Source organism: Phytohabitans sp. LZ39 (assembly GCF_059359075.1).
The window spans coordinates 342705-453847 of record NZ_JCADBM010000001.1 but is presented as its reverse complement, the minus strand read 5'-3'; the positions used below and the strand labels follow the sequence as shown (position 1 = coordinate 453847).

Genomic DNA, 111143 nt, shown 5'->3' with positions numbered 1-111143 from the left:
GGCCAGGTTGCCGGCGTCGACCCGGATGGGCTCGCCGCCGTCCGCCAGCGCGACCGCGACCTTGCGCAGCACCTTCGCGAGCGCGCGCTCCAGCTGCCGCACCCCCGCCTCGCGTGTGTGCTCGGCGGCGATCTCGCGCAGCGCCTCGTCGGCGATCGTGACCTCGTCGGCCGTCAGGCCGGCCCGCTCCAGCTGCCGCGGCAGCAGGTGGTCGCGCGCGATGGCGACCTTTTCCTCCTCTGTGTAACCGTCGAGCGTGACGAGCTCCATGCGGTCCAGCAGCGGGCCGGGGATGGTCTCGATCACATTGGCCGTGGCGAGGAAGAGCACGTCGGACAGGTCCAGGTCGACCTCGAGGTAGTGGTCGCGGAACGTGTGGTTCTGCGCCGGGTCGAGCACCTCGAGCAGGGCCGCGGCCGGGTCGCCGGCGAAGCCGACGCTCAGCTTGTCGACCTCGTCGAGCAGCACGACCGGGTTCATCGAGCCGGCCTCGCGCAGCGCGCGGACGATGCGGCCGGGTAGCGCGCCGACGTAGGTACGCCGGTGGCCACGGATCTCCGCCTCGTCCCGGATTCCGCCGAGCGAGACCCGGACGAACTTGCGGCCCAGGGCCCGCGCGACCGACTCACCGAGGCTTGTCTTACCGACGCCGGGCGGGCCGGCGAGGGCCAGCACGGCGCCAGAGCCACGGCCGCCCACCACGTGCAGGCCGCGGGAGGCACGGCGGTTGCGCACCGCCAGGTACTCCAGGATGCGGTCCTTCACGTCGGCGAGGCCGGCGTGGTCCGCGTCGAGCACCTCGCGTGCCGCGCCGAGGTCGGTCTTGTCCTCGGTACGGGTGTTCCACGGCATCTCGAGGACGGTGTCCAGCCAGGTGCGGATCCAGCCCGCCTCCGGCGACTGGTCGCTTGCCCGTTCGAGCTTGCTGACCTCGGCGAGCGCGGCCTTGTGCACGTTTTCCGGGAGGTTGGCCGCCTCGACCCGGGAGCGGTAGTCGGCGGAGCCGTCCGGCTCCTCCTCGCCGAGCTCCTTGCGGATGGCGGCGAGCTGCTGGCGCAACAGGAACTCCCGCTGCGACTTCTCCAGCCCTTCGCGGACGTCCTCGTTGATCCGCTCGGTGACCTCCTGCTCGGCGATCGTCTCGCGGACCCAGCCGACCAGCAGCTCCAGCCGGGCGGTCACGTCGGTGGCCGCCAGCAGCTCGACCTTCTGCTCGTTGGAGAGCCAGGGGGCGTAGCCGGCCGAGTCGGCCAGCTCGGAGAGGTCGGTCATCCGCTCTACCGCGTCGATGACCTGCCACGCACCGCGGCGTTGCAGCAGGGCGGAAACCAGCGCCTTGTACTCGCGGGCCAGCTCCTTCGCCTTAGCGGAGGGCGGCGCCTCGGTCAGCTCGGCCGCCTCCACCCAGAGGGCCGCACCCGGACCCGGCACGCCGGAGCCGATACGCGCCCGCGCGAGACCACGGATCACCGCCGCGGGCTCGCCGGTAGGGAGCCGTCCAACTTTCTCTATCGTCGCGATCGTGCCCACCGAGCCGTACTCGCCGTCGAGCCGCGGCACGGCCAGCAGCTTCTTGCCGGCCGACGTACGGGCGGCGTCGATCGCGGCCTGTGTCGTCGTGTCGAGGGTGACCGGGATGACCATGCCGGGCAGCAGCACCGCGTCGGTCAATGGCAGAACCGGAAGTGTCGTCATGAGGTTCGCCCCGTCCTTGAGTTGAGCTTGTACGGCTCAAGTTACGAACGGTGCGCTCTGTTCCATCCAGTACCTCATTTGTGATCGCTGCCACAGCCGGCTCCGCAATGGCCAGCCTGCGGCGGGCGCCGAAGAGGGCGACCCAGCCGAAGCCGAGGCCGACGGCGATCGTGGCGACCATCGTGGTGGTGGTGCCGCCGAGCACGCCGCCCACCGCCTGCCCGAGCATGCCGAGGCCGACGTAGAGGACGCCCCACAGCGCCGCGCCGAGCGTGGCCGAGCGGAGGAAGCTGCGGTACGACATCCGGAGCCCGCCGGCGGCCAGCGGCACCAAGGTGTTCAGGACCGGCAGGAACGGCGCCACCATGACCATCCGGGCACCTTCGAGGCGGAGCGCCCGCTCGGCGGCGGCCCACCGGGCCTCGCCGATCCAACCCCCGATACGCCCGCCTCGAACCCGGTCGCCGAGCTGCCGCCCGACGAGGAAGACCAGCGACCAGCCGGCCAGGCAGCCGACCACGATGGCCAGGAAGACGCTGCCCCCGCCGAGCGGCCCGCGGGCGCCGAGCGCGGTCAGCACCACGACGTCGCTGGGCACCAGGATGCCCACCAGGGGAATCGCGTCGAGCACCATGATCACGCTCAGCGCCACGGTGAAGACCACCGTCGGCAGCTCCCCGACCCACCCCAGCCACTCCGTCATGCCAATGACGCTATGGGCGTATCTATATCCGCACATCAGGGCCGCGGCCCGGAGCGGCCCCGGTAACCGACCCTGAGATCGTCTCGGGGTGGGCCCCCGAGATGTCGCACGGGCGCACTACATTTCTGCGGTGCCGATCGAACGGTGGAGCACCGCGCAGGTGCTCGCGCTCGCTCCGGATACCAGCTCCGCGCGCGCCGCACAGGGGGTCAGCGCCGCCACGAAGTGGGAGGTCACGGGGCGCGACGACGACGTGCTCTGGGGGCTGTGCCGGGGCAGCGGCAAGCATCCCTACCAGGCCTGCGTCGACCTGACCGAGCCGGCATACCGGTGCTCCTGCCCGAGCCGCAAGTTTCCCTGCAAGCACGCGCTCGGCCTGATGCTGCTGTGGTCGGCCGGCGGCGCACCCGACGCGGCGGCACCCGACTGGGTCGCCGAGTGGCGGGCGTCCCGAGCCGCCCGCGCGGCGCGTACCCCGGCCACCGCCCCGGCACCCCGTGGCTCGGCTGACCCGGAGGCCGCGCGTAAGCGGGCCGAGCAGCGCGCCGACCGGATCACGGCCGGCCTCGACGAGCTCGACCGGTGGCTCACCGACCAGGTCGCCCATGGGCTGGCCGGGTCCGAGCGGTCCGGCTACGGGCCGTATGAGGCGATGGCCGCGCGCCTTGTCGACGCACAGGCACCCGGTGCGGCCAACGCGGTGCGCCGCCTGGGACGGATCGCCGGCGTCGGTCAGCACTGGGCCGACCGGCTGCTCGGCGAGCTGGCCCTCCTGCGCCTGCTCGTCGCGTCGCATGCCCGGCTCGACGAGCTGCCCGCGCCGCTGGCCGCCACCGTGCGGTCCCGGGTCGGCATCCCGGTGCCCACCGACGAGGTGCTGGCCGGCCCCCGGGTTCGCGACCGCTGGCACGTGCTCGGCCAGGTCGACCTCGCCGACGAGCGGCTGGCGACCCGGCGCACCTGGCTGCACGGCGAGGAGTCGGGGCGGTTCGCGTTGCTGCTCGCGTTCACGCCGATCGGGCAGGCGTTTCCGGCCGACGTGGTGCCCGGCACGATCCTCGACGCCGACCTGTGCTGGCACCCGGGCAACCTGCCGATGCGCGCGCTCGTCGCGGAGCGGCACGCCACGCTCCAGCCGGAGGGGCCGCCAGCAGGGGCGGTCGGCGTCGCGGCGGCGCTCGCCGGCTGGTCCGCGGCGGTGGCGGCGGAGCCGTGGTGTGAAAACGTGCCGATGCTGCTCGGCGGCGTGACGCTCACCGACGACGGGCACCTCGTCGACGCGGCCGGTGACGCGCTGCCGCTCAGCGCCGGATACGACCAGCCATGGTGGCTGCTCGCCGGGAGCGGTGGCCGCCCAGTGACGCTGGCCGGGGAGTACGGTCCGGGCGGGTTCCGGCCGCTCGCCGCCTGGCCCGACGGGCGATACGTGCCGGCCCCGATCGGCCCCACCGGCGACCGGCGCGGTCCCCAGCTGCCGCCCGACCTGCTCTCCGCCGCGCTCGTCGGCACCGAGCGCCGGCCGTACGAGGGAGGGGCGGTCGGCGGGGTGCTGCTCGGCGGGCGCGGGCCGTCCGGGCTGCTGGAGGGCGCCGCGGTCGCACTGGCCTACGCGCGGGCCGGTGTCACGCCCGTGCCCGGCCGGCTGCCGATCGAGCCGGCGCCCGACGAGATCGCCCCGCAGGTGCCGGCCGCCGCCGGACGCCGGCTCGCCCTGCTGCTCAGCGACGGCGGCGTGCCCGGCGGCACCGAGGTGGCGCTCGGCCTGCTCGGCGACTGGCTCGGCCACGCGGCCGACCTGGGCTATCGGGTGCCGCCCGAGCTGCTGCCGCCGCTGCTCGACGCGGGCCGGCGGCGCACCGCCCTGCGCCCTGCGCTCGGCGCCGTCGCCGGTCGCCGCGGCGGCTGGCTCGCCGCCCGGCGGGCCGACTGGCGCTACCTGCTGACCGAGGCGACCGCCGATCCCGATCCGCAAGACTGGGCGACCGGCACACCGGGCCAGCGCCTGGCCTACCTGGCCGCCGTGCGGGCCACCGACCCGGCCGCCGGCCTCGCGCTGCTGAGCGAGACCTTCGACATCGAAGACCCCGACGACCGTGCCCGGCTGCTCGGCGCCCTGGCCACCGGGCTGTCCCTAGCCGACGAGCCGCTGCTGGAGCGGGCGCTCGACGACCGGCGCAAGGAGGTGCGCGCGGTCGCCGCCGACCTGCTCTCCATGCTCCCCGGCTCGGCGCTGAGCCAGCGGATGGCCGAGCGCGCGCTTGCCTGCGTGCGGATCGAGCGCCGCGCGCTGGGTCGCGACCGGCTCGTGGTCACCCCGCCCGGCGAGTGCGACGCCGCGATGCGGCGCGACGGCGTGCAGCCCAAGCCGCCGCGGGGCATCGGTCCGCAGGCCTGGCTGCTGGAGGAGATCCTGGCGCGCACCCCGCTGGATACCTGGACCACCGCCTTCGCGCGCACCGCCGACCAGGTGCTCGCCCTGCCGGTCGCCGACCACTGGGGCCCGACCCTCCACAAGGGACTCGCTCGGGCCGCGGTCGTGCAGCGCGACCCGGCCTGGGTCACCGTGCTGGCCGACGAGATGTCCCGCCCGGTCAACAAGGACCAGGACCCCTACGACGAGGCGCTGACCGCACAGCTCTACGAGGCGCTGCCGCCGGAGGCGCTGGCCCGGTACGCCGCGCAGGCGCTGGGCCGCGATCCGATCCGCGCGCACCGGCTGCTCGCCATGCAGACCGGGCCCTGGCCGGACGACCTGGCCGTGGCCGTGCTCGACGCGATCAAGGTGCTGGCCGCCGGCGAGCGCCACGCGTGGCACATCGGCGAGCTGTGCCGCACCGCCGCTCCTTCGATGCCGGTGAGCTTCGCCGGCCGGGCCGCCGCGCTCGCCGAGGCCCTGCACGCCGCCGACCCGCCGACCCGCCAGGCCATCGCCGTCGCGCAGTTGGCCGCCGCTCTGACCTTCCGCCGCGAGATGTACGAGGAGCTTCGATGACGGTAATGCGACCGCACGCCGAGCAGCTGTTCGCCGACGAGCTGGCCGCGCTCGCCGCCGAGGACGACCGGCCGCGCCCGCCCGGCTGGCGGCTGTCGCCGCAGGCCGTGGTGACCTACCTGCTCGGCGACGGCGGCAAGATCACGCCTAAGTACATCGGGCCACGCCGGCTCATGGAGGTCGCGGTCGCCACGCTCGCCACCGACCGGGCGCTGCTGTTGCTCGGCGTGCCGGGCACGGCCAAGACCTGGGTCTCCGAGCACCTCGCCGCGGCGATCTCCGGCGACTCGACGCTGCTCGTGCAGGGCACGGCCGGCACGCCCGAGGAGGCGATCCGCTACGGGTGGAACTATGCCCGCCTGCTCGCCGAGGGCCCGACGGCCGCGGCGCTCGTGGCGAGCCCGGTGATGCGCGCGATGGAGCACGGCGGCATCGCGCGGGTCGAGGAGCTGACCCGGGTCCCCTCCGACGTGCAGGACACGCTGATCACGATCCTGTCGGAGAAGACGCTGCCGATCCCCGAGCTGGGCAGCGAGATGCAGGCGGTCAAGGGCTTCAACATCATCGCCACGGCCAACGACCGCGACCGGGGCGTCAACGAGCTCTCCAGCGCGCTGCGCCGGCGGTTCAACACGGTGGTGCTGCCGGTGCCGGCCTCCGCCGACGAAGAGGTCGACATCGTGGCCCGCCGGGTGGCACAGCTCGGCCGCTCGCTGGAGCTGCCCGAGGTGCCGCCGGCGCTGGAGGAGATCCGCCGCGTGGTCACCGTCTTCCGTGAGCTGCGCACCGGTCTCACCGAGGATGGGCGCACCAAGCTCAAGTCGCCCACCGGCACGCTCTCCACCGCCGAGGCGATCTCGGTCATCACCAACGGCTGGGCGCTGGCCGCGCATTTCGGCGACGGCACGCTCCGCCCGCGCGACGTGGCGTCCGGCATCGTCGGCGCGGTGGTGAAGGACCCGACGACCGACACGGTGGTGTGGCGGGAGTACCTGGAGACGGTCGTGCGCGAGCGCGACGGCTGGTCCGCTTTCTACCGCGCCGCGCGCGATGCCTGAGCAGTTCTACGGCGTACGCCATCACGGCCCCGGATCGGCGCGGGCGGTGTTGCGCGCGCTCGACGAGCAGCGTCCCGACGTGCTGCTCATCGAGGGGCCGCCGGAGGCCGACGAGCTGGTGCGCTGGGTCGCCGACGAGCGGCTGGAGCCGCCGGTGGCGCTGCTCGGCTACGCCGCCGACGATCCGCGCCAGGCGGCGTACTGGCCGTTCGCCGTCTTCTCGCCGGAGTGGCAGGCGATGCGGTGGGCGGGCGCCCACGGCGTACCAGTGCGGTTTTTCGATCTTCCTTACGCCTATCGCCTGTCGCGTCGCGAGGAGGCCGAGCGGCCCGAACGCCCGGCCGACCCGATCGGCGACCTCGCCCGCGCCGCCGGCTACGACGACCCCGAGCGCTGGTGGGAAGACGTCGTCGAGCACCGGGGCGCGCCGGCCTTCGAGGCGATCGGCGAGGCCATGGCGGCGATCCGCGCCGAGTCCGAAGAGGACCCCGAAGACTTGGTACGCGAGGCGTACATGCGCGGTGTGCTCCGCGAGGTGCGCAAGTCGCACGACAACGTGGCGGTGGTCTGCGGCGCGTGGCACGTGCCGGCGCTGACCGCCAAGGTCACCGCCGCACACGACACCGCGCTGCTCAAGGGGCGCAAGAAGACCAAGGTCACGTTTACCTGGGTGCCGTGGACGTACGGGCGGCTGGCGTCGTGGCAGGGCTACGGCGCGGGCGTGCGCTCGCCCGGCTGGTACCACCATCTCTTCACCACGCCCGACGAAGTGGTGACGCGGTGGCTGGTGGCGGCCGCCGGCATCCTGCGCGAAGAGGGTGTGCCGACGTCGTCCGCGCACGTCATCGAGGCGGTCCGGCTCACCGAGGCGCTCGCCACGCTCCGCGGCCGCCCGCTGGCCGGGCTCGCCGAGCTGACCGAGGCGACCCGCGCCGTGCTCTGCGACGGCGACGAGCTGCGGGTCGAGCTGATCGGCCGGCGGCTGGTCGTGAGCGAGCGCCTCGGCGAGGTGCCGGATGACATGCCCGCGGTGCCGCTGGCCCGCGACCTGGCCGCGCAGCAGCGCAGCCTCCGCCTCAAGGCCGAGGCCCTCGAACGCGCCCTCGACCTCGACCTACGCCGCGAGATCGACCTGGCCCGCAGCCGGCTGCTGCACCGGCTGCGGCTGCTCGGCATCCCGTGGGGCGAGCCGCTGGGCGGCACCCGGGGCAAGGGGACGTTCCGCGAGGAGTGGCGGCTGCGGTGGCTGCCGGAGTTCGCGGTCGCGGTGGTCGAGGCGGGCGGATACGGCACGACCGTGCCCAGCGCCGCCACCGCCAAGGTCACCGAGGCCGCCCGCGCCGCCGAGACGCTCGCCGAGGTGACGCCGCTCGTCGAGGTGTGCCTGCTCGCCGACCTGCCCGAGGCGACCCCGGCGGTGCTCCACGCGCTCGACACCCGCGCCGCGCTCGACACCGACGTGGCACACCTGATGGGCGCGGTGCCGCCGCTGGCCCGCACGCTGCGCTACGGCGACGTGCGCGGCACCGACGTGAGCGCGCTGCGTACGGTCGCCGAGGGTTTGCTGGTGCGCATCTGCGTCGGGCTGCCCGGCGCGGTCGCGTCCCTCTCCGACGAGGCGGCCGCTTCGCTGCGCACGCAGATCGACGCGGTACACGGCGCGTTGGGGCTGCTCGACCAGCCGGAGATGCGCGAGCGGTGGCTCGACACGCTCGCTGGGCTCGCCGCCTCCGACCAGGTCCACGGCTTGATCACGGGCCGGCTGACCCGCCTGCTGTACGACGCCGACCGCCTCGGCGCCGGCGAGACCCGGCGCCGCATGGGCCTGGTGCTGACCGCGGGTACGCCACCGGCGCACGCGGCGCACTGGGTGGAGGGCTTCCTGGCGGGCGGCGGCCTGCTGCTCGTACACGACGCGGCCCTGCTGTCCCTTGTGGACGAGTGGCTTTCCGAAGTGGCGGCCGACTCGTTCACCGACGTGCTGCCGTTGCTGCGCCGCACGTTCGGCACGTTCGCCCCGCCCGAGCGGCGCTCGATCGGCGAGCGGGTACGCGGCGGGGTCACCGCCGAGGCGGTCGCCGCCGAGATCGACCACGAGCGGGCCGCCCTCGTCCTGCCCACACTCTCCACATTGCTCGGACGGGAGATTCGCCATGGATGAGCGCTCGCGCAGGTGGCGGCTGGTGCTCGGCGGCGCGGCCGAAGAGTCGCTGGGTGAGCTTGGCGGCAACGAGGCGGCCATGGACGCGGCGCTGGCCGCGCTCTACGACTCGGGCTCGGGCGACGCCGAAGGCTCCCGGCGCCAGCGCTCGGCCGGTCTCGGCGCGTCCGCACCCCAGGTGGCGCGGTGGCTGGGCGACATCCGCGAGTACTTTCCCAGCACCGTCGTGCAGATCATGCAGTCCGACGCGATCGAGCGGCTCAACCTCACCAGCCTGCTGCTGGAGCCGGAGATGCTCGACGCCGTCGAGCCCGACGTGCACCTCGTGGGCACGCTGCTCTCGCTCAACAGGGTCATGCCCGACCAGACCAAAGACGTCGCCCGCCAGGTGGTGCGCAAGGTCGTCGACGAGCTGGAGCGGCGCATCGCCAACAAGACCAAGGCCGCGGTCACCGGCGCGCTCAACCGCGCAACGCGCGTCAACCGCCCGCGCCACGCCGACATCGACTGGGACCGTACGATCCGGGCCAACCTCAAGCACTACCAGCCGGAGTACCGCACGATCGTGCCGGAGCGCCTGGTCGGATACGGGCGGCGCACCACGGCTGTGCAGCGCGACGTCGTCCTCTGCGTCGACCAGTCCGGGTCGATGGCCGCCTCGGTCGTCTACTCAGGAGTGTTCGCGGCGGTGCTCGCGTCGATGCGCTCGCTCCGCACGTCGCTCGTCGTCTTCGACACCGCGGTCGTCGACCTGACCGACCAGCTGCACGACCCGGTCGAGGTGCTCTTCGGCACCCAGCTCGGCGGCGGCACCGACATCAACCGGGCGATCGCCTACTGCCAGGAGCTCGTCACCCGCCCGCGCGACAGCATCTTCGTGCTGATCAGCGACCTGTACGAGGGCGGCATCCGGGCCGAGATGCTGCGGCGAATCGCCGCGCTGGTGGAGGCGGGCGTCCAGGTGGTGGTGCTGCTCGCGCTCTCCGACGAGGGCGCCCCGGCGTATGACCACGACAACGCGGCCGCACTGGCGTCGCTGGGCGTGCCCGCGTTCGCGTGCACGCCGGATGCCTTCCCCGACCTGATGGCGGCGGCGATCGAGCGCCGCGACCTGCGTGCGTTCGCCGAGCGCTTCGCGTCCGGGGCTTGATCTTGCACCGCGCAGGGTGAGGCCGCGGGAGCAACGGTCTGGACCACCGCGGACGTCGCGGTAGCTCAAATCTCTGTCTTGAGGTTTCGCTCGTAGCAGACGGAGACCGCGGAGCCGATGTAGACGCCGAAAAGGGGGATCGACGTGTAGCCCTCGCGCTCGTAGAAACGCTGAGCGTCGGGCTGGAAGGTCCCGGTCTCCAGGCGCATCGTCGTCCAGCCGCGCTCGACCGCGGCCGCTTCGAGTGCGCGGAGGACGGCGGTGGCCAGGCCGGTGCCGCGGGCCTGGGGCACCACGTACATCCGCTTGATCTCGGCGCTCGTGGCGTCGAGGCGCCGCAGGCCGCCGCACGCGAGCGCGGCCCCGCTGACGGGATCGACCGCGACGAGGAAGTGGTCGATGTCGGCGGCCGACGGCAGCGGCCCGGGCTCGTGGTCGTCGCCCCCGTAGCGGGCGTCGAGCTCCGCCCGCTGCTCCTTTCGCAAGGCCGCGCCCGCCGGGTCGTCCCACGGCCGCGCCTCGAGTACCCATCGCGTGTCGTTATCCGTCACAAGCGTTACGGTAACATGCGTTACGGTTAGCGCCATGGCACGAACGGCCGACCGCCCCGCGCAGGAGGCGCTGCTCTCCCGCGCGGTCTGGGACGTGCTCGCCCACCAGGGGCTCGAGCGCCTGACGATCCGCGCGGTCGCCGCCGCGGCCGGATGCACGACCGGCCTCGTCATGCACCGCTTTCCGCACCGCCGCGCGTTGCTCCTGCATGCCCGGCGCCTGCTGCACGAGCGCACCCGGGCCCGCGTCGAGGCGCTGGAGGCTTCGGCGAACTCTCCGCGGGAGGCGCTGCGCGCGGTGCTCCGGCAGGGCCTCGCGCTGGACGACGAGCTGCGCACCGAGAGCACGGTCTGGGTCGGCTTTCTCGCCGCGGCGGTCGCCGACGAGGAGCTGATCGCCCAGCACCGTGCCAACAACCAGGCATGGCGGCACCGCATCACCCGCCTGGTCGGCGCCGCCGCCCCCGACTGGCCGGCGGACCGCGCGGAGTCCGTCGCCGCCACCCTGATCGCGCTGGTCGAAGGCGCCGGCGCGCTGGGCTCGGGCGATCCCGCGGGATATCCGCCGGCCGCCCAGGAGCGGATGCTCGACGACACGCTCGCGGCATACGGATTAGCACTGGTGTGCTAGCCGGCGTAGGGTGCCTCCTATGGAAGTCGCGCACCAGCCCTCGATGCTCGACATCGCCGAGCAGGCCGGCCTCGGCCCGCTCGCCGGCCGGGTCCGGCGCCACCAGCTGAGCCGGGGCGCCTGGGTCGACCACCTGCCGGGCTGGGTGCACGGCTCCGACCTCCTGCTCGACACCCTCCTGCACGAGGTGCCGTGGCGCGCCGAGCGCCGGGAGATGTACGAGCGGGAGGTCGACGTGCCCCGCCTCCTGTGCTGGTATGGCGGCGGCGACCCGCTGCCCCACCCGCTGCTGGAGCAGGCGCGCGACGCCCTCACCGCCCACTACGCCCCCGAGCTCGGCGAGCCGTTCGTCACGGCCGGGATGTGCCTCTACCGCACCGGGCGCGACAGCGTCGCCTGGCACGGCGACACCAACGGCCGCTCGTCCCGCATCGACACGATGGTCGCGATCGTCTCGTTCGGCTCACCCCGGCCGCTGCTCCTCCGCCCCCGTGGCGGCGGTGCAAGCCTCCGGTTCCCCCTTGGCCACGGCGACCTGATCGTGATGGGCGGCTCGTGCCAGCGCACGTGGGAGCATGCCGTGCCCAAGACGGCAAAGCCGGTCGGCCCGCGGGTCAGCGTGCAGTTTCGCCCGGTCGGCGTCTCGTAGGGCTACTTGGGCAGCTGGCGGATCCGGATCGCGTTGCCAAACGGGTCACGCAGGCCGAAGTCGATGCCGTAGGGCTGCTCGGTCGGCTCGTCCGTAAACTCCACGCCCTTCGCCTTCAGCTCCTCGTACGTCCGGTAGGCGTCGTCGGTGTTGAAGCCGAGCCACCCGCCGGCCGCGCCCTTGGTCAGCAGCTCGCGCACCCGCTCGGCCGTCGCCTCGTCCATCGACGGCGGCCCCGGCTTCTCCAGCAGGATCGCGCGCCCCGGGTCGCCGGGCACGTTGACGGTCAGCCAGCGCATGAAGCCGAGATCCTGGTCGGTATTGACCTCCAGGCCCAGCGTGCCTACGTAGAAGTCGAGGGCCTGGTCCTGGTCGAGTACGAAGATGGAGGACATCGCGGTCGCGTTCAACATGGTGGCGACGCTAGTCGCCCCCCGCCGACCCCTGCTTATCCAAAACTGACGGGCCGCATCCACGAGCGGGTGAAGCACGTCGGCACCGGCACGCTCGCCGCGGTACGCCGGTACACCGACGGCGACTGCCCGACGATGTCCCGAAATGTACGGCTGAAGGTGCCCAGGCTCGTGAAGCCCACCGCGAAGCAGATGTCGGTGACCGGGCGGTCGGTCTCGCGGAGCAGAAACATGGAACGTTCCACTCGCCGCCGCTGTAGGTAGCGGTGCGGAGTCTCCCCGAAGGTCGCCCGAAACGTGCGGATGAAGTGCCCTTCGGAGACGTGCGCGATACGGGCGAGCGCAGGGATGTCGAGTGGCTGCGCGTAGGCCCGGTCCATGGCGTCGCGGGCCCGCAACATCCGCCTGTTGGTCTCCTCGACAGCGCGACTCACGCCGCCTATCACACCATGTCCCGGTTTGTCGTCCAAGAAATTGCTCGGCCGGAGAGCCCGGAAGAAAGCAATTGCTCCCTGCTACTGGCGCCGCAGATGAATGAGTCAGGCATGAGCAGATCAAAAACGAGCGCTGTTTGCGGGCACCTGCAAAATGAGGTTAGCGATATGCGGACCCGGTCAGGGGGCCACCAGATGAAGACTCCGAGATTCGACCTGTTTCCTGGTTTCCGTGAGAGCCTCGGCAAGATCGGAGTCATGCTCGCCGTCGCCGCCGCGTCAATTGCGATCTTCGTGGGCGCCGCCCTCACGCCGTCGGTGATCGCCAGCCTGGACAGCGGTGACCGGGAATGGGTTGCGGCCCTGGTCGCGACCCTGCTGGTGGTGGCCGCCTCCACGATGCTTCAACGCAAGCAGGTGCGCCACGAGCGACTGTGGTTGCAGCGGGGATATACATTCGACCTCCTAAGAATGGCAATGGATGACCCCATATACGCCCAGTGCTGGGGGCCGCGCGTAAGTCCGCCCGATATGGATGAGCGGCTCTTCTACTATGCGAATCTGGTGATTATGGGCTGGTCGTACGCATGGGAACACGGCCAGATCGACGCTCAGCAGGTGCGCGCCTACGCCCAAGCATTCTTCGAGAGCGAGGTGTCGCGCGAGTACTGGACGAGGTACGGATCCTGGCGGTCGCGCTCACGTGGCCGCGAGCGCGCGTTCTACCGGATCATCGACAACGAGTACCGGGACGCGATCGCCGGCGGACCACCCACCCGCCCCTACGAACCCAGCACCATCAGGCCCGAGTCCGCCGCCCGCGCGGCGATCTCCTACCGCCGGCGGCGGCACCGGCGCAGCTCCGCAAGGCGCGTTGAGCGCATCACCGCGGTAGGTCGAAGGCTCCGGTCTTGAAGTGAGCGACGAAGTGGGCCCACTGGTCTCGGCTCAGCTCCAGAGCGACGGACGGTCGCAGCGAGCTACGTAACACCACCGCGTCCGATCGCACCTGGACCTCCACGCAATGCGCCTCGCCGACGCACCGGCTGCTCCGACGCCACGACGGTCCGGCCGGGTCGCTTCCCTCCATACGCACCGGGTGGTTCTATCTGTCGAATGTGGACGGCGGGGAACAACACGCCGGCCGTGACGTGATCTTTACCTGGCTCGGCCGGCCGCTGGACACGACAAGGGCCGGCTCCAACGACTGGAACCGGCCCTTGACCTGCTGCGCGCCCGAAGGGACTCGAACCCCTAACCTTCTGATCCGTAGTCAGATGCTCTATCCATTGAGCTACGGGCGCAGGTGCTCGACCAGCATACACACCGGTCTTCGCGCGGAGACTCCGGGATTCGAACCCGGGAGGGGCGTTAAGACCCCAACCGCATTAGCAGTGCGGCGCCATAGACCAGACTAGGCGAAGTCTCCCAGGTGGCCGTCGCAGACCACCGCCCGCCGAGGATACCGTGCGGGCCTCGGTGGCGGCAAAGCGGCGCGGGCTCTCGGCCGCCGGGTTTCCGGGAGGTGAAGCGGGCTCATCAGGACTAGGCTCCGTCGACATGGAGGAGGAGCGTCGCCCGGGCGGCCGGCGGGAGCGGTCCCGCCCGTCCAAGGCTGCCTTCACCCCGCCTGAGGAAGATCCGGCACCGGCGCCGCCGCCGCGCCGGCCACCGGCCAGCGGGCCTGCGCCTTCGGTGCTCTTCCAGCCGCCTGCCGTGCCGGACGAGCCGCCCGACGAGCCGCCCCGAAAGGCTCGGCCGGCCAAGCGGACGGCGGCCCCAGACCCAGCCACCACTACACCACCGGCTGACGCGCGGCCGGCCAAACGGAGCAGCCCCGGCGACGCACCAGCAACCGAGACGCCAGCCCGCGACCGGCCGGCCAAGCGGGTGGCCCGCGACGTGGCGGCGGCCGACGCCCCGCCCGCCGAGCGGGCGACACCGGAGACGGCGCCCGCCCCACCACCACCGTCGCGGGAGCCGGACAAGCGGGCCACCCGGGAGGCGCCCGCGGCCGAAGCGCCGGCCCGTGGTCGGCCGGCCAAGCGCACCAGCACCGGCAAACCCGCCACCACGCGCACCAGCACCGGCAAACCCCCCACCAAGCGCACGAGCTCTGAGAAACCCGCCACCACGCGCACCGGCTCTGAGAAACCCGAAACCACACCGACCAGCGCGGACGCGCCGGCAGAGGCGCGGCCGCCAGCCAAGGCTGTGAGCGCGGAGGAGCCGAGGAAAGCCGCCGCCTCGACGGCAGAAGAGGCCCCTGCGTCGAAGAGCCCCCGGAAGGCCGCCGCGAAGAAGGCGACCAAGAAGGCCGCCAAGGCACCAGCACGCAAGACGGCCGCGACCACAGCCGACCGGGCGGCGGTCACGACAAGCACGTCGCCCCGAGCGGCGGTGGCGTTGGTCAGTGGGTCGGTCGTCGCCCGTACCAAGGCAGGAGATGGACCGGCGACCACGCCGCGGCTGCTCGACCGGCCTGGACACGCCCCGGAGCTGTTGGCTCTGGCGGCCGTGCGGGCGATCGGGCCGCGGGCGCGCGATTGGGCCGCGCAGACGCGGGCGACCTACCCGGCGGCGACGGACGACGGCCTCGCGCGGCTCGCGACGCAGCGCTTCGTGCGGATGGCGGGGGCAGGTGGGGCGGTGTCGACGGCGTTGGGGCTGTTGACGCCGGTGGCCGAGCTCACCGCGACCGCTTGGGCGCAGGCCGCGCTGGTGTTGCACCTCGCGGCGGCCTACGGGCGGGATCCGCTCGACGCCGAGCGGGCGGTCGACCTGCTGGTGCTGGTCGGGGTGCATTCGTCGCCGGAGGTGGCCAGGGCCGCGCTGGCCGAGGCCACCGAGGCTGATGTGGTGGTCGAGGGGGCGCCGGCCCTGCGGGCTGCGGAGGCGGCTTGGCGGCTCGCGATGCCCCTGTCGGCCCAGTCGCGGGGATGGCTGGCCGTGCGGATGGTCGCGCGGCGGCTGCTGCCTGGCGTGGTGCCGGTGACGGCCGCGGTGGGCGCGGCCGCGGCGGTGGAGCGGCTCGCTTACCGGGCTCGGGCTCACTACCGCGAGGGCTACGGCAGCCAGTCGTAGCGGCCCTTTATCAGGGTATATCCGATAAATGCGACCACATCGAGCAGCGTGTGCGCGATCACCAACGGGAGAACGCGCCTGGTGCGCAGGTAGAAGTAGCTGAAGACAACTCCCATCAGCGCGTTGCCGATGAAGCCGCCAAAGCCTTGGTAGAGGTGGTATGAGCCACGCAGGAGGGCACTCGTGGCGATGATGGTGCGTACCCGCCATCCCATCTCCTCGAGGCGGGTCATCAGATATCCGACAACGACCACTTCTTCGAGGATCGCGTTCTGCGCGGCGGCCAAGATCAGCACGGGCACCGCCCACCACAGGTCGGGGAGGTCGGCCGCCACTACCGTGGCGTTGATGCCGAGCCGGTGCGCACCGAGATAGACGAGGATCCCGGGACCGCCGATCACGACCGCCAACAGCGCGCCCCACACCAGGTCGAAGGCCGGACGCCGGCGGTCCAGGCCGAGGCTGGCGCGTGCGTCGCGGTCGCGGTTGAGCAGGTGTATCGCCAACAGCACCGGGACCAGCGCAAAGAAGATCCCGAGCAGCTGGTATGTGAGGTCGAGGTAGGGCCGCGGCGACTGGGACGCGTTGAGCGTCGCGGTCTGCTGGGAGAGCGGACGGTCGGCCGTCAGCCGCGCGGTGATGGAGACCATCGCATAGATGGCTGACTGTCCAAGTGAGACGCCGAGGACGAGGAGCGCCTCGTTGCGGCGCATGGTGTTGTCGCGGCCGGTGGTCGGCGGGGCTAGCTCAACCGTCACCCGATAACTGTGCCCGACACGCCGTCGGCGGCGCCGCCTACCACCCCAAGATCAACCGAATCGCACAAGATGTGCGACCTTTTGCGACGCTCGGTGCGCAGGCTGAAACTCTCGCGCAACTTCCACGGCATCCCACAGACGCGTGACCGTTACCCGCGTCGCACAACGGAAAGAGCGTCCATGGGAAATCTTTCGCGGCTGCTTAAGGAGAGCTGGACCATCGTCGAGGAGCACCAGGACAAGGTCGCCGGCTACTTCTACGCGCGCATGTTTATCTCGAACCCCGAGCTGCGGTCCCTCTTTCCGGTTCATATGGACGTACAGCGAGCCAGACTACTCGGCGCGATCGTGACGGCAGTGCAGACACTCGACGATCCGGAACGATTCGACGAATACCTACGGGCGCTGGGGCGCGACCACCGCAAGTTCCACGTGAGCCCCGAGCACTACCAGGTGGTGGGCGGCGCGCTGCTGGAGGCGCTGCGCACGTTCGCCGGTGAGCAGTGGAGCGTCGAGTACGACCAGGCGTGGAGCGACGCGTACGCGGTGATCTCCAAGAAGATGATGGCCGGCGCCGACGCGGATACGAACCCACCGTTCTGGCACGCCGAGGTAACCGCACACGAACGGCGTTCGCGCGATATCGCGGTATTCACGCTCCGACCGCTACAGCACCCCGTTGACTATCGCGCCGGCCAGTACGTGAGCGTGGAGGCGCCCCGCTACCGGCCGCGACTGTGGCGCACCTATTCGATCGCGAACGCGCCGCGCAAGGACGGCACGCTCGACTTCCACGTGCGGGCGCTGGGCGCGGGCTGGGTCTCCAGCGCGCTGGTCCGCCGGGTGCGGCCGGGCGACCTGCTGCGCATCGCCGCGCCGATGGGCACGATGACGCTCGACCGCAAGTCCAACCGCGACATCGTGTGTGTGGCCGGCGGTACCGGGCTCGCGCCGATCAAGGCGCTCGTCGAGGAGCTGGCCCGCTTCAACCGCAACCGCTGGGTACACGTCTTCTACGGCGCGAAGGACCGCGAGGACCTGTACGACCTTGCCGACCTGGAGAAGCTCGCCGCCCGCCACCCGTGGCTCTCGGTGGTGCCCGCGTGCAGTGAGGACGCGAGCTACGCGGGCGAGCAGGGCAACGTGAGCGAGGTGGTCGCCCGCTATGGCCCGTGGATCGACCACGACTTCTACGTCTCGGGCTCGCCCACCATGGTGAAGTCGACCTTGCGCACGCTGGCCGAGCTACAGGTCCCACCGTTGCGGATCAGGTACGACGCGCTCTCCGAGCTTTAGTAACGCCACGGGTTTCCGGCCTCGCGGTACTCCTCGACCGGCACCAGCGGGACGCCGGGCACCATGCGGTCGACGTAGAGCCGCCCCTCCAGGTGGTCGATCTCGTGCGCCACGAGCCGGGCCATGCCCTGCTCGAACGCCGTGATCACCCGACCGCCGTCCCACTTCGCGTGCTCGACCTGGAGCGTGAGCGGCCGGGACACGAGCCCGCGCACGTCGAAGAAGGACATGCAGCCTTCGTACTGCTCGTCGGTCTCCGGCGACGCCTCGACCACCCGCGGGTTGAGCAGCACGACCGGCTCGGCCGTACGGTCGGCGGGCCGCACCACCGCGGCCGCCCAGGGCAGCCCGATCTGCGGGGCGGCAAGACCAACACCCTTCGTGAACGTGTGCAGCTCTTCCACCCGGTCGAGCGCACCCACCAGCCGGTCGACGATGTCGCGGGCGTCCGCCTCGTCGCGCGGCAGGTCGAACTGGCGGGCCGCCTGGCGGAGCGTGTCGGCGCCGCGCTGCACGATGCCGACCGCGCGCATGCGGTCGCTGGCCCGCACGGCGATCGCGAGGCCGGACGGTGGCGGGCCGTTGTGGCCGCGGAAGCGCCACTCCAGCCGGAAGCGGGCGTTGAGCGGCGGCGACTCCGTCGTCCACTCGAAGATCGTCCGCTCGCCCTCGGCCCGCCTGATCACGGGGGTACGCAGCGGCGCCTCCTCGGCCGACAGCGAGGTCTCCACTCCCCACACCTGTGCGTCGAGCCAGTTGGGAAAGTCGAGCCGCACGGTAAGGCGGCGGGTGGGCAGGCGCACCGCGCGCTGAAACCACTGGCCCCACTTTTCGTGACTGACCGTGTACGCGTACTCGATGACCGTGCGCTGCCCCGGATAGAGCGGGAAGCGGCCCTCGGAGTTTTCGAAGAGGAGCCAGACCTCCTTGAACGCGTCGCGATCGTGCTTCTTGCGGTATTCCATCGCCTCTCGAGCCGGCTCCTCGCCGCACCAGGCCTGGAGGTCGAGCTCGGCGAAGCTGAGCGGGTGCTCGCGGTGGTGGCGGTTGGACTTTTCCGGATCATGGGGGTAGCGGTCGACCGCCACCCGGATCAGGTAGCGGGTGACCGGCTCGGTGCCCGCGTTGTAGAGAGCGCGGCGGATGACGCAGCGGTAGGACCCCTCGCGGTAGGCGAGCGTGGCGACCTCCTGCTCCACGATCAGGCCGGTGCCGGGTGGCAGCCACTGCTCGGGCACGGGTGGGTCGCGGTGGCTCGCCGAGGACCGCGCGTGGCGCAGCTCGTCGTACTCCTGGTAGCGCTGCCAGATGGCGCCGCCCGCCCCGAGGACCGCCTCGGCACGGCGGGCGAAGTCTTCGGTGGGACGGTGGCGGCGTCCTTCGACATGGCTGACGTAGGACGGGTCGAAGCCCATGCGGGCCGCGAGCTGCTTTTTACTCATGCTGCGCTCGACCCGCCATCGGGCCAGCTCAGCCGCGAACGTGTCCGCAGCCCGCTCGATGGGCGATGTCGTCATCTCTTGAGTACCTCGGGCCGGGACTTTCAGTCTGCTTTCCTAGCCGCTCGGCCCAACATGAACTGGCGCGTTACCGACAAAAGCCTTGACAAACGGGCGGTTTGGCTACTCAGGCGTATTGGACAACTACGTTGCGTAACCTGACACGCAGTGTGACTGAAGACAACTTCTGAGCACAAAAGGAGACGCGGGGCAGGACCTCTGGTTAGCCTAGCCTTAGTACGCTAGGGTGATCCGTCAGCTTGAGATCAAAGGGAAGTGGCGAGGTGAGCACGTTTACGCGGGGCGGCACGGGGCATTTCCCCGACCTGACCGTGTACGTCGCACTCCGTGAGGAAGGCGGCGCTAAGTGACCACCGTCGTTCCTCACCGCATCGCCGGCGCCGACCTCCTCGCGCCGATCACGTCCACGCTCCGGGCGATGTTCGGCACCGACGACCTGCCCGGCCTCACACCCGGCCTCCTGGTGCCCGAGCTCTCCGACGCCGAGTGGATCTCCACGTCCCGCCTCATCGACGGCGACCGCCTGCCCGACCTGCTCGGCTCGGCCAAGCGCCGCTGGCAGGCGTCCCCGCACGCCGCCGCGGCGCTCGCCTGGAAGGCGTACACCTACTGGCTCGCGCTGCCCGTCGTGCTCGGCTGGGCTTCGGCGCGGCGCGTCCCGCTGCTCTACCCCGACGACGTGCTGATGCACTTCGAAGACCAGCGGCCGCTGCTCACGCTCGGCTTCCGCCGCTCGGTGGCCGTCGCCGTGCTCCCCTCCGACCCGCTGGCGCTCTCCGGCCTGCCCCAGGTGCGGGTGATGCGCGACGAGGCGGCCCTGCTCGGCGCGCTGCGGGCCTCGCTCCTCGACGCCCACCTCGCCCCGATGCTCGACGCGATACACGCCGAGGTGCGGGTCGGCGCCCGTACGCTGCTCGGATCGGTCAGCTCCGGTATCGCGCACGGCATCCTGCGCGCGGCCGATGTACTCCCCGGGTCGACCGTGGAGCACATCGGCACGCTGCTCACGACGCTGGGCGTGGAAGACCTGATCGAGCTTGTGCCCGGGCCGAGCGGCGAGCTGACCGTGCAGCGCAAGACCTGCTGCCTCGCGTTTACGCTCCCTCAGCCCAAGATCTGCACAGGCTGCTGCATCAAGCCTTGACCTGGTAGGTCGCCACCAGGATCGCGCGGGCCAACGTGTGGAAGGCAAGGTTGAAGCCGACCACCGCGTTCGAGACCTCCGGCGTCACGTCGAGCGCGTCGACGTCGACCGCATGGACGGCGAAGTAGTAGCGGTGCGGCCGATCACCCCCGGGCGGCGCGGCGCCGCCGTACGCCCGCTGCCCGTAGTCGTTGCGCACGTGGAAGCCACCGTGTACATCGCCGGCGCCGGCGCCGCGGGCCAGCTCGGTGACCGAGGCGGGCAGGTTGACGAGGTTCCAGTGCCAGAAGCCGCTCGGCGTAGGCGCGTCCGGGTCGAAGCAGTTGACCACGAACGAGCGGGTCTCGGTCGGAAAGCCGGACCAGGCCAGCTGCGGTGAGAGATTCTGTCCACCCACGCTGTCGTGAGCGAAGGTCGCGTCGAACGGCTGGCCGTCGTCGAGGTCACTGCTGGTCAGCGTGAACGAGGGCACGGCTGGGAGCAGCTCGTACGGGTCCGGTGCGATTGGACGGTCAAGACTCATGCCGTCATCCTCGCACTCGCTGGATCTGTACCAGCCGTTGTCCAAGCGTCCGTGAGTATCTGGTCCAGGCTGGACTGGCGCGGCTCCCAGCCGAGTCCCGTTTTCGCGCGCGTGATGTCGGCGATGAGGTGGCGCGGCTCCGGCTTGGGTGAGTTGTGCTTCACCGGCACCCGCTTGCCGGTGATCCGCTCGGCCGCCTGGATGATCGCGGCCATGCTCGTGCCGACGCCGCTGCCGATGTTGTACGTCCCGGCCCCGTTGAGCGCTTCGACCACGGCCCACGCCGCGTCCGCCACGTGTACGAAGTCTCGGGTCGCCGAGCCGTCCCCGTTGAGCGTCACATGGGGCAGCTCGCCGGTGATCGCCCGGAGGACGTTCGGGATGATCCGCGTGGTGTCCGTGTCGCCTGGGCCCGCGACGTTGAAGCAACGGAGCACGACTCCCCCGGCGGCGAGGACCACCTGCTCGGCCGCGACCTTGGAAGCGGCGTATGGGCTCTCAGGGTGCGGGTCAAGGTCTTCGGTGAGTGCGCCGGTGCGCTGCCCGCCGTAGACGATGCTGCTGGACGCGAGGACGAACGGAATGGGCCGGTCCAGTGCGAGGAGCAGGTTGAGCGTGCCGCCGGCGTTCACGTCGAAGTAGGTGAGCGGATCGGCGAACGAGTCGCGGGCGCGGGTGAGCGCGGCGAGGTGGCAGACGGCCTCTGGCCGGGTGGCTTTGACGAAGGCGGCCACATTTTCCCGGTCGCGGATGTCGACACCAGCACGGCGCCCCAGCACGGTGACATCGTGGCCGGCGGCATCGAGAGCACGGCAGACCGCCTGACCGAGGAACCCCTGCCCGCCGGTAACGAGAACGCGCATGGCTAGCGCCCGGTCTTGACGGCACGGGGCCGGAAGGGGATCACGTTCGCCTCCGGCTTTTCGGGCGTGGGCGTGGGCGTGGGCTCGTGGGGAAGCTCTTCGGCGGTGGCGTGCTGGGCCAGGACGTTGAGGGCGAGCTCCTCGGACCAGGCGGCCAACGCGGCGAACCGCTCCGTACGCACTCCCCGGCCGTGCACGATCTCCGCCATCTTGCGAAGGGCACGCGGCTTTTCCGGCGGCACGTAACCGGGCTCGCGCCTATTCCAACCGCGGGAGCTCATCTGCTTGTACAGGCTCAGCGCCCGATCGCCGTCCACCGCGCCCAACTCCTTGGCCCGGCGGACGAGGCTCTTCACCGACACGCCCCAGATCGTTTTGAGCATCACCAGCGCGCTCAAGGTGGGATTGTGCGGCATGACGCCACGCAAGGCCGCGAGGGGCGTGAGCAACTCCGCGGCGAACCTGTCGGCCTCGGCTTCGACCTCGGGCCCCGTCTGGCCGGGCTGGTGCAGCAGCAGGTGGCCGATCTCGTGCGCGACGCTAAACCGGACCCGGTCGGCCGGCACGCCGCCGAGCAGCGCGATGACCGGCTCGCCCCGACGCCACGCGCAGAAGGCGTCGAGCGTCTCGATCGCGTAGGGCAGCCCGAGGACGGTCACCCCCGCCCGCTCCGCCGCCAAGATGAGGTAGGGAAGCGGCTGGTGGGCGGAGAACCCAAGTGTCTTTCTCGCCGCCGCCGCCGCCGCCTCCGGAGTCGCGCCCGGCGTCGGCCGCAGCCGCACCGGCAGGGCCCGCGCGCCACTGCGGAGGTTTTGGTACTCCTCGTCGACAAGGCGCGCCCACTGCAAGGCGGCCGCCTTTTCACCCTGCGTCAGCCGACTCCGCGACCTGAGCTGGGGAGACAGGACCGAAAAACCGGGTGTCGGCGGCCGCGAGAAAAAAGCCGTGGCGACACCGGTAACCGCGGCGACGAGCGCAAGAGACTCCTCGTCGATCGGCGCGAGGTCCTTTTCGATCCGCGACAGCCGCGACTGCGTAAGCGACGGCACCTCTTTGACGAGGTCGGCTTGCGTCAGCCGGTGCATCTCCCGCACCTGCCGGATGCGCTCGCCGTAGATCATCTCGTCTCCTCGCCCGCCAGCATCTTGTGGATCTAGCCGACGCGCTAGGCCAGCCGCTCCGCCTGCCAATCGGGCTCAAGGTCAACCAGGTCTTCCGCCCGCAGCTTAGCCATCTCCCGGAAGATCTTTCCGCGCCACTCCAACTGGAGATTGGCCCGCGAGCTGTCCCCGCCGAGCGGACGAATCAGGATCATCGGATCCGCGAGCAGGCCACCGTCGTCGAGCCAGAGCAGCAGGAGGTTGTCGGTATCCAGCCCGGGGATGGCGGACGCCTGTCGCCAGAAGTCCTGCCGTGGCTTGGAGAGGCCGGGCACGGGCACCTCCACGTCGCCCGCACCGCCGCGCTGCGTGTGGAGGACCCGGACCGCGAACCCTTGGTGGTGGATCTGGATCCCGGACATGTTGAGGGCGGCGCTGTCGTCGACCAGCCTGGCGGAGAGGCCAGCCTCCTCCAGGACCGCGCACGCCCGCCGGCGGGCCAGGTGGAGGAAGAGGTGCGGGTCGTCGGAGCGCTTGTACATCCGCTCGGTGTGGTATCGCTGCGCCTCTTCGAGACCCTCTTCCAAGCTCCGGAAGATCGTCGCGAAGGTGGGGTGGAGCGCGCTCAGCGCCCGGCCGTACGAAGCCATGGGCATAAAATGACACACAACTTCACACGTGTCACGGCACTGACATGGCATGTCGGCACATTTTTCAAATCTTTGGTGCAGCCGCGAAATCACATTGGGTGCCCCCGCAATTATCCATGGCAACCTACTTCCAAGCGCCCGCCCGTTTTATCGTCCAAGGCGTCACTATCGCGCGTGGCTAGCCTCAAATTTCGGAGTTTAGCCGTGTCGCCTCTCCGTACGGGAGGCGAACGCCCTCCCGGGAGGAGGTAGGCACCCGTGGTGGTGCAACGCCGCGAGCCGAAGGGCTCGGCCACTGCCCGAACGTCCGACACCAACAGGTGGCGGAAGGTGGGCGAGGCGAGTCTCCTGATCCTCAGGATCCTCGCAGCGGCAATAGCCGTGATTGGGGCACTGTGCTCCTTGACCGGCTGCGGGCCCGCCTGATCGGCGGGCCCGAGCGGAGGACCTCCGCCCGGTGAGCTTGGTGTGCACAGGGCGGGGGTCTTTCTTTATGTCCTGTCGGGACACAAATTCAGGCCCGACCCGACATCAAGAAGTGTCTCACGTAAAGCAGCCTTGGGACATGTGCACCAATACAGCAATCGTTGGAATACCTCAGTTAGCGGCAAACACGGTGGTGTGGTGGTAGTTGCCTGGGCCGACGGCGCGGTCCAGGGTCCGCAGGATGCGGGTGGGGTTGTCGTAGGGGCCTTGCTGAAAATTGGGCTCGCCGTGATAGCCGAAGGTGATCCGGCCGGGTGGTTGCCAGGTGCCGAGGTGCGCGGCGGCTTGCCGGAAGTCGGGGTGTGGTTCGAAGCCGAGACCGCGGGCACTCGGCGGCGCCGAAAACGAGGTCCTGGCGTCCACGCCGGCGATCCTGACGCCGGCCATAGATCAAGTTAAAACGGAACGCCGGGCGGAAGGGGGGTGAAAGCGGAGGGTGTGGGATTCGAACCCACGATGAGTGTCACCACCCATAGCGGTTTTCAAGACCGCCGCCATCGGCCACTAGGCGAACCCTCCTGGACCGCGACGTGCGGCAGTCGACTGCCGCAGCCGTGCCTAGTGTGCCATGGGGCCCAACCTCCGTGGGTGGGACACTGTCGCCGTGCGCGCGATCACCATCACCGAGCCCGGTGGGCCGGATGTGCTTGCCTGGAACGAGGTGCCGGACCCCGTGCCGGGGGCTGGCGAGGTCCTGATCCGCACCGCGGCGTCGGCGGTCAATCGGGCGGATCTGCTCCAGCGCCAAGGGCTTTACAGCCCGCCGGCCGGGGCGTCGCCCTACCCGGGGCTGGAGGCCAGCGGCGTCGACGCGGCCACCGGCGAGCCCGTATGCGCGCTCCTCGGTGGTGGGGGCTACGCCGAGCTCGTCGCGGTGCCGGCAGCGCACACGTTGCCGGTACCAAAAGGGTTGTCGGTCGAAGAGGCGGCCGCGCTGCCTGAGGTGGCCTGCACCGTTTGGTCCAACCTCGGCCACGACCTGCGGGGTAAGACGCTCCTGATCCATGGTGGTGGGAGTGGCATCGGCACGTTCGCGATCCAGTACGGTGTGGCGCTTGGTGCGACGGTGGTCACGACGGCGCGGAAGAGCAAGCATGACCGGCTCACGGAGCTTGGCGCGCACCGCACGATCGACTACACCGACGAGGACTGGGCCGCCGACGTAAGGGCCGACATCATCCTCGACATCATCGGGGCGCGTTACCTCGCGCGAAACGTCGAGGCGCTCGCCACCGGCGGGCGGCTGGCGATCATCGGGATGCAGGGCGGGGCCAAGGCGGAGTTGGACCTGCGGGCGTTGGGCACGAAGCAAGGGTCGATTTCGATGACCTTGCTGCGGGCCCGTGGCCACGACGAAAAGGCCGCCATCGTGCGTGGGGTGCGGGAGCACGTCTGGCCGCTTGTCGAGTCGGGGGCGATCAAGCCGGTGATCTACCGCCGGGTGCCGATGTCGCAGGCCGCGGAGGCGCACCGGATCGTGGAGGCCAGCGACCACCTCGGCAAAGTCCTGCTCACGGTCAGCTAGGCGGCAGCAGCAGGCGTGGGCCTGCGCCTTCCGCCGACAGCTGGTCGTCGGGGTTGTAGAGGCGGCACCGTTGCAGTGACAGGCAGCCGCAGCCGATGCAGCCGGTCAGGTCGTCGCGGAGGCGTTCCAGGAAGGCGATCCGCTCGTTGAGCCGGCCCCGCCAGCTCGCGGACAGCGCGGCCCAGTCGGCCGTCGTGGGGGTACGCGACTCGGGCAAAGAGGCCAGCGCCTCGCGGATTTCCTCCAGCGACACACCGACCTGCTGGGAGATCCGGATGAAGGCCACGCGGCGGAGCTCGGCGCGTTCGTACCGGCGCTGGTTGCCGCCCGTACGCACCGCGCGGATCAGGCCCAGCCGCTCGTAGTACCGCAGCGCGGAGGCTGCCACGCCGGAGCGTCGCGAGAGTTCTCCGATGGTCAACGAGGCGTCGGTCATAGGTCCCTTGAGTTGAAGTGCGCTTTAACTTGCACCCTAGCCATATGACCGCACCGACGACCACGGCCAAGCTGGACGAGCTGCTCAGCAGGCTCACCGGCGACGAGAAACACGGACCCAGCGCGCACTCCACCCTCGACGTGCTGTGGGTCCTCTACGACCGGGTGCTGCGCGTCTCACCCGACCGGCCGGACGACCCGGACCGCGACCGCTTCCTGCTCTCCAAGGGGCATGGGCCGGCTGCCTACTACGCCGTGCTCGCGGCCAAGGGCTTCATCCCCGAGGAGTGGCTCGACGACCTCGCCGGACCGGACAGCCGGCTCGGGCACCACCCGGATCGCCTGCTCGTGCCCGGCGTCGAGATCGGCTCGGGCTCGCTGGGCCACGGCCTCGGTCTGGGCGTGGGCACCGCGTTGGGGCTGCGGGCCCAGGGCCTCACCGAGCCCCGCGTGTACGTGATGACCGGCGACGCCGAGCTCGACGAAGGTTCCAACCACGAGGCGATCGCGTACGCGGGCGCGACCGGCCTCGCCAACCTCACCGCGGTCGTCGTCGACAACCAGTCGTCCACGCACGGGTGGCCGGGTGGGCTGGCGAGCCGCTTCCACGGCTGGAGCTCGTCCACTGTCGACGGTGGCGACCACGACGCGATCGAGGCGGGGTTGCGGGCGCACACCGGCACCGCGCCGCACGTGGTCGTGGCCGTTGTCGAGCAGAAGGGTTAGACCGATGCGAGAGACCTTTGTGGACGCCGCCACCGCGCTGCTGGACGACAACCCGCGTACCGCCGTGGTGCTCGCCGACATCTCGGCCGCCGCGTTCGAGCCGGCCGCCCGCCAGCACCCGGACCGGGTCATCAACGTGGGCATCCGCGAGCAGCTCATGCTCGGCGTCGCCGGCGGCCTGGCGCTGACCGGGCTGCGGCCGATCGTGCACTCGTACGCGCCGTTCGTGGTGGACCGGGCGTACGAGCAGATCAAGCTGGACCTGAACCACCAGGGCGTGGGCGCGGTGCTGGTGAGCATCGGCGCTTCCTACGACGCCTCGGCCGAAGGGCGCACCCACCAGTCCCCCGGCGACGTGGCGCTCTTCGACACGCTGGGCGGCTGGACCGTGCATGTACCCGGTCACGCGGACGAAATCGGACCGCTGCTGACCGCGGCGGCCGCGCACGACGAGCCGGTCTATGTGCGACTGTCCACTCAGCACAATGCGGAGGCACGGCCGGCGACCGGGCTCCAGACACTCCGCCGGGGTGGGCAAGCGGCGGTGGTGGCGGTCGGGCCGATGCTCGACACCGTGCTCGCGGCGGTGGACGGGCTGGACGTGACCGTGGCGTACACGAACACGCCCCGCCCGTTCGACGTCAAGGGCCTGCGGGCGCTGGGGCACAGCGACGTCGTCCTGGTGGAGCCGTACCTGGCCGGTACGTCGAGCGCCGTGGTCTCGGACGCGCTGCGCGACGTGCCGCACCGCCTGCTCAGCCTTGGCGTGGTGCGCACCGACCTGCACCGCTACGGCAGCCCGAAGGACCACGCGCGGTGGCACGGGCTCGACCCGGCCGGTGTGCGGCAGTCGATCAGCGCTTTCGTGGGCTAGTGCGCCGGGCCCGCTCGCGGCCGAGGATGAACAGCGCCTCGACGCCGTCCTTCCAGGTGATCTTCTTGCCTTCCTCACGGCCGCGGGCCCGGTAGCTGATCGGCACCTCGTAGGGCCGGATGCGGCGGCGCAGCAGCTTGCCGGTGACCTCGGCCTCCATCCCGAACCCGCGGGAGTGGACGTCCAAGGACCGGTAGAGCGCGACCGGCATCAGCTTGAAGCAGGTCTCGAGGTCGCCGATGTAGGAGTTGAACAGCACGTTGGCGGCGGTGGTGACGGCCTTGTTGCCCATCACGTACCAGAAGCTGTATGCGCTGTGACTGCCGAATGTGCGGTTGCCGTAGACCACGGTGGCCCGGCCGTCGAGCACGGGGGCGAGAAGCTTGGGGATGTCCTGCGGGTCGTACTCGAGGTCGGCGTCGAGGATCACCATGTACTCGCCCTCGGCATGCTGCACCGCGGTCTTGATCGCGGCACCCTTGCCGGCGTTGCGCTGGTGGGTGATCACCCGCAGCCGGGCGTCGTCGGCCCGCCCGAGCACCTCGGCCGTGCCGTCGCGGCTGCCGTCGTCGACGACCACGAGCTCGATCTCGCACGGGTAGTCGACCGCGAGCGCCTGCTTGAGCGCGTCCGCGACGCGTTCTTCCTCGTTGTAGACCGGCATGAGGATCGAGAGCTTCACGGGGTCTCCACGGGCCGCTGGCTAGAACCCGACCAGCCTAGCTTGACCCGCTTCGCCGCGTGTGGATGGGTACGAAACGGACTCCCCCGCCCGCCCGCGGGGGAGTCCGTCCGGAGCGCTCGCGGCGCAGGTCACGAGCGTGGCACCACGATCAGCCGGGCGACGAACTTTTCTCCGTCCTTGGCCCCGGCGACACCGACCTGTGTCCCGGTCGCGATCTCCTCGGGCTTGACGGTCGACGAGTGCCGCACCACGTGCAGGTCGGCGGCGAAGCTCCAACTCGCCGTGTACCCGTCGGTGGACTTCACGGTGATCGAGGAGTCGCCGATCTCGGTCACCTCGCCGCGCTGCACGGCGACCGTCTTGGTCCCGTCCTTGGTCTGCACGACCACCTCGCCGTGCAGGACGTTCTTCCGGAGCAGGACCCGCGCCTTGCGACGCTCCTTTCGATCCGGCGCGGCGGACGGAGACGCGGAAGGCGACGGGTCGAGCCCCATCGCCGCCAGCGCCTGGCCCTCCGCGCCCATCGCCGCGGCGACCTCGACCGCGGCTCCGCCGGCCGGCCCCACCGGGCCGCCACCGCATCCCACCAGCCCCATCGCCAGCACTCCGCTGGCCACCACAAGTCCGAGACGTTTCATGTGGAACAGCGTCCGCCGGGCTGGCGAGGGCACCGTCAAGGCTGTGTTCGGGGTTCGTAAGGAGGCAGCAGCACGGTGAAGCGGGCACCGCCCTCGGGTGCGTGACCGGCCTCGATCGTGCCGCCCAGCCGACGTACGAGACCGGCGGCGAGCGCCAGGCCGAGGCCGCTGCCGACCTTGCGCACGCCCTCGTAACGCTGCCGCAGCGCGCCGCGCTCGAAGGCCACGGCGAGGTCGTCGTCGGTGAGCCCCGGGCCGCCGTCGCGCACCTCCAGCACCACGCCGCGCGGGGTGGGCCCGGCCGCGAGCACGAGTGGCGCGCCCGCGGGCAGGACGCGCAGCGCGTTTTCCAGCAGTCCGTCGACCACCTGCCGGATCCGCCCCGGATCGGTGAAGACGGGCACCTCGGGCGCGGGCAGCTCCACCCACAGCACCACGCCGGCGGCGGCGCAGCGACCGCCCCAGGCCTCGGCGGCGTCCCGGACCAGCGCCGCCAGGTCGATCCGCATCGGCGCGAGGGGAAAGTCGGCCGCCTCCAGCCGGGCCAGCGCGAGCAGGTCGCTGACCAGCCGGTCGAGGTGCTCGGCCTCGGCGAGCATGGTCTGGCCGGCCCGCTGGGCGCCCTCTTCGGCGACGACACCGTCGGCGAGCGCCTCGGCGTACCCGCGGATCGCGGTCAGCGGTGTGCGCAGCTCGTGCGAGACGGACAGCAGGAACTCGCGCTGCCGCCCCTCGCTCGTTGCGAGGGCGGCGGCCAGGTCGTTGAGGGCGTACGCCAGGTCGGCGGCCTCCTGCGGCGGCTCCACCGGCACCCGCACCCGCCGGTCGCCGGCACGCAGGCGGGCGGCGGCCGTGGCCGCGTTGCGGATCGGGCGCACCATGCGGCGGGCGATCAGCACACCGGCGCCGACGCCGGCGGCAAGGCCCGCGAGCAGGGGCAGCCAGATGACGCCCAGCACCTGCCGCCACAGCCCTCTGGGCCGGGGCGAGGTCAGCACGACGCCGTTGCCACCGGGCAGTGCTCGGCCGACCACAATGGACGGACGGAGGCGGCTGACGTCCTGTCCGGCGGCGATCTGCGCCACCACCTGCGGCGGCAGCCCCGGCCGGTCCGGCTGGCCGGCCCGGATCAGGTAGGCGTCGATCTCCTCGGTGCGCAGCTGCCGGATCAGCCGTTCCTCGTCGCCGGTGCGGCCGCTGTTGAGGCGTGGACGCAGGAGCTTGGCAGCGACCTGCGCCTGCTGGTCGAGCGAGTCGCGCGCCTGCCGCTCGACGCCCCGTACCGCGATGGGCACCGCGATCAGGGCGGTAACCAGCACCGACACCACGGCCACCGCGCACGCGGCCAGCACCGCGCGGGCGGTGAGGGTACGCCCGAGGGGGCGGCGCCGCACGATCGGCAACAGCTGAGTCAGCTCGGGGCGGTCAGGCATCGACCGCGTACCCGACGCCGCGGTGGGTGCGCAGCACGGCCGCGCCGGCGCCGAGCTTGGCCCGTACCTGCGCCACGTGCACGTCGACCGTGCGGGTGCCCGTGTGCGCCGCGTATCCCCAGACGCTGGCCAGCAACTCCTCGCGGGTGAACACCCGGCCGGGCCGGCCCATCAGGTGTGCCAGCAGGTCGAACTCGGTGGAGGTCAGCTGCACCGGCGCGCCGTCCACGCTGACCGACCGGCGGCCCGGGTCGAGCGTGACCGGTCCCACGGTGTGTGGCCGTCCCTCCGGCGCGCCGGCCGTGCGGCGCAGCACCGCCCGCACCCGGGCGACGAGCTCGCGCGGGCTGAACGGCTTGGTCACGTAGTCGTCGGCGCCGAGCTCCAGCCCCACGATCCGGTCGACCTCGTCGTCGCGGGCGGTGAGGAAGATGACCGGCGTCCAGTCGCCGCCCGCACGCAGCTGGCGGCACACCTCGGTGCCGGAGAGGCCGGGCAGCGCGATGTCGAGCACGCAGACCACCGGCCGCATCCGCCGCGCGGCCGCGAGCCCGGCCGTGCCCTCGTGCTCGACGTGCACACCGAAGCCGTCCCGGGCCAGGTACATCCTGACCAGGTCCGCGATGGCCCGCTCGTCTTCCACGACGAGCACCAGGCCCTTCGACTCCACGGCACTCATCATGTCCGAACGCCGCGCGCCTGGGCAGCACGGGATTGTTCGAGGAACGTTTGGGTTTGGGGCGCCCCGCACGGGGAGCGGGACGCCCCAACCAGCGAACCTTTTTCAACCTCCCCTTGCGGTAAGACCGGAGCGCGAGCGCCGCGCGGTCCAGGTTGAAAAGGTTCGTCAGGCGGCAGCCGGCACGTGCAGCGCTTCTGGCGCTGTTACACGAGGTGCCTGCTGGGCGCGCTCGGCCACCAGACGGGGACGGAAGGCGTGGCTGAGTAGCGCGTCCAGGTGCCAGACCTGCTTTGGATGACCGGTCTTGATCCAGAACCGCTCGCGGATGCCGTCCACGGCCGTCGCGGCGAGCTCGACCGCGGCGAGGCGCGGGTCCGGGTTCCAGGTGACGTTGCTGAGGTGCCGAAGCTCGGTGTTGAGGTGCAGGCGGAGGCGGTGCAGCACGCGGGTCTCCTGGGTCACCACCAGGCGGCGGTACGTCAGCAGGAGCAGGAACTCGCCTTGCATCGGCCGATCCGGGCGGAGGCAGCGGGTGACCAGGACCGTCGCGTCGTCGGCTTCCACGCACCGCCGAAAGACGGGCATGTGGCGGCTCACGGTGGAGATGGCCACGCCGGCCTCGGCGGCGGCGGGCAAGAACGTTCGGGAGAACACGTCCATGCCGCGTTTAACGAGGTGCTAACGGGATGTGTCGCGGGTCAGACGCTATAGAAGTTCCAGGATCGTGGCGTTGGCCATGCCGCCGCCCTCGCACATCGTCTGTAGCCCGTACCGGATGCCGTTGTGCCGCATGTGCTGGAGCATCGTGGTCATGATGCGGGCGCCGGACCCGCCGAGCGGGTGGCCGAGCGCGATCGCGCCGCCGCGCGGGTTGAGCCGCTCGGGGTCCGCCTCCGTCTCCGCCAGCCAGGCCAGCGGCACCGGGGCGAACGCCTCGTTCACCTCGTACACGCCGATCTCCTCGATGCCCAGCCCCGCGCGGCGCAGCGCCTTCGCGGTGGCCGGGATCGGCGCGGTGAGCATGATGACCGGATCGTCGGCGGCGACCACGGCGGTGTGGATGCGTGCGAGCGCCCGCAGGCCGTGCTCGCGCGCCCAGTCGCTGCTCGTGACGGCGAGCGCGGCGGCGCCGTCGGAGATCTGTGACGCGGAGCCGGCGGTGACCACGCCGTCCGGCTTGAACGGGGTGGCCAGCTCGCCCAGCTTCGCCAGGGAGGTGTCGCGGCGGATGCCTTCGTCGGCGTCGATCGGCCCGACCGGCGCGATCTCCTCCTTGAACGCGCCCGCGTCCTGAGCCGCGGCCGCCTTCTGGTGGCTGGCCAGCGAGTACTCGTCGAGCCGCGCCCGCGTGAAGCCCCACCGCTCGGCCATCATCTCGGCGCCGACGCCCTGGCTGAAGCCCGCGTCGCCGTACCGCTCGCGCACGCCGTCGCCGAACGGCCACTGCCCGGCCGCGCTGGAGCCCATCGGCACCCGCGTCATCGACTCGACACCACCGGCCACGACGAGGTCGGCCTGCCCGGAGAGCACCGTCGCGGCCGCGAAGTGCACGGCCTGCTGGCTGGAGCCGCACTGGCGGTCGAGCGTGGTGCCGGGCACCGACTCAGGCCAGCCGGCGCCGAGGACCGCGTTGCGGCCGGTGTTCCACGACTGCTCGCCGACCTGCGAGACACAGCCCCAGACCACGTCGTCGACGTACGCCGGGTCGAGGCCGGTGCGCTCGGCCAGGGCGCGCAGCACGTGCGCTGACAGGTCGACCGGATGGACCTCGGAAAGGCCGCCCTTGCGCCGCCCGACCGGTGTGCGTACCGCGCCGACGATGACCGCGTCCCTCATGCTCACCGAGATTACCCTTCAGTAGCCCCGGCTCCGAGTGGCCCCGGGCGGCACGGACCAGAATTGGCGCATGGACGCCCTTACCTGGCGGGTGCCCCGCAAGGTGCCCGCCGTGAAATTCACCGCCGTCGCCGCGCTCGTGGCGCTCGGCCTGCTCTTCGCGGACGGCGACGAGGTCCGCCTCGTGCTCGCCGCCATCGTGGCCGCCGGGCTCGCCCTGTGGGCGGCGCGCGACCTGCTCGCGCCGGTGCGGCTCGCCGCCGATCCCTCGGGAATCACGCTGGTCGCGGGCTACGCCGGCCGCCGCCACCTGGCCTGGTCGCAGATCGAGCGGGTACGGGTGGACACCCGACCCCGGCTCGGCATCCGCACGGAGACGCTGGAGATCGACGCGGGCGACTCGCTGCACCTGTTCAGCGAGTACGACCTGGGTGCGGCGCCGTCGGAGGTCGCCGCGGCACTCGCGCCGCTTGCGAGCGGGTCGCCGCCCGCAGACCCCACAAAGCGGCGGGAGCGAAGCGACCAAAGCGACTGGGGTCTACAGGGCGGCACAAAAGACGCGTGAGCCGCCCGCGCGGAGCGCGGACCGGAATTTACGTGAGGGCGACCGTCTGTAGCAGCGTCAGGGCGACGAGCACAACGAGCACCGCCGCGCTGCCACCTGCCTGCACGAGGGTGCGGTGGGCCCGCGGCGCGTACGCCAGGATGGCGCCGACGATGGCTCCGACGATCATGCCGCCCAAGTGACCGGCGATCGAGATGCCGGACACGCTGAAGGTCAGCACGAGGTTGACCACCAGGATGCCGATGATCGCGGAGGTGTCACGGCCGAGCTTGCGCAGGATGATGAAGAACGCGGCGAAGAGCCCGAAGATCGCGGTAGACGCGCCGGCGGCGAGGCTGTTCGGGCTGATCAGGTAGCTGGCGACGTTGCCGCCCAGCCCCGCGAGCAGGTAGAGCCCGAGGAAGCGGAGCGGCCCGAGCACCGCCTCGAGGTTTCGGCCCAGCACCCACAGCGCCCACATGTTCAGCCCCAGGTGCAGCAGGCCGTAGTGGATGAACATGGCGGTGATCAGCCGGTAGTAGGCGCCGTCCGCGACACCCGGGTACACGTCGCCGAAGTTGGGGAAGTCGCCCGGAACCACCCGGCCCTGCTCGGTGACGGTCACCGCGTGCGCGATCACGCCACCGATGCCCTGGATCGGCCCGGCGTTGGAGAAGAGGCCGCCCTCGAAGAGCGAGCTCAGGCCACCCAGCGCGACCCCGAGCAGGGTCGCGAGGATGTTGAGGCCAAGCAGCACCTTGGTGACGTAACCCTCGCGGCCGGCGGCACTGCCACCGAAGGCGGTGCGCGCCGGCCGCTGGGTGCGTCGACCCTCGGCCACACACTCCGGGCACTGGTGCCCGACGGAGGCCGCTCGCATGCAGTCCGGACAGATCGGCCGATCACACCGGACACACCGGACATAAGTCTCTCGTGACGGGTGGCGGTAACAGACCGGCACGGTCACGGGCGACTCACTCATGCACGCTAAGGTACCTGTCAGCCCTCGATCTCGACGCGCTCGATCACCACGTCGCTGATCGGGCGGTCGCCGGGCGCGGTCGGGGTGGTCGCGATCGAGTCGACGACCTTGGCCGAAGCCTCGTCGGCGACCTGGCCGAAGATCGTGTGCTTGCGGTTGAGGTGCGGGGTCGCGCTCACCGTGATGAAGAACTGCGAGCCGTTCGTGCCCTGGTTGTTGTAGCCCGGCCCGGCGTTCGCCATGGCCAGCAGGTACGGGCGGTCGAAGCTGAGCTCGGGGTGGATCTCGTCCGCGAACGTGTAGCCCGGACCGCCGCGGCCGGTGGCGGTCGGGTCGCCCAGCTGGATCATGAAGCCGCTGATCACGCGGTGCGAGAGCGTGCCGTCGTAGTACGGCCCGGAGCCCGGCTGTCCCGTCCGCGGGTCGGTGTAGGCCTTGGTGCCCTTGGCAAGCCCCACGAAGTTCTCGACCGTCTTCGGCGCGTGGTTGGGGAAAAGCTCCAACCGGATAGGGCCGTGGTTGGTGTGCAGGGTGGCGTAGAGAGCGTCAGCCACGGGTACTCCTCAGTTGTTGGTCAGTTCCATGCGGATCCTCCCATGTGCCCGTTCCGGCACTGCGAAGGCATCCGAAGAGGCAGGATGACGGAGTAGCGGGTCTCCCCGTCGTGCTGTTACACGTGTCGCGCGCCGCGATACGGGGAACAGGACGTAAACGGAGCGAGGAGGTGGGTATCGGTGCTCGGAATGGCGCGGCGCAAGACGCGAAGCCAGCTGGTAAAGGCTGAGCTGGGCGAGAGTTTCGATCACTTCATGCAAGCCGCCACACATGCCGCTGGCGGAGTTGGAGCGACGATGGGTCCGAAGGCTGCTGACGGCGTACATCGGGTCAAGGAAGGCGCGTCCCACGGGTGGGAGTCCACCATGGCGGCGTTCGCGCCGCTGGCCGCCGCGGCCGCGGAGGGCGCCCGTGAGGCCGGCCGCACTACCAAGCGGGCCGGGCGCAAGGCGCGCCGGGCCGGCGCTACGAAGATGCGGGCGGTCTCGCCCAAGAAGGAGTCGCGGATGTCCCGCAACCGCTGGCCGATGCTGGCCGGGCTGCTGGCCGCCGGCGCCGCAGTCGGCGCCGCGGGTGCCCTGGTCATGCGCCGTCGCAAGCAGCAGCAGTGGCAGGAGTACGACCCCAGCCACGCGATGGAGCCGGTCGCGGCGAACGCCGACGAGAAGATGGACGGCACCACCGACCCCACGATGAACGGGTCGGTCGACTCCGCCACGCTGGACGGCGTGGTCGACTCGACCAAGGGCCGTCACTGACGACTGTGGGCCCGCCGGTTCGCCGGCGGGCCTACAGCCAGCCGTTCTTGCGGAAGAAGCGGTAGAGCCCGAGCGAGATGGTCAGCATCACGGCGAGCACCACCGGATAGCCGTACGTCCAGCCGAGTTCCGGCATGTGCGTGAAGTTCATGCCGTAGATGCCGGCGAACGCGGTCCACACCGCGGCGATGGCGGCCCATGCGGCGATCTTGCGCATGTCGTTGTTTTGATCCACCGTCACCTGCGCCAACCGCGCCTGGAGCACCGAGTTGAGCAGGTCGTCGTAGGAGTTGATCTGCTCGACGGTGCGGGTGAGGTGGTCCTGCACGTCCCGGAAGTAGCGCCGGATCTCCTTCGGTACTTCCCGGTTGACCTGCGCGGTCAGCGTGATCAAGGGGCGCTGTAGCGGCACCACCGCGCGCTTGAACTCCACCAGCTCCCGCTTCATCTGGTAAATGCTCTGGATCCGGCCGTGCGAGTTGCGGTCGAAGACCTGCGCCTCCAGCGCGTCGAGCTCGACCTCGACCTGGTCGGCCACCTCCACGTACAGGTCGACCACCCGGTCGGTCACCGCGTACGCCACCGACCACGGCCCTTGCAGCAGCAGGTCCTGCTTGCCCTCCAGGTCGACGCGGACGGGCGAGAGCCGGCAGGCGTCGCCGTGGCGCACCGTGATCACGAAGGCCGGCCCGATGAACAGCATCACCTGGCCGGTCTCCACGACCTCGGCCGTCTCGGTGACCTCGCCCTTGCCGACGTAGCGGGCGGTGCGCAGCACCAGCGAGCTCACCTCGCCGAACTGCTCCAGTTTGGGCCGCTGCTCCGCCTTGACCGCGTCTTCGACGGCGAGCTCGTGCAGCCCGTACGTCTCGGCGATGTCGGCCATCTCGGCGGCGCCCGGCTCGTGCAGGCCGAGCCAGACGAAGGCGTGCCGCTGCCGCTCCCGGCGGGCCGCGGCCAGCGCCTCGGCGTAGTGCCACTCGCCAGGCTGGCGCTCGCCATCGACGTAGAGCGCGCAGTCGACGACCGCGCTGCGCGTGGAGGGGGGCGAGTGGTCCCGACGGGCGGCGCCGTCGGTGGGGCTCAGCATCCGGGTCATCGCCCGCCGGACGGGTGCGGCCCAGGTGCGGGCCAGCGGCCGCCCCAACCCGTCCGCACGCTGGGCACCCTCATCCGCCATGGACCCATCTTCCTATGCATCACGAATCCCGCCCGTCTCAGATCAGGGCGTTCCTGATCACGGGAAGAGCGCGTGCGGCTCTGTGGCTGAGGCGCCGGGCGGACCGGCCGCGTCGGGGGGTGGGGGTGGCGAGCGGCCCACCCGGCGCCGATGGGGGGCGGGGGGTTTTGCTTATGGGGTCAACCGCATAACAGCTTTCCCTGGGCGCCGTTGGCCGCGTCGCGGGGTCGTGACGCGACCAACAGCGCTGGAAGACCCAGCTTGCTCGCAGCATTGTGATCCGTTAGCCGGCCCGAGGGGAACCCTGAGCTGGCAGCGATGACACATTGTCGGAAATCCGACAGAAGATCGCGGGGCCCCCGTAGAAACGCCCCGCTTCGCCTCGCGTTTTCGTGGGGTGCGTCTATCGACGGACGGTTTGGACGGCGGCGGCCAGGCGGCGCACGCCTTCCTCGATCTGGTCGACGGTCACCGCGGAGAACGCGAGGCGCAGCGCGTGCTCCCCGCCCTCCAGCAGGAAGTCGCTGCCCTTGACCACAGCGACGCCCCGCTCGGCGGCCGCCGTGAAGACGTCGTCGGCGAGCACGTCGTCGGGAAGCTCGATCCAGAGGAAGTAGCCGCCGTCCGGCTCGGTGAAGCGCACGCCCGGGATGTGCTCGCGCAGCGCGGCCGCCAGGACCGTGGCCCGCTCGCCCAGCGCGGCCTTGACCGTCTCGATCGAGCGGTCGATGTCGCCGGACGCGCAGAACTGGTGGACGATCGCCTGCGCCACCATGCCGGGCGAGATGTAGAGGTTGGTGGCCCGCTTGGCGATGTCGCCGATCAGCGGCGCCGGCCCTACGAGGTAGCCGACCCGCACGCCCGGGCAGACGGTCTTGGTGAAGCTGGAGGCGTGCACGACGACGCCGGTCTCGTCGAGCGAGAGCATCGAGGGCTGCGCCTCGCCGCGGAAGCGGATGTCGACGTACGGGTCGTCCTCGAAGATCGTGAAGCCGTACTCGGCGGCGAGGTCGAGCAGCGCCTCGCGCTTGGCCATCGAGAGCGTGACGCCAGCCGGGTTCTGGTAGTTCGGGATGATGTGCGCCAGCTTGGGGCGTACCCCGGACTCCAGCAGCTTGCGCAGCTCGTCGGTGTCGATGCCGTCGGGCTGGAGGGTGACCGCGTGGATCTCGCCGCCCCTGTTGCGCAGGTTGAGCAGCGTGCGGTCGTAGGTCGGGCGCTCCACCACCACGGCGTCGCCGGGACCGACGAGGTAGTCGAACAGGAACGCGTCGGCCTGGAGCGAGCCGTTGGTGACCAGCACCTGGTTGACGGAGACGCCGTGCTTGTCGGCGATCCACTTGCGAAGGGGCGGGTAGCCGACGGACGTGCCGTACGCCGTGATCCCGCCGGGATCGGCGTCGAACGCGCGGACGGCGGCGGCCTTGAGGCCCTCGACATCGACGATGTCCAGCGATGGCGCGCCACGGGCGAAGGAGATCAGCTGCTCGGCGGTCATGGTTGCACAGCGTACGTACCGAAGTTGATCATCACGACCCAGATACACGGAAGTGTGCGGGGTCAGACCTTGGCGCTCGTATGCTGCTGGGCCCAGACCCGCATGATGTCGCGCACCGAAATGATGCCCAGCACGTCACTCTCTTCCATGACGACGAGGTGGCGGAAGCCGCCGCGGGCCATCGCCACGGCCGCGTCCTCGAGGGTCCAGTCAGGGCTGGCGTAGACCACGTCCCAGGTGAGGTGGGCGGACGTGTGCTCCACGTCCGGGTCGAGGCCCCGGCCGATGGCGTTGAGAACGTCACGCTCGGTCATGATGCCGACCCCTTCGGAGTCGGGGTCGATCACGATGGCCGAGCCGATACGGCGGGTGGCCATCATCTGGGCGGCCTGTCGCAGCGTGTGCTCGGGGCCGACGACGAGAACCTGGCTGGACATGGCATCGCGAACGCGCATCGCACATCACCCCTCAAGGCACCGTACGGACATGGTCGCCCGAACGGAGACAGAACTACAAGACTTGCGTTCTATCGGGACGGGAGTCAGGTGGATAGATTCAGATTGTGTCCACAGAGCCCCTACGCTGCGCCGGCGCCTTGATCGTCGACGACGACGGGCGCATTTTCATCCAGCGCCGGTCACCCGATCGGCGCCTGTTTCCCAATACCTGGGACATCGTCGGCGGCCATCTGGAGCAGGGCGAGAGCCTGGAGGACGCGCTGCGGCGAGAGGTCGAGGAGGAGACCGGCTGGACCGTCTCGGTCGTCCTCGGCACCGTCGGTGAATACGCGTACACGGGCGATGACGGCATCAACCGAGTGGAGACCGACTTCCTCGTGCGGGTCGACGGCGACCTGCGCCGCCCGCGGTTGGAGGAAGGCAAGCACACGGAGTGGCGATGGATCACGGAGAGTGAGGTGACGGTGCTCGACGAGCACCGCGACGTCAACGACGGGCTCATCCGGCGTATCGCCGACGACGGTTTCGCCGCACTGCACCTGCTCGGCCTCTGATCGACCGACGATTCCGGCTACCGTTTGTCGCATGCCTGAGCTGCCCGAGGTGGAGGCGCTCGCCGCGTACCTTCGCGAGCGGGCCGCCGGACGGCGTGTAGACCGGCTCGAGGTCGCCGCGTTGAGCGCCCTGAAGACGTACGACCCGCCGCCGTCCGCCGCCGCCGGCCAAGAGATCACCGGCGCCGGCCGGCACGGCAAGTTCCTCGACGTACACATCGGCGGCGACCTGCACCTCGTCGTGCACCTGGCGCGGGCCGGCTGGTTGCACTATCGCGAGTCGTTCAACAGCCCCGCGCCACTCAAGCCCGGCAAGGGGCCGATCGCGCTCCGGATGCGGCTCGACGACGGCTCCGGGTTCGACCTCACCGAGGCGGGCACCAAGAAGAGCCTCGCCGCGTACCTGGTGAAAGACCTGGCGCTGGTGCCCGGCGTGGCGCGCCTCGGGCCGGACGCGCTCGCCGCCGACCTGGAGACGTTCGCCGCGCGCATCCGCAGCCGCAAGGGGCAGATCAAGGGCGTGCTGACCTCGCAGGAGGTGCTCGCCGGCGTGGGCAACGCGTACTCCGACGAGATCCTGCACGCCGCCAAGCTCTCCCCGTTCGCGATCACCACCCGGCTCACCGACGAGCAGATGGCCCAGCTGCACGCGGCGGTACACGAGATCCTGACCGACGCGGTGACCCGCTCGGTCGGGCAGCGCGCCGCCGAGCTCAAGGGCGAAAAGCGCTCGGGGCTCCGGGTGCACGCCCGCACGGGGCTGCCCTGCCCGGTGTGCGGCGACACGGTCCGGGAGGTGTCGTTCGCCGACTCCAGCCTCCAGTACTGCCCGACGTGCCAGACCGGCGGAAAGCCACTCGCCGATCGCAGACTGTCACGGCTCGTGCGCTAGGCGATATGGCCGTGACCTACCGTTTTGCAAACCGGAGCCAACGGGCACATGCCCGGTGGGCAACGCTCGGTATAGTGGCCCGGTCCATGGTCCCATTCGATCACGGTGGGGCGTATTGTCTCTGCGGTCACCGATCCGCCGCGGTGACCATGGGAGACTGATGCGGTGGTCAGTCCCGAGCCTGACGGCACATGGGCGGCACGTGCAAAGCGGGAGGACGTAGGTGAGGTGACGACAAGCCTCCAACGCCCGGTAGCCAACACAGGCCGGAGCAGGACTGTGCGCCACGTCGACAGCTTCGAGATTCAGGCGCCGACGCCGCCATCGCACAACGGTGTGCCGCGCTCGGCGTGGGCCCGCGCCCGCAGGCGCGCGTCCCGCTGGCACCGCCCGTACACGGCGGTGCTGCTTTTGCTCGACTATGGGGCGGCCGCACTGGCCAGCCTTATCTCCATCAGCGCGTACGACCAGGCCGTCTCCGGCTTCCAGGATGCCGACGAGGCGTGGTTCAAGACCGTGGCGTACGTGCTGCTGCCACTCGGTTGGCTCATCATGCTCTGGGCCAACGGCGCCTACGACCGCCGCTACCTCGGCCTCGGCACCGATGAGTTCAAACGAGTGGTGCGCGCGTCGGTGACGGTCATGGCGAGCGTGTCCTTCCTCGCGTTCGCCACCAAGACCGACCTCTCCCGACTCACCGTGGCCACCGCGCTCGTCGGCGCGACGCTGCTCATCCTGATCGCTCGTTACTTCGCCCGGTTCGTCCTCCACCAGGTGCGCAAGCGCGCCGGCCAGGCCGGCCACCGCATGCTGCTCATCGGCACACTGCCGGAGACGCTGGAGGTCTACACCGCGGTCACCCGCAGCCCGTCCGCCGGCCTGGTGCCGGTCGCCATCCACATCACCGACGGATACGCGGCCGCGCGCGGCATCGAGACGCCGGTGCCGGTGCACTCCGGGCGCGACGTGCTGACGCTGGTCCGCGAGGTCGGCGCCGACACGATCGCCGTGTGCGGCTCGGCCAGCGCCGAGCCGGGCGAGCTGCGCCGCCTGGCCTGGCAGCTCGAGGGCACCGGCATCGACCTCGTTGTGGCGCCACAGCTCACCGACATCGCCGGCCCGCGGGTACACATCCGGCCGATCGAGGGCCTGCCGCTGCTGCACGTGGAAGAGCCCACGCTCTCCGGCATCGGCTGGCTGGCCAAAAACCTGCTCGACCGCGTCGCGGCCGGCCTGGGGTTGCTGGTGCTGATCCCGGTGTTCCTGGCGATCGCGCTCGCCATCAAGCTGTCCGACCGCGGCCCGGTGTTCTTCCGGCAGCCGCGCGTGGGTCACGAGGGCCGGACGTTCCGGGTCTGGAAGTTCCGGACCATGTACGTCGACGCCGAAGATCGCCTCGCCTCGCTGGTCGACCAGAACGAGACCGACGGCATGCTCTTCAAGATCAAGGATGACCCGCGCGTCTTCCCGGTCGGGCGCTTCCTGCGGGCCAGCTCTCTCGACGAGCTGCCCCAGCTGATCAACGTGCTCTGGGGCGAGATGTCCCTCGTCGGTCCCCGACCGCTCCCCGCCGACGACGGCGACTTCCTCGGCGACGTGCGGCGGCGGCTGCTGGTCCGCCCCGGCATCACCGGCCTGTGGCAGGTGTCCGGCCGCTCCGACCTGTCGTGGGACGAGGCCGTGCGCCTCGACCTCTACTACGTGGACAACTGGTCGCTCGCATATGACCTGAGCATCCTCTGGCGCACCGTAGGGGTCGTCCTCGCCCGAAAGGGCGCTTACTAAAGGCAGATTTCCCGGGTCCGCGTCAGTCGCGGACCGCTGCTCCCGCCGGAGACCGCGGAGGCCGGCGGCTCGCGGAGCGAGCCGAGATCCCCGGCCTCCGCTGCCATGTCCGCGGTGCAAGCCCATACCGCGTGACCAACAGCGGACGGGGGGAGGCCCGCGGGAAGCACCCCGTGCCACGGTCTCGACCACGACGGCCATCGCGGTAGCTCGAATCTTCTTGGGTTACCGCGAGGTGCCATGATCTGCCCATGGGTGCGAACGTCTCCGCGGCGCTCGCCGTTCTCGCGCTGGTCAGCGCGCTGGTGGCGGCGGTCTGGGCCGTTGCCCGGCTGCGCGCCCGCCGCGGCATCGCGACCGCGACGCAGCGAGCCACGTACGACGTGCTGCACACCGCCGGCCTGGCCGCCGATCCGCTGCGCACCGGGCTCAGCCAGGCGAGCGCGGCGAAGGCGATCCGGCACCTGCGCGCGCTGGTCGGCGCGCCCGGGCTCGCGATCGTCGACGACGAGGCCGTTTTGGCGCTCGACGGCCGCGGCACCCACCACTCCGCTCAGCTCGTCGCCGCGTCCCGGAAGGCACTCGCCGCCGGCCGCTCCACCGTGCTCGGGCTCGGCGAGCTGCCCTGTGACCGGGTCGACTGCCCGGTGCGCGGCGCGGTGGTGGCGCCGATGTCCGGCCCCGACGGCTCGGCACCGGGCGCGCTCGTGGCGGTCGCCGACGACCAGCCGGCGCCCGGGCTCGTGCAGGCGACGCTCGAGACCGCCCGCTGGGCCGGTGCTCAGCTCGCGCTCGCCGAGCTGGATTCCTCGCGGGAAATGCTCGCCCGCGCCGAGGTACGCGCCCTCCGCGCCCAGATCAGCCCGCACTTCGTCTACAACGCGCTGTCCGCCATCGCCTCCTTTGTCCGTACCGACCCGGAGCGGGCGCGCGAGCTGATCCTGGAGTTCGCCGAGTTCACCCGGTACTCCTTCCGCTCGCACGGCGACTTCACCACGCTCGCCGAGGAGCTGCGCTCCATCGACCGGTACCTCACGATCGAGCGGGCCCGCTTTGGCGACCGCCTCCAGGTGCGGTTGCAGATCGCGCCCGAGGTGCTGCCGGTCGGCCTGCCGTTCCTCTGCCTACAGCCGCTGGTGGAGAACGCCGTGCGGCACGGCCTGTCCCGTAAGCCGGGCGTGGGTATGGTGAGCATCGAGGCCCGCGACGCCGGGGCCGAGTGCCACATCACCGTCGAAGACGACGGCGTGGGCATGGACCCGGCAGTGCTGGTCGCCGGCGTCGCCGAGGCCGCCGACAGTCACGAATCGGGCCACGTTGGACTGTCCAACGTGGACGAGCGACTCCGCTCCGTCTTCGGCGACCAGTTCGGTCTGGTGGTGGAAACCGGGCTCGGGGCGGGTACGAAAGTGAGCATGCGAGTGCCGAAGTTTCATCCCGCGGTCCGGACGAGCCCGTGAACGCCTTCCTGCGCGTGCTGGCCGTCGACGACGAGCCGCCGGCCCTCGACGAGCTGGCCTACCTGCTGCGCACCGACCCGCGCGTCGGCCGCCTCCACACCGCCTCCGACGCGACCGAGGCGCTGCGCGTCCTGCGCGACACCGACGTCGACGTCGTCTTCCTCGACATCCGCATGCCCGGCCTCGACGGCATGGAGCTGGCCCGCGTGCTGCGCCGCTTTGCCCGGCCGCCGGCGATCGTGTTCGTGACCGCCTACGACGACGCGGCCGTCGACGCCTTCGACCTGGGCGTAACCGACTACGTACGCAAGCCGGTGCAGCCGGAACGGATCGGCGAGTCGCTGCGCCGGGTGGTCAGCTCACGCGTGGTGCCGGCCGGCCCGACCGCCGCGCCACGCGCCGATGAAGACCCGACGATCCCGGTCGAGCTCGCCGGCACCACCCGCATGCTGCCCCGCTCGGCGGTGCGGTGGGTCGAGGCACAGGGCGACTACGCCCGCCTGCACACGGCCGACGGATCACACCTCGTGCGCGTGCCGCTGGCCACGCTGGCCGAGCGCTGGGCAGACGCCGGGTTTGTCCGGATCCACCGCTCGTATCTGGTGCAGCTACGGCTCATCGCCGAGCTCCGGCTGACCGGCTCCGGCTACGTCGTGGTCGTCGACGAGACCGAGCTGCCGGTCTCTCGCCGCCACACCCGCGAGCTGAAGGACAAGCTGGTACGCGCCGCCAAGCAGGACTGGAACCGCTAGAAGATCTCCGCCAGGTCGAAGGCGAGCGGAAACGGCGTGTCGGTGCGCCACACCTGCCCCGGCTCGACGACAGCGGCATCCCGGTAGGTGCCGTCGTCGGCCAGCTCGAGCACGGTCAGGGTCTGCTTCTTCGGATCGACGATCCAGTAGAGGGGAATGCCGGCGATCGCGTACTCGTCGCGCTTTACCACCAGGTCATAGCGAGCGTTGCTAGGTGATAGCACCTCCACCACAACAAGCACCTCGGCGGGATGCAAGGCGTCGCCGTCTTCCGCCAGTGCCGTCTCCGGGACCACCAGCAGGGCAGGGATGAAGTAGGACGCGACATTGTCACTGACGCCCAACCCGGCACCGACCATGAGGCCGCCGGGCGCCTGCCGAAGCAGAAGCCGATGAAGGCGGCTGACGACAAGGCCATGAGGCATGTATCCGCGCGGCGTTACCAAAAGGCTGCCGCAATAGATCTCGTACCGGTTGGTGTCGTCGTCGGGTAACGCCTTGAGATCGACGATGGACCACGGCGTTCCGGGTTCGTGCCTCATCAAAGGGCTGGTGGTCATTCTGTCCCCAAGCGTCATCCACAGGCCAAACAGCATTATCCACAGGTCAGGTTTTCCACAGGTCCCGTGCAACAGTGGTTCGTCCTGCCACGTCCCTGGTGGCGAGGGAGGTGGGCATGAAGGACGCCGACAAGGCTTTCGAAGACTTCGTCCGAGCGCGGTCGGCCGCACTCGTCCGCTACGGGTACGTGCTGACCGGCAACCCGCACGACGCGGCCGACCTGGCCCAGGAGGCGCTCGCGCGCCTCGGCTCGGCCTGGTCGCGGGTGCTGCGCAAGGACGACCCCGAGGGGTACGCCCGCACGACGATGGCCCGGCTGCACATCAGTCGCTGGCGCCGCCTGCGCCGGGAGCGGCTGGTCGGTGAGCCACCGGATCGTGGGTACGCCGACCCGGGCCTGGACCGCGCGGAGGGTGACGCTGGGCTGTGGCGGGCGCTCGACGCGCTGCCCCGCCGGCAGCGGGCCGTGCTGGTGCTCCGCTACTACGAGCACCGCACCGACGAGGAGATCGCCGCGCTTCTGGGGATAGCGCGCGGCACAGTACGCAGCCAGGCCGCCCGTGCGCTGGACAAGCTCCGCGCCAGCTGGGCACCGGCGCACACGAAGGCAGGAAGTGGACGATGACGCACCAACTGGAAGAGGACCTGACTTACACGTTGTCGGACGCGGCCAACCACGCGCCTGAGCCGGACGAGGGCTTCCTCGACGGTGTACGCCGCCGGCAGCGGGCCCGCAGGCACCGCCGGACCGCCGGGATGGCCGGCTGCGCCGCGGTACTCGTGGTGGTGGGCGGGGTCGCCGTCGCCAACCTGAGCGCGGGATCCACCGACGAGCCGCCCCCGTTCGCCAGCTCGAACTGGTCGGGGACAGTGCCGGACTTCGCAGCGGCTGAGGCGCCCGACAAGGTCTGGTCGGAGGCGGTGCACCGGCTGCCGGCCACGCTGCCGAACGGGTCCGACTACCAGGTGTTCGCCGTCCTCGGTGGCGACCGCTACCTGGTGCGGACGGGGAAGCCCAACGCGAGCGCACCATCCGTCTTCAACGCCGAGACCGGCGAAGTCATCTTTCTCGGCACCGAGCAGATGCGGACCCGTCCGGACTCGTCGTCGACCGACTGGACCGCGGCCGTCGGCGACTACGCCGTGTGGTTCGGGACGGCCGGGGTCGACAACGGCAAGCGATGGCACGCGGAGATCTGGACCGCGCGGCTGGATGGCACAGGCGACCCCAAGAAGATCGCGACGGTACCCGACCACGGCTCCAGTCCTCCACTCATCGGCGTCCTCGGCGACTCGCTCTACTGGGACGAGGCCGGCCTCGTCGGCGAGGAAAGTGCCGCGATCTACCGCCTGCCGGTCACCGGCGGCACGCCGCAGCGCGTGCCGGACAGCGACGGATACCGGCTGTTCGGCCTGTCGCCGTGGGCGGACACGACCAGGCACTTCGTCGCCGAGGACGAGTCCACGCCGAGCAGGGGCGTGCTGTGGGACGTGGAGACCGGCGAGCGGCGGCCGTGGGTCGCGCACGAGAACGCCCGGAAGGTCATCTGCGCCCCGGAGATCTGCACCGGCACCACCCAGGGTGGCAAGTACTTCGTGCAGCGCCTGGACGGGACCGGCCTCCGCGAGCTGCCCTACCCGAAAGACGGCTTCAACGCCAGCCCCGCGATGGCCGGCAGATTCAGCGTCGGCACGGTACAAACCGCCCGCGGGATCCTCTGGTACGTCTGGGACCTTGTCGACGGCAAGGCGGCCGGCGTCACCGCCCCATCGGGGTCGGAGGGGATCTCCTACGGATACGAAGACTCGATCTTCCAGTGGCGGGCGGCCGACGGGTCTGTCCGCGTACTCGATCTGGCGGCGATCGGGTAGCCGGAGCTTGACATCGGCCGGTGGTGGGTGAGACTGCCGGACATGGAGGAGCCCACCACCGGCGCCGGCGCGCCACAGCGGACCAGGATCGTGCTGGCCGACGTGGTGCGCCGCCACGCCCACGACCGCGCCCGGGCCGAGCTCACCGAGCAGACCCAGGTCGGCGACGCCCTGGTGCGTGGGCTCGTGCGGGCCCAGCTCGCCCTCGCGCTGCGGCTGTCGGTGGTGGTGGCGATCGGGCTCGGCGCGCTGCCGCTGCTCTTCGCGGTCGCGCCGACCATCAGCACCGTGAAGGTCCTCGGCATCAGCCTGCCGTGGCTGCTGCTCGGCGTCGGCGCGTTTCCGTTCCTCGTCGCGGTGGGCTGGACGTACGTCTACCTCGCCGAGCGCAACGAGCAGGACTTCACCGCCGTGGTCCGCCGGCCGGAACGCTGATGGGCAACCCCTACACCGTTCCCGCGATCGTCGCGGTCACGCTCGTCACGCTGGCGATCGGCTTCTACGGCCTCAAGCTGGCCCGCACCACGTCCGATTTCCTGGTCGCCTCGCGCGTGGTCAGCCCCACCTGGAACGCGGCGGCGATCGGCGGCGAGTACCTGTCGGCCGCGTCGTTTCTGGGCGTGGCGGGCCTGATCCTCAAGTACGGCGTCGACGTCCTCTGGTATCCCGTTGGCTTCGCCGCCGGCTATCTCGCGCTGCTGCTCTTCGTCGCCGCGCCGCTGCGCCGGTCGGGCGCGTTCACGCTGCCGGACTTCTGCGAGCTGCGGCTGCACTCGCGCGGCCTGCGCAAGCTCGCCACCGCGTTCGTGGTCTTCATCGGGTGGCTCTACCTCGTGCCGCAGCTCCAGGGCGCCGGGCTGACGCTCACCACCGTCACCGGTGGCCCCTACGAGCTCGGCGCGCTCCTCGTCGGCGCCGTCGTCACCGCCAACGTGGCGCTCGGCGGCATGCGCGCGATCACGTTCGTGCAGGCGTTCCAGTATTGGCTGAAGCTCACCGCGCTGGCTGTACCCGCGATGTTCCTGGTTTTGCACTGGCAGGCGGACGGCCGTCCGCCGGTGACGCCGCCGGACGGCCTCACCTTCCCCACCGCGACCACCGTCGTGGTCGACCACCCCGCGACCCTCAGCCTTCCCGACGGCTCCACAAGGGAGGTACAGCCCGGTGAGGAGCTGACATTTCAGGCCGGTGAACGGGTGCCGCATGTGTCCGGTGTGGACATAGCCCGGGACATGGACTGGCTGCTGCCCGGAAACGACGCGGGCGGGCTCTTCGGCACCTACAGCCTGATCCTCGCGACGTTTCTCGGCACGATGGGGCTGCCGCACGTGCTCGTGCGCTTCTACACCAACCCCAACGGCGCCGCCGCACGGCGCACGACGCTTGTGGTGCTCGCGCTGGTCGGGCTCTTCTATTTCTTACCCACGCTGTACGGCGTACTCGGCCGCGTCTATACCCCGCAGCTGATGATGACCGGTGACACCGACGCGGTCGTGCTGCTGCTTCCGTCCGCGGTCGTCGGCGACGGCGTACTCGGACAGATGCTTGCCGCGCTCGTGGCGGCGGGCGCGTTCGCCGCGTTTCTGTCGTCGAGCTCGGGCCTGCTGACCAGCGTCGCCGGTGTCATCTCGACCGACGTGCTGGCGCACGCCAGCGACCGCGGTCCCGGCCAGCGCGGCTCCGTGCGCGACTTCCGGGTGGCGGCCCTGGTGGCCGGCCTGGTCCCGGTGGTGCTTGCGCTCAACGTCGCCAGCCTCGACGTCTCGCAGGTGGTGGGCCTGGCCTTCGCGGTGGCCGCGTCAAGCTTCTGCCCGCTGCTCGTGCTCGGCATCTGGTGGCGGCGCCTCACCGACCTGGGCGCGGCCGCCGGCATCCTGGTCGGCGGCGGGGCGGCGGTGGGCGCGGTGCTGGTCACCATCCTCGGTCCGCCGCTCCACGGGTGGGCGGCCGCGCTGATCGCCCAGCCGGCGGCGTGGACGGTGCCGTTGGCGTTCGCGGTGATGGTGGCGGTTTCCCTGGCCACCCGCCGCCGCACGCCACCCGACGTGGGCACGACGATGCTCCGCCTGCACGCGCCCGAATCGCTACGCCTCTGACGGGGTTCTCCACAGGTTGTTCACAACTCGCGCGGGAGGTCTCCATCGTCGGTGCATAGAGTGCCGGACATGAGCGAGCGTCGGGTCTTGGTGGTGGAGGACGAGCGGACGATCGCCGACTCCGTCGCCGCACGGCTGCGGGCCGAAGGTTTCACCGTGCGGATCGCGGGCGACGGGCCCGGTGCTGTGGAGGCGGCCGCTCAGATGCGGCCCGACCTCGTCGTGCTCGACGTGATGCTGCCCGGCTTCGACGGGCTGGAGGTGTGCCGGCGGATCCAGGCGGAGCGGCCGGTGCCCGTGCTGATGCTCACCGCGCGCGACGACGAGACCGACCTGCTCGTCGGGCTCGCGGTGGGTGCCGACGACTACCTGACCAAGCCGTTCTCCATGCGCGAGCTGTCCGCGCGCGTGCACGCCCTGCTGCGGCGCTTCGAGCGGGCGGCCACCGCGGCACGGGAGGACGCACCGATGATCCGGCTGGGTGACCTGGAGATCAACCAGGCGGAGCGGCGGGTGCGGCGGGGTGGGGTCGAGGCGCATTTGACGCCGACCGAGTTCGACCTGCTGGTGCACCTGGCCGGGCGGCCGCGCACGGTGCTCCCCCGCGCGCAGCTGCTCGCCGACGTGTGGGGGTGGGCGGCGGCGGGCGGCACCCGTACCGTCGACAGCCACGTCAAAGCGTTGCGCCGCAAGCTGGGCGGCGACCTCATCCGCACGGTGCACGGGGTCGGATACGCGCTGGAGGTTGCACCATGACCACATTGCTGGACCTGCTCCCCCGGCCGCTCGACCCGGTGCGGTCGATCAAGCTCAAGCTGGGCATCCTGCTGGTGGCCTCGGGGTTTGCCGGGCTTGTGGTGTTTCGGCTGGGCATCGGGTGGATCGCGTACCGGACGTCCATCACCGCCATCGTCGTCGCGCTGGTGACCTCGCAGATCCTTGCCCACGGCATGACCTCGCCGCTGCGCGAGATGACCGCCGCGGCGCGGTCGATGGCGCGCGGTGACTACACGCGGCGGGTGCGCGCCACCTCGCGCGACGAGGTGGGCGAGCTGGCGCGGGCGTTCAACCAGATGGCCGCCGACCTCGCCGCCGCCGACCGGCAGCGCCGCGAGCTCATCGCGAACGTCTCGCACGAGCTGCGCACACCCATCACCGCCCTCCAGAGCCTGCTGGAAAACCTCGTCGACGGCGTCGCGCAGCCCAACCCGGCCGCGCTGCGCACCGCGCTGGCCCAGTCCGAGCGGCTCGGCCGGTTGGTCACCGAGCTGCTCGACCTCTCCCGGCTGGACGCCGGCGTGGTGCCGCTCGACCGGGTCGACCTCGACATCGCCGACTTCCTGGACGAGGTGGTGCGCGAGGCCGCGGTGACCGCCGCCGGCGCGGGGCGCCAGGTCGACTTCCGGGTGCTCGTACCCGAAGCGGCCGGCAGCGTCCGGGCGGATCCCGACCGGCTACGGCAGGTCTTCGCCAACCTGCTCGACAACGCGGCCCGCCACAGCCCGCCCGGCGGCACCGTGCTCGTGACCGCCCGCCCCTCTGCCGACCACTGCCGCTTCGACGTGCTCGACGAGGGCGACGGCATCCCACGCGACCAGCGGGCCCGGGTGTTCGAGCGGTTCACCCGCGGCGAGCGGGCGGGCACCGACGGGGGCACCGGCCTCGGGCTTGCCATCGCCCGATGGGTGGTCGAGCTGCACGGTGGCACTATCGCGGCGCTCGACCCGCCCGTGGAGGCGAAGAGCGGCTGCCGCATCCGGGTCACGATCCCGACGCCCGCCTGATTTTTCCGGCACGCACAAGCCCTTGCGCACCGCGCCGGGCGGATGGACCCTGCCCGAAAACGAGGAGGAACGATGGCGATACAGAGCCCACCCGCGGCGCGCCCATTTGTGCCGGTGTATGGCCCGCGCCCGCCCACATCACTCGAACGCCGCTGGCCGGGTCCGTCCAGACCGGCCGACGCGATCGCACTTGGCGCCACGGGGATGGCCGGTCTGGTGGCAGCCGCGAGCGTGCCACTGGACCGGCCGGGCGTCGGGTGGGCGGTCGCCGGGATGGCCGGCGCGGCGGCGCTGACCACGCTGTCGATGCGCGGCTGGGCGGATGGCGGCCCGGTCGGCCGGGGTCCGGCGGTGCGGCCGGCGACCGTCCCCGGCACCATCCGGCCACTGTGGACGGTCGCGACGCTCGCACTGCTCAGCGTCGGCACGGTTCGCGCGGCCGGCTGGCTATTCGTCCTCTGCCTGCTCACCGCCGCCGTGACCGCCTCGCTCGCGGTCACCGCCGGCCGTAGCCTGCCCGCGCTGGTCGTCACCTCGGTGGCCGTGCCGGTCGCGGCACTGCGCAGCATGCCCTGGATCACCCACGGCGCCAAGGTGGTCGCCAGCCGGCACCGCGGCGGCCCGTCCGCCCGGACCGCCGCGACCATCGGCGTATCACTGCTGCTCCTGCTCGTCTTCGGCGGGCTCTTCGCCTCCGCGGACGCGGCCTTCGCCGAGCTGGCCGGCCGCGTGACGCCGGAGCTCAGCGTGGACACGGTGGTCCGCTGGGTGTTCGTGTTCGTCTTCGCCACCCTGGCGCTGCTCGGCGGGGCCTACCTGCTCGCCGCCCCGCCGCGCCTCGACGGGTTGGAGCGCCCGGCCAAGGCGCGCCTGCGCCGTCTGGAGTGGACAGTCCCGCTGATCGCGCTCAACGCGGTGTTCATCGCGTTCGTGGCGGTGCAGCTCACCGTGCTCTTCGGTGGCGCGGAGCACGTGTTGAGCACCGCCGGCCTGACCTACGCCGAGTACGCGCGGCGCGGCTTCTGGCAGCTCCTCGTGGTGACCGCGCTGACGCTCGGCATACTCGCGCTGGCCGCCCGGTGGGCACCGCGCGACAACCCCCGCGACCGGCTGATGATCCGCGTCCTGCTCGGCGGGCTGGCCGCGCTGTGCCTGGTGATCGTCGCGTCCGCGCTCTTCCGGATGCACACGTACGAGGAGGCGTACGGCTTCACCCGCCTGCGCGTGCTGGTCAGCGCCTGCGAGCTGTGGCTCGGCTCGGTGCTGGTGATGGTGCTGGCGGCGGGTGTGCGGCTGCGCGCGGGCTGGCTCCCGCAGGCCGCGATCGGCAGTGGCGTGGCGGCGTTGATCGGCCTGGCGATGCTCAACCCGGACCACTTCATCGCCGACCGCAACGTCACCCGCTACGAGGACACCGGCAAGATCGACGTGGCGTACCTGTCCGGGCTCTCCGCCGACGCGGTGCCGGCGCTGGACCGGCTACCCGCCACCCTGCGCTCCTGCGCGCTCGGCGACGTGGCCCGCGACCTGGCGGCAAAGCACGACTGGCGCGGCTGGAACATCGGCGCCGACCGGGCCCGCCACGCCCTCGGCGACGAGCCCACCACGTCGTACCAGTGGACTGAGTCTTGCGGCCCGATCCGCGTTTACTGGTAGGACTACCGTCGGGTAAGTGACGACTGTTGAGCATGCCGCGCTGGCGGTCCGGGGGCTGGTCAAGCGGTTCGACGCGAAGGTGGCCGTGGCCGGCGTCGACCTCGACGTGCCGGCCGGCTCCTTCTACGGGCTGCTCGGCCCCAACGGCGCCGGCAAGACCACCACGCTCTCCATGGCGGTTGGCCTGCTGCGGCCGGACGCCGGTACGGCCTGGGTGCAGGGGCACGACGTGTGGTCCGATCCGGTGCGGGCCAAGGCGCTGCTCGGTGTGCTGCCCGACGGGGTGCGGCTCTTCGACCGGCTGAGCGGCGCCGAGCTGCTCGCCTACCACGGGCTGCTCCGCGGGATGGACCCCGCGGTGGTCGACCAGCGGGCGCGGGAGCTGCTCGACGTGCTCGCGCTGGCGGACGCCGGCCGCACGCTGGTGGTCGACTACTCGGCCGGCATGAAGAAGAAGATCGGCCTCGCCTGCGCGCTGCTGCACGCGCCCAGGCTGCTCGTGCTCGACGAGCCGTTCGAGGCGGTCGACCCGGTGTCGGCGGCGCTGATCCGCGACATCCTCCAGCGGTACGTGGCGGGTGGCGGCACGGTCATCTTCTCCAGCCACGTGATGGAGGTCGTCGAGCGCCTCTGCACGCACGTCGCGATCATGGCCGAGGGCGCGATCAAGCGGGTCGGCACGCTCAGCGAGGTACGCGGCGACAGGTCGCTGGAGGACGTGTTCGTCGAGGTGGTCGGCGGACGTACGTCGACGGGTGAGGAGCTGGCGTGGCTCTAGACCAGCACCAGCCGCCGGTGACCCTCTTCATCCGGCTCAAGCTGCGCGTGATGGCCAACAACATGCGCGGCAAGGGGTGGCGCATCGCGCTCTTCATGATCGGCCTGGTCGTCGGGCTGTGGTGGTCGGTGACCGCCCTGCTCCTGCTCGCCGCGCCCGGCCTCGCCGGCGACCTCGACGCGGCGGTGCTTGCCTCGGCACTGGGCGGCGCGGTGCTCGTGGTCAGCTGGGTGCTCCTGCCGCTGATCCTCTTCGGCGTCGACGAGACGCTCGACCCGGCGCGGTTCGCGCTGCTGCCGGTGCGCCGCCGCACGCTCGTCACCGGCTTGCTCGCCGCGGCGCTGGTCGGCATCCCCGCGTTCGCCGCGGCCGTGGCGACGACCGGGCTCGTCATCACGGCCGCCCTGCTCGGCGGGTGGAGCGCGGCCCTGGTGCAGGCCTTGGGCGTCGCCGCCGGCCTGCTCCTCTGCGTCGCGGCAAGCCGGGCGGTGACCAGCGCGTTCGCCACGATGCTGCGCTCCCGCAAGGTACGCGACCTCGCCGCGATCCTGCTCGCCTGCCTGGCCGCACTGCTCGGCCCGGTGCAGATCGGCGCGATGGCCCTGGCCGAAAACGCGGACTGGGAGCGGCTGCGCGGCCCGGCCCGCGTGCTGGGCTGGACCCCGCTCGCTGCGCCGTACACGGTAGGCGTCGACATCGCGGAGGGGCGCGCGTGGGCCGCCCCACTGAAGCTCCTCATCACGGCCGCGACCATCGCCCTGCTGCTGTGGTGGTGGTCGCGGACGCTGGAGTCGGCGATGGTCGGCGCCGAAAACGCCGGCCCGGCCCGCACCGCCGTCCCCGCGGGAGCCTCCGCGGTGGCGCAGCTCTTCCCGCGGAGCATGCCGTGGCTGCCGCGCACCCGATACGGCGCGCTGGTCGCCCGCGAGGCCCGCTACTGGTGGCGAGACGCGCGCCGGCGGGCCGGCCTCATCACGTTCGCGGTGATCGGCGTGATCATGCCCGTGATGGTCAACATCGGCTCCGGCGGCCTGAGCTCCGGCAGCGCCCACCCGGTCGTCATCAGCTTGATCATGGTCTTCGTCGGCGTTCTGGGCGCCGCCACGCTGGCCAACCAGTTCGGCTACGACGGCAGCGCCTACGCGGCGAACGTGGTGGCCGGCGTACCAGGCGCGGTCGAGCTGCGCGCACGGCTGACCGCGTTCACCACGTACCTCGGGCCGCTGCTGCTCGTGATCGCCGCGATCGTGGCCGTGTTCCTGCGCGAGCCGTCCTGGATCGGCGTGATGATCGGCTCGCTCGCCGCCGCGTACGGCTCGGGGCTGGCGGTCAACCTCTTCGTGTCACTGCACGGCGCGTACGCACTACCCGAGACGTCCAACCCGTTCGCGATCAACACCGGCTCCGGCGTGGCGAAGAGCCTGCTCAGCATCCTCGGGCTGATCGGCGCCGCGGCCGTGTCGATCCCGATCGTGGTGGTCACCGCCCTCGCCGGCGACGCGCCGGCCTGGCTGTGGCTGGCCGCACCGATCGGCCTCGCGTACGGCGCGGGCGCGGCCTGGCTGGGCACCTACATGGTCGGCGACATGCTCGACCGCCAGATGCCCGAACTCCTCCAGACGATCACCCCAAACCGCTGAGACAGATCCGAGCTACCGCGACGTCCGCGCTGGTCCGGACCGCTGCTCCCGCGGCCTAACCCTCCGCGTCACACAACCAACCCCAAGGACCGCGAAGGTCAAAGGGGCAGAATGCCGCTGCCACCGTGGGCCCGTAAACGTAGCCGGACCGCCGCAGCCGCGGCTTCACCCCATCCGCCGCTGGGCCGCGGTCGTCCCTGTCCACAATGTCTGCTCTCGGATCGACGATCCCGCCAACAACCGGGGCTTCGTCGCCGCGAGTAACCGCCGCAACGGCGCGAGCGGCACAAGATTCGAGATCTTTGGAGAGTTAGGGCGCCATTTCAACCCTAACTGTCCTAGATCTCAAAGCCCCCGATCCCGGCCGGTGACGCCGTGTAACTGATAGCCCGATGGCCAGACCGGACCCTTGCCCGCCGGGAACTTACGGTTCACCGCTGACGCGGACCTGGAGAGATCTGCCTGCAAGTAGTCGGCTGAAACCGGTCATGGCCCCTTCGGCCGGCCCCGCCTCTTGCCGCAGCCAGCGGGCGAAGCCCGAGCCGTGCCACCCAGCAAGAAGGGTGAACAAGCCGGGACGGCCCGGCCGGAGCCCGAGGCCCCGCACTAACCGCAACCACAAGCGAAGCCGAACCCGCAGAGCAAGCGGACAAGCTATCTCGACCCGAGGGCGGCTCACACCGCCGCACCGGTTACTCGGCGCAACGAAAGCTCAAGCGACCGACCAGCACCACTCGCCTGCCATCCTGATGGTCGGAGCGCTCCTGCCAGAGGCGGTCAAAGGGGTAAGCGCAACACACAGCGAACGGGTGAGGCCGCGGGAGCAACGGACCGCGACCACGACGGACGCCGCGGTAGCTCAAATCAATCGCGGTAAGCCGCGGTAGCTCAAATCAATCGCGGTAAACAGCCCGCGGCGGAGTCGGCACGTCGCCGAGTGAGGTGAGCCACCTCTGGTAGATCGCGGTCAGCCTGCCGTCGGAGCGCATGCGGTCGAGCACCCCGTTGACGAAGCGGATGAGATCCACTGTGGACTGGGACATCATGATGCCGTACGGCTCGACCCGGATCGCCGGACCGACCACGCGGGTCGTGGGGTCCTGCGCGACGAAGCCGGCCAGCTGGGCGTCGTCGTTGGAGATGGCGTCGACCTGGCCCTGCTGGAGCAGCACCAGGCAGTCGAGCACCTCGACGGCGGCGACCGGGATCGGCTTGGATGGCGCGCCGGCGATGTTGGCAATGTCGGAGCTGCCGGCCGCGGCGCAGACCTTCTTGCCGCCCAGGTCCTGGATGCCGCGTACCTTCGAGTCGCCGCGCACGAGCACCCGCTGCTGTGCCTCGTAGTAAGAGGTGGAGAAGGCGACCTCGCGCCACCGCTCGCAGTTCATCGACGTGGTCCGGATGATCATGTCGACCTCGCCGGCCTTGATCGCCGGGATGCGCTCGGCGGCGGCCATCGAGCGGAAGCGGATCTTGTTGGGGTCGCCGAAGAGCGCCTTGGAGATCTCCCTGGCGATGTCGATGTCGACGCCCACGAGCTGCCCCGAGTCGGGATCGCGGTAGCCGAAGAGGTAGGTGGTCTGGCTGACGCCGATGACGAGGTGGCCGCGCTCGGCGATCTTCGCCATCGCGGAGCCGGCGGGCATGGCGCCCGGGGCGGGTAGGCCGCCGCGCGGCCGGTAGCTGGCTCGTGGGTCACACCCGCCCTCTTCCGGCGAGCCGCTCGTCTCCGGCGCGGGATCCTGGACGCCGACCGGGCGCGGCGGGGGCAGTCGCTCCTCGACCGGCACGGCCGCCGGCCCCGATCCACAACCCGCGAGGAACGCCACCACCAGCGCTGACGCCCCGATCCTTGCCTTCATGGCCGGCAAGGTAGGAGGACGGGGTTAACGAGAGGCGTAACGGCGAATGAACGAAGATGAGCAGGTGAGGGAGCGAGTTGGCGCGGCGGCGTCTGGACGGAGCCGCCCCGCCGACGAAGTCGGGGTTTCGGGGCGGCGGAGGAAGACGTCGCCTTCAGCGCCGCACGAGCGAGCGAACCAGGAGGCACAGTGAGCCTTCCCGAGCCCGGCGCGCGGATCCACGGCACCGACCCCTTCGCGACGCCCGGCGAGGCCCGCTCACCCGTGCGGCGGCTGCGTGGGCGCATCGCCTCGACGGTGACGCTCTGGACCGCGCCCGGCCCCGCGGGCCTCACCGTCTCGTCCACGCTGGTGGCCGGCGGCGAGCCGGGCCGCCTGCTCGGCGTCGTCGACGACGAGTCGGACCTCTGGGCCGCGGCCAGCGCGGCCGGGCGGTTCGCGGTCGCACCGCTGGCCGCGGGGCACAAGCAGCTCGCCGACCGCTTCGCCGGCATCCTGCCCGCACCCGGTGGCCTCTTCCGGGATGACGGCTGGATCGAAACGCCGTACGGGCCGGTGCCCGCCGACGTGGGCACCTGGGTGGGCTGCCGGCTGGACAGCGCGCGCGAGTTCGGCTGGGGGCTGCTGGTGGAGGCGACGATCGAGGCGATCGAGGTCGGGCCGGACGACTCCCCCTTGATCCACTTCCGCGGGCGCTACCGGGAGCTGGGCTAACCGGTTACCGGCGTGATCCACGTCACTCGGCGCAGGCAGACAACCGTTCGGCGCAATCGACGACCGTGATCGCGATCACGACTTCCTTCGTCGTACCGCCGTTCTTACGGTCCTGCCGACACCCGCCTACGCCTGTGAAGGTGGTGAACTTCGCATGACGACGGATATCCCCGCTCCCGCCACCTCGGACGCCGAGCGGTACGTCGAGGTCCAGCGGTCGGAGGACTTCACGAGGTTGCGCAAGACTCTGCGCGGCTTCATCTTCCCGATGACCGTGGCCTTCTTTCTCTGGTACGCGCTTTACGTGATCCTGTCCGCCTACGCACGCGGCTTCATGGACACCAAGGTCGTCGGCCACATCAACGTGGCGCTCGTCTTCGGCCTCCTCCAGTTCGTGTCCACGTTCGTGATCGCCTGGCTGTACTCGCGCTTCGCGAGCCGCCAGGTCGACCCGATCGCCGACAAGATCGCCCACGAGCTCAGGGAGAAGGGAGACGCCGCATGAGTCCCTCCGCCTTCCTCGCGGCCGAGGCCGGTGACAACACCGCCCGCACGCTGACGATCACGCTGTTCCTGGTCTTCGTGGCCATCACCCTCGCGATCACCGTGTGGGCGAGCCGCCAGACCAAGACGGCGACCGACTTCTACGCCGGCGGCCGGTCCTTCTCCGGCTTCCAGAACGGCATGGCGATCGGCGGCGACTACATGTCGGCCGCGTCGTTCCTCGGCATCGCCGGCCTCATCGCGCTGTACGGGTACGACGGCTTCCTGTACTCGATCGGCTTCCTCGTGGCGTGGCTGGTCGCGCTGCTGCTGGTCGCCGAGCTCCTGCGCAACTCGGGCAAGTACACGATGGCCGACGTGCTCGCGTTCCGGATGCGCCAGCGCCCGGTGCGCACGGCGGCCGCGGTCTCCACGATCACGGTGTCGATCTTCTACCTGATCGCCCAGATGGTCGGCGCGGGCGCGCTCGTCGCGCTGCTGCTCGGCATCCGCCCCGGCACGACCTTCCTCGGCATGGACGCCGACGCCGCCAAGATCGCCACGATCATCCTGGTCGGCGCCCTCATGATCGTCTACGTCACGGTCGGCGGGATGAAGGGCACCACGTACGTCCAGATCGTCAAGGCGTTCCTGCTGATGAGCGGCGCGGCGCTGATGACGGTCCTGGTGATGGCGAAGTTCAACTTCAACCTCTCCTCGCTGCTCGGCGCCGCCGCGGACCAGTCCGGCAAGGGCGAGGCCTTCCTCGAGCCGGGCCTGCGGTACGGCGTGGAGGTCGCCGACAACGCGAAGCAGACCTTCTACAACAAGGTCGACCTCTTCTCGCTGGGCATCGCGCTGGTGCTCGGCACAGCCGGCCTGCCGCACATCCTGATCCGCTTCTACACCGTGCCGACGGCGCGCGCGGCCCGTAAGAGCGTGCTGTGGGCGATCGGCATCATCGGCACCTTCTACCTCTTCACCCTCGCGCTCGGCTTCGGCGCGGCGGCCCTGGTCGGTGGCGCGGCGATCCGTGAGCAGGACGCGGCCGGCAACACGGCCGCACCCCAGCTCGCCGAGGCCCTGGGCGTCGACTTCTTCGGTGGCGACACGGGTGGTGCGGTGCTCCTCGCGGTCATCGCCGCGGTCGCCTTCGCCACGATCCTGGCGGTGGTGGCCGGCCTGACGCTGGCGTCGTCGTCGAGCCTCGCGCACGACTTCTACGCCAACGTGATCAAGAGGGGCCAGACCTCGGAAAAGCAGGAAGTGAACGTGGCCCGGATCTCCGCGTTCGGCATCGGCGCGATCTCGATCGTGCTGGCCCTCTTCGCACAGAGCCTGAACGTGGCCTTCCTGGTCGCGCTCGCGTTCGCGGTGGCGGCCTCCGGCAACCTGCCGGCCATCCTGTACAGCCTCTTCTGGAAGCGGTTCAACACCTCCGGGGCGACGTGGGCGATCTACGGCGGTTTGATCGCCGCCGTGGTGCTCGTGTTCTTCTCGCCGGTCGTGTCGGGGGCTCCGACCTCGATGTTCAAGAACTCCGACTGGCAGTGGTTCCCGTTGAACAACCCCGGCATCATCTCGATCCCGGTCGGCTTCCTCTGCGGCTGGATCGGCACGCTCATCTCGAAGGAGACCGACGAGCAGAAATACGCCGAGCTGGAGGTGCGCTCCCTCACCGGTGCGGGCGCGCACTGATCCACCGGCGTTCCTGACGGACCCGCGCGGCCTGCCCACAGCCGCGCGGGTCCGTCCCGTCCGAGGTTCCCGCTGCCATCGTGGGGTACGTAGGGACAAGGCGGTGGGTATCAATCGGTAGGCTTGCGCTCATGGTCGTAGTCCCGCGATTCGGAGCAGGTCACCGCGTCCTCGTCACCGGGGGTGCGGGGTTTGTCCCGTCGCACCTGGTCGACGCGCTGCTGGCGCGCGGCTGCGCGGTGGTGGCGGTCGACAACTTCGTGACCGGGACCAAGGACAACGTGGCCCACCTGGCCGAGCATCCAGACTTCACGCTCGTCGAGGCAGACGTGGCCGACGGGCTCCCCGACCACCATCCGGCGATCGCCCAGCGCTTCGACGCGATCCTGCACATGGCCTCGCCGGCTAGCCCGACCGACTTCACCACGCTGCCGATCGAGATCCTCCGGGTCGGCTCCCAGGCCACGCTCCTGCTGCTCGACCGCGCGTTCAAGGACGGCGCCCGCTTCATCCTGGCCTCCACGTCCGAGGCGTATGGCGACCCGAAGGTGCACCCCCAGCCCGAGTCGTACTGGGGCAACGTCAACCCAGTCGGTGTGCGCAGCGTGTACGACGAGTCCAAGCGCTTCGCCGAGGCCGCGACGATGGCCTACCAGCGCCACCACGGGCTCGACGTGGGCATCGTGCGGATCTTCAATACGTACGGGCCACGGATGCGGCCGGACGACGGGCGGGCGGTGCCGACGTTCATCACCCAGGCGCTGCGCGGCGAGCCGATCACGCTGCACGGCACCGGCACGCAGACCCGCTCGATCTGCTACGTCGACGACCTGGTCCGCGGCATCCTGCTGCTCCTCGACTCGACCGAGACCGGGCCGATCAACTGCGGCACCGAAGACGAGTTCTCGATGCGCGAGCTCGCCGAGCTGATCATCCGGCTCACCGGCAGCGAGTCCGTGATCTCGTACGTGCCGCGCACCGCCGACGACCCGGAGATGCGCCGGCCCGACCTGACCCTCGCCCGCACCCGGCTCGGCTTCACCCCGCGTGTGGGGGTCGAGGAGGGGCTGCGCCGCACGATCGAGCACTTCGCGCAGCGAGTCGGCAAGCTCAGTGCGCAGCGGGTGGGCTAGCCCAGCGCGAAGCGGGTGGGCTGACTCCCGTCTTTGTGCCGCCGTCGGCGTTGGCTGAAAGGCAGACTCGCCTTCCCGACCTACCCTGGCTTACATGACAGCGACCAGGTCTTCCTACGGCGGCAGCTCCGGCCGGGCGTCCGTACCGGGCATGAACCAGCCCGATTCGGGACGAATCTCCGGCCGGGCCCACGTGCCTGGCTCGGCTGCCCCGGGGCAGCCACCGGCGCGCTCGTCGGGATACGGCGGCCGGGGGCCTGGCGGCCCGGGCGGTCCCGGTGGGCCGGGCGGCCCGGTCTACCCGGGCGGCCGGCGGCCCCGCCTGCGTCCCCGCTGGGGCCGCATCGCGCTCCTGGCCGGCATCGCGGTCCTGGTGCTCGGTCTGCTGGGCGGGCTCGGCCTCTGGGCGTACGTCAACAACCTCGATGACGACCTGGCCCGCACCGACCCGTTTTCGGAGATCACCGGCGGCCGGCCGGCCAAGACGGTCGACGGCACGCTCAACATCCTGATGGTGGGCAGCGACTCCCGCGACCCCGACGCCAAGGTCGACCAGAGCAGCGAGTGGCGCGCCGACACGATCATCCTCATGCACATCCCGGCCAGCCACAAAGAGGCCTACCTGGTCTCCATCCCCCGCGACCTCTACGTGCCCATCCCGGAGAGCGCGGGCGCCGACTGCGGCAGCGGCCAGCGCGCGAAGATCAACGCAGCCTTCGCGTTCGGCGGCCTCCCGTTGGCGGTACGCACGGTCGAGTGCTTCAGCGATGTCCACATCGACCACGTGATGGCGATCGACTTCGGCGGCTTCAAGGAGGTCACCGACGCGCTCGGCGGGGTCGACCTCAAGGTGGAGCGCACGATCACCTCGATCCACAAGCCGTACCGCACGTTCCACAAGGGCGTGCAGCACATGAACGGCGACCAGGCGCTCGACTGGGTTCGCCAGCGCAAGCAGTTCCCGGACGGCGACTTCGCCAGGGTGCGTCACCAGCAGGAGTTCCTGAAGGCGCTGATGGACAAGGCGGCGAGCACGGGCACGCTGACCAACCCGAAGAAGCTCAACTCGTTCCTCAAGGCGACGACCGACGCGGTGACGGTCGACGAGGGTTTCTCGCTTGTGGACATGGCGCTTCAGTTCCGCAGCCTCCGGGGTGACAACCTCAAGTTCTTCACCAGCCCGCACAAGGGCAGCGACACGATCAACGGCGAGTCGGTAGTGGTCTCCGACAAGGAAAAGGCCCTGGCCATGTACCAGGCGATGGCCAACGACAAGATGGAGGAGTGGGCCGCGGCCAACGCCTCACCAGCCCCCAAGCAGGGTAGTTGATCGACAACCGTTGGTGGCGTAGCCGGATGTTTCCGGCTACGCCATCTGCTGTTAACCTTCCATATCTCCAGTGGCTGTATCTTGCCCGCTGGACCTGACCCCCGGCGATCGGACCCAAGGATGCAGGTGGAGCGCGGCCAGAGGCGCCCCGTAACGGACGTCACCACCCCGCGCAAACGCCGGCGGGATCCACTGTGGGCACGCCTGACCGTCATCTTCGGCGCGGTGCTCATGATGGTGAGCGGCACCGCTATCGTCGGCGCCCGCGTCGTCATCGGCAACGCCACCTCCAACATCGAGACCACCAACCTCCTCGGCGGCGCCGCCGCGGCCGCCGGCCCCGGTGGCAACAACATCAAGGGCGCGGTCAACCTCCTGCTGGTGGGCATCGACGCCCGCGCGAGGGGCAGCTCCGAGACCAGCGTGCTGGCCGACACCATCGTCGTGCTGCACATCCCGGAATCGCACGACCAGGCTTACCTGGTCTCCATCCCGCGTGACTGGCGCGTACAGATCCCCGCGTACCCGAAGACCGGCTTCGGCGGCTCGACCGAAAAGATCAACTCCGCCTTCTCGTACGGCTACCAGGGCCCCGGCACCGAGCTGGAAAAGCGCGCCCGCGGCGTCGACTCGCTGGCACAGACCGTCCACTCGCTCACCGGCATCAAGTTCAACGGCGCGGCGATCATCGACTTCGCCGGCTTCGAGTCGGTGGTCAAGACGCTGGGCGGCGTCAACATGTGCGTCGACGAGCGCGCCGAGTCGATCCACCTGGGCATCGACAAGAAGGGCAAGATCTACAAGCTCTGGTACAAGGAGGGCGTCGGCATCCAGGACCTGCCGCCAGGCGCCAAGCCGGTCGTACACGAGAAGGGCTGCCGCCGGATGTCCGCCGAGCTGGCCCTCGACTACGCCCGCATCCGCAAGAGCCTCTCCGACGGCGACTACGGGCGGCAGCGCCACCAGCAGCAGCTCATCAAGGCCATCGCCAAGGAGGCGACGAGCAAGGGCGTGATCACCAACCCGCTCAAGCTCAACAACGTCATCAAGGCCGCGGGCAAGGCCTTCGTGCTGGACACCCAGGGCATCCCGGTCGAAGACTTCATCTTCACCCTGCGCGGCGTGGCCGCCAACGACCTGGTGCTGATCAAGACCAACGCCGGCAAGTTCAACACGCAGAAGGTCAACGGCCAGGACTTCGAGCAGCTCAGCGAGCAGTCGATGCAGATGCTCGCCGCCGTCCGCGACGGCCGCCTGGCCGACTTCGTGATCAGCAACCCCCAGTTCATCGCCAAGACCTAGGCAGGCGAGCGATCGTGGTATGTAACTGCCCCCAGAGGGGCAGCGAGGGCCCGCGATCTATTGGCGTGTGGCCGACCTGTGCGCCGATCAATGAAGTCGAGGCAGGCGACAGCGCGCCTGACCGTCGGTCCTGATCCGGAAGACGGTCGCGGGCGGCACTAGATCGGGGTAATTGGGGCCCTCCTGGCAAATCCGACCTTAGGCTGAGTCAAGAGACCACCGCCGGGTCTGGGAGGAGCCACGTCCACCATCGAGCGGGAAGCTACGGCCCCGGAGTCGCCCGGTCGGCCGCCCGCTCCGCGCTGGGCGAAGGTGGTCCTCGGCATCGGGCTGGCCCTGCTGCTGGTGTCCGCGGTGGGCATCGTGGGGCTGCGGGTGCTCGTGTCGCGGTACGAGCGTTCGATCGCACAGGAGCGGCTGCTCGACGAGGCGGCGCGGCAGCGGCGGACGGCCGTGCAGGGGCCGCTCAACTACCTGCTCGTCGGCTCCGACCTCCGGGCGAACAATCCGTCCGAGGGCCAGCGGGCAGACACGATCGTGATCGCGCACATCCCGGCCGGGCTGGATCAGGCCTACCTGATCTCGATCCCGCGTGACCTGCGCGTGCCGATCGCCGGCCATGGGACTGACAAGATCAATGCGGCCTTCTCGTACGGGCGGGTGCCGCTGCTCTCCGCCACGGTGACCCAGCTGACCGGCGTCAACTTCGACGGAGCCGCGATCATCGACTTCTCCGGCTTTCGGCGGGTGGTCGACCTGCTCGGCGGGGTGACGATGTGCGTCGACACGCGCACCCGCTCGATACACACCGGCCGCCTCTTCACCGTTGGCTGCCAGCAGATGAGCGGCGCGGTGGCGCTCGACTACGCCCGCCAACGGTACGACCTGCCGGCCGGTGACTTCGACCGGCAGCGGCACCACCAGCAGCTGCTCAAGGCGATCATGGTGAAGGTGTCCGACCGTGGCCTTGTCACCAACCCGCTCAAGATCGACCAGCTGGTGCGGGCGGTCGGTGCCTCGCTGACCGTGGACACCAACGGTGTACCCGTGGAGGATCTTGTCTTCGCGCTGCGCGGGTTGGGAGCGGGTGACCTGGTGGGACTCCAGGTGCCGGCCCACCCGGAGATGATCGGCGGCGTCTCCTACGCGCTGCTGGACGACCCCGCGCCGGGCCTCTTCGCGGCGTTGTCACGCGCGGAAGTCGCCGGATGGGCCACTGCCAACCCGAAGTGGATCAACAAACTCTAGATAGAGTGGCGACGTGTTCGGACCTCACATTCCCACGGTTTCCACGGCGGAGATCCCCGCCGGTGCGTATCTGCTCGACGTGCGTGAGCCTGACGAGTGGGAGGCCGGCCACGCGCCCGGCGCCCACCACATGCCGATGATGGACATCCCTGCCCGCCTCTCCGAGCTGCCCACCGAGGGCGACATCGTCGTGGTGTGCCGCTCCGGTGGGCGTTCCGGGCAGGTGGTGGCCTACCTACTGGGCAACGGCTGGGAAAACGTGAGCAACCTCGACGGCGGCATGCAGGACTGGGCCGCCAGCGGGCGTGAGCTCGTGAGCGAGGTCGGGCAGCCGGCCCGCGTGCTCTGAGCACCCACCGTGTCGAGACCGGGACGGACACGGTGTGGGATCCAGAAAGCGCGGTGATAGCGAAATGGGAGTCCCACAGGGCAGACTCGGGGCATGCCGGAGCGCCCTGACTACGCCGCTCTGATCGCCGGCCAGGCCGACGTCATCGAGACGGCCAATTCCGGCGTGTCCGGGCTGCCGGTGGTCGGCCACCTGCTGGGCCTCGGCCAGCGGGCACTGCACGCCGACGGCATGACCTTCGTGGAGTACGGCCCTTCCGGCGGGCGGGTCATCGCCGCCAGCGGTGCCACCGGCTGGACGCTGGGCCGCCCGGTCGACCCCACCGCCCCGGCAAACGCGCGGCTGCTGGCCGGGCCGCAGACCAGCGAGCTGCCGGCCGACGCGTTCGAGGCCGGCTTCACCCTCCAGCTGCGCTCCCGCGGGCTCCACCGCGTCATCCACGCGCGCACCGACATCAGCGGCACGACGATCGGCAGCCTGCACGCCTTCTTCGCCGATCCCGACGGCACCGCGACGGCCGACGACCACTCGCTGATGGTCTACCTGGCGAGCTGCATCGCCCACCTCTACGGCGACCAGGCCGGCCTTCCCGTGCACGGCAACGGGCCGGTGGTGGCCGCGCTCGCCGACGGCCTCGCGGTGGTCGACCGCGACCTGCGCATCCGCCTGTGGAACCCGTCGGCCGAGCAGGTCACCGGCTTTCCCGCGGAGAAGATGCTCGGCGAGCGGCTGCCGTTTCCGCTGCCCGCGCCCGGCCAGGTGATCGACCACCGGCTCGACGACGGCCGCCGACTCAAGGTGGCCGCGGGCGAGCTGCCGGGGGCGCCCGAGTCGCGTGTGGTCACCTTCCGTGACACCACGGACCAATATCAGCGTGATCACGACCGCGACCTCTTCGTGGCGGTGACCAGTCACGAGCTGCGCACACCGGTCACCGTCATCAAGGGATACGCCGACACGCTCAGTAATCACTGGGAGTCGCTTTCGGAGCTCGACCGGCTGGAGGCGGCCCGCGTGATCGGGCTGCGGGCGGGCGAGCTGGCCCGCCTCGTCGACCGGCTGCTCTCCGCCGCCAACGACGGTGGTCAGGTGGGCGCGGCGCCGCCCACGCCGTTCGACCTCGTCGATGCCCTGCGCACGGCGGCGAGCGCCCTCCCCGCCGACCTGCGTCGGCGCCTCACCCTCGCGCTTCCCGACGACCTGCCCAAGGCGTTCGGCGACCGGGCCAGCATGACGACGGTCCTCACCGAGCTGGCCACCAACGCGGAGAAGTACTCGAATCCCGGCACCCTCGTGGAGGTCACCGCCCAGGCGGAGGAACGCACCGTGGTATTCCGGGTTAGCGACCGCGGCATCGGGGTACGACCGGAGCACGTCGAGCGGGCGTTCGATCGCTTCTGGCAGGGAGAGCAGGGAGACCGGAGGAGGTATCCAGGCACCGGTTTGGGCCTCTATCTCGTTAGAAGAATTGTCGAGCGGCAAAACGGGTGGGTATCCCTCCGACCCCGTCAGGGGGGCGGTACCGTCGCAGAGGTGCGACTCCCGCGCGGATAGGTGAGGGCAGGAGGCACGATGGTGTCGATGGCACTGGCCGAGCGAGCCTGGTGCGTAGTCATCCCACATCACCCCCGCGGCGCGCGCATAGCCCGGCAACGCCTCACCAACGAGCTTCGTGACGCGGTGCATCCCGCTCTCCTCGCCGACGCCGTCGCCGTGCTGGCCGAGCTCGTCGGCAATGCGGTGCGCCACGCCAACCCGCTGCCCGGCGGGGTGGTGCGGGTGGCCTGGCGGCTGCGGCCGGCCGGCTCCGAGGCCGAGGTCGACCACGACACCGTCGAGGTGCGGGTTACCGACGGCGGCGCGGCCGAGCCGCCACGCATCCGGGCGATCGCCACCGACGCCGTCGACGGGCGCGGGTTGAGCATCGTGGCCGCCCTCTCCGACTGCTGGGGCGTCGACCGAGACGGCCTCGGGCAGAGCGTCTGGGCGGAGCTGTCGGGCACTTTCGACCACCAACGGCGGGAAAGTCCGTGATCGGCCGCGCCTTTGGCCCCGCGCCGCGCGCGTAGAGCCTAGGCTGAACGGCTGTGAGAGAGCGAGCTGGCGCGGTGGCGTCTGGACGGAGCTGCCCCGCCGACGAAGTCGGGGTTTCGGGGCAGCGGAGGAAGACGTCGCCTTCAGCGCCGCGTGAGCGAACGAACCCGGAGACAGAGTGAGCAAGCGTCGAAAGAACTCCCGGTCCGCTGAGGCGGCTCCCAAGCGTCAAAAGCTGCGCGACGTATTCGTCCCCCGCCCGTTCGAGGGTCTGGCGGACGAGGCGGAGTGGATCGCGCTGCGCGAGCTGGTGCCGGCCGCGTCGGCGCCGCTGCGCCTCGCCCCCGACCTCGTCGCCAAGTACGGCGAGCGGTCCGTCACGCTGGCCACCGTGCTGCCGATGGCGTGGCCGGCGATGACCAAGCCGGACGGCCGGGTCTTCGTCGGTCTCCAGCGCCACGTGCAATCCGGCGACATCTCGCGCGACCTCGCCGTCGCCCTGCTCTCCGCACTGGAGACCGAGCCGGGCGGCACCGTGGCCGTGCCGGCCCTGCCCGGCGAAGGTCCCCGCCTCCAAGATGTCCTCGTCGACGGGGCGCTCGACGTGACGATGCACGACACGTTCGAGTTCTGGCTGGATGCCGACGCGGCCGACGACCCCAACGTGAAGGCGTCGCTGGAGCGGGCCAACGCGTCGATCTACCCGACCGTGCGGCTCGCGGCGGCCAAGGCGGCGTACTGGTGCCGGGTCCCCGAGAAGGGGCACGTGCGCTGGGTGCTGCCAGACGACGAAGACGCCGCCCTCAACGCCCTGGCGAGGCTCGCCGGTGCGGGCGAGCTGCTGCTGGGCGACGGCACCAAGTTCGCCGGCATGTTCCGCGCGCACGGCCGCCTGGTGCCGGTGTGGGACATCCCGCGTGAGCCGGAGGCGGCCGACTGGGAGGCGCCCGTGGCCGACTTCGCCAAGCGCTACACCGACGCGCTCGGCGACGAGAGCCCGCTCGACGCGACCGCCCGCCGTGCCAAGCAAGGGCTGCTGGGCCGCCAGCTCACGCTGCGCTGAGAGGCTTCAGCGGGTCGCGGACCATCGGGCAGGACATGCACCGCGGGCCGCCACGACCGGAGCCCAGCTCGGACCCGGGGATCGGGATCACCTCGATGCCGGCGCGTTCGAGCTGGGCGTTGGTTTCGACGTTGCGCTCGTACGCCACGCACAGCCGCGGCTCGATGGCGAGCGTGTTGTTGCCGTCGTCCCATTGCTCCCGCTCGGCGGTCACCGGGTCGAGCCCGGTGTCGATGACCCGGAGCGCGTCGAGGTCCATCGCGTCGGCGGCGGCCCGCAGAAACGGCGCCGGACCGTCCACCTGCGGCTCGCCGTCCTCGCCGGCCACCACCGTGTACGCCACGAGGGCGTCGGCGACGTTCGGGTACATCAGCACGGCGTCGACGTCGACCATGGTCACGATCGTGTCGAGGTGCATGGTGGCGCGCTCCTGCGCGATCGGCACCACAAGGATCGTGTGCGCCAGCCCGGCCATGAACACCCGGCGGGCCAGCCGCTCGGCGCCGGCCGGGGTGGTCCGCTCCCCCACTCCCACGGCGAGGACGCCGGGCGCGAGGAGCAGGACATCGCCGCCCTCCACGGGCTCGAGCGCGGGCTGGTAGGCCAGCTCTGTGCCGGCGAAGCGTGGATGGTGCCGATAGATCGTGTGCAGCAGCGTGGTCTCCCGCCGCCGGGCCGGCATCGCGAGGCTGCTGACCGCCGCCTGGTCGCGCACCCAGACCGACGAGTCGCGGGTGAAGAGCAGGTTGGGCAGCGGGTCGATGATGAAGTCGTGCTGGTCCATGAGGGCGTAGACGAGGCCGCCCGGTCGGCCGCGCAGCTCCTCGTGTGCCAGCCCGGCGATGAGCACATCGGACAGTCCGGCCGGGTCGAGGTAGGCCAGGTGGTCGGCCACCCGCCGGCGCAGCGTCTCGCCCAGCCGCGGGTCGGCGAGCACCTGGCCGGTCAGCTCGGCCCGCGCCTCGTCGGTCGCGAGGGTCTCGGCGAGCAGCGCGCTCAGGTAGAGGACCTCCACGCCACGGTCGCGCAGGGCGCCCGCGAAGGCGTCGTGTTCTTCCTGCGCCCGGCCCACCCAAGGGATCGCGTCGAAGAGCAGCGAGTCGCTGTTTCGCGGGGTCAGACGCGCCAGCTCAGGACCCGGGCGGTGGAGGAGCACTGTGACGAGTCTTCCAACCTCGCTGTCCACGTAATGGGCCACAATGGTCAGCGTAGCCACTCGGGTAGCACCATCTGACAAAAGAGGCGGGTCGTGAATGCGGCATTCATCCCCAGTCACTCCGCCGTCACTCCTTCTTGAGTACCCGCTCAACCACGTACCGTAGTGAAACCACAACTAGAGAGACCTTTTGCCGGAGGTCCGCGATGACCGTCTTCCCTGCGCGTCGTGCTGTCCCCCCGCAGCGGGCGCTACCCCCCGCTGGCCAGTCCCCGACGGGCGACGGTCAGCCAGCGATCCTCGAAGCGGTTCGACCCACCCCACTCGAGTGGGCCCGTAGGCGGCGTGCCGAGCGCGATGCGCGGCGCGTAGAGGCCGCTGGCGCCCGCGCACTCACCCGCCTAGACCACCTCGGCCCCGCGTGGCACGTGGTCGACTGGCCGCGCACCGACGTGCCCGCCGCCCTGATCGACATCGAGGGCCGCGCGCGCGACGAGCGGGCCGGGTTCCTGGCGATCGGGCCGAGCGGCATCTTCGCCGTCACGGTCGCCGACCACGGCCGCGCTCGCGTGATGATCGCCGGCGACGTCGTGCAGATCAACGGCAAGCGCCCGGCCTACTTCGCCGAGGCGCGCCGCGACGCCAAGCGCGCCGCCAAGGCGCTCTCCGCCGCGGTCGGGCTCAACGTGCCGGTCACCCCCGTGCTGACCTTCGTCGGATCGGGCCAGATCAGCGTGTACGGGCTGCCGAAGGACTGCCTCGTGGCGACCCACCGCGAGCTCGACCGGCTGCTCGTGGCCGGTGGTCAGAAGATCACCCCCGCGACGGCGGAAAAGCTCTCCCAGGTTGCACGCCACCCGTCCACTTGGCTCAACGCTCCGTACCGGTCGGCGGCCAACTACCGGTGGTACGAGGACGGCCGAACGGCCGCTGACAAGAGGGGTGCCCGCCGGTAGCGTCCCAGCCAGCCGTACCGGACAAACCCGCCGGAAGGATCGGGGTCGGCGTTCCGCGTCGAAACCGGTTAGCGTAGCGGTTTACCGGCGGAGTGTATTGGAGGCGCGGGGTGGCGCACGTCGAACTCTCCATTTCGGAAGCGTTCGTGCCGGAAGCTCGCGCGACCTTACAGCCGGAGCGGCTCGGCAGCCTCGAGCTGTGGGAGCCCACCGTCGCCGCCGCCGGCGAGCCGTGCATGCTGATCAACTCCGAGATGGTGATCGTGGCCATCTCCGAGTCGGCGTGCCAGCTGCTGGGGCTGGGCAGCCCCGCCGACGCCACCGGCGAAAGCCTCGTCGAGGGCGTGCTGCGCCTCGTCGACTTCACGCAGGCGCGCACCGAGCTGCCCGACACCGAGATCGACAAGATCCCGCCCGTGCTCGCCATCTCGTCCGGCCGGCTGGCGCGTGGGCTCCTGCGGGTCCAGTCCGGCACCGAGGGCGGCGCGGCCACGGTCGACGCCATCGCGACGCCGCTGCACGACGACGGCGAGGTTACCGGCTCGCTCACATTCTTCTGTGAGGTGTGAGGCACTCCTCGTATCCGCCTAATATGGACCTCGGCCATGTCCGGCCGTCCAGCGACGCCCGTTGATGTTCGAGGAGCCCGTGCCTGCCCACGCCCGCGCCGCCCGTCGTGGTGCCGCCGTGACCGCCATCGCCACACGTGCCGGTGCCGCGGCGATCGCCATCGCCGCGCTGGTCACCGGCTGCGGCGTGCCGCCGGAGCTGCGCGATCCGCCGGGCAGCGTGGTCCCCTCGCCCAAGACGGCTCCGCCGACGGCCTCCCCTCCGCCGGTCGCCTCCGACCTGCCACCGACCGCCGTGCCCAGCGCTACGCCCACGTTCGGCGAGGCCACCGCTGTGCCGTGCCAGGGGCAGCCCAGTGCGGCGCAGGTGATGGCCCTGTTGCGCAGGACGTCGGGCATGTTGCCGGGCGGCGGGTCGGCCACGGTGCGCTCGGACACGCCGCTCTGCGCCGGCACCTGGCAGTACAGCGTGATCGTCGTCTCCAACCGCGACCCGCTGCTGGTGGTGACCCGCGGCGCGCCGAGCTCGCTGACGCTCGTCACCGCCGGCACCAACGTGTGCAACATCCCGGTGCGCACGAGCGCGCCGGCCGGCATCCGTGTCGTGGCCTGCGAGGGCGGTCAAGCCCCCGGCAATGTCTAGGCTGATGGCATGCCAGGCGTGCCACCCACCCATTTCATGTACCTCGGCCCCGAAGCCACCTTCGCCGAGCAGGCGCTGCTGACGCTGCCCGCGGCCGCGCGCGGCACCCGTACGCCGGCGCGCAGCGTTCCGGAGGCGCTGGACGCGATCCGGGCCGGTGAGGCGGACGCGGCGCTCGTACCGGTGGAAAACTCGATCGGCGGCGCGGTGGGCATCACGCTCGACGAGCTGATCGACGGGGCGCCGCTGGTGATCACGCGCGAGGTGGTGATCCCGGTCGAGTTCGTGTTCGGCGCGCGCCAGCCGGTGGCGTTCGAGCGGATCCGCACGGTCGCGGCGCACCCGCAGGCCTCCGCGCAGTGCCGGGGCTGGCTGCGCACCCACCTGCCCGAGGCCACGGTCGTCGACGTGCTCTCCAACGCGGCCGCCGCGATCGCCGCCGCCGCGGGCGAGTACGACGCCGCGATCTGCGCGCCGATCGGCGCCGACCGGTACCGGCTGGCCCTGCTCGCGGAGAAGATCTCCGATCACCCGGACGCGGTGACCCGCTTCGTGCTGGTGTCCCGGCCGTCAGCGCCGCCGGAGCCGACCGGCGACGACGTCACCTCGCTGGCCGTCTTCATCTCGCACGACCGGGTGGGCGCGCTGCTGGGCGTACTCATGGAGCTCGCGGTGCGCGGTATCAACCTCACCCGCATCGAGTCGCGGCCGACGGGCGAGCGGCTCGGGCGGTACGCGTTCTTCCTCGACTGCACCGGGCACGTCTCCGACGACCGCCTCGGCGAGGCCCTCCAGGGGCTGCGCCGGGTGTGCGCCGACGTCCGCTTCCTCGGGTCGTACCCGCGGCAGCGCGCGGTCGGTGACGACCGGCCGGTCCCCGCGCCGGCCGGACTCTCCGATGTGGACTATGCCGACGCGGCCGCGTGGCTGGCACGCATCCGCGCGGGCGACGTGAGCTAGCCCTAGTTGCCGAGCAGGCCGCCTAGACCGCCACTGCTCTGCTGCTGGCCGCTGCCCTGCACCGGCGGCTCCTCGGACGGCTGCACCACGACGAAGCCCTGCCCGGCGAAGCTCATCGTGAAGGCCTCACCCGTGCGCCGCCCCAGCAGCGTGCCAAGGCCCAGCTGCTCGGCCCGGTGGTAGCCGGTCTGAAGGCTGGCCGACCAGCACACCGCCGCCTGCGGGTCGACGAACGTGGGCTGGTCGACGTTGAGCACCACGGGGGTGCCCTTGGTGGTCACCGCGATCCGCCCGTGCCCGGTGAACACGCAGTTGAACAGGCCGGCCGAGGAGAGCATGCCCATGCCCTGCACCATCTTGATGTCGTACTGGAGCGTCGAGTCGAAGGCCAGCACGCTGGAACCGTTGATCGACAGGGCGTCGCCGGGCTCCAGGTCGATGAGGTGCACGTCCGACGCGAGGTCGGCGAGGAAGACGTCACCGTGACCGCTCATCTTCATCAGCGGGACACCCTCACCGGTCAGCTTCTGCTTCAGAAACTTGCCGATCCCGCCGGAGCCGAGCGCCTGGAACTGGACCTGGCCCTGGTAGGCGACCATGGCGCCGGTGCGGGCCATGCACTCGCCATTGAGCTCTATTTTCAACATCTTGGAGTTTTGCAGCCGCATGCCGGGCTGCGCCGACTCCTTCTCGAGGTTCTCCGCCGAGAACAACGCGCTACGCATGCCTCGGAGAGTAGGCCGCGGTGGCAATAGTCGACCTGGGCCGTTCAGCCCCAACCGAGCTCGTGCAGGCGCTCGTCGTCGATGCCGAAATGGTGCGCTATCTCATGGACAACCGTGACAGCGACCTCTTCGACCACGTCGTCCTCGTTGTCGCAGATGCGCAGTGTCGGGTTGCGGTAGATGGTGATCCGGTCGGGCAGCACACCGCCGTAATCCCAGCCCCGGCGGGTGAGCGCATACCCCTCGTACACACCGAGCAGCTCCGGCTCGCCCGGCGGTGAGTCGTCTTCGACAAGGATCACCACATTGCTCATCAGGCCGAGCAACTCTTCCGGCACCTCGTCGAGGGCCTCGCTGACCAGCTCCTCGAACCGCTCGCGGCTCATCTCGACGGGCACACGACTCATTCTGCCCGACGGCAGGGATGACCGACGGCGCCGGAGAGCCGGCGCCGCCGGGAAGACGGAGGGTCAGGCCAGCTGGGCGTTGAGTGTGATCTCGGCGCCGGGCGAGAGCAGCCGGGAGATGGGGCAGTTTGCCTTGGCGCCTTCGGCGATCTTCAGGAACTCGGCCTCGTCGATGCCCGGCACCTGGCCGACCGTCTCCAGGTCGATGCGCGTGACGGTCATGCCGGCGTCGGTCTTGTCCAGGTGCACCTTCGCGGTCGTCTCGACCGAGTCCGGCGTGAAACCGGCGTCGGCGAGGCCCTTCGAGAAGGCCATCGAGAAACAGCCGGCGTGGGCGGCGCCGATCAACTCCTCGGGGTTGGTCCCCTCACCCTCCTCGAAGCGGGACTTGAACGAATAGTTCCCCTCGTATCCGCCCTTACCAGTGCGGATGGTGCCGGAACCCTCGGTGAGATTGCCCTGCCAGCGGGCAGATGCGGTGCGGATAGGCATGAGCCCGACGCTAGCCCAATCGGCACTCCGATGCGACGATCCCGCTATGACCCGGAAGGTGGCGCTGGTGGGCGGCGGCGGCGCGCTGGTGGTGGCCGGATTCGTGCTCGCGCTTCTGGCGCTCGCGGTGCCCTGGGCCCACTACCGGCTCGCGGTCGACGTTCCGGTGGAGGGCGCGGACCTGGACCACTCCGGTGGCATCGCGGTGTTCCAGCTCGACCTCGGCTGGTGGTACGTGATCGCCCTCTTCGTGGTGCTCGGCCTTGTCGCGGGCGCGGCGGCGGCCACCGGCGGCGCGGCCCGGGGCGCTGGGGTAGCCGCGCTCGCGATGGGCGTGCTCGGCATGCTCCTCGCCAGCCTGGTCGGCGCGCGGGCCGCCGGCGCCTCGATGGACACGCTCGTGAGCGGGCTCGCGATGGTCGACGTCCGGGCGACCCGTGGCCCCGGCGTCGGCTACGGGGTGGCCGCACCCCTGGTGTTGGCGCTCGGTGGCGCTCTGTTGTCAGTCCGCACCCAGCAAAACTGATGCCTATCCTGGTCGGGGAGGCAGGGGCGGAGGATGGCATGGCGACGATCAAGCTGCCGGTAGGCATCGACTGGACACCGGAGATCCTTCAGGACCTCCCGCCCGACTACCGCTATGAGCTGTGGGAAGGGAACCTGGTTGTGGCAGCCGCAGCGATGCGTCCGCGGCACGCGGACGGCGTGGGGCGCACTTACCGCCTCCTCATCCACGCCGGCAGGCTGGCATACCTGGAGCAAGGTGTAGTTCTAGGCCCACGCGAACTTGTCACGCCCGACGTCGCAGTCTTCCGAGACTTACCGGCGAAGGAAGTGGCCTATCACCCGGCACGTGAGTTCGAGCTGGTAGTCGAGGTCGTGTCGCCGGACTCGCGCACCGCGGATCGCATCGTCAAGCCGGCCAAGTACGCCGCCTGCGGCATACCGGAGTACTGGCGAGTGGAGGAAACGGACGACGGCGACACGGTCGTTCACCAGCACAAGCTCGTTCGTGAGGCGGGAGCTGAGCGCTACGTCGAGACGCGGGTGGTCATGCTGAGCACGCTGGAAAAAGAGAGTCTCTAGCCATGTCGCAGGAGCCACAGGAGCCACAGGCGGACATCGGCGCGCGGCTGGACGAGCCGGCGGTCGTGGAGTTCGGCGCCGACGCGCCGGTCCGGCAGCGCCCACGCGCGTCGCAGATCCTCACCGCCGTGCGCAAAGACTGGCGGCTCGTGCCGATCGTCGCCGGCCTGAGTGCGGTCGCCATCTTCGCCTCGCTGGTCGGAGAGTGGCAGACCACCACCTTCACGCCGCAGTCCATCGTGCTTCCGCCGGAGCAGGTGCCCCCGCCCGGCACCGCCGGCGTCGCCGACCTGGGCGGCTACGCCACCGGATACCTCATCGGGATCTTCGTGCTCGTGGGCTGCATGAGCCTGCTCCTCTTCGGCCGCCCCGCGATGCGCGCCCAGCTGCGGGTCCTCGGGCTGACAGCGGCCGGCTTGTCCGCCGCGATCCTGGCCGGCGCCACGGTGTGGCTCGACGACCACAGCGCGTCGTACCAGCTGTCCCGCCTCTTCTTCGGTCCGCAGGGTCCGACCTACGAGCTGGCGTACGGGCGCGGCCTGCCCATGGCATTCCTCGGCATCGCCGGCTTCGCGATCGCCTTCTACCTGGCCGGTCGGCTCATGCCGGCGCCAGCCGTGGAGCCGGCCGCGGCCGGGGCGGGCGCCGACGCCGAGCCGCGGGACGCGGCCACGCAGGTCGACTGGCCATGGCGGCGGCCGCGGGCGGCGCAGGAGCCGGACGACCTCGACAGTGACCTTCCGCCGCCGGCCGATCTCACGGTCGGGCCAACGGCGCCGTTCGTTCCCATGCACGATGGCAAGCCGCCGGCCGACGGCAGAAACGACTTGCCGACCCCGTAGGCTGGTATGTCGTGATTGACCTCCGCCTGCTTCGCGACGACCCCGACGCCATCCGTGCCAGCCAGCGCACCCGTGGCGAGTCCGAGTCCGCCGTCGACGAGCTGCTGCGCGCCGACGAGGGGCGCCGTGCGGCGGTGCAGGCCTTCGAGGCACTGCGCGCCGAGCAAAAGTCGCTGGGCAAGCAGGTCTCCCAGGCCAAGGGCGACGAAAAGACCGCACTCCTGGCCCGTACCAAGGAGTTGTCGGCTGACGTGAAGGCGGCCGAGACCGCCGCCACCCAGGCTGAGCAGGCGCTGCGCCAGGCTCAGTTGGCCGTGCCCAACGTCGTGGAAGAGGGCGCACCGGCCGGCGGTGAGGACGACTTCGTGGTGTTGCGCGAGGTTGGTCACAAGCCCGACCTCGACAGCCCGCGCGACCACCTGGAGCTGGGCGAGGCCCTGCGCGCGATCGACATGGAACGCGGCGCGAAGGTCTCCGGCAGCCGCTTCTACTTCCTCACCGGCGTCGGCGCGCTGCTGGAGCTCGGCCTGCTCCAGATGGCCATCGCCCAGGCCGTGGAGTACGGCCTCACGACGGTCATCCCGCCCGTGCTGCTCAAGCCGGAGTCGATGGAGGGCACCGGCTTCCTCGGTTCGCACGCGAGCGAGGTCTACCGGTTGGAGGCCGACGACCTCTTCCTGGTCGGCACGAGCGAGGCACCGCTGGCCGCGTACCACTCGGGCGAGATCCTCGACCTGGAGCGCCCCATCCGATACGCGGGCTGGTCGACGTGCTTCCGCCGCGAGGCCGGCTCGCACGGCAAAGACGTGCGCGGGATCCTGCGGGTGCACCAGTTCGACAAGGTGGAGATGTTCACCTTCTGCCGCCCGGAGGAGGCACGCGACGAGCACCTGCGGCTGCTGGCCTGGCAGGAGGAGATGCTCGCCAAGGTCGAGGTGCCCTACCGCGTGATCGACGTGGCGGCCGGCGACCTGGGATCGAGCGCGGCCCGCAAGTACGACTGCGAGGCGTGGGTGCCGTCGCAGAGCCGCTACCGCGAGGTGACCTCCACGTCCAACTGCACGACGTTCCAGGCCCGCCGCCTCGGCATCCGCTACCGCGACGCGGACGGCAAGACGCAGACCGCGGCGACGCTCAACGGCACGCTCGCCACCACCCGTTGGCTGATCCCGATCCTGGAAAACCACCAGCAGCCGGACGGGTCGGTGCGGGTGCCCAAGGCACTCCAGCCCTATCTGGGTGGCCGCGACGTGTTAGAGCCCGCGTGACCTTGGCGTCGCACGAAAGTCATGGATGAGTAGCGTTCGGTGAGGTACGGTTGCTCCCCCGCCGGTGCCGGAGCGGAGTCGCCGCGCCGGTCTCGGCCGGGTGAGGAGGGACCATGCCCCGCCCGGGACTGCCAAAGCTCATCGCCACTGACCTCGACGGCACGCTGGTGCGCAGCGATGACACCGTGTCGGAGTTCACCCATCAGGTGCTCGACCGGGTCCGGGCGGCCGGCATCCCGATCGTGGGTGCCACGGGGCGTGGGCCGCGGCTGGCGGAGCTCACCCGCAACGACATCCGGGCGGCCGACTACCTGGTGATGGCCGGCGGTGGGCGGGTAATCGACCAGACCGACCCGGCCGGCCCGGTGGTCCTGCGCGACGAGCGGCTCTCCGGCGTGACGCTGGCCAAGCTGCTCACCGATCTCGAGGCGAAGGTCGGGCCGCTGATCGTCATGGTCGAGGCGCAGGATGGCCCGGGTGCGCCGCTCTGGGGCGACTTCGACGCGGCGTGGCCATACCCCGAGGGTTTCGAGGAGCGGGCCCGGGCCGAGTGCCTTGACGGTGACGTGATCAAGGCGTTCGCGCGTACCGCCGACCACGACGTCGACACGCTGCTCGCCACGGCACGCGAGATCGTGCCGCCGGAGCTGGCCTCGGTGACCCAGGCCGGGCTCGGGTTCGTGGAGATCTGCCCGCCGGGCGTCGACAAGGCCACCGGCCTCGCGGTCGTGGCCGACGTGCTCGGCGTCGACCCGGCCGAGGTCCTGGTCTTCGGTGACATGCCCAACGACATCCCGATGTTCGAGTGGGCCGGCTGGGGCCGGGTCGCGGTCTCCAACGCCCACCCGACCGTGCGGCTGCTGGCCGACGAGGTGACCTTGCGCAACGACGACGACGGCGTAGCGGTCTACCTCGATCGACTACTGTCGCGTTGATGGGAGACGCGCCGCGCCTTGTCGCCACCGATCTCGACGGGACGCTGGTGCGGCAGGACCGCTCGCTCAGCCCACGCACGGTTGACGTGCTGGCCCGGATCGCCGCACGGGGCACCGTGGTCGTGCTGGTCACCGGCCGTCCGGTGCGGTGGCTCAGCCAGGTGTACGACCAGCTGCACGAGCCGCTTCCGGCCGTCTGTGCCAACGGTGCCGTGGTGTACGACCCGGACGGCGACCGCATCGTCCGCGCCAATCCGCTCGCACCTGACCTGCTCGCCGACGTGACCCAGCGGCTGCGGGCGGAGGTGCCGGGCGCGACCTTCGCGGTCGAGGTGGCCGACGGGCGCGAGTTTCGGCACGACGCGGAGTGGCCGGTCTTCTGGGACGCCGAAGACCCTACGATCCGGGTGCTCGCCACGCCCGACGAGGTGGCCTCGGTGCCGGCGGTGAAGCTGCTGGTGCGGGCCGGTAAGCGCGACCCGGACGCGTTCGTGCGGATCGTCGCCGCGGCGCTCGGCGGGCTGGCCGAGGCGACCCACTCGTCGTACTCCGGGCTGGTCGAGATCTCCGCGGCGGGCGTCACCAAGGCGGCCGGGCTGGCCTGGTTTTGCGAGCAGCGCGGCATCGAGGCGGCCGAGGTCGTGGCGTTCGGCGACATGCCCAACGACGTGCCGATGCTGACCTGGGCCGGCCGCGCGGTCGCCGTCGCCAACGCCCACCCGGCCGTCCGCGAGATCGCCGACGACGTGACCCTCTCGAACGACGAAGACGGCGTAGCCGTGTACCTGGAAAAGCTCTTCGAGATCGAAAACTGATCTACCCGGGTCCGCGTCAGCTGCGGACCGTTGCTCCCGCCGGAGACCGCGGAGGCCGGCGGCTCGCTGGAGCGAGCCGAATTCCCCGACCTCCGCTGCCGGGTCCGCGGGTCAAGCCCACCTCCGCGCGCCCCAAGAGGGCAGCCCTGTCACCGTCCAGACGGGTATACGGGAGCCCTCTTCACAGTTCATCCCCAAGAGGGCTGCCCTCTTGGGGGCAGGGGCAGGCCGGGACCAACAGCGGAGGGTGAGGCCGCGGGAGCAACGGTCTGGACCACGGCGGACGTCGCGGTAGCTCACATCTCGAAAGGTCTCTAGAGGTATTGGCCGGTGCGGCCGCCGCCCTCGCCTTGCTGGGGCTGCTGGGTGCCGGGCATGCCGGGCATGAGCCCGCCGGGCACTGCCGGCAGCGCGGGACGACCGCCGCCGCGCATCTGCTCCAGCTGGAGGCGGGCGGCCATCTGCTGGGCCACCAGCGCGGCCTGGATGCCGTGGAAGAGGCCCTCCAGCCAGCCGACCAGCTGGGCCTGGGCGACCCGCAGCTCGCCCTCGCTGGGCGTCGCGCCCTCTTCGAAGGGCAGCGACAGCCGCTCCAGCTCCTCGCGCAGCTCGGGAGCGAGGCCGTCTTCGAGCTCGGTGATGGAGCGCCTGTGAATCTCGCGAAGCCGGCTCCGGCTGGCCTCGTCGAGCGGCGCCGACCTCACCTCTTCGAGGAGCTGCTTGATCATGCTGCCGATGCGCATGACCTTGGCGGGCTGCTCGATCAGGCGCGACGGATCCTCACCGTCGGCTTGCGCGTCGGTATCGACGGTGCCGACCGGACGTCCGTCCGGACCGACCACCACGACGGTGCCCGGCCCGGGGCCAGGCTCTTCCGGGGTACGGGGTGCTTCGGGCATGCCGTCCATCTTCGCGCAGAGGCGGGTGCGGGTGGGCACCGGTGGGGGCAACTGAGCAATACCGCGTCGGGATAGCGTCTGCCCATGTCCAGCGACCCCCGTGGCGTTCTCCACCGCCCGACCCCGCCGCCGGACGCCACCGTGCGGTACGGCGACCACCCCGACCAGATCGCCGATGTGCGGCTGCCGCCGGCCGGCTCTCCGACGCGGCCCCTGGTGATCGTGGTGCACGGTGGCTTCTGGCGGGCGGAGTGGGATCGATCACACACCGCGCCGCTCGCCGCCGACCTGGCCGCCTCCGGCTACCCCGTGGCACAGCTCGAGTACCGCCGGACCGGGCAGCCGGGTGGCGGCTGGCCCGGCACGTTCGCCGATGTTGTGGCCGGAGTCACGGCGATCCCGCAGCTGATGGGCCTGGGTTGGGCGCCCCCGCTGCTGCTCGGCCACTCGGCTGGCGGCCACCTCGCGATCTGGTACGCGCTGGCCGGTCCCGCGCCCGTGCTCGGGATCGTGGCCCTCGCACCGGTCGCCGACCTCGCCGAGGCGCACCGGCTCGACCTCGACCGCGGGGCGGTGGCCGCGCTCCTCGGCGGTGGGCCGGGCGACGTCCCGGACCGGTACGCGGAGGCCGACCCCTCCGCTCGCACACCTCCGGCTGTACGGAGTGTGATCGTTCACGGCGCCCGGGACCGGCACGTCCCGGTGGAAATCAGCCGCAAGTACACGGCGACCGCACGCGCCGAAGGTGGCGAAGTCACGCTCATCGAGCTACCCGAAGCGGAGCATTTCGCCCTTATCGACCCGCATTCCACCGCCTGGCCTGTGGTGAAGAACGCGCTGATGTCCCTGCACCCATAAGGCGGCAGCGGGCCAAGTTAATAAAGCTTCATTGACGCAGCGTCGCGAACCAGGTAGACAGCCGGGTGGGCCGCGATCCGGCCCCCGACCATGGGAAAGGCTGACCGTGCCCCAGATAGACCGCCGGCAGGCGCTGAAACTCTTCGCGGCCCTCGGCGCCGCCGGAGTCGCCGCCGCGTGCGCCTCGGACGACGCTGCCGACAACGAGCCGCAGCTCAGCGACGACCCGGTCCGGATCGGACTCGTGGCGCCGCAGACCGGCCCGCTGAAGGTGGTCGGCGACGACCTCGTCAACGGCTTCCAGCTGTACCTCCAGCTCAACCAGAACCGACTCGGTGGACATCCCGTGCAGCTGGTGACGGCCGACGAGGGCGCTGACGCCAAGTCCGCGAAGGGCGCCGTCGAGTCCCTCCTCGGGCAGGGCGTGCTCGCGCTCACCGGCGTGGCCAACTCGGCCTCGCTCTCCGGCCTGCGCGACACGATCGAAAACGCCAAGGTGCCCCTCATCGCCACCAACGGCGTGCCCGGGAGCCTGGAGGGCGTGCTCTACATCTGGTCCGCCTCGTTCGTCGACAACGAGCCCAGCCTGGCACTCGGCAGCTACCTGACCGGCGTCGTGTCGAGCAGCCAGAAGGTCGCCGTCGTCGCGCCCACCGACGACACCGGCCGCGACGCGGTCGACAAGTTCCGCCAGGCCTTCGGGGCCGACAAGCAGCCGATCGAGACGTTCTGGACAGCGCCCACGATCGCGCCCAACAAAGACTTCTTCCGTCCCACGCTGGGGCAGTTGAAGTCGAGCGGCGCCGACGTCCTGTACGCCTTCTACTCCGGTCCGGCCGCGGTCGAGTTCGTGAAGCAGTACCACTCCGAAGGTCTCAAGGCGACGATCTACGCGCCCGGCGGCTTCACCGAGGGCAGCGCGCTCGAAGACATGGGTGACGAGGCCAAGGGCATCTTCACCGCCATGAACTACTCGGCCGACCTCAACAACGAGGCCAACCGCCTCTTCGCCACCGCGTACCAGCGCGAGCACGACCTGCTGCCCTCGGCGTCGGCGATGGCGTCCTACGACGCGGCACAGGTGCTCGACCGGGCCATCCGCTTGTGTGGCGGGCGCCCGACCGCGCAGCAGGTCAACCTGATGCTCGGCCGGGTGGGCCAGATCGACAGCCCGCGCGGCACCTGGCAGTTCAACCAGCCGCGCAGGCCGCAGCAGAGGTGGTATCTGCGCGAGGTGCGCCCGGACGGCCAGGTGCTGTCCAATGTGCTGCTGAGCGAGCTCGCGACCCTGGGCTGATCCGTCTCTTTCGTCAGGGGCGTAGCTCGGCGACGCAGCACTTGACGCTGCCGCCGCCCTTCTTCAGCTCGGAGAGCTCGACGAGCACCGGCGTGTAACCGGCCGCCTCGACCTTGCGGGCCATCCCGGTGGCCTCGCTGTTGAGCACGACGTTGCGGCCGTCGCTGACCAGGTTGAGCCCGAACGCGTACGCGTCCGCCTCGTCGGCCAGCAGGGCGTCCGGGAAGAGCTGGCGCAGCACGCGCTGGGAGGCCGTCGAGAACGCGCCCGGGTAGTACGTGACCCGGCGGTCGTCGAGCGCCGCGAGCGCGGTGTCGAGGTGGTAGAAACGCGGGTCGACGAGCCGCAGCGAGACCACCGGCCGGCCGAGGACGTCCTGCGCCTCGGCATGCGCGTCCGGCTCGGTGCGGAAGCCGTACCCGGCCAGGATCAGGCCGCCGTACGCCGCCGGCAGATACGCGAAGTCGCCCTCGCCCTCGTTGGTCCGCGTGGGCGCACGGAACTCCCAGCCGCCAGCCTCGTAGAACGCCCGGTGCGCGGACGCCTCGGCGGTGCGCTGGGCGTACTTGAAGCGGGCCCCGTAGGCGACACCGTCGACGGTGAACGCACCGTTGGCCGCGTACACCATGTCGGGCAGGTATGGCTCGGGCGCGAGCACGTGCACCGCGTGCCCGAGGCCGGTCAGGGTCTCCCGGAGCCGCTCCCACTGCTTGAGCGCGAGCTCGGTGTCGACGGGCGTGGTGGTGTCCATCCACGGGTTGATCGCGTACGCCACCTCGTAGTGCTCTGGCGGGCACATGAGATATGTCCGGTTTCGCGGCATGCGCTGCTGGCTCACGCACAAAGAGTAGGTACGCTGCATGTGCGAAGACAGCCGGAAATCTTGCGTCGGAGAGGCGAAGCATTGCAGATCGACGACGTAGACCAGCGAATCATTGCGTCCCTGGTCGCCGACGCACGCGCTTCGTATGCGGACATCGGCGCCCGCGTTTCCCTCTCCGCCCCAGCCGTGAAGCGACGGGTCGACCGGCTGCGCGCAGCCGGGGTGATCCGGGGATTCACGGCCGTCATCGACCCGGCCGCGGTCGGCTGGACCACCGAGGCGTTCGTCGAGCTCTTCTGCGCGGGGCGCACCACGCCGGCGCAGATCGCGGTCGCCGTGCGGCGCCTGCCCGAGGTCATCGGCGCGTACACCGTCTCCGGCGAGGCGGACGCCCTCGTGCACCTGCGGGCGGCGGACATCGCGCACCTCGAAAACGCCCTGGAACGGCTGCGCGCGCAGACGTTCGTCACCTCGACGCGCAGCACGATCGTGCTTTCCCGGCTCGTCGACTCCCCGACGGTGGTGGCGGCACCGACCTGATCCCACCGGGAACGACTGCCGCCTACGCGGCGTCCAAGCCCGCATGACACCGAGACTCGCGGTCGCCGCGGGCGCGCCGCTCGCCCTGCTGGTCGCCCTCGCCGGGTGTACGTCTTCGCCGGAGCCGCCCAGCCCGCCGGCACGGCACGATCCCGCCGTGCCCGCCGGGCAGTTCAAACTCGTCGCGTTCGACTCCTGCGCCGAAGGGCTCGCCTTGATGAAGAAGGCGGCCAAGGAGTACGTCGGGCCGTGGGGCCTCGGCGGCGGGATGCCGTTCGCGGAGGGGGGCGCGCGTTCGGCGGCCGGTGCCGCGGAGGACTCCGCCGCCGGCTCCAGCGCGAAGCAGGCGCCGAGCTACTCGGGCACCAACACGCACGAGGCCGGCGTCGACGAGCCCGACCTGGTCAAGACCGACGGCCGGCGGATCCTGACGATCCAGCAGGGCGTGGTGCGGGTCGTCGACGCGGGCTCGCACAAGCTCACCGGCAAGCTCGACCTCGCCACCGGCGACGACGACCCGGTCCGCTGGGGCGAGGGCTCACTGCTGCTGCACGGCGACCGCGCGCTGGTGCTGATCCGCGGCGGCTGGTACACCGCCGCCGAAGACTCCGCCCGGCCGGCCGGTATCGCCAGCACGCGGGTCATCCTCCTCGACATCTCCGGCGCGCCGAAGAAGATCAGCGAGTACGAAGTGGCCGGCAGCCTCGTGGACGCGCGCCAGGTCGGCGCGACCGCCCGCGTCGTGGTGCGCTCCTCGCCCCGCCTGGACTTCCCGTACCGGGAGGGCCTCTCGGAAAAGCAGCAGGTGGCCGCCAACAAGCGGATCATCGACAAGGCCACCGCCGACGACTGGTTCCCCCGATACACCGTCAAGACCGGCGGCACCACCGACAAGGGCGTGCTGGGCTGCGACCGCTACTCCCGCCCGGCCACGTACTCGGGCACCTCGCTGGTCACTCTGCTCAGCTTCGAGCTCGGCGCGAGCGGCCTCGGCGACGGTGACCCGGTCGGCGTGGTGGCCGACGGCGACACCGTCTACAGCAACGGCGTCAACCTCTACGTCGCCAACGACCAGCGGTGGCGGGTGATGGGCTGGCTCCAGCGCAGCAACGGCGAGCCCAAGCCGGAAGACGAGATCACCGAGATCTACCGCTTCGACATCTCCAAGTCCGGCCGGCCGGCGTACGTCGGCTCCGGCTCGGTGCGCGGCTGGCTGATCAACCAGTACGCGATGTCCGAATGGGACGGTCACCTGCGCGTGGCCACCACCAGCGGTCGCACGTGGGGCGACGCGCCAAGGTCCAGCTCGACCGTGTACGTGCTGCGCCTGGCCGGCGGTGCGATGCCGGAAGCCGGCAAGATTACCGGGCTGGGCAAGGGCGAGCGCATCTACGCCGTACGCTTCGCCGGCACGACCGGGTACGTCGTGACGTTCCGCCAGACCGATCCGCTGTACACAGTGGATCTCACTGACCCGGCCAAGCCGCGGGTCGCGGGCGAGCTGAAGATCACGGGCTACTCCGCGTACCTGCACCCGGCCGAGCCGGGCCGCGTCATCGGCGTCGGGCAGGAGGCCTCCGAGCAGGGGCAGGCACAGGGCACGCAGGTGTCGCTCTTCGACGTGTCCAACCTGGACAGTCCCTCGCGGCTGGCGCAGCACCACGTGAAGTCGGCGCACTCCGAGGCCGAGTACGACCCGCACGCGTTCCTCTACTGGCCCGAGGACAAGCTGCTGGTGATGCCGCTGTCGGTGTGGGAGCGAGACCGCGGGAGCAACGGCGCGCTGGTGCTTCGTGTCGGCGACACCGCGATCACCGAGGTGGGCACCGTCTCGCACGAGACCAAGACCGACCAGCCCGGCATCGGCATGATCCGCCGCTCCCTGGTGATCGGCGACGACCTCTGGACGGTGTCGGACAGCGGTCTGAAGGCCACCAACTTGTCCACGTTGGACACCCGAGCCTGGCTCAGCTGGAGCGACTGATGGCGGCACCACTGGGGAGCGACCCCGCCAACCAGCGCCTTGGATGGGCGATCGCGCACCTCCCGGCAAGGGAGGCGCGCGATCGTGCGCCCGACCCCGAAGACGAGGAACGCGACCGCCGGAAGAAGTAGCTACAAGTACATGCCGGTGCGGTGGTCGTCCGCGTCGCGGTGGGCGGGTTTGTCGCCCTCGCCGAAGAAGCGCTTGCCGCCGAACTCGCCGTGCAGCCGATCGTCGAGCTCGTCGGCCAGGCCCGTCATCACCTGGACGGCGAGCATCAGGTGGGTGGGCTGGAAGTTGCGGCCAAACACCGGGATGGACGCCCACACCGTGTCGTTGGTGCAGTAGAGCCGGCCGATCGGCATGCGGTTGGTCAGCTCGGAGAGCTTGACGTAGAGCTGCTCGGTCGGCTCCACCTCGGTGAGCACGGGCGAGAAGACGTCGACGAGCGGCGGGTTGTCGCGGACCCGCACGAACACCATCGCCGAGCCGGCGCGGATGCCGATGTCGCCGTCGGAGTCGACCTGGAGCTGGTCGGGCGCGCTCTTCATCATCGCGGCGACGACCATGCGCACCTGCTCGTCCAGCTCGAGCACGTCGTCGGACTCGCCGCCGCGCACGACGCGCTCGGCCAGCTCGACCTCGTCGTCGTCGAGGAGCATCTCGGGACGGGCGGTGCCGAGCGGGTCGACCGGCAGCGGCTCGTCTTCGGCGTCGTGCACGACATAGACCAGGAACGCGGGGTGCGGCGCGCCGTACACGTCGCGGAGCGTCCGGGAGATCGTGGCGGCCAGCCGCACGGCCTCGGCGGTGGTCGAGCGGAGCCCGAACTGATCGCCCGAGCCCTCGACCACCCCGGGCGGCGACCAGCCGAGCGCCACGAGGTCGGCGACCGCCGCGCGGTCCATCCGGAACCCGGGCGGGAGGCTCGCGTTGCCCACAGCCAGCGCGTTGATCCGGCCGTCGTCCTCCACGGTGAGGCTCACCGAGTACACGGCGTCGCCGGTGCCGGACGCGGTCGGGTCGAGGGTCAGCTCCACGTGTGCACCGATAGGCAGCTTCGCGAGTGTGGCCGCCAGCGCTGTGGCGAACTCCCGCCATGCCTCGGTCACCTTGGAGCGCAGGTCGGCCGTCGTCGGCTCGTCGAGCAGGATGGTTTCCGGGGCCTGCCCGCCAGCTACGTCGGCTTTGCCCTGGTCCTCGGTCATGATCGCCTCCGTCCGTCAGCCACACCCTACCGAGCGGTTGGGGCGCGAACTGACCACCGGTCATTCAAGGGCTACGGGGCTATTGTGCAGCTATGGCGAAAGGGGCGCCGCGCGACGATCCAGGCGACCGTGACCTGCGGATCGAGACACCGAAGCGCACAGCGGCCGGGTTGCCGGGCGTCACACACGCGCTGAGCGCGGGGTTGGCCCAGATGGGGGTCCGCCGCACCGCGCTCACGCTGCTGCGCATCAACCAGCCGAGCGGCTTCGACTGCCCTGGCTGCGCCTGGCCGGAGCCGGCGCCGGGTGCGCGTTCTCACACCGAGTTCTGTGAAAACGGCGCCAAGGCGGTGGCCGAAGAGGCCACGCTGCGGCGGATCACACCCGAGTTCTTCGCCGCCCACCCGATCTCCGAGCTGGCCGAGCGTTCCGACCACTGGTTGGGACAGCAGGGGCGGCTCACCACGCCGGTGGTGCGCCGCCCAGGGTCCGACCACTACGTGCCAATTTCGTGGGACGAGGCGTTCGCGTTGACCGCCGGGCACCTGCGCGCGGTCGAGCCGGACGAGGCGGTCTTCTACACCTCCGGGCGCACCTCCAACGAGGCGGCGTTCCTCTACCAACTGCTCGCCCGGTCGTACGGCACGAACAACATGCCCGACTGCTCCAACATGTGCCACGAGTCGTCCGGCGTCGCGCTCACCGGCACGATCGGTATCGGCAAGGGCTCGGTGACGCTCGACGACATCCACCGCGCCGAGCTGATCGTGGTCGTGGGCCAAAACCCGGGCACCAACCACCCGCGCATGCTCTCCGCGCTCGAAGAGGCCAAGCGCCGCGGCGCGAAGATCCTGGCCGTCAACCCGATGCCCGAGGCGGGGCTGATCCACTTCCGCAACCCGCAAAAGGTTCGTGGCCTGGTGGGCAAGGGCACCCCGCTGGCCGACCGCTTCCTCCAGATCAAGGTGGGCGGCGACCAGGCGCTCTTCCGCGCGATCGCCGCGCTGCTTGTCGAGTGGGGTGCGGTCGACCAGTCCTTTGTAGACCGCTACACGAGCGGGTTCGAGGCGTACACCTCCGTCCTTCGCACGCTCGACTGGGCTGACGTGGCCGCGGCGACCGGCCTCGCACGGAAGGAGATCGAGGCCGCGGCCCGCATGTTCGCGTCGTCGGGCGCCACGATCGTGTGCTGGGCGATGGGCTTGACCCAGCAGCGCGAGGCGGTGGCGACCATCCGCGAGATCGTCGACGTGCAGCTGCTGCGTGGCATGCTCGGCAAGCCGGGCGCCGGCCTGTGCCCGGTGCGCGGCCACTCCAACGTGCAGGGCGACCGCACCATGGGCATCTGGCACGAGCCGCCGTCGTGGTCGGCCGCCGCCGGCGACCTGCTCGGCGTCTCCATGCCGACCCGCCGCGGGTACGACACGGTCGATGCTCTCCGCGCCATGCGCGACGGTCGGGTGCGGGTCTTCATGGCCCTGGGCGGCAACTTCGCGTCCGCCACGCCCGACACGGCCGTGACCGAGGCGGCGCTCCGCTCGTGCGCGCTGACCGTGCACGTGTCGACCAAGCTCAACCGCTCGCACGTCGTGCCCGGCGCGACGAGCCTCATCCTGCCCTGCCTCGGCCGCACCGAGCGCGACCGGCAGGAGTCGGGCGAGCAGTTCGTCACCGTCGAAGACTCCATGTCGTCGGTGCACGCCTCCCGCGGCCGCCTCGCCCCGGCCTCGCCCGACCTGCTCTCCGAGGTCGCGATCGTCACCCGCTTGGCCCGCGCGCTGATGCCCGAGTCACCGGTGCCGTGGGCCGAGTACGAGGCCGACTACCGCACCATCCGCTCGGTGATCGCGGCGGTGGTGCCGGGCTTCGCTGACTTCGAGGCGAAGGTCGCCGACCGGGCCGGCTTCACACTGCCGCATCCGCCCCGCGATCGCCTGGAGTTTCCGACACCCAGCGGGAAGGCGATCTTCACCGCCGGGCCGCTGTCGGTGATCCGGGTGCCCGAGGGCCGGCTGCTGCTCCAGACGGTGCGCAGCCATGACCAGTACAACACCACGATCTACGGGCTGGACGACCGCTATCGCGGCGTGCACGCCGGGCGGCGCGTGGTCTTCGTCAACCCGGAAGACCTGGCGGCGCTGGGCGTTGCCGACGGCGACATGGTCGACATGGTTTCCGAGTGGACAGACGGCGTGGAGCGGCGGGCGAAGGGCTTCCGCGCGGTCGCGTACCCGTCGGCCCGCGGCTGCGCCGCCGCGTACTTCCCTGAGGCAAACGTGCTGGTCCCGCTCGACTCGACGGCGGAAGGCTCAAACACCCCCACGTCGAAGCAGATCATCATCCGTCTCGAACCGGTGTAGCGGCGCATCACTAGCATTGGCCGCGATGAGAGCCGCGCTGGTTCGTACGACCGCGGTCCTGATGGCGATCGGGATCGCGGCCGCCGCCTGCGGTGACGACCCGGCCGACCCGGCACCCACCTCGCCGCCCCCGGCGTCCGCGACAGGTTCGCCACCGGCGCCCTCTCCGTCGGCGAGTGACGCCGAGGCACAGGTCGAGTTCTGCGCAGACCTCAACGGCTTCGCCACGGCCGCTGGGCCCGCGTTCGACCTGGGCATCCTCGCGCTGATCGACGGAGAGTCGGCCAACGAGCGAAAGGATCTGAGCGGCCTCGTCGACTCGATGGTGCTGCACGGCACGCTCCTCCAGGCGCGGATGCCGGCCGAGCTGGCCGACGACCTGCGGACGGTCGTCGCCGCGGCGGGTGAGGCCAAGGCAAAGCTCGCGGCGAAGGTTTCCGCCGGCGAAGCTGTCGAGCCGTTGCAGACCGAGAAGGTGAAGGCCGCGCGCGAGGCGGTGGTGGCCTACCGGGGGTCGTGCTGAGGCGCTACGCCTCGGCGCCCGCGCGCTCGGCCAGCGCGGTCAGGCGAGCGGCGGCGTCCGCCGGATCGGCGCCGCGCCCCACGGCCAGACCCAGCAGGTAGGCGGAGACCGGCGCGCCCGGACGCACCACGTTGTGCGCGACGTCGCGGGCCAAATCGAGCACAAGCTTGACGTTGGCGTCAGCCACTTCCAGGCCGAGCTCGGCGCAGGCCGCCTCGGTCCACTCGTTCAGGTTCATCGGGCCCATTCCTCCGCTTGACGCAGGTCTTCGTCGGTGTCGCAGTCGAACCACGGTGGCGGGCCGGGCTCGGTCCAGGCGACCTCAGCCACATCCAGCCCGGCGAAGAGGGCCCGCATCGAGGCGCCGGCCAGCCCGCGCCCGGCGGCCAGGCGATCGATCGGCGCAAGCAGGGAAGGCGCGCGCCAGACACCGCACAGCAGCTGGCGGCGGCCATCACCGTCCACGTAGAGCGCACCATCCACTGTGGACGCCGCGAGCCGCTGCCGGAGGCGGGTGACCGCGGCTCGGGTCAGGAAGGGGAGGTCGGCGGCGAGGAGGGCCACGTCGCCGGCGTCGCGGGGGAGGAGTGCGATCCCGGCGGCCGTCGCGGCGACCGGCCCCGAGCCGGGCGGGTCTTCGACCGTGGTGATGACTCCCGTGGGCGGCTCCGCCGGCGTCGCGCCGACCACGACCACCGGCGCGGCGTCGGGGACGGCACGCAGCACACGGTCGAGCATGCTGCGGCCGGCGACCGTCAGCGTGGGCTTGGCGGCCCCGCCCAGGCGCCGCCCAGCGCCCCCGGCCAACACGATCGCCGCGAAACCCCGCACACCCAGACCGTAGCCGCCCCGCGACCGCCACGCCGAGATTCGGCATGCCGCGGGGCGCGCACCCGCCCCGGCCCTCCCACGAATAGGACCGGGGCGGTCTGTGCGAGTAGTGCCTAGACGCCGCGCGGGGCGACCGCGAGGGTGGTGAGCGTGCTGCCGCGGCCGAGCTTGCCGATCAGGCGGGCCTTGCCGGACCCCAGGTCGATCGCGTAGATGCGGCTGCCGCCGGAGCGGGACAGGGCCGCGATGGCCTCACCGTCGGCGGCGATGTCGAAGCCGCCGGCCGAGTCGACGTTGAGCGTGAGCTTGCCGGTCGTACGCAGCACGCCGTCATTTGGCGGGGCCTGCACGGTCAGCACGTCGATGCCCGTGTCGATGTCGTACAGCGTCGTGGCGGTGGTGCCCACGAAGCCATTGGTGTACGCGGCGTGCGCCACCTTGGGCTTGGCCTTGGCGTTGCGGTCGTCGGCGGCGTAGACGAGCGGTTTGTCGACGCCCGCCACCGCGCCCGTGTCGGGGACGAGGCGCAGGTTTTGCCCGGACGAGGTGACCACGCGCAGCCGGTCGACGACCGGGTTGACGTCGAAGCCGACCGCGTTGCCGAACACGGCGGGGCTGAACGGCGTGCCCACCGCGGTAGCGGCGGCCGTGCGCGGGTTGACCGTGTAGATCTGGTTGGTGCTGCCGAGCGCGTAGAGCTGGCCGTTGGCCGGGCGCACGTCGATGCCGAGCACCTTCTCGCCGGCGGCGAGCCCGGTGATCGGCTGCTGCGAGCGGATCTTCAGCGAGTCGCGGTCGAAGCGGACCAGGTCGTTGCGGGCCGTCGTGGCGTACACGGTGGTGGGCCCACCCGCCGAGGCGGTGATGCCGACGACGCCCTTCGGCAGCTTGCCGCGCGGGCTCGCCTTGCCGGTGCGCAGGTCGACGCGGACCAGGCGGGTGGTGTCGCCGTCGCCCTTGACCCGCACGGCGGCGATCGCGGTGTAGTCGGCCTCGTCGAACGTGTCACCCTTGGCCGCGCCCACGATGTCGAACCCGTCGAGCCCGAGCACGTCGACGCCGAGGCGGCCGACCGGGAAGAGCTGGCCGGTGTTGGGTGAGACGGGCGGCATCACGCCCGGCTTGGTGCCCTGGAGCACCAGGATGTCCTTGCTGCTGTCGATGTCGTAAAGCGCGGTCGACGTCGCGCCCGCCACGCTGTTGGTGTATCCAGCAGCGGTCACGCCCTTGCTGGCCAGCGCCGTGTCGACGCCCGCGACCGCGCCCGTGGTGGGGTCGATCCGCAGGTTTTGCCCGGTGTCGCTGATGATGCGCAGCCGGTCGACGGTCGGGTTGAAGTCGACGCCGAACCGCTTGCCGGAGAGCGCGGTGGTGAACGGGGTGCCGACCGGCGCCGCGGCGCCGGTGGCCGGGTCGATCACGTACAGCCGGCTGGTGCTGCCCACGGCGTAGAGCTGGCCATTGGCTGGCCGGGTGTCGATACCCACGAGCTTTTCCCCTTCTGCCAGGCCGGTGATGGCCAGGCTCAGCTCCTGCCGGCCGGTGCCGAGCTTGTCGAACCGGTGGAGCCGGCCCTCCTGGGTGACGACGAAGAGGTCACCCCGATCGCCGTATCCGTCGCCCGCCCGGCTCCGCGAACCGGCCAGCTCGGCCGGGGCGTCGTCGCCACCACCGCCCGGCATCCACGTGCCGATCGAGACCATGCCGGTGGCGACCGCGGCCAGCGCCGCACCTGCGAGGCCAGCGGTCAGCGCGGTCGCGGTGACCGAGACCCGCCGCACCGTTCCTTTCCTCGAACCCATCGGGTTTCCTCCCTCATGAACCCCCGGCTTTCGGCCGGCTTCTGTCAGGGCTTCGGAGGGGGCACCCGCCGCTGATGGGTCGCTCGCGAACGGGTGGCACGAATTGGGGAGTCAGGGGAGATTGGGGAGATGGGCAGGGCAACGGACCGGCGCACGGTCCTTACGATCGACACGAGCGGGCGGGGCACCGTGGAGCGGCGGGACACCCTCGCCGCCGAAGAGCCACTGGAGATCCGGGTCGGACCGGCCGGGCCGGCGCCGCGGCGCCCGCTGGCGGTGACCATGCGCACGCCGGGCGACGACCTTGACCTGGCCATCGGGTTTCTGCTCACCGAGGGTGTGATCCGCCAGGCAGACGACGTGGTGACCGCGCAGCTCTGCGCGGGCACCGACACGCCGAACACGTACAACGTCGTGGACGTGGTGCTCGCCGGCCATGTGCCGCCGCCGGAGACCGACCCGGCCCGCAACTTCTACACCACCAGCTCCTGCGGTGTGTGCGGCAAGGCCAGCATCGACGCCATCCGCACCCGGTCGCAATTTGACGTGGCCGGCGACCCGGTCGGTGTGGACGCGCAGGTGCTGGCCGCCCTGCCGGGCCGGCTGCGTGCGGCCCAGCGGGTCTTCGAACGAACCGGCGGGCTGCACGCGGCGGGCCTCTTCACCCCGTCGGGAGAGCTCGTGGTGCTGCGCGAAGACGTGGGCCGGCACAACGCGGTCGACAAGGTCGTCGGCTGGGCGGTGCGCGAGCAGCGACTGCCACTGCGCGGCCACGTGCTGCTGGTCTCCGGCCGGGCCAGCTTTGAGCTGACCCAGAAGGCGTGGATGGCCGGCCTGCCGGTGCTCGCCGCCGTGTCGGCGCCCAGCACGCTCGCCGGTGACCTGGCCGCGGAGGCCGGCATGACGCTCGTCGGCTTTCTCCGCGGCGAGACGATGAACGTCTACACGGGTCACCACCGGGTCAGACCTGGGGCCTGATCCGAAAGGGTTGTCGGGGCGGGCCGGAGCCCGGACCCAGCCCAGCGCGGACTTTGCAATCAGGCCCTGGCCGGGCGGCGGCGCGGCCGGCGGCTGCCCACCCGGGCGTGTGGCGGCATCGGAAACGACTCCAGAGCGGACGGCGGGATGCCGCGGCGCAGCACGTCGTCGAGGAGGCGGGCCATCGAGTAGGCCGGATCGGCGTCCCTGGCCCGCTCCACCGCGGCGACGGCGAGGGCGCCCTGCCCGGACCGCCAGGCGGCGAACGCGAGCAGGCACGCCGGCGCCGGCACGAGGTGGGACTCCGCCCGGCGCAGCACGTCGACCCACAGCTCGATGTGCCACTCGTCGACGCCCACCCGCTCCCACGCGTAGTCGCGGACCGGCAGGTGCTTGAGCAGCACGGTCAACCAAGCGACCTCGTCGTCGCTGAGGCGGCCGCCTTCGCGGTGGCAGCGCATCGCCTCCCGCACCGCGGCGGCGCCGAGCTGACGCAGCGACCGGCTGCCCAGCAGGTCACCCGGCGGCGAGGTGGCAAGCATGCTGCTCAGCCGCGCGGTGGCACGCTCGGTCAACCGGCGCATCGACTCGCGGGTCGCACCGCCGATCGGCGCGATCTGCCGCACGAGCGTGTCGCGGTCGGGGAGCGCCACGTGCCCGGCGTGGGTGGCCGCGGCGGCCACGGGGCTGGCCACGGGGTCGTATGCCGTGCCCTCGGGCGGGCAGCAGCCCTCGCCGGGGCACGCGTAGGACCAGTAACGCCCGTCGGCCACGCGCAACGCGTCGATCACGCCGACGCTGTGTCGCTCCAGCGCCGCGCGGATGGCCAGCACGGGCTCGCGCGCCCGCTCGTCGGTGCCGTAGCCGACGACGGCGGCGGTGTCGACGTCCTGCCGCATGACGACGGACGTCACGTACTCCACGAAGGCGGGCGGCTCGCCCAGGTCACCCCGGGCGGCGAAGACCACGTGGCGGGCGCGGAGCCCCACGACGACAACGCTGTCGCGCGGGTGGAAGCCGAGCAGAAACGGGATGGCGGCGAGCAGGTCAGCTGGTGTGCGGAGGGCGAGCGGTGTCATGTGGGCAGCTTGCGCTGGCCTGGATGAGATCAGAAGGCCCTGTGGACGACACCCGGGTTATCCACAGGCACGCTCAGTAGTGGAGCAGGTCAGGACTTAAATCGGAGCTCGTGAATGTCGATGTCCTGCCGCCACGCGTGCTCGCGCCGGCCGAGGTCGAGCGTCAACTGGAGCGCGGAGAGCACGTCGTACCCGGCCGCGTGCAGGCTGCGGATCGCGTCCACGTTGCGCGACTCGGGGGAGATCGTCAGGTAGGCCAGCCCACGCCGCCGCGCTTCGTCGGCGACGTGCCCGAGCAGCGCCCGGCCGACGCCCTGGCCGCGGTGTGCCTCGGTCACCACGACCGGCTCGACCTCGCCCGCCCGGCCCTTCATGATGAGGCCGACCAGCCCGACGACGCCGTCTTCGCCGTGGTCGGCGACCCACATGCCGGACAGGTCCAGCCTGGTCAGGTAGTCCTCGAACGCCGCGCCGGGGTCGGCGCCACCGAAGCCCGGGTCGTCGTAGAGCGCCCGGTGCCGCTCGGTCAACTCGACCCACAGCCGCCGGCCGGCGCTGTGGTCGCCGGGCCGGTACGAACGGATCGTCACCGCCATGACGTCATGCTTACCCCTGTTAAGCCGACGGCGACACCCACTTGGTAAGAGTGGTCGACATGGACCTCGCGTACCTCCGGGCGCACCCCGAGCATCTCCCCGCCTTCCTGACCCATCAGCGAATCCGGGAGACGCCCGTGCCAGGGGGCAGCATCTGCACCGCCTCCCGGCTCACGCTCGACGACGGCGCGTCCCTGTTCACCAAGTCGTGGAGTGGCGCCGCGCAGCCGGTACCAGATGGATTTTTCGAAACGGAGGCCGCGGGGCTGCGGTGGCTGCGCGATGCGGGCGGCGCGCCCGTGCCGGAGGTCATCGCCGCGCTGCCCACGCTGCTCGCGCTGGAGTGGGTGGAGCCCGGCGCGGCGACGCCGCGAGCGGCGGAGCGCCTCGGGCGCGACCTGGCGGCCACCCACCGGGCCGGCGCCGGCGCCTTCGGGGCCGAGGGGCCGGGCTTCATCGGCGCGCTGCCCGCAGACAACACGCCGTCGCCCGGCCCCTGGCCGGGCTGGTTCGCCGAGCGCCGGCTGGTGCCCTACCTGCGGATGTCGGCCGACAACGGCGCGCTCTCCGCACCCGACGTCGCCCTCGTCGAGCACGTCGTCTCGCGCATCGACGGGTACGGCGGGAACGAGCCGCCCGCGCGCGTACACGGGGACCTGTGGCCGGGCAACGTGCTGTGGGCGGCCGACGGGCGGGCCTGGCTCGTCGATCCCGCGGCACACGGCGGCCACCGCGAGACCGACCTCGCCCAGCTCGCCCTTTTCGGGGGCGCGCCGCACCTGGACCGGGTGCTCGCCGCGTACCAGGAGGAGTGGCCACTGGCGGAGGGCTGGCCGGCCCGCGTGCCGGTGCACCAGCTGCACCTGATGCTCGTGCACACGGCGCTGTTCGGCGGGGCGTACCGATCCGCTGTTCGGGCAACGGCCGAGGCGGCGCTGCGCGCTTGACGCGGTAACGTCAAGAGATGACCACCGCGGGGCTCGTCGACCGGTTCGGAAGGGTGGCGACCGACCTGCGGGTCTCGCTCACCGACCGGTGCAACCTGCGCTGCAACTACTGCATGCCGGTGGAAGGGCTGCCCTGGCTGCCCAACTCGGCCGTGCTCACCGACGACGAGGTGATCCGCCTGGTCCGGGTCGCGGTCGAGCGGCTCGGCGTCGACGAGGTCCGCTTCACCGGCGGTGAGCCGCTCATCCGGCCCGGCCTCACCAAGATCGTGACGGCGGTGGCCGAGCTGAGCCCGCGCCCGCGCCTGTCGCTGACCACCAACGGCATCGGCCTCGACAAGCTGGCCCGGCCGCTGCGCGAGGCCGGCCTCGACCGGGTCAACGTCTCGCTCGACACGCTCGACGGCGAGCGGTTCGAGCGGCTGGCCCACCGGCGGCGGCTGCCCGACGTGCTGGCCGGCCTCACCGCCGCGCGGGCGGCGGGCCTCACCCCTGTCAAGATCAACTCTGTGCTCCTCCGTGACATCAACGAGGACGAGGCGCCGGCGCTGCTGCGGTTCGCCCTGGCGGAGGGCTACGAGCTGCGGTTCATCGAGCAGATGCCGCTGGACGCCCAGCACGCCTGGGATCGCACCCGCATGATCACCGCCGCGGAGATCCTCGCCGCGCTGGAGGCGGAGTTCACGCTGCTGCCCGACCCGGCCGAGCGCGGCGGCGCACCCGCCGAGACATGGCTTGTCGACGGCTTCACCGCGCCCGGCGGCCAGCCGGCGAAGGTCGGCGTGATCGGCAGCGTCACCCGCCCCTTCTGCGGCGACTGCGACCGCACCCGCCTGACCGCCGACGGCCAGGTACGCAACTGCCTCTTCGCCACGGAGGAGTCCGACCTGCGGGGCGCGCTGCGCGGGGGTGCCGGCGACGAGGAGATCGCCGACCGTTGGCGCGCGGCCATGTGGGCCAAGCGGGCCGGACACGGCATCGACGACGCGAAGTTCCTCCAGCCGGCCCGCCCGATGTCCGCGATCGGCGGCTGACATGGCGGTCGAGTCGATTACGGTGCGTTACTTCGCCGGCGCCCGGGCCGCGGCCGGCGTGCCCGAAGACTTCGCGCCGGCCGGCCTCTGCCTGGACGACCTGGCGGCCGAGCTGTCGGCCCGTCGCGGCGAGCGGCTCGGCACCGTGCTCAAGGCGGCGAGTTTCCTGGTCGACGGCGTCGCCTGCCACGACCGCCAGTCCGCCCTGCCCGGCGGGGCGACCGTCGACGTCCTTCCCCCGTTCGCCGGAGGCTGATCCGAGCGTGGGCGTGATCGTGTTCGTGGTGTTCGCGTTCGCCGTGATCGGGCTGATCCACTTCTACCTGTGGAAGCGCCTGATCCGCGACACCACCCGACCGGGCCGCTGGCGCCGGGCCGGCGGCGTGGCCGCGCTCGTGCTCGGTGTGCTCGTGCCCGCCACCCTGGTCGGCACCCGGATGGGGCAGTGGTGGCTGGCCTGGCCCGGCTACCTCTGGTTGGCGGTCATGTTCTACCTGATCGTCGTGCTGGTGGTGCTGGAGATCCCGATGCTCGTGGCCAAGCTCTGGCTGCGCCGCGGGCGGGCGTCCGCCCCCGTGCCGGCCCTGGTCGGCGCCGGCGGTCCGGCGGCGGAGCCGCCGGCTCCCGATCACCAGCCCGATCGGCGGCTGCTCCTCGCCCGCGGGGCGGCCATCTTCGCCGGGCTCACCGCCGCGGGCGTCTCCGGGTACGGCATCCGCAGCGCACTCGGCCCGCCCCAGCTCGACCGCGTGTCGATCCCGCTGGCCAAGCTGCCGCGCACGATGGACGGCATGCGCATCGCGCTGGTCTCCGACATCCACCTCGGCCCGCTGCGCGGTCGCGGACACACCGAGCGGATCGTCAACATGATCAACGAAATGGACGCCGACCTGGTGACCGTCGTCGGCGACCTCGTCGACGGCAGCGTCGAGGAGCTGGGCGCGGCCGCCGCCCCGCTGGAGCGCCTGCGCTCGCGCCGCGGCACCTACTTCGTCACCGGCAACCACGAGTACTTCTCCGGGCACCAGGAGTGGGTCGACGAGGTGGCCCGCCTCGGTCTGCGCCCGCTGCGCAACGAGCGGCTGGAGATCGAGGGCCTCGACCTGGCCGGCGTCAACGACATCGCGGGCGAAGAATACGAAGACGGGCCCGACTTTCCCAAGACGTTCGACGGGCGCGACCCGAGCCGCCCGGTCGTGCTGCTGGCACACCAGCCGGTGCAGGCGGAAAACGCGGCGAAGTACGGCGTCGACCTCCAGCTCTCCGGCCACACCCACGGCGGCCAGATGGTGCCGTGGCACCTCCTGGTCCGCCTCGAGCAGCCGATCGTCTCCGGGCTGGGCACGGTCGACGGCACGAAGGTGTACGTGACCAACGGCGCCGGCTTCTGGGGTCCGCCGGTACGTGTCGGCGCGCCCCCACAGGTCACCCTCGTCGAGCTGCACAGCCAGTAGTGAGCGAGCGAGCTGGCGCGGCGGCGTCTGGACGCAGCCGCCCCTCCGACGATGTCGGGGGTTTCGGTGCGGCGGAGGAAGACGTCGCCTTCAGCGCCGCACGAGCGAGCGAACCCGGAGACACAGTGGGCGTCACGCGCGCGTGGCAACACGCGCCGGACGACGCGGGCATGGCACTATGCGGCGTGCCTCCGTTCAGCGTTGCACCTCAGGACAGCTCGACCGGCAGCAATCCGTACGTCGTTGACCTGCACATCCACTCGAAGTACTCCCGCGCATGCAGCCGCGACCTCAACCTTCCCAACCTGGCCTGGTGGGCGCGGCGCAAGGGCGTCAGCGTGCTGGGCACCGGCGACTTCACCCACCCGGCCTGGCACGACCACCTGCGTGAGACGCTGCACCCCGCCGAGCCGGGCCTCTACCGGCTCAGCCCGGAGGCCGAGCGCGAGATCGCCCGCAAGCTGCCGCCGATCCTCGCCAGCGCGGCCGAGGCCGATCCGGTGCGCTTCATGCTGAGCGTCGAGATCTCCACGATCTACAAGCGCGACGACCGCACCCGTAAGGTGCACCACCTGATCTACCTGCCCGACCTCGACGCGGTGGCCCGCTTCAACACCGCGCTCGGGCGGATCGGAAACCTGGGTGCGGACGGGCGCCCGATCCTCGGCCTCGACTCGCGCGACCTGCTGGAGATCACGCTGGAGGCGAGCCCCGACGGCTTCCTGGTGCCCGCACACATCTGGACGCCGTGGTTTTCCGCGCTCGGCAGCAAGTCGGGCTTCGACGCGATCGCCGACTGCTACGCCGACCTGGCCGAGCACATCTTCGCGGTGGAGACCGGCCTCTCCTCCGATCCCGAGATGAACTGGCGGGTGTCCAGCCTCGACCGCTACCAGCTCGTGTCCAACTCGGACGCCCACTCGCCGCCGGCGCTGGCCCGCGAGGCGACTGTACTGACCGCGCCGCGTGACTACTTCGGCATCCGCGAGGCGCTGCGCACCGGCGACGGGCTGCACGGCACGATCGAGTTCTTCCCCGAGGAGGGCAAGTACCACGCCGACGGCCACCGCGTCTGCGGCGTCAACTGGCAGCCCGACCAGACCCGGGCCGCCGGCGGCCTCTGCCCGCAGTGTGGCAAGCCGCTGACCGTCGGCGTGCTCAGCCGGGTCGAAGACCTCGCCGACCGCGACGACGCCCGCCCGGGTGCCAAGCAGGTCACCCACCTGCTCTCGCTGCCGCAGATCGTCGGCGAGATCAACGGCGTCGGGCCGCGCTCCAAGACCGTCGACGGCCAGATCAACACGCTTGTCGCGGCGCTCGGCCCGGAGCTGCGGATCCTCACCCACACGCCGCTGGCCGACATCGGGCAGGCCGGCGGCGAGCTGCTGGCCGAGGCCATCGGGCGCCTTCGCCGCGGGCAGGTGCGGCGGGTCTCGGGATACGACGGCGAGTACGGCGTGATCAGCATCTTCCAGCCGGACGAACTCCCCCGTGCCGGTCACGCCCATCAGGCGGACACGCTCTTCGACATGCCCGTGCCCGCGCAGCGGCGGCCGGCCGAGCCCGCGCCGCGACGCAAGGCGGAGGCACCGAAGGCTCCCCGCCAGGCGAAGGCCGCCCCGCCCGTGGCGGCGCCCGCCCCGCCGATCGCGGCGCCGGCCTCGCCGCACGAGCCGTTCGAGCCGATGCTCTCCGGCATGGAGGAGGTCGGCACCGGCCTGCTCGACCGGCTGGACGCGCTACAGCGGGTGGCCGCCTCGGCGCCGGGCGGGCCGCTGCTGATCGTGGCCGGGCCGGGCACCGGCAAGACCCGCACGCTCACCCACCGCATCGCGTACCTCTGCGCCGAGCTGAACGTCTACCCGGAGCAGTGCCTGGCGATCACGTTCACCCGGCGCGCGGCGGAGGAGCTGCGCGAGCGGCTCGACGGGCTGCTCGGGCCGGTCGCCGAAGACGTCACGGTGGCGACCTTCCACTCGCTGGGCCTCGCGATCCTGCGCGAGCACGCGTCGGCGGCCGGGCTCGGCGAGGGCTTCGGAGTCGCCGACGACACGCAGCGGGCGGAGGCGAAGGCCGAGGCGGGCGACGACCGCGACGCGTACGTCAAGGTGCTCCGCCAGCAAAACCTCGTCGACCTCGACGAGCTCGTCGAGCTGCCGGTCACGCTGCTGCGCGACGATCCGGAGCTGGTCGAGGAGTACCGGACCCGGTGGCGGTGGATCTTCGTAGACGAGTACCAGGACGTCGACGCCACCCAGTACGAGCTGCTGCGCCTGCTCAGCCCGCCAGACGGCAACCTGTGCGCGATCGGTGACCCGGACCAGGCGATCTACTCGTTCCGCGGCGCCGACGTCGCGTACTTCCTGCGCTTCTCGCAGGACTTCACCGACGCCCGGCTGGTGCGGCTGACCCGCAACTACCGCTCGGCCGCGCCCATCGTCGCGGCCGCGGTGCAGGCCATCGCGCCGTCCACGCTGGTGAGTGGGCGGCGGCTCGACCCGGCCCGGCTCGACCCGGAGGCGCCACTCGTCGGCCTGTACCCCGCCGGCTCGGCCGTCGAGGAGGCCGACTTCGTCCGCCGCACGGTCGACGAGCTGGTCGGCGGCGTCTCGCACCGCTCGCTCGACTCGGGGCGGATCGACGGGCGCTCTTCCACGATCTCCTTCTCCGACATAGCGGTGCTGTACCGGACCGACGCGCAGGCCGCCCCGGTCGTCGAGGCGCTCTCCCGCGCCGGCATCCCGGTGCAGAAGCGCTCGCACAACAGGTTGCGCGACCGGGCCGGCGTCGGCTCGATCGCCCGCGAGCTGCGGCACGCCGGCGGGCTGGGCGGCTCGATCGCGGCCCGCGTGCGGCTCGCCGGCCAGGTGCTGGCCCAGCGTTTCACCGCGCCGACGCTCGACGCGCCGTCGGCGACCAGCCCGGAAGACATCTGGGGTGCCGTCGAGGTGCTCACCCCGCTGGCCCAGCGCTGCGGCGACGACCTGGAGCTGTTCCTGTCGCAGCTGGCCACCGGCGCGGAGGTCGACGCGCTCGACCCGCGCGCCGAGGCCGTCACGCTGCTCACCCTGCACGCCGCGAAGGGTCTGGAGTTTCCGGTCGTGTTCCTGGTCGGCTGCGAAGACGGTCTGCTGCCGCTGCGGCTGCCCGGCAGACCGCCGGCCGAGGAAGAGCTGGCCGAGGAGCGCCGGCTCTTCTTCGTCGGCCTGACCCGCGCGCAGGACCGGCTGTACGTCAGCCACGCCTCCCGCCGCGTCCGCTTCGGCACCGAGCGGGAGACCCGGCCGACGCCGTTCCTCGAAGCGATCGACAGCGGTCTTTTCGAGCGGCTCGGCGACGCCGGCCCGCGCCGCCCCAAGGACCGCCAGCTGCGCTTGCTCTGAGAGATTGGCGCGGTTCCGGGAGGTATGGCGAGGGGGTCGCCACGCTACGGTGACCGGGAACATCGCAGTCTCGGGAGGGCTGTCACATGTCTAACTACGGGTCATATTCCGGCCCGCCGCAGGAGCCTTGGGGGAGGCAGCCGCAGGAGCCGTACGGGCAGCCGTCCGACCCCTGGGGCGGGCAGCCCGACCCGTGGGGCGGCACGCCCTCGTCGACGCCACCGGCCGGTCCCGCGTCCCCGGCCGGCTACCCCGGATACGACCAGGGCGGCTACGACCAGGGCGGTTACCAGCAGGGTGGCGGCTACCAGCAGGGTGGCTACGACCAGGGCTACGAGCAGAGCCCGGGCTACGGTTCCACCCGGCAGTACGAGCAGCCCGGCTACGCCCCGGCGACCGACCCGGCGTGGGGGCAGCCGGTGCCGCCGGCGCCACCGCGCAAGGGCGGCAACCGCACGCTGGTCCTCGTGGTCGTGGCGTTGGCCCTGCTGGTCGTGGCGGGTGGCGTGGCGGCCGTGGTCAAGCTGGGCGGCGCCGACGACGACCCGACCGGCGGCGGCGCGCTGCCCACCTCCTCACAGCAGGCCGATCCGAGCGGCGGCGCGGATGGCTCGCAGGATCCAAGCCCGGCGCCGGAAAACTCCACCGACGCCCGCTTTGTCAAGGCCGGCCAGTGCGTGGTCAACGAGGGCACCGACGCCAAGCCCGAGCTCAAGATCGCGGAGTGCGGGGCCAAGACGTTCGAGGTGCTGGCCCGGTTCGACGGCACGATCGACTACGACGCCAAGTGCAAGACGGTGGCGGGCTACCAGTTCCACTACTTCTTCGACAGCGAGCTCAACCCGCTCGACTTCGTGCTCTGCCTGAAGCAGCGATAGCCTTCTGTAGCGCCGTCTAGCGATATTGCTAGACGGCGCTATTTTCTTGTCGATTTCCCTCGACACGCCTATACGGCTTTCTAGGTTCTGCCCTAGACGAGCCGATACGGTGCGATACGTGGATCCGGTCCGCAACCCCTACGCGCCGGGCGCCGGGCAGCGCCCACCCGAACTCGCCGGCCGCGATCGCGAGCTCGAGGTCTTCGACATCGTGCTCGAGCGGGTGGCCCGCGGTCGCCCCGAGCGCAGCCTGATGCTCACCGGGCTCCGCGGCGTCGGCAAGACCGTGCTGCTCAACACGCTTCGCTCGCAGGCCATCGGCCGGCTCTGGGGCACCGGCAAGATCGAGGCCCGCCCCGACCAGGCGCTGCGCCGGCCGGTCAGCGCCGCGCTGCACATGGCGGTGCGCGAGCTGGCCCCGCACCACCGCGCGCCAGATCGGATCGACGAGTTCCTCGGCGTGCTCAAGGCGTTCGCCCTGCGCGCCAACGCGGCCAACGCGAAGCTCCGCGACCGGTGGCAGCCGGGCATCGACGTGCCCGCGCGGGCCGGGCGGGCCGACTCCGGCGACATCGAGATCGACCTGGTCGAGCTCTTCACCGACGCGGCCAGCGTGGCCACCGACGTGGGCACCGGCATCGCGCTGTTCATCGACGAGATGCAGGACCTCGGGCCCGACGACATCTCCGCGCTCTGTGCCGCCTGCCACGAGCTGTCCCAGCTCGGTGCGCCGCTCATCGTGGTCGGCGCCGGGCTGCCACACCTGCCGGCCGTGCTGTCCGCCGCGAAGTCGTACTCCGAGCGGCTGTTCCGCTACCAGCGGATCGACCGGCTCGACCGGCTCTCGGCCGACCAGGCGCTGGGTGCGCCAGCGTCCCGCGAAGAGGTCGAGTACGAGCAGAAGGCGCTCGACCTGCTCTACGAGAAGTCCGGCGGCTACCCGTACTTCGTGCAGGCGTACGGGAAGGCGACCTGGGACCACGCGCCGCGCTCGCCGATCACCGCGGAAGACGTGCGGGTGGCGGCGCCGGAGGCCGAGGCCGAGCTGGCCGTGGGGTTCTTCGGCTCGCGCTACGAGCGGGCCACCCCGGCCGAGCGGGAGTACATGCGGGCGATGGCGGCGCTGTCCGCCGCCGAGCCGACGGATGACATGGACGCCGCGGTGTCCACCGCCGACATCGCCAAGCAGCTCGCGCGCAAGCCGGCCAGCCTCTCGCCGGCCCGCGACGCGCTCATCAAAAAGGGACTCATCTACTCCGGTGAGCGGGGGACGGTGGCGTTCACCGTTCCGCACTTTGGCCGATACCTCCGAACAGTGGGGTAAGCAGCACCACGACCGGGTATGAAGGGCCCATGAGACCCGTACGCACCGCGGCGCGCGCGATGCTCAGCGCGATCTTCGTGGCCAATGGCGCGCAAGCGTTGGTCAACCCGGACCCGCTGGTGCCCAAGGCAAAGCGGGTCACGGATCGGGTCGCACCGCTGCTCGACAAGGCGCCCACCCCGTTGCCGACCGACGCCCGCGCGCTGGTCCGGATCAACGGCGCGATCCAGGCGGTCGCTGGGCTGCTCCTGGCCACGGGGCGGGGCAGCCGCACCGCCGCGGCGGTGCTGGCCGGCACCCTCGTGCCGACGACGCTCGCCGGCCACGCGTTCTGGGAGCAGGACGACCCGGCGGAGCGGCGGGCTCATCAGATCCACGTGCTGAAGAACATCGGACTCTTCGGCGGCCTGCTGCTGGCGGCCGCCGACACCGAGGGACGGCCGAGCCTGCGCTACCGTACGGAGCGCTTCATGGGAGATCGGCGGCGTTCGATCCAGCGTGGCGTCCGGGCCGCTCGCCGCGACGCGCGCATCGCCGTCAAATCGGCGGCGGTGGGCCGGCACCTGCCCGGATAACCCACCCGAATCACCTGAACTACACGCCGTACGTTAACCCGTTGGAAATGTCGCGAACCAGTGTGGGATCGGACACGGTCGGGTAACGCAGGAGGTACTGGAGTGACAGGCCGTTCTAGGCTTCTAGGCGGACCTGGGTGGGAACGATTTTGGTACGGGGGTGGCCACGCCATGCCGGCGACCGTCGGGAGACGGATGGGCCGCCTCGCCCCAGTCCGCCGCGTGCTCAGTGGGATCGACCTCTGGGTGGTCGTGCGGGTCGGCATCATCGCCGTTACCTTCTACGCCGCCTGGCGCGCCATCGAGGCGTACGGACGGTTCTACGACTTCTTCGATATGAAGATCTACCACGGCGCGGTGGTCTGGTGGGCGGGCGGTAACGAGCTATACGACTTCATCGCTCCGGGCATGACGATCGGATACACATATCCACCCTTCGCCGGCATCCTGATGATGCCGCTGGCGCTCGTACCCGTGGAGGCCGCCGGCTGGGTCAACGTCATCGCCAGCCTCGGGGCCCTCGCCCTGGTGCTGACCGCGCTGCTCGCCCCGATCGTCCGCCGCTACGGCTGGTCGCTGTGGTTTGTCGTCGGTGTCGCCACAGCGCTCGCTACCGCCACCGAGCCGGTCCGCGAGACGCTCGGGTTCGGGCAGATCAATCTCCTGCTTTTCGGTCTGATCATGGCCGACATGGTGGCGCTGCGGTGGCGCACCCGCGGCCGGAGCAGCCCGCTCCAGGGGCAGCTGACCCGCTTCTTCGCCACCGGCGCCTGGGCCGGGGTCGGCGTCGGGCTCGCCACGTCGATCAAGCTGACGCCGGCCCTGTTCATCGTCTACTTCGTGATCTCCCGGCAGTGGCGGGTCGCGTTCACCGCGATCGCCACCGCGGTCGGCGTGACCATGGGCACCTTCGCGGTGGCCGGACGCGAGTCGATGACCTACTGGACGAGCGTGCTCTGGCAGACGGAGCGGGTCGGTGCGGCGGACATGACGCCCAACCAGTCGCTCGCCGGCGTGCTCGCCCGGATGTACGACTCGGTGAGCGCACCCACGCTGCTGTGGCTGGCGTTCGCGCTGCTGCTGCTCGCGGTGGGCCTCTCCCGCGCCAACCACGCGCACGCCGACGGTGACGAGCTGGCCGCGTTCACGCTGGTCGGCCTGACCACCAACGTGATCAGCCCGATCTCGTGGTCGCACCACTTGCTCTACGTGCTCCCGGCGATCATCGTCCTGTTCGACGCGACATTGCGCCGCCGTGACGCCAGTCGCGGGCCGATCCGCCGCCCCGGGCCGGCGGCCGCCGGCTTCGCCGCGCTGACCGGGCTGCGCACGCCGATCTGGTTCCCCGCACTCACCGGCATCCGGCACGCGCTCGCGGCCCTCGGCCTATTCCTGCTCTTCGTGCGCTCACCCATCTGGCCGTACGAGCACCAGCTGCCGCAGGTCTCGCACTACGCCGACGGGTTGTGGGGCGCGCTGATGGAAAACTCGCTCGCGCTGGCGATCATCGTGCTGGTGGCCGCGCTGCCGTGGCGCCCGGGGGCCGAGCCGGCGTTCTACGGCCCGTCCTACGCGGTGGGCAATACGGTGCTTCGACCCCGAGCCCGGGTCAATTCGGGGCTGGGCGCGCAGCGAGCTGCCCGAATTGAACCGGCAGCCGGGGCCGAGCGAGCGGAGCGAGCCAGCAAGTAGGACCCCCCCGCCGCCCCAGGAGGTGCCCCGGCGCCCGTTCCGCCAGCCGGAAGAGCCGCGCAGGCAGGACGAGGCGCTCAGGGGCAGTTGACCCACTCGTCGGTGCCGTCGGTGAAGATCTGGTGCTTCCAGATCGGCAGCCGGGCCTTCACCTCGTCGACGAGGCGGGCGCAGGCGGCAAACGCGGCCGCCCGGTGCGCGGTGCTCACGGCGGCCACCAGCGCGACGTCGCCGATCTCGAGGGGACCGACCCGGTGCGACACGGCCACCGCGTGCACATCGGGGTCGGCGGCGATCTCGGCGGCCACCTCACGGAGCACGGCCTCGGCGGTCGGGTGGCCTTCGTATTCCAGCTTGGTGACCGTGCGGCCGTGGTCGTGGTCGCGGACGACACCCTGAAACGACACGACCGCGCCGGCCTGGCGCGTGGCGACCGCGGCCTCGTGCGCGGCCAGGTCGAGCGGCAGGTCGGTGACCGCCAGCAACACGACGGAATCGGTCATGGCCGCTCTCCCATGAACAGGGGAAGTGGCGCGAACGGTACGACCGCGCCCGGCTCGCCGGTCGTACCCGGCGCGATCACCGCGAACCCGTCGGCCTGCGCCAGCCCGCGCAGCATCGCCGAACCGACGTGCCGCACCGGGTGGGCGACGTGGTCGACCGGGTCGACCCGCACCAGCGCCAGATGCGTGTGCTCGCCCCGGCCGGGCACCGCCTCGGCCAGCGTGATCGTGGGCAGCACCGGCTCGGGGCGGCCGTGCAGCCCGGCGAGCAGCGGCGCGACGAGCGACACGAGCGCGACGATCGCGGACTGCGGATTGCCGGGGAGGCCGGCGAGGAAGCGGGACCGCCCGTCGGGCCCGGGCACCCGGGCGAGCAGCATCGGAAAGCCGGGGCGGACCGCGACGGTGTTCACCACGTACTCACCGCCGAGCTCGCGCAAAGCCGGGTGGAGGTGGTCGACCGGGCCGCGCATCGTGCCGCCGGTGGTGCACACCAGCTCGGCGCTGTCGAGCGCCTTGCGGATCGCGGCCACGTGCGCGGCGAGCGTGTCTTCGACCGGACCGACGAAAAGGCCGGGCTCCGCGCCGTATCGGCGGAGCCAGGCCGGGACCGGCGCGCCAAGAGCGTCACGCACCCGACCGGCGCCGGGCAGGCCGGTGGTGAGCAGCTCGTCACCGAAGACCAGCAGCGCCGAGCGCGGCGGGCGGCGCACCGGCAACGTGTCGTAGCCGCAGGACGCGGCCAAGCCGATCACGCCCGGGTTGACCGCGGCGCCGGCGGGCAGCAGCACCTCGCCCCGGTGCGCCTCGTCACCCGGCACCCGCCACTCGGGCTGCGCCCGCGGCGTGCCGGTCACGTGGCCGTCGGGCGTGTGCGCTGAATCCTCGACGCGGAGCACCGTCGTGGCGCCCTCGGGAAGCATCGCGCCCGTGGCGATCTCGACGGTGGTGCCGTCTTCGCCGAGCGGTGCGGGGCTGCTGCCGGCGAGCACCCGCCCGACCACCCGCCACGGCCCCGGGCCACGCACCGCCCAACCGTCCACACTGGAGGTCGGGAAAGCGGGCAGGTCGGTCAGCGTGGTCAGCGGCTCGGCCAGCGTGTGCCCGTCGGTCTCAGCCAGGGGCACCCGCACCGCCGGCTGGGCGGCGGCCAGGCCGGCCGTGTAGGCCAGCGACCGCGCCTCGGCCCACGAGACCGGCGCTGTCTCAGTGCTCACCAGGCGAGCCTATCCCTGTGTCTGGCTCGCGTGGTCGCCACCGCGCAGCTGATCGACGGCATGTGCCAGCAACGGCCCGAGCACGGCAAGGCCGTCGCGAGCCCCACCCTTCGAGCCCGGGAGGTTGACGACGAGGGTACGACCGGCGACGCCGGCCAGCCCGCGGGAGAGCGCCGCGGTGGGCACCTTGTCCCGCCCGTACGCCCGGATCGCCTCAGCGATGCCCGGCACCTCGTAGTCGAGCAGCTCACGGGTCACGTCGGGCGTGCGGTCGGTCGGCGTGATGCCGGTGCCGCCGCTGGTCAGCACCACGTCGAGCCCGTCGGTGACCGCGCGGCGCAGCTCGTCGGCGACCGGCTCGCCGTCCGGCACCACCACCGGCTCGCCCACGTCGCAGCCAAGCTCGCGCAGGCCCTCGACGAGCAGCGGCCCGCTCGTGTCCGCGTACACCCCGGCGGCCGCGCGGTTGGAGGCGACGACCACGCGCGCCCGGATCACGGACGATCCTCCGGCCGGGTCCAGTCGCCGGTCTTGCCGCCTTCCTTGCTCAGCACCCGTACCCCCTCGATGGAAGCGGCCGGGTCGACGGCCTTGACCATGTCGACCAGGGCGAGCCCGGCGGCGGCCACGGCGGTCAACGCCTCCATCTCGACACCCGTGCGATCGGCCGTCTTGGCACTCGCCGTGATTTCCACGGTCTCGCCGGTCAGCTCGAAGTCGACCGTGACGCCGTGCAGGGCGATCGGGTGGCAGAGCGGGATCAGGTCGGGCGTGCGCTTGGCGCCCATGATCCCGGCGACCCGGGCCACGGCAAGCGCGTCGCCCTTGGGCAGGCCGTCGCGGCGGAGCAGGTCGACGACCTCGGCGGTGGTGCGCAGGCGCCCGGCGGCGACCGCGCGGCGCACCGAGACCGACTTTGCCGACACGTCCACCATGCGGGCCGCGCCTGCGGCGTCGACGTGGGTTAGATGGGCGGAATCCGTCACCAGGCGAGCTTATGCGGCGGGCTGGGGAAGGGAGCGCCCCCGTGGCGCCCCTCCGCCCGTAAAAGCCGGCCGCCGCGGGGAATCCGGATACGCGCGACGGCAGGCCGCTTGTAATGCACCGGCTCTATGACGCGGATCGGAACGAACCCGACAGGACCCGGGGCGGCCCGCCCAACCGGTCGGCGTTCGCGTCGCGGAGCCAGGCCCGTAGCCGCGGCCAAGCCGTCACGAGAGCTTCGTGCGGGATCTCCACGGTGTCCGGCGTGGTGGCGAGCAGGCCGGCCACCGCCATGCGACCGATCGCCGCAGCCGCCACGGCGTTGTGGCTGGCCGGTACCGGGCCGAGGAGTGTCACGTTGCCCGCGCCGTCGAGCCGAGCGAGCCGCAGCAGCGTCCAGCGCAGCGCCTGCCGCTGGGACGCGTCCAGGGCGGTGTGTACGCTCTCGGCCGTCTGCTCCACGGCACCGGCGATGCCGCCCGCGGCCTCGTATCCGCCGACGGTGATGACCACACCGCGCCGCCGGCGCCACGCTTCGAGGAGCGCGTGCGAGATGCGCGGAAGGGCGTGCGGTGTGCCCGGCGCGGACGCCGCGATGCGGGCCACGAGGGCGCGTTCCACCGCGAGCCCGGCCTGCCGCGCGGCGCGGACGATGGACTCCCTCAGCTCCGGTCCGGTCATCTCGCCGACCGTCAGCCGCCCCACGCCGTGGTCGGCAGGGGATAGGAGGTCGGTGGTGCGCTCGCTGTAGTCGGCGCGCACGCCGACGACCACCCGGTGCCGGCCGTGCGGCGACTGGACGAGAACCCGCAGCGCGGCGAGGAACTCGGCCTGCTCGGCACCGCGGGTAAAGATCTCCTCGAACTGGTCGACGACGACCGTCAGGGCCACCTCGTGCGGGGTACGGGCGGTGACCTCGGCTATGCGCCGCGACAGCTCCGCGGCCGGGTGCCGCCCGGGCGTCATCAGGATCGGCAGGAACGCCGGCCGCACCGGCAGCGCGCCGAGGCGCGGTATCAGGCCCGCTCGCAGCAGCGACGACTTGCCGGTACCGCTGGCGCCGGACACGACCACCGCCCGGCGTACGGACAGCATGCCGACCAGCTTGGCGATCAGGCGTTCACGTCCGAAGAACCACTCCGCGTGGTGCGGCTGGTACACGCCCAGCCCGCGGTACGGCGCGCGGGCCACCCCCTCGGTCGACCTGGTGGCGGCCTCCCGCGCCTGGCTGTCCGCCAGTCGCCACCGCTCTTCCCAGCGCATCACGTCGCCCTCGCACGCGGTGACGAACGCGAGCGTCACCTCCAGCGTCGGCAGCCGGTATCCGGACACCGCCGAGGAGAACGTCGTCGGGGCGTAATGCGCCCTCCTCGCCAATTCGCGGTAGCTCGGGTTGCCCGCAGTGCGCCGCAGGTCGCGAAGCTCGGCGACGAATCGCTCCACCGGCCCGTCGACAGCGTCGAGACCGCGCTCTGGCCGCCCCATTTTTACGCCTCCCTGTGCGCCTTGCCACGGGCACGCTCGCGACCGTACGGGGGCCGCGATCAGGAGATCGACAAAAAATCGATAATGCGGCGATAGCCTCTCAGCGGACTCTCAGGGACCCCTGGCCGGCGCGAGCGCGGAAAGGTGCTGCTCCACCGCGTACCGCTCCGGCACCTCTATCCGGCGGAAGAGGACCAAGGCCCGCTCCCAGTGGCGGCGCGCCTCGGCGGGATCGTCGTCCACGCGGCAGGCGGCGATGCCGGACAGCGCCCTTCCCTGTTCGTACGGGTTGCCAAGGCTCGTCGCGAGCGCGAGCGCCTGCTCGTGCATCTCGACGGCCTCACGCGACCGGCCGGCGCGGACGAGGGTTCGGCCGAGGTCGTTCATGGTGGCGACGTCCATGCTCCGCTGCCCCACGGCGGTGGAGCGGCGCAGGGCGACCCGGTGAAGCCGCTCCGCCTCCGCCAGGTGACCGAGCTCGCGGTGGGCGTTGGCCAGGTCGTTGGTCGACTCGGCCACCCCCAGGCGGACACCGATCCGCTGCTTGAGCGCGAGCGACGCGTTGATGAGCCGGATCGCCTGGCGGGCGTCGCCCATGCGGGCACGCACCGCGCCGATGTGACCAAGTGCCTGGGCCACGTGGTACGTGACACCGCTCTGCCGGCCGAGGAAGAGGTGCAGCCGGTGTACCCGGAGCGCTTCGTCCAGCCGGCCGAGGTACATCAACGGGATGCCGAGGTTGGGCAGGATCAGCAGGACCGACACGTCGAGCAGGCGCCGGCTCTCGGCGAGCGCCCGTTCGTTCAGCGCGACGGCTTGGTCGAACCGCCCGAGGTGCGCGTAGACGCTGGCCGCGTTTGCCCGGGTCTGCGAGGCGCCGGCGACATCCCCGATGCGCTCGCGCAGCCTGACCGCGATCTCCAGGTGCTGGATGGACTCCAGGAAGCGGCCGACGCGCTGGTAGCCCGATGCGAGGTAGTTGTGCATCGCGGCGATCGCTTTGTCGTCATTCAGCCGCTCGGCGGCACGGAGGCCGCGCTGCTGTAGCTCGATGATGTCGTCGTAGTAGCCGCGCAGGAAGTGGAACCGCCACGCCGCCCGAGCCAGCCGCCAGACGTACCCGTCGAGGCCGGCCTCCTCGGCGAGGCGTATGAGGGCGCGGACGTTCGACCGCTCGCGCTCGAGCCAGTCGCTGTCGACGGTGCCCTGTGCCTGGAGCAGGTCCGGCCGCGCCGGTGGGGCGAGGTCGAGGTGGCGCCGCAGCGCGGGCGGCTCCAGCGGCTCGGTCACCGCCGCGGCGGAGTGCACGTAGTAGTCGA

Annotated in this window: 109 protein-coding genes, 3 tRNA genes and 2 pseudogenes (2 of these 114 cut by a window edge); 66 read left to right on the top strand and 48 right to left on the bottom strand. The window is 71.3% G+C overall.

All coding sequences use genetic code 11. The features are described from left to right. Window positions 1-1695, bottom strand: partial view of an endopeptidase La gene (gene lon / locus AC5L36_RS02120; RefSeq protein WP_441215893.1) — the 5' portion only. 627 nt of this gene lie to the left of the window's left edge; only the first 1695 of its 2322 coding nucleotides appear in the window; it begins with the start codon at window positions 1693-1695; its stop codon lies beyond the left edge, outside the window. Window positions 1696-1936: 241 nt separating this feature from the next. Next, window positions 1937-2329: pseudogene (locus AC5L36_RS02115) on the bottom strand (DedA family protein); the annotation flags it as partial. Window positions 2330-2528: 199 nt separating this feature from the next. On the opposite strand from AC5L36_RS02115, the gene AC5L36_RS02110 reads away from it, so the two are divergent. Genes AC5L36_RS02110 through AC5L36_RS02095 form a run of 4 tightly spaced genes read left to right on the top strand, consistent with a single transcriptional unit; the run spans window position 2529 to window position 9759 of the window. Beyond that, on the top strand, window positions 2529-5390 hold the full coding sequence (locus AC5L36_RS02110; protein ID WP_441215894.1) for an SWIM zinc finger family protein: 2862 nt from the start codon (window positions 2529-2531) through the stop codon (window positions 5388-5390). Next, window positions 5387-6448: an ATP-binding protein gene (locus AC5L36_RS02105; RefSeq protein ID WP_441215895.1), complete on the top strand. Its 1062-nt coding sequence runs from the start codon at window positions 5387-5389 to the stop codon at window positions 6446-6448. Before AC5L36_RS02110 ends, AC5L36_RS02105 begins: the two co-directional genes overlap by 4 nt. Then, complete coding sequence (locus AC5L36_RS02100) at window positions 6441-8609, top strand: DUF5682 family protein (protein ID WP_441215896.1); 2169 nt, start codon at window positions 6441-6443, stop codon at window positions 8607-8609. Before AC5L36_RS02105 ends, AC5L36_RS02100 begins: the two co-directional genes overlap by 8 nt. Continuing rightward, window positions 8602-9759 (top strand): VWA domain-containing protein, encoded by a 1158-nt coding sequence (locus tag AC5L36_RS02095; RefSeq protein WP_441215897.1) that lies wholly within the window; start codon window positions 8602-8604, stop codon window positions 9757-9759. The genes AC5L36_RS02100 and AC5L36_RS02095 overlap by 8 nt, the downstream gene beginning before the upstream one ends. A gap of 65 nt (window positions 9760-9824) precedes the next feature. Here the strand turns inward: AC5L36_RS02095 and AC5L36_RS02090 are convergent, their stop codons facing one another. Further along, window positions 9825-10310: a GNAT family N-acetyltransferase gene (locus AC5L36_RS02090; RefSeq protein ID WP_441215898.1), complete on the bottom strand. Its 486-nt coding sequence runs from the start codon at window positions 10308-10310 to the stop codon at window positions 9825-9827. Window positions 10311-10344: 34 nt separating this feature from the next. On the opposite strand from AC5L36_RS02090, the gene AC5L36_RS02085 reads away from it, so the two are divergent. Next, window positions 10345-10941 (top strand): TetR family transcriptional regulator C-terminal domain-containing protein, encoded by a 597-nt coding sequence (locus AC5L36_RS02085; RefSeq protein ID WP_441215899.1) that lies wholly within the window; start codon window positions 10345-10347, stop codon window positions 10939-10941. A 19-nt stretch (window positions 10942-10960) separates the two neighbouring features. Then, window positions 10961-11590, top strand: coding sequence for an alpha-ketoglutarate-dependent dioxygenase AlkB (locus AC5L36_RS02080; protein ID WP_441215900.1), 630 nt, complete (start codon window positions 10961-10963; stop codon window positions 11588-11590). 2 nt (window positions 11591-11592) lie between these two features. On the opposite strand, the gene AC5L36_RS02075 is transcribed toward AC5L36_RS02080, so the two are convergent. Together AC5L36_RS02075 and AC5L36_RS02070 are read right to left on the bottom strand one after the other, a co-directional pair. Continuing rightward, a complete protein-coding gene (locus tag AC5L36_RS02075) occupies window positions 11593-12003 on the bottom strand; it encodes a VOC family protein (RefSeq protein WP_441215901.1) in 411 nt (136 codons plus the stop codon). Between the two features lie 35 nt (window positions 12004-12038). Continuing rightward, window positions 12039-12437, bottom strand: a complete 399-nt coding sequence (locus AC5L36_RS02070) for a helix-turn-helix domain-containing protein (protein WP_441215902.1) — start codon at window positions 12435-12437, stop codon at window positions 12039-12041. A 195-nt stretch (window positions 12438-12632) separates the two neighbouring features. On the opposite strand from AC5L36_RS02070, the gene AC5L36_RS02065 reads away from it, so the two are divergent. Continuing rightward, window positions 12633-13352: a DUF6082 family protein gene (locus AC5L36_RS02065; protein ID WP_441215903.1), complete on the top strand. Its 720-nt coding sequence runs from the start codon at window positions 12633-12635 to the stop codon at window positions 13350-13352. Here the strand turns inward: AC5L36_RS02065 and AC5L36_RS02060 are convergent. The 3 genes from AC5L36_RS02060 to AC5L36_RS02050 form a co-directional block, all read right to left on the bottom strand. Further along, window positions 13321-13527: a DUF397 domain-containing protein gene (locus AC5L36_RS02060; protein WP_441216307.1), complete on the bottom strand. Its 207-nt coding sequence runs from the start codon at window positions 13525-13527 to the stop codon at window positions 13321-13323. The genes AC5L36_RS02065 and AC5L36_RS02060 overlap by 32 nt on opposite strands. Window positions 13528-13668: 141 nt before the next feature. Then, a tRNA-Arg gene (locus AC5L36_RS02055) sits at window positions 13669-13741 on the bottom strand. A 34-nt stretch (window positions 13742-13775) separates the two neighbouring features. Next, window positions 13776-13866 (bottom strand) — tRNA-Ser (locus AC5L36_RS02050). 131 nt (window positions 13867-13997) lie between these two features. On the opposite strand from AC5L36_RS02050, the gene AC5L36_RS02045 reads away from it, so the two are divergent. Next, a complete protein-coding gene (locus AC5L36_RS02045) occupies window positions 13998-15521 on the top strand; it encodes a hypothetical protein (RefSeq protein WP_441215904.1) in 1524 nt (507 codons plus the stop codon). Here AC5L36_RS02045 and AC5L36_RS02040 read toward each other — a convergent pair. After that, a complete protein-coding gene (locus AC5L36_RS02040) occupies window positions 15503-16279 on the bottom strand; it encodes a CPBP family intramembrane glutamic endopeptidase (RefSeq protein WP_441215905.1) in 777 nt (258 codons plus the stop codon). The two genes, AC5L36_RS02045 and AC5L36_RS02040, sit on opposite strands and share 19 nt — an antisense overlap. 180 nt (window positions 16280-16459) lie before the next feature. Between AC5L36_RS02040 and AC5L36_RS02035 the strand changes: the two genes are divergently transcribed. Further along, window positions 16460-17575, top strand: coding sequence for a globin domain-containing protein (locus tag AC5L36_RS02035; protein WP_441215906.1), 1116 nt, complete (start codon window positions 16460-16462; stop codon window positions 17573-17575). On the opposite strand, the gene AC5L36_RS02030 is transcribed toward AC5L36_RS02035, so the two are convergent. After that, window positions 17572-19092, bottom strand: a complete 1521-nt coding sequence (locus tag AC5L36_RS02030) for a peptide deformylase (RefSeq protein ID WP_441215907.1) — start codon at window positions 19090-19092, stop codon at window positions 17572-17574. The two genes, AC5L36_RS02035 and AC5L36_RS02030, sit on opposite strands and share 4 nt — an antisense overlap. Window positions 19093-19513: 421 nt before the next feature. Here AC5L36_RS02030 and AC5L36_RS02025 point away from each other — a divergent pair, with 421 nt between their 5' ends. Beyond that, window positions 19514-20239, top strand: a complete 726-nt coding sequence (locus tag AC5L36_RS02025) for a hypothetical protein (RefSeq protein ID WP_441216309.1) — start codon at window positions 19514-19516, stop codon at window positions 20237-20239. Here the strand turns inward: AC5L36_RS02025 and AC5L36_RS02020 are convergent. The 6 genes from AC5L36_RS02020 to AC5L36_RS01995 form a co-directional block, all read right to left on the bottom strand. Further along, a complete protein-coding gene (locus AC5L36_RS02020) occupies window positions 20229-20762 on the bottom strand; it encodes a YbhB/YbcL family Raf kinase inhibitor-like protein (RefSeq protein ID WP_441215908.1) in 534 nt (177 codons plus the stop codon). The two genes, AC5L36_RS02025 and AC5L36_RS02020, sit on opposite strands and share 11 nt — an antisense overlap. Then, a complete protein-coding gene (locus AC5L36_RS02015) occupies window positions 20759-21625 on the bottom strand; it encodes an NAD-dependent epimerase/dehydratase family protein (RefSeq protein WP_441215909.1) in 867 nt (288 codons plus the stop codon). The genes AC5L36_RS02020 and AC5L36_RS02015 overlap by 4 nt, the downstream gene beginning before the upstream one ends. Window positions 21626-21627: 2 nt before the next feature. Further along, complete coding sequence (locus AC5L36_RS02010; RefSeq protein WP_441215910.1) at window positions 21628-22746, bottom strand: XRE family transcriptional regulator; 1119 nt, start codon at window positions 22744-22746, stop codon at window positions 21628-21630. Between the two features lie 44 nt (window positions 22747-22790). After that, window positions 22791-23375, bottom strand: coding sequence for a hypothetical protein (locus tag AC5L36_RS02005; RefSeq protein ID WP_441215911.1), 585 nt, complete (start codon window positions 23373-23375; stop codon window positions 22791-22793). A gap of 597 nt (window positions 23376-23972) precedes the next feature. Then, a complete protein-coding gene (locus AC5L36_RS02000) occupies window positions 23973-24224 on the bottom strand; it encodes a hypothetical protein (protein ID WP_441215912.1) in 252 nt (83 codons plus the stop codon). 67 nt (window positions 24225-24291) lie between these two features. Next, window positions 24292-24380 (bottom strand) — tRNA-Ser (locus AC5L36_RS01995). Between the two features lie 85 nt (window positions 24381-24465). Here AC5L36_RS01995 and AC5L36_RS01990 point away from each other — a divergent pair. Then, window positions 24466-25386, top strand: coding sequence for an NAD(P)H-quinone oxidoreductase (locus AC5L36_RS01990; RefSeq protein ID WP_441215913.1), 921 nt, complete (start codon window positions 24466-24468; stop codon window positions 25384-25386). Here AC5L36_RS01990 and soxR read toward each other — a convergent pair. Then, a complete protein-coding gene (gene soxR, locus AC5L36_RS01985) occupies window positions 25379-25822 on the bottom strand; it encodes a redox-sensitive transcriptional activator SoxR (protein ID WP_441215914.1) in 444 nt (147 codons plus the stop codon). The two genes, AC5L36_RS01990 and soxR, sit on opposite strands and share 8 nt — an antisense overlap. A gap of 44 nt (window positions 25823-25866) precedes the next feature. Here soxR and AC5L36_RS01980 point away from each other — a divergent pair, with 44 nt between their 5' ends. Both AC5L36_RS01980 and AC5L36_RS01975 read left to right on the top strand, forming a co-directional pair. Next, window positions 25867-26547, top strand: a complete 681-nt coding sequence (locus tag AC5L36_RS01980) for a thiamine pyrophosphate-binding protein (protein WP_441215915.1) — start codon at window positions 25867-25869, stop codon at window positions 26545-26547. A gap of 4 nt (window positions 26548-26551) precedes the next feature. Next, entirely contained in the window at window positions 26552-27421 is an 870-nt protein-coding gene (locus AC5L36_RS01975; protein WP_441215916.1) for a transketolase family protein, read from the top strand. Here the strand turns inward: AC5L36_RS01975 and AC5L36_RS01970 are convergent. From AC5L36_RS01970 to AC5L36_RS01945, 6 genes are all read right to left on the bottom strand, one after another. After that, a complete protein-coding gene (locus tag AC5L36_RS01970; RefSeq protein ID WP_441215917.1) occupies window positions 27402-28103 on the bottom strand; it encodes a glycosyltransferase family 2 protein in 702 nt (233 codons plus the stop codon). The genes AC5L36_RS01975 and AC5L36_RS01970 overlap by 20 nt on opposite strands. Window positions 28104-28234: 131 nt before the next feature. Continuing rightward, entirely contained in the window at window positions 28235-28744 is a 510-nt protein-coding gene (locus AC5L36_RS01965; RefSeq protein ID WP_441215918.1) for a hypothetical protein, read from the bottom strand. A 35-nt stretch (window positions 28745-28779) separates the two neighbouring features. Further along, window positions 28780-30177 carry a sensor histidine kinase gene (locus tag AC5L36_RS01960; RefSeq protein ID WP_441215919.1) on the bottom strand — a complete coding sequence of 466 codons (1398 nt, stop codon included), beginning with the start codon at window positions 30175-30177 and terminating at the stop codon, window positions 28780-28782. Beyond that, window positions 30170-30856 (bottom strand): response regulator, encoded by a 687-nt coding sequence (locus tag AC5L36_RS01955; protein ID WP_494907408.1) that lies wholly within the window; start codon window positions 30854-30856, stop codon window positions 30170-30172. The genes AC5L36_RS01960 and AC5L36_RS01955 overlap by 8 nt, the downstream gene beginning before the upstream one ends. Window positions 30857-31024: 168 nt before the next feature. Further along, window positions 31025-31519 carry a hypothetical protein gene (locus AC5L36_RS01950; protein ID WP_441215921.1) on the bottom strand — a complete coding sequence of 165 codons (495 nt, stop codon included), beginning with the start codon at window positions 31517-31519 and terminating at the stop codon, window positions 31025-31027. 45 nt (window positions 31520-31564) lie between these two features. Then, window positions 31565-32695 (bottom strand): thiolase family protein, encoded by a 1131-nt coding sequence (locus AC5L36_RS01945; protein WP_441215922.1) that lies wholly within the window; start codon window positions 32693-32695, stop codon window positions 31565-31567. Between the two features lie 70 nt (window positions 32696-32765). Between AC5L36_RS01945 and AC5L36_RS01940 the strand changes: the two genes are divergently transcribed. Continuing rightward, window positions 32766-33260, top strand: a complete 495-nt coding sequence (locus AC5L36_RS01940) for a PH domain-containing protein (RefSeq protein ID WP_441215923.1) — start codon at window positions 32766-32768, stop codon at window positions 33258-33260. Window positions 33261-33288: 28 nt separating this feature from the next. Here AC5L36_RS01940 and AC5L36_RS01935 read toward each other — a convergent pair whose 3' ends face one another. Continuing rightward, entirely contained in the window at window positions 33289-34221 is a 933-nt protein-coding gene (locus AC5L36_RS01935; protein ID WP_441215924.1) for a rhomboid family intramembrane serine protease, read from the bottom strand. Between the two features lie 17 nt (window positions 34222-34238). After that, the gene (locus tag AC5L36_RS01930) at window positions 34239-34775 is read right to left on the bottom strand and encodes a peptidylprolyl isomerase (protein ID WP_441215925.1); all 537 of its coding nucleotides are present in this window, start codon (window positions 34773-34775) and stop codon (window positions 34239-34241) included. Between the two features lie 297 nt (window positions 34776-35072). On the opposite strand from AC5L36_RS01930, the gene AC5L36_RS01925 reads away from it, so the two are divergent. Then, window positions 35073-35534, top strand: coding sequence for a hypothetical protein (locus AC5L36_RS01925; protein ID WP_441215926.1), 462 nt, complete (start codon window positions 35073-35075; stop codon window positions 35532-35534). Between the two features lie 31 nt (window positions 35535-35565). Here AC5L36_RS01925 and corA read toward each other — a convergent pair whose 3' ends face one another. The 3 genes from corA to AC5L36_RS01910 form a co-directional block, all read right to left on the bottom strand. Then, window positions 35566-36714, bottom strand: a complete 1149-nt coding sequence (gene corA, locus AC5L36_RS01920) for a magnesium/cobalt transporter CorA (protein ID WP_441215927.1) — start codon at window positions 36712-36714, stop codon at window positions 35566-35568. Between the two features lie 403 nt (window positions 36715-37117). Beyond that, window positions 37118-38212 (bottom strand): aminotransferase-like domain-containing protein, encoded by a 1095-nt coding sequence (locus AC5L36_RS01915; protein ID WP_441215928.1) that lies wholly within the window; start codon window positions 38210-38212, stop codon window positions 37118-37120. A gap of 62 nt (window positions 38213-38274) precedes the next feature. Beyond that, window positions 38275-38667, bottom strand: a complete 393-nt coding sequence (locus AC5L36_RS01910; RefSeq protein ID WP_441215929.1) for a CBS domain-containing protein — start codon at window positions 38665-38667, stop codon at window positions 38275-38277. Between the two features lie 107 nt (window positions 38668-38774). Here AC5L36_RS01910 and AC5L36_RS01905 point away from each other — a divergent pair, with 107 nt between their 5' ends. The 5 genes from AC5L36_RS01905 to AC5L36_RS01885 all read left to right on the top strand — a co-directional run bounded on the left by AC5L36_RS01905 (window position 38775) and on the right by AC5L36_RS01885 (window position 44113). Beyond that, entirely contained in the window at window positions 38775-39224 is a 450-nt protein-coding gene (locus AC5L36_RS01905; protein ID WP_441215930.1) for an NUDIX hydrolase, read from the top strand. A 31-nt stretch (window positions 39225-39255) separates the two neighbouring features. Further along, a complete protein-coding gene (locus AC5L36_RS01900; protein WP_441215931.1) occupies window positions 39256-40116 on the top strand; it encodes an Fpg/Nei family DNA glycosylase in 861 nt (286 codons plus the stop codon). Between the two features lie 279 nt (window positions 40117-40395). After that, entirely contained in the window at window positions 40396-41901 is a 1506-nt protein-coding gene (locus AC5L36_RS01895; protein ID WP_441215932.1) for a sugar transferase, read from the top strand. Window positions 41902-42152: 251 nt separating this feature from the next. Continuing rightward, the gene (locus tag AC5L36_RS01890; protein ID WP_441215933.1) at window positions 42153-43361 is read left to right on the top strand and encodes a histidine kinase; all 1209 of its coding nucleotides are present in this window, start codon (window positions 42153-42155) and stop codon (window positions 43359-43361) included. After that, window positions 43358-44113 (top strand): LytR/AlgR family response regulator transcription factor, encoded by a 756-nt coding sequence (locus AC5L36_RS01885; RefSeq protein WP_441215934.1) that lies wholly within the window; start codon window positions 43358-43360, stop codon window positions 44111-44113. Before AC5L36_RS01890 ends, AC5L36_RS01885 begins: the two co-directional genes overlap by 4 nt. Here the strand turns inward: AC5L36_RS01885 and AC5L36_RS01880 are convergent. Next, the gene (locus AC5L36_RS01880; RefSeq protein WP_441215935.1) at window positions 44110-44709 is read right to left on the bottom strand and encodes a Uma2 family endonuclease; all 600 of its coding nucleotides are present in this window, start codon (window positions 44707-44709) and stop codon (window positions 44110-44112) included. The two genes, AC5L36_RS01885 and AC5L36_RS01880, sit on opposite strands and share 4 nt — an antisense overlap. 80 nt (window positions 44710-44789) lie before the next feature. On the opposite strand from AC5L36_RS01880, the gene AC5L36_RS01875 reads away from it, so the two are divergent. The 9 genes from AC5L36_RS01875 to AC5L36_RS01835 all read left to right on the top strand — a co-directional run bounded on the left by AC5L36_RS01875 (window position 44790) and on the right by AC5L36_RS01835 (window position 54500). Further along, window positions 44790-45299: a SigE family RNA polymerase sigma factor gene (locus AC5L36_RS01875; protein WP_441215936.1), complete on the top strand. Its 510-nt coding sequence runs from the start codon at window positions 44790-44792 to the stop codon at window positions 45297-45299. Continuing rightward, a complete protein-coding gene (locus tag AC5L36_RS01870; protein WP_441215937.1) occupies window positions 45296-46546 on the top strand; it encodes a hypothetical protein in 1251 nt (416 codons plus the stop codon). Before AC5L36_RS01875 ends, AC5L36_RS01870 begins: the two co-directional genes overlap by 4 nt. A 42-nt stretch (window positions 46547-46588) precedes the next feature. Next, complete coding sequence (locus tag AC5L36_RS01865) at window positions 46589-46981, top strand: DUF485 domain-containing protein (protein WP_441215938.1); 393 nt, start codon at window positions 46589-46591, stop codon at window positions 46979-46981. Then, window positions 46981-48642, top strand: a complete 1662-nt coding sequence (locus AC5L36_RS01860) for a sodium/solute symporter (RefSeq protein ID WP_441215939.1) — start codon at window positions 46981-46983, stop codon at window positions 48640-48642. The genes AC5L36_RS01865 and AC5L36_RS01860 overlap by 1 nt, the downstream gene beginning before the upstream one ends. Window positions 48643-48711: 69 nt before the next feature. After that, a complete protein-coding gene (locus AC5L36_RS01855) occupies window positions 48712-49398 on the top strand; it encodes a response regulator transcription factor (protein ID WP_441215940.1) in 687 nt (228 codons plus the stop codon). Continuing rightward, complete coding sequence (locus tag AC5L36_RS01850) at window positions 49395-50426, top strand: HAMP domain-containing sensor histidine kinase (RefSeq protein WP_441215941.1); 1032 nt, start codon at window positions 49395-49397, stop codon at window positions 50424-50426. The genes AC5L36_RS01855 and AC5L36_RS01850 overlap by 4 nt, the downstream gene beginning before the upstream one ends. Before the next feature lie 216 nt (window positions 50427-50642). Then, window positions 50643-52082: a DUF4153 domain-containing protein gene (locus AC5L36_RS01845; protein ID WP_441215942.1), complete on the top strand. Its 1440-nt coding sequence runs from the start codon at window positions 50643-50645 to the stop codon at window positions 52080-52082. 16 nt (window positions 52083-52098) lie between these two features. Next, window positions 52099-52860 (top strand): ABC transporter ATP-binding protein, encoded by a 762-nt coding sequence (locus tag AC5L36_RS01840; RefSeq protein WP_441215943.1) that lies wholly within the window; start codon window positions 52099-52101, stop codon window positions 52858-52860. After that, a complete protein-coding gene (locus tag AC5L36_RS01835; RefSeq protein WP_441215944.1) occupies window positions 52851-54500 on the top strand; it encodes an ABC transporter permease in 1650 nt (549 codons plus the stop codon). Before AC5L36_RS01840 ends, AC5L36_RS01835 begins: the two co-directional genes overlap by 10 nt. Before the next feature lie 893 nt (window positions 54501-55393). On the opposite strand, the gene AC5L36_RS01830 is transcribed toward AC5L36_RS01835, so the two are convergent. Beyond that, the gene (locus tag AC5L36_RS01830) at window positions 55394-56362 is read right to left on the bottom strand and encodes a glutamate ABC transporter substrate-binding protein (protein WP_441215945.1); all 969 of its coding nucleotides are present in this window, start codon (window positions 56360-56362) and stop codon (window positions 55394-55396) included. Between the two features lie 201 nt (window positions 56363-56563). Here AC5L36_RS01830 and AC5L36_RS01825 point away from each other — a divergent pair. The 11 genes and pseudogenes from AC5L36_RS01825 to AC5L36_RS01775 form a co-directional block, all read left to right on the top strand. Next, window positions 56564-57076: pseudogene (locus AC5L36_RS01825) on the top strand (flavin reductase family protein); the annotation flags it as partial. Between the two features lie 154 nt (window positions 57077-57230). After that, window positions 57231-57581, top strand: a complete 351-nt coding sequence (locus AC5L36_RS01820; protein ID WP_441215946.1) for a DUF485 domain-containing protein — start codon at window positions 57231-57233, stop codon at window positions 57579-57581. Further along, window positions 57578-59257, top strand: coding sequence for a monocarboxylic acid transporter (locus tag AC5L36_RS01815; protein WP_441215947.1), 1680 nt, complete (start codon window positions 57578-57580; stop codon window positions 59255-59257). Before AC5L36_RS01820 ends, AC5L36_RS01815 begins: the two co-directional genes overlap by 4 nt. A 131-nt stretch (window positions 59258-59388) precedes the next feature. Next, complete coding sequence (locus AC5L36_RS01810; protein ID WP_441215948.1) at window positions 59389-60390, top strand: UDP-glucuronic acid decarboxylase family protein; 1002 nt, start codon at window positions 59389-59391, stop codon at window positions 60388-60390. A gap of 94 nt (window positions 60391-60484) precedes the next feature. Then, window positions 60485-61720, top strand: a complete 1236-nt coding sequence (locus AC5L36_RS01805; RefSeq protein ID WP_441215949.1) for an LCP family protein — start codon at window positions 60485-60487, stop codon at window positions 61718-61720. Window positions 61721-61846: 126 nt separating this feature from the next. Beyond that, complete coding sequence (locus AC5L36_RS01800; RefSeq protein WP_441215950.1) at window positions 61847-63022, top strand: LCP family protein; 1176 nt, start codon at window positions 61847-61849, stop codon at window positions 63020-63022. Between the two features lie 312 nt (window positions 63023-63334). Then, entirely contained in the window at window positions 63335-64270 is a 936-nt protein-coding gene (locus tag AC5L36_RS01795; RefSeq protein ID WP_441215951.1) for an LCP family protein, read from the top strand. Window positions 64271-64283: 13 nt separating this feature from the next. Continuing rightward, the gene (locus AC5L36_RS01790) at window positions 64284-64619 is read left to right on the top strand and encodes a rhodanese-like domain-containing protein (RefSeq protein ID WP_441215952.1); all 336 of its coding nucleotides are present in this window, start codon (window positions 64284-64286) and stop codon (window positions 64617-64619) included. A 93-nt stretch (window positions 64620-64712) separates the two neighbouring features. Beyond that, entirely contained in the window at window positions 64713-66173 is a 1461-nt protein-coding gene (locus AC5L36_RS01785; RefSeq protein ID WP_441215953.1) for a sensor histidine kinase, read from the top strand. Between the two features lie 18 nt (window positions 66174-66191). Further along, complete coding sequence (locus AC5L36_RS01780) at window positions 66192-66653, top strand: ATP-binding protein (RefSeq protein WP_441215954.1); 462 nt, start codon at window positions 66192-66194, stop codon at window positions 66651-66653. Between the two features lie 178 nt (window positions 66654-66831). Further along, on the top strand, window positions 66832-67716 hold the full coding sequence (locus AC5L36_RS01775) for a DUF5926 family protein (protein WP_441215955.1): 885 nt from the start codon (window positions 66832-66834) through the stop codon (window positions 67714-67716). Here the strand turns inward: AC5L36_RS01775 and AC5L36_RS01770 are convergent. Continuing rightward, entirely contained in the window at window positions 67703-68917 is a 1215-nt protein-coding gene (locus AC5L36_RS01770) for an arginine deiminase (RefSeq protein WP_441216310.1), read from the bottom strand. The genes AC5L36_RS01775 and AC5L36_RS01770 overlap by 14 nt on opposite strands. Before the next feature lie 161 nt (window positions 68918-69078). On the opposite strand from AC5L36_RS01770, the gene AC5L36_RS01765 reads away from it, so the two are divergent. The 4 genes from AC5L36_RS01765 to pheA all read left to right on the top strand — a co-directional run bounded on the left by AC5L36_RS01765 (window position 69079) and on the right by pheA (window position 72000). Continuing rightward, complete coding sequence (locus tag AC5L36_RS01765; protein ID WP_441215956.1) at window positions 69079-69828, top strand: hypothetical protein; 750 nt, start codon at window positions 69079-69081, stop codon at window positions 69826-69828. Between the two features lie 110 nt (window positions 69829-69938). Beyond that, entirely contained in the window at window positions 69939-70397 is a 459-nt protein-coding gene (locus AC5L36_RS01760; RefSeq protein ID WP_441215957.1) for a hypothetical protein, read from the top strand. Between the two features lie 118 nt (window positions 70398-70515). Further along, on the top strand, window positions 70516-71040 hold the full coding sequence (locus AC5L36_RS01755) for a hypothetical protein (protein WP_441215958.1): 525 nt from the start codon (window positions 70516-70518) through the stop codon (window positions 71038-71040). 9 nt (window positions 71041-71049) lie between these two features. Further along, window positions 71050-72000, top strand: coding sequence for a prephenate dehydratase (gene pheA / locus AC5L36_RS01750; protein WP_441215959.1), 951 nt, complete (start codon window positions 71050-71052; stop codon window positions 71998-72000). A 2-nt stretch (window positions 72001-72002) separates the two neighbouring features. Here the strand turns inward: pheA and AC5L36_RS01745 are convergent, their stop codons facing one another. The 3 genes from AC5L36_RS01745 to AC5L36_RS01735 all read right to left on the bottom strand — a co-directional run bounded on the left by AC5L36_RS01745 (window position 72003) and on the right by AC5L36_RS01735 (window position 73624). Beyond that, entirely contained in the window at window positions 72003-72725 is a 723-nt protein-coding gene (locus tag AC5L36_RS01745) for an AIM24 family protein (RefSeq protein WP_441215960.1), read from the bottom strand. Window positions 72726-72769: 44 nt separating this feature from the next. Further along, window positions 72770-73132 (bottom strand): metallopeptidase family protein, encoded by a 363-nt coding sequence (locus AC5L36_RS01740; RefSeq protein ID WP_441215961.1) that lies wholly within the window; start codon window positions 73130-73132, stop codon window positions 72770-72772. 63 nt (window positions 73133-73195) lie between these two features. Next, complete coding sequence (locus tag AC5L36_RS01735; RefSeq protein WP_441215962.1) at window positions 73196-73624, bottom strand: OsmC family protein; 429 nt, start codon at window positions 73622-73624, stop codon at window positions 73196-73198. Window positions 73625-73670: 46 nt separating this feature from the next. On the opposite strand from AC5L36_RS01735, the gene AC5L36_RS01730 reads away from it, so the two are divergent. From AC5L36_RS01730 to AC5L36_RS01705, 6 genes are all read left to right on the top strand, one after another. Beyond that, on the top strand, window positions 73671-74150 hold the full coding sequence (locus tag AC5L36_RS01730) for a hypothetical protein (protein ID WP_441215963.1): 480 nt from the start codon (window positions 73671-73673) through the stop codon (window positions 74148-74150). A 38-nt stretch (window positions 74151-74188) separates the two neighbouring features. Continuing rightward, window positions 74189-74710: a Uma2 family endonuclease gene (locus tag AC5L36_RS01725; RefSeq protein WP_441215964.1), complete on the top strand. Its 522-nt coding sequence runs from the start codon at window positions 74189-74191 to the stop codon at window positions 74708-74710. A gap of 2 nt (window positions 74711-74712) precedes the next feature. Then, a complete protein-coding gene (locus tag AC5L36_RS01720; protein WP_441215965.1) occupies window positions 74713-75552 on the top strand; it encodes a hypothetical protein in 840 nt (279 codons plus the stop codon). 11 nt (window positions 75553-75563) lie between these two features. Further along, window positions 75564-76820, top strand: coding sequence for a serine--tRNA ligase (gene serS / locus AC5L36_RS01715; RefSeq protein ID WP_441215966.1), 1257 nt, complete (start codon window positions 75564-75566; stop codon window positions 76818-76820). Between the two features lie 113 nt (window positions 76821-76933). Then, window positions 76934-77755 (top strand): HAD family hydrolase, encoded by an 822-nt coding sequence (locus AC5L36_RS01710; RefSeq protein WP_441215967.1) that lies wholly within the window; start codon window positions 76934-76936, stop codon window positions 77753-77755. Beyond that, window positions 77755-78570: an HAD family hydrolase gene (locus AC5L36_RS01705; protein WP_441215968.1), complete on the top strand. Its 816-nt coding sequence runs from the start codon at window positions 77755-77757 to the stop codon at window positions 78568-78570. Before AC5L36_RS01710 ends, AC5L36_RS01705 begins: the two co-directional genes overlap by 1 nt. A gap of 314 nt (window positions 78571-78884) precedes the next feature. Here the strand turns inward: AC5L36_RS01705 and AC5L36_RS01700 are convergent, their stop codons facing one another. Then, window positions 78885-79469: a bacterial proteasome activator family protein gene (locus AC5L36_RS01700; protein ID WP_441215969.1), complete on the bottom strand. Its 585-nt coding sequence runs from the start codon at window positions 79467-79469 to the stop codon at window positions 78885-78887. Window positions 79470-79553: 84 nt separating this feature from the next. Between AC5L36_RS01700 and AC5L36_RS01695 the strand changes: the two genes are divergently transcribed. Together AC5L36_RS01695 and AC5L36_RS01690 are read left to right on the top strand one after the other, a co-directional pair. Continuing rightward, a complete protein-coding gene (locus AC5L36_RS01695; protein WP_441215970.1) occupies window positions 79554-80327 on the top strand; it encodes an alpha/beta hydrolase family protein in 774 nt (257 codons plus the stop codon). Window positions 80328-80433: 106 nt separating this feature from the next. Then, the gene (locus tag AC5L36_RS01690; protein ID WP_441215971.1) at window positions 80434-81624 is read left to right on the top strand and encodes an ABC transporter substrate-binding protein; all 1191 of its coding nucleotides are present in this window, start codon (window positions 80434-80436) and stop codon (window positions 81622-81624) included. 13 nt (window positions 81625-81637) lie between these two features. On the opposite strand, the gene ddaH is transcribed toward AC5L36_RS01690, so the two are convergent. Further along, a complete protein-coding gene (ddaH, locus tag AC5L36_RS01685) occupies window positions 81638-82486 on the bottom strand; it encodes a dimethylargininase (RefSeq protein ID WP_494907276.1) in 849 nt (282 codons plus the stop codon). Window positions 82487-82528: 42 nt separating this feature from the next. Here ddaH and AC5L36_RS01680 point away from each other — a divergent pair, with 42 nt between their 5' ends. Both AC5L36_RS01680 and AC5L36_RS01675 read left to right on the top strand, forming a co-directional pair. Beyond that, entirely contained in the window at window positions 82529-82987 is a 459-nt protein-coding gene (locus tag AC5L36_RS01680; protein WP_441215973.1) for an Lrp/AsnC family transcriptional regulator, read from the top strand. Between the two features lie 43 nt (window positions 82988-83030). Continuing rightward, entirely contained in the window at window positions 83031-84971 is a 1941-nt protein-coding gene (locus tag AC5L36_RS01675; protein ID WP_441215974.1) for a beta-propeller domain-containing protein, read from the top strand. A 131-nt stretch (window positions 84972-85102) separates the two neighbouring features. Here AC5L36_RS01675 and AC5L36_RS01670 read toward each other — a convergent pair whose 3' ends face one another. Next, window positions 85103-86179: a T3SS (YopN, CesT) and YbjN peptide-binding chaperone 1 gene (locus AC5L36_RS01670; protein WP_441215975.1), complete on the bottom strand. Its 1077-nt coding sequence runs from the start codon at window positions 86177-86179 to the stop codon at window positions 85103-85105. Window positions 86180-86271: 92 nt separating this feature from the next. Here AC5L36_RS01670 and AC5L36_RS01665 point away from each other — a divergent pair, with 92 nt between their 5' ends. Then, the gene (locus AC5L36_RS01665) at window positions 86272-88539 is read left to right on the top strand and encodes an FdhF/YdeP family oxidoreductase (protein WP_441215976.1); all 2268 of its coding nucleotides are present in this window, start codon (window positions 86272-86274) and stop codon (window positions 88537-88539) included. Window positions 88540-88564: 25 nt separating this feature from the next. Further along, the gene (locus tag AC5L36_RS01660) at window positions 88565-89062 is read left to right on the top strand and encodes a hypothetical protein (protein ID WP_441215977.1); all 498 of its coding nucleotides are present in this window, start codon (window positions 88565-88567) and stop codon (window positions 89060-89062) included. 4 nt (window positions 89063-89066) lie between these two features. Here AC5L36_RS01660 and AC5L36_RS01655 read toward each other — a convergent pair whose 3' ends face one another. The 3 genes from AC5L36_RS01655 to AC5L36_RS01645 all read right to left on the bottom strand — a co-directional run bounded on the left by AC5L36_RS01655 (window position 89067) and on the right by AC5L36_RS01645 (window position 91695). After that, window positions 89067-89300: a DUF6457 domain-containing protein gene (locus AC5L36_RS01655; protein WP_441215978.1), complete on the bottom strand. Its 234-nt coding sequence runs from the start codon at window positions 89298-89300 to the stop codon at window positions 89067-89069. After that, on the bottom strand, window positions 89297-89893 hold the full coding sequence (gene mobA, locus AC5L36_RS01650) for a molybdenum cofactor guanylyltransferase (RefSeq protein WP_441215979.1): 597 nt from the start codon (window positions 89891-89893) through the stop codon (window positions 89297-89299). The genes AC5L36_RS01655 and mobA overlap by 4 nt, the downstream gene beginning before the upstream one ends. A gap of 113 nt (window positions 89894-90006) precedes the next feature. Then, window positions 90007-91695, bottom strand: coding sequence for a DUF4394 domain-containing protein (locus AC5L36_RS01645; protein ID WP_441215980.1), 1689 nt, complete (start codon window positions 91693-91695; stop codon window positions 90007-90009). A gap of 129 nt (window positions 91696-91824) precedes the next feature. On the opposite strand from AC5L36_RS01645, the gene fdhD reads away from it, so the two are divergent. Further along, window positions 91825-92673, top strand: coding sequence for a formate dehydrogenase accessory sulfurtransferase FdhD (gene fdhD / locus AC5L36_RS01640; RefSeq protein WP_441215981.1), 849 nt, complete (start codon window positions 91825-91827; stop codon window positions 92671-92673). Window positions 92674-92732: 59 nt separating this feature from the next. On the opposite strand, the gene AC5L36_RS01635 is transcribed toward fdhD, so the two are convergent. Together AC5L36_RS01635 and AC5L36_RS01630 are read right to left on the bottom strand one after the other, a co-directional pair. After that, the gene (locus tag AC5L36_RS01635) at window positions 92733-93752 is read right to left on the bottom strand and encodes a DUF4192 domain-containing protein (protein ID WP_441215982.1); all 1020 of its coding nucleotides are present in this window, start codon (window positions 93750-93752) and stop codon (window positions 92733-92735) included. 89 nt (window positions 93753-93841) lie between these two features. After that, window positions 93842-94348 (bottom strand): GNAT family N-acetyltransferase, encoded by a 507-nt coding sequence (locus AC5L36_RS01630; protein WP_441215983.1) that lies wholly within the window; start codon window positions 94346-94348, stop codon window positions 93842-93844. A 59-nt stretch (window positions 94349-94407) separates the two neighbouring features. Between AC5L36_RS01630 and AC5L36_RS01625 the strand changes: the two genes are divergently transcribed. The 9 genes from AC5L36_RS01625 (at window position 94408) to AC5L36_RS01585 (ending at window position 105635) form a co-directional block, all read left to right on the top strand. Then, complete coding sequence (locus AC5L36_RS01625) at window positions 94408-95295, top strand: fructosamine kinase family protein (protein ID WP_441215984.1); 888 nt, start codon at window positions 94408-94410, stop codon at window positions 95293-95295. A 17-nt stretch (window positions 95296-95312) separates the two neighbouring features. After that, window positions 95313-96329 carry a GTP 3',8-cyclase MoaA gene (moaA, locus tag AC5L36_RS01620; protein ID WP_441215985.1) on the top strand — a complete coding sequence of 339 codons (1017 nt, stop codon included), beginning with the start codon at window positions 95313-95315 and terminating at the stop codon, window positions 96327-96329. Between the two features lies 1 nt (window position 96330). Continuing rightward, the gene (locus AC5L36_RS01615; RefSeq protein WP_441215986.1) at window positions 96331-96585 is read left to right on the top strand and encodes a MoaD/ThiS family protein; all 255 of its coding nucleotides are present in this window, start codon (window positions 96331-96333) and stop codon (window positions 96583-96585) included. 7 nt (window positions 96586-96592) lie between these two features. Next, window positions 96593-97783 carry a metallophosphoesterase gene (locus tag AC5L36_RS01610; RefSeq protein ID WP_441215987.1) on the top strand — a complete coding sequence of 397 codons (1191 nt, stop codon included), beginning with the start codon at window positions 96593-96595 and terminating at the stop codon, window positions 97781-97783. A 185-nt stretch (window positions 97784-97968) separates the two neighbouring features. Continuing rightward, the gene (locus tag AC5L36_RS01605) at window positions 97969-101166 is read left to right on the top strand and encodes a UvrD-helicase domain-containing protein (protein ID WP_441216311.1); all 3198 of its coding nucleotides are present in this window, start codon (window positions 97969-97971) and stop codon (window positions 101164-101166) included. Window positions 101167-101252: 86 nt separating this feature from the next. Next, window positions 101253-102044: an LppU/SCO3897 family protein gene (locus AC5L36_RS01600; protein ID WP_441215988.1), complete on the top strand. Its 792-nt coding sequence runs from the start codon at window positions 101253-101255 to the stop codon at window positions 102042-102044. Between the two features lie 118 nt (window positions 102045-102162). Next, a complete protein-coding gene (locus AC5L36_RS01595; protein ID WP_441215989.1) occupies window positions 102163-103368 on the top strand; it encodes a DUF8462 domain-containing protein in 1206 nt (401 codons plus the stop codon). A 29-nt stretch (window positions 103369-103397) separates the two neighbouring features. After that, window positions 103398-103943: a DoxX family protein gene (locus AC5L36_RS01590; protein ID WP_441215990.1), complete on the top strand. Its 546-nt coding sequence runs from the start codon at window positions 103398-103400 to the stop codon at window positions 103941-103943. A 171-nt stretch (window positions 103944-104114) separates the two neighbouring features. Further along, window positions 104115-105635, top strand: a complete 1521-nt coding sequence (locus tag AC5L36_RS01585) for a glycosyltransferase 87 family protein (protein WP_441215991.1) — start codon at window positions 104115-104117, stop codon at window positions 105633-105635. Window positions 105636-105712: 77 nt separating this feature from the next. On the opposite strand, the gene AC5L36_RS01580 is transcribed toward AC5L36_RS01585, so the two are convergent. From AC5L36_RS01580 to AC5L36_RS01555, 6 genes are all read right to left on the bottom strand, one after another. Further along, a complete protein-coding gene (locus AC5L36_RS01580; RefSeq protein ID WP_441215992.1) occupies window positions 105713-106138 on the bottom strand; it encodes a molybdenum cofactor biosynthesis protein MoaE in 426 nt (141 codons plus the stop codon). Further along, a complete protein-coding gene (locus AC5L36_RS01575; protein WP_441215993.1) occupies window positions 106135-107355 on the bottom strand; it encodes a molybdopterin molybdotransferase MoeA in 1221 nt (406 codons plus the stop codon). The genes AC5L36_RS01580 and AC5L36_RS01575 overlap by 4 nt, the downstream gene beginning before the upstream one ends. 9 nt (window positions 107356-107364) lie before the next feature. Continuing rightward, window positions 107365-107853, bottom strand: a complete 489-nt coding sequence (locus AC5L36_RS01570) for a MogA/MoaB family molybdenum cofactor biosynthesis protein (RefSeq protein ID WP_441215994.1) — start codon at window positions 107851-107853, stop codon at window positions 107365-107367. Continuing rightward, window positions 107850-108341 carry a cyclic pyranopterin monophosphate synthase MoaC gene (moaC, locus tag AC5L36_RS01565; RefSeq protein ID WP_441215995.1) on the bottom strand — a complete coding sequence of 164 codons (492 nt, stop codon included), beginning with the start codon at window positions 108339-108341 and terminating at the stop codon, window positions 107850-107852. The genes AC5L36_RS01570 and moaC overlap by 4 nt, the downstream gene beginning before the upstream one ends. A 124-nt stretch (window positions 108342-108465) precedes the next feature. Further along, window positions 108466-109824, bottom strand: coding sequence for an ATP-binding protein (locus AC5L36_RS01560; RefSeq protein WP_441215996.1), 1359 nt, complete (start codon window positions 109822-109824; stop codon window positions 108466-108468). Between the two features lie 111 nt (window positions 109825-109935). Then, window positions 109936-111143, bottom strand: the 3' portion of a protein-coding gene (locus tag AC5L36_RS01555; RefSeq protein ID WP_441215997.1) for an AfsR/SARP family transcriptional regulator. The gene runs 1810 nt beyond the window's last position; 1208 of the gene's 3018 nt are visible here — the last part of the coding sequence; its start codon lies beyond the right edge, outside the window; the stop codon is at window positions 109936-109938.

Coding starts and splice junctions, on each gene's coding strand:
- AC5L36_RS02105 (WP_441215895.1), top strand. CDS start 5,387: ATGACGGTAATGCGACCGCACGCCGAGCAGCTGTTCGCCGACGAGCTG.
- AC5L36_RS02100 (WP_441215896.1), top strand. CDS start 6,441: ATGCCTGAGCAGTTCTACGGCGTACGCCATCACGGCCCCGGATCGGCG.
- AC5L36_RS02095 (WP_441215897.1), top strand. CDS start 8,602: ATGGATGAGCGCTCGCGCAGGTGGCGGCTGGTGCTCGGCGGCGCGGCC.
- AC5L36_RS02085 (WP_441215899.1), top strand. CDS start 10,345: ATGGCACGAACGGCCGACCGCCCCGCGCAGGAGGCGCTGCTCTCCCGC.
- AC5L36_RS02080 (WP_441215900.1), top strand. CDS start 10,961: ATGGAAGTCGCGCACCAGCCCTCGATGCTCGACATCGCCGAGCAGGCC.
- AC5L36_RS02075 (WP_441215901.1), bottom strand. CDS start 12,003: ATGTTGAACGCGACCGCGATGTCCTCCATCTTCGTACTCGACCAGGAC.
- AC5L36_RS02065 (WP_441215903.1), top strand. CDS start 12,633: ATGAAGACTCCGAGATTCGACCTGTTTCCTGGTTTCCGTGAGAGCCTC.
- AC5L36_RS02060 (WP_441216307.1), bottom strand. CDS start 13,527: ATGGAGGGAAGCGACCCGGCCGGACCGTCGTGGCGTCGGAGCAGCCGG.
- AC5L36_RS02045 (WP_441215904.1), top strand. CDS start 13,998: ATGGAGGAGGAGCGTCGCCCGGGCGGCCGGCGGGAGCGGTCCCGCCCG.
- AC5L36_RS02035 (WP_441215906.1), top strand. CDS start 16,460: ATGGGAAATCTTTCGCGGCTGCTTAAGGAGAGCTGGACCATCGTCGAG.
- AC5L36_RS02030 (WP_441215907.1), bottom strand. CDS start 19,092: ATGACGACATCGCCCATCGAGCGGGCTGCGGACACGTTCGCGGCTGAG.
- AC5L36_RS02025 (WP_441216309.1), top strand. CDS start 19,514: ATGTTCGGCACCGACGACCTGCCCGGCCTCACACCCGGCCTCCTGGTG.
- AC5L36_RS02020 (WP_441215908.1), bottom strand. CDS start 20,762: ATGAGTCTTGACCGTCCAATCGCACCGGACCCGTACGAGCTGCTCCCA.
- AC5L36_RS02015 (WP_441215909.1), bottom strand. CDS start 21,625: ATGCGCGTTCTCGTTACCGGCGGGCAGGGGTTCCTCGGTCAGGCGGTC.
- AC5L36_RS02010 (WP_441215910.1), bottom strand. CDS start 22,746: ATGATCTACGGCGAGCGCATCCGGCAGGTGCGGGAGATGCACCGGCTG.
- AC5L36_RS02005 (WP_441215911.1), bottom strand. CDS start 23,375: ATGGCTTCGTACGGCCGGGCGCTGAGCGCGCTCCACCCCACCTTCGCG.
- soxR (WP_441215914.1), bottom strand. CDS start 25,822: ATGACCGACGCCTCGTTGACCATCGGAGAACTCTCGCGACGCTCCGGC.
- AC5L36_RS01980 (WP_441215915.1), top strand. CDS start 25,867: ATGACCGCACCGACGACCACGGCCAAGCTGGACGAGCTGCTCAGCAGG.
- AC5L36_RS01975 (WP_441215916.1), top strand. CDS start 26,552: ATGCGAGAGACCTTTGTGGACGCCGCCACCGCGCTGCTGGACGACAAC.
- AC5L36_RS01965 (WP_441215918.1), bottom strand. CDS start 28,744: ATGAAACGTCTCGGACTTGTGGTGGCCAGCGGAGTGCTGGCGATGGGG.
- AC5L36_RS01960 (WP_441215919.1), bottom strand. CDS start 30,177: ATGCCTGACCGCCCCGAGCTGACTCAGCTGTTGCCGATCGTGCGGCGC.
- AC5L36_RS01955 (WP_494907408.1), bottom strand. CDS start 30,856: ATGAGTGCCGTGGAGTCGAAGGGCCTGGTGCTCGTCGTGGAAGACGAG.
- AC5L36_RS01950 (WP_441215921.1), bottom strand. CDS start 31,519: ATGGACGTGTTCTCCCGAACGTTCTTGCCCGCCGCCGCCGAGGCCGGC.
- AC5L36_RS01945 (WP_441215922.1), bottom strand. CDS start 32,695: ATGAGGGACGCGGTCATCGTCGGCGCGGTACGCACACCGGTCGGGCGG.
- AC5L36_RS01940 (WP_441215923.1), top strand. CDS start 32,766: ATGGACGCCCTTACCTGGCGGGTGCCCCGCAAGGTGCCCGCCGTGAAA.
- AC5L36_RS01935 (WP_441215924.1), bottom strand. CDS start 34,221: ATGAGTGAGTCGCCCGTGACCGTGCCGGTCTGTTACCGCCACCCGTCA.
- AC5L36_RS01925 (WP_441215926.1), top strand. CDS start 35,073: ATGGGTCCGAAGGCTGCTGACGGCGTACATCGGGTCAAGGAAGGCGCG.
- corA (WP_441215927.1), bottom strand. CDS start 36,714: ATGGCGGATGAGGGTGCCCAGCGTGCGGACGGGTTGGGGCGGCCGCTG.
- AC5L36_RS01915 (WP_441215928.1), bottom strand. CDS start 38,212: ATGACCGCCGAGCAGCTGATCTCCTTCGCCCGTGGCGCGCCATCGCTG.
- AC5L36_RS01910 (WP_441215929.1), bottom strand. CDS start 38,667: ATGCGCGTTCGCGATGCCATGTCCAGCCAGGTTCTCGTCGTCGGCCCC.
- AC5L36_RS01900 (WP_441215931.1), top strand. CDS start 39,256: ATGCCTGAGCTGCCCGAGGTGGAGGCGCTCGCCGCGTACCTTCGCGAG.
- AC5L36_RS01890 (WP_441215933.1), top strand. CDS start 42,153: ATGGGTGCGAACGTCTCCGCGGCGCTCGCCGTTCTCGCGCTGGTCAGC.
- AC5L36_RS01880 (WP_441215935.1), bottom strand. CDS start 44,709: ATGCTGTTTGGCCTGTGGATGACGCTTGGGGACAGAATGACCACCAGC.
- AC5L36_RS01875 (WP_441215936.1), top strand. CDS start 44,790: ATGAAGGACGCCGACAAGGCTTTCGAAGACTTCGTCCGAGCGCGGTCG.
- AC5L36_RS01870 (WP_441215937.1), top strand. CDS start 45,296: ATGACGCACCAACTGGAAGAGGACCTGACTTACACGTTGTCGGACGCG.
- AC5L36_RS01865 (WP_441215938.1), top strand. CDS start 46,589: ATGGAGGAGCCCACCACCGGCGCCGGCGCGCCACAGCGGACCAGGATC.
- AC5L36_RS01860 (WP_441215939.1), top strand. CDS start 46,981: ATGGGCAACCCCTACACCGTTCCCGCGATCGTCGCGGTCACGCTCGTC.
- AC5L36_RS01855 (WP_441215940.1), top strand. CDS start 48,712: ATGAGCGAGCGTCGGGTCTTGGTGGTGGAGGACGAGCGGACGATCGCC.
- AC5L36_RS01850 (WP_441215941.1), top strand. CDS start 49,395: ATGACCACATTGCTGGACCTGCTCCCCCGGCCGCTCGACCCGGTGCGG.
- AC5L36_RS01830 (WP_441215945.1), bottom strand. CDS start 56,362: ATGAAGGCAAGGATCGGGGCGTCAGCGCTGGTGGTGGCGTTCCTCGCG.
- AC5L36_RS01820 (WP_441215946.1), top strand. CDS start 57,231: ATGACGACGGATATCCCCGCTCCCGCCACCTCGGACGCCGAGCGGTAC.
- AC5L36_RS01815 (WP_441215947.1), top strand. CDS start 57,578: ATGAGTCCCTCCGCCTTCCTCGCGGCCGAGGCCGGTGACAACACCGCC.
- AC5L36_RS01810 (WP_441215948.1), top strand. CDS start 59,389: ATGGTCGTAGTCCCGCGATTCGGAGCAGGTCACCGCGTCCTCGTCACC.
- AC5L36_RS01805 (WP_441215949.1), top strand. CDS start 60,485: ATGACAGCGACCAGGTCTTCCTACGGCGGCAGCTCCGGCCGGGCGTCC.
- AC5L36_RS01785 (WP_441215953.1), top strand. CDS start 64,713: ATGCCGGAGCGCCCTGACTACGCCGCTCTGATCGCCGGCCAGGCCGAC.
- AC5L36_RS01780 (WP_441215954.1), top strand. CDS start 66,192: ATGGTGTCGATGGCACTGGCCGAGCGAGCCTGGTGCGTAGTCATCCCA.
- AC5L36_RS01765 (WP_441215956.1), top strand. CDS start 69,079: ATGACCGTCTTCCCTGCGCGTCGTGCTGTCCCCCCGCAGCGGGCGCTA.
- pheA (WP_441215959.1), top strand. CDS start 71,050: ATGCCAGGCGTGCCACCCACCCATTTCATGTACCTCGGCCCCGAAGCC.
- AC5L36_RS01745 (WP_441215960.1), bottom strand. CDS start 72,725: ATGCGTAGCGCGTTGTTCTCGGCGGAGAACCTCGAGAAGGAGTCGGCG.
- AC5L36_RS01740 (WP_441215961.1), bottom strand. CDS start 73,132: ATGAGTCGTGTGCCCGTCGAGATGAGCCGCGAGCGGTTCGAGGAGCTG.
- AC5L36_RS01735 (WP_441215962.1), bottom strand. CDS start 73,624: ATGCCTATCCGCACCGCATCTGCCCGCTGGCAGGGCAATCTCACCGAG.
- AC5L36_RS01730 (WP_441215963.1), top strand. CDS start 73,671: ATGACCCGGAAGGTGGCGCTGGTGGGCGGCGGCGGCGCGCTGGTGGTG.
- AC5L36_RS01725 (WP_441215964.1), top strand. CDS start 74,189: ATGGCGACGATCAAGCTGCCGGTAGGCATCGACTGGACACCGGAGATC.
- AC5L36_RS01720 (WP_441215965.1), top strand. CDS start 74,713: ATGTCGCAGGAGCCACAGGAGCCACAGGCGGACATCGGCGCGCGGCTG.
- AC5L36_RS01710 (WP_441215967.1), top strand. CDS start 76,934: ATGCCCCGCCCGGGACTGCCAAAGCTCATCGCCACTGACCTCGACGGC.
- AC5L36_RS01705 (WP_441215968.1), top strand. CDS start 77,755: ATGGGAGACGCGCCGCGCCTTGTCGCCACCGATCTCGACGGGACGCTG.
- AC5L36_RS01700 (WP_441215969.1), bottom strand. CDS start 79,469: ATGCCCGAAGCACCCCGTACCCCGGAAGAGCCTGGCCCCGGGCCGGGC.
- AC5L36_RS01695 (WP_441215970.1), top strand. CDS start 79,554: ATGTCCAGCGACCCCCGTGGCGTTCTCCACCGCCCGACCCCGCCGCCG.
- ddaH (WP_494907276.1), bottom strand. CDS start 82,486: ATGCAGCGTACCTACTCTTTGTGCGTGAGCCAGCAGCGCATGCCGCGA.
- AC5L36_RS01675 (WP_441215974.1), top strand. CDS start 83,031: ATGACACCGAGACTCGCGGTCGCCGCGGGCGCGCCGCTCGCCCTGCTG.
- AC5L36_RS01670 (WP_441215975.1), bottom strand. CDS start 86,179: ATGACCGAGGACCAGGGCAAAGCCGACGTAGCTGGCGGGCAGGCCCCG.
- AC5L36_RS01665 (WP_441215976.1), top strand. CDS start 86,272: ATGGCGAAAGGGGCGCCGCGCGACGATCCAGGCGACCGTGACCTGCGG.
- AC5L36_RS01660 (WP_441215977.1), top strand. CDS start 88,565: ATGAGAGCCGCGCTGGTTCGTACGACCGCGGTCCTGATGGCGATCGGG.
- AC5L36_RS01655 (WP_441215978.1), bottom strand. CDS start 89,300: ATGAACCTGAACGAGTGGACCGAGGCGGCCTGCGCCGAGCTCGGCCTG.
- AC5L36_RS01645 (WP_441215980.1), bottom strand. CDS start 91,695: ATGGGTTCGAGGAAAGGAACGGTGCGGCGGGTCTCGGTCACCGCGACC.
- fdhD (WP_441215981.1), top strand. CDS start 91,825: ATGGGCAGGGCAACGGACCGGCGCACGGTCCTTACGATCGACACGAGC.
- AC5L36_RS01635 (WP_441215982.1), bottom strand. CDS start 93,752: ATGACACCGCTCGCCCTCCGCACACCAGCTGACCTGCTCGCCGCCATC.
- AC5L36_RS01630 (WP_441215983.1), bottom strand. CDS start 94,348: ATGGCGGTGACGATCCGTTCGTACCGGCCCGGCGACCACAGCGCCGGC.
- AC5L36_RS01625 (WP_441215984.1), top strand. CDS start 94,408: ATGGACCTCGCGTACCTCCGGGCGCACCCCGAGCATCTCCCCGCCTTC.
- moaA (WP_441215985.1), top strand. CDS start 95,313: ATGACCACCGCGGGGCTCGTCGACCGGTTCGGAAGGGTGGCGACCGAC.
- AC5L36_RS01615 (WP_441215986.1), top strand. CDS start 96,331: ATGGCGGTCGAGTCGATTACGGTGCGTTACTTCGCCGGCGCCCGGGCC.
- AC5L36_RS01600 (WP_441215988.1), top strand. CDS start 101,253: ATGTCTAACTACGGGTCATATTCCGGCCCGCCGCAGGAGCCTTGGGGG.
- AC5L36_RS01590 (WP_441215990.1), top strand. CDS start 103,398: ATGAGACCCGTACGCACCGCGGCGCGCGCGATGCTCAGCGCGATCTTC.
- AC5L36_RS01585 (WP_441215991.1), top strand. CDS start 104,115: ATGCCGGCGACCGTCGGGAGACGGATGGGCCGCCTCGCCCCAGTCCGC.
- AC5L36_RS01580 (WP_441215992.1), bottom strand. CDS start 106,138: ATGACCGATTCCGTCGTGTTGCTGGCGGTCACCGACCTGCCGCTCGAC.
- AC5L36_RS01560 (WP_441215996.1), bottom strand. CDS start 109,824: ATGGGGCGGCCAGAGCGCGGTCTCGACGCTGTCGACGGGCCGGTGGAG.